Origin of the sequence: Fontimonas sp. SYSU GA230001 (assembly GCF_040066175.1) — a bacterium.
Lineage (GTDB): Bacteria > Pseudomonadota > Gammaproteobacteria > Nevskiales > Nevskiaceae > Solimonas.
Genome location: NZ_JBEAAM010000018.1, coordinates 1 through 84,012 on the forward strand (window position 1 = coordinate 1; position 84,012 = coordinate 84,012).

Genomic DNA, 84,012 nt, shown 5'->3' on the forward strand with positions numbered 1-84,012 from the left:
AGTTGTTCCTTTCCATCAGCAAAGCCCAGCGTCCCGCCGCCTGACAGCCCCTCACTCAGACCCACCCTTCAGGCTCATCTCTGGATTGGAAAGGACTGGAATTTGTCGCGCGCGATTCAGGTCCCTTTCGGCTTGGCGCGCCGCGTCGGCGGCGCCGCGAGCGGATCGTCCGGCCAGGGGTGGCGCGGATAGCGTCCCTTCATGTCCTTCTTCACGTCGGCGTAGCTGCCGGCCCAGAAACCGCCCAGGTCGGGGGTGACGGCGATCGGGCGCTGCGCCGGCGACAGCAGTTCGACAGCGACCCGGATGCGGCCGTCATTCACCGTCGGCGTCGATGCGCAGCCGAACATCTCCTGCAGCCGCACGGACAGCAGCGGCGCTTCCGGCGGCCGGTACTGCAGGCGAATGCGTGAACCGGTCGGCACCTCGAGATGCGTCGGCGCGAGGCGGTCAAGGCGCTGCCGGGCCGCGTAGTCGAGGCGCGCTTCGAGGATCGCGCGCAAGTCCAGACGCGCCAGATGCTCGCGCCGCGTGACGCCGGCCAGGTGCGGCCGCAGCCAGTCGTCCAGTGTCTCCATCAGGGCCGCATCGCCGACGTCCGGCCAGTCCTCGTCCGGCCGCCACGCGCGCAGCGACAGCACCCGCGCCTGCCATTCGCGCGCCGCCTCGGTCCAGGGCAGCACGTCCAGGCCCAGCTTGCGGATGCCTTCGAGCATCGCCGGCGCCGTATCGACGCCATCACCCGGCCGCAGCGGCTGGCGTTCCAGCACCAGCGCACCCAGGCGCAACTGCCGCTCGGCGACGACGGCCTCGGACTGCGCATCCCAGGTCACGCTCACCTCGCGCCGCAACCCTTGCGCGTGATCGGCGCGCACGCTCGCCTCGTCGAGCGGCGCGGCCAGGCGGATCCGCCGGTGCGACCCCGGCTCCCAGTGCGCGATCGCCAGCCATTCCCGCTGCGCCAGCGGATCGGTCTCCGGCAGCCGCGCCTCGCCGCCATCGACACATTGATACGCGACTTCGCGCACACCGCGATGACCGGGGCGGCGGCGCGCGATGCGTTCCGGATAGGCCCAGGCGACGATGCGGGCGACCTCGCCGGCATCGGCGACGAGCGTGGTCCGTGCATCCGCGTCCACCCCGAGCAGGCGCTGGAACTGTCGCGCGGCCTCGGCGACGCGCCGCTGCGCGGCCGGCTCGGCACCCCGGCTCAGGTAGCACTCGACCTTGTCGGCGAGATCGAGGCTGCCGCCGTCGCGCTCGTCGAGCACTGCCGCGACCCAGGCCGCGAGACTGCCCAGCCCCCGTTCCTGCGCGCGCAGCAGCATGTGCGCCCGTCGCGGGCTCGTGGGCAGACGCGCCAGCGCGCGGCCGTGTGCGGTGATGCGCCCGCGCGCGTCGATCGCTTCCAGCTCGGACAGCAGTTCGCACGCATGGCGCCATGCGACCGGCGGCGGCGAATCCAGCAGGCGCAGACGCTGCGGGTCGTCCACACCCCAGGCGGCGAGCTCCAGCGCGAAGCGGGTCAGGTCCACGGCCAGGATTTCGGGCGTGTCGTGGGCGGGCAGCGCGCCGTGCTGATCGGCCGTCCACAGCCGGTAGCACACCCCCGGACCCAGGCGCCCGGCACGGCCGGCGCGCTGGTCGGCGGACGCGCGCGACACGCGCTGCGTCTCCAGCCGGTCGGCGCCGGCGCCCAGATCGAAGCGGGCGACGCGCACCAGGCCGCCATCGACCACGGTGCGCACACCCTCGACGGTCAGGCTGGTCTGCGCCAGGTTGGTGGACAGGATCACCTTGCGCCGCCCGCGCGGATCGGGCAGCAGCGCGGCATCCTGTTCCTGCGCCGGGAGTTCGCCATACAGCGGAAACACGCCGACGGCGTCGGTCAGGCGGTCCTGCAGGCTGCGCTGCGCGACGCGGATCTCGCGCGCACCGGGCAGGAAGGCCAGCACGTCGCCCTCGGTTTCACGCAGCGCGCTGACGACCGCCTGCGCGACGGCGACACCATGCTCGGCATCGGCCGGTGCCGGCCGATGACGGATCTCGACCGGGAACAGCTGGCCACCGCTTTCGACCACCGGCGCCCCGCCCAGCAGCCGGGCGACACGCTGCGTGTCGAGCGTCGCCGACATCACCAGCACGCGCAGGTCCGGGCGCAGGGTCTCGCGTGCGTCCAGCGCCAGCGCCAGCGCCAGGTCGGCGTCGAGCGAGCGCTCGTGGAACTCGTCGAAGATCAGCAGGCCGGCATCGGGCAGTTCGGGATCGGCTTGCAGGCGTCGCGCGAGCAGCCCCTCAGTGACGACCTCGATGCGCGTGGCCGGCCCGATGCGACGCTCGAAACGCACCTGGTAGCCGACGGTCTGGCCGACCGTCTCACCGAGCAGGCTGGCCATGCGCCGCGCGGCGGCGCGCGCGGCGACGCGCCGCGGTTCCAGCATCACGATCCTGCGCCCTGCCAGCCACGCTTCGTCCAGCAGCGCCAGCGGCACGAGCGTGGTCTTGCCCGAACCCGGCGGCGCCGACAGGACCGCGCTGCCGCCCGCGAGCGCGCCGCGCAGCGCGTCCAGCGCCGCCAGCACGGGCAGTTCGGGCAGGGCAATCGTCACGTTGCGGCTCGCTTGCAGGCCGCATAGTGTAGGTGAGCGCGGGTGCGCCTCAGGGCGTCGGCGGCAGATCCATCGAAATGATGCGCACGCTGTCGATCGCCACCGTGTTCATCGTCACCGTCGCGCTGCCGATCTCGACGCCGAGCAGCTTGAGCAGGGGATCGAGCAGCGAATCGACCAGCGCACCGGTCGGCGACAGGATCGTGCCCAGCAGCGCCACGACGGGATTGAGCACTGCGTCGAGGATGTTGCCGACCGGGATCGACAGCGTGCAGATGCCGAGGACCTTGAGCAGGCAGATGCTGCTGCCCGCATCCGGATGATCGGGATCGGTGGCGGTGATCGACAGGCTGTTGAACAGCGACGACACCGTGCCGCCAATCAGGCCGGTCGAACCGACGGTCTGCGGATTGTCGGCCACGGACGCGGCCGGCGGCACGCCGTCGGCCTGCCAGTAGGGGGTCGGCTCGTGCTCGATCCACTGGAAGCTGCTGACATCGCGCGGCAGCGGCTGCTTCGCGGCACTGCCGACCGTGGTCTGCGCCGGCCCCGCCAGGAACAGGTTGACCTTGATCTGCGCCAGCAGGCCGCCGAGCAGATTCACCGTGACACCCAGCAGCTGCGCGGCGCCATTGCTCAGGGCCGGCGCGCTGAGCGGGTTGCCGGAAAACGTGCCGAGCTTGAGATCGGCCACCGCGGCGCGCGCGCTCAGCTCGGTCACCAGATCCGGACTGGCGCTGCGCGGACAGCGGATGCGGTCGAGATAGGCCGCGGCCTGGGCGACATCCAGGTCCAGGCCGAGATTGAGGGGTGTGACGGACACCGAGCCGATCAGTCCGCCACCGAGCAGCAGCGTCAGCGCGTTGGTGACCGTGCTCAGGGCGTCCACCTGCATACGCAGCATCAGGCGGATCTGCGCAGTGCGTGCCTCCGCTTCGCCGGGACGCCCCATGCCGCTGAACTGCGCAGGCTCCAGCACGCGCAGGAAGACCTGGAGCGTCGTCACGCCCGGGATCGAGACCGCAACCGGCAGTGCGATCGGCGTCGTCGCGCCGGACGCATCGGCGTTGGCCGCGGCGCCTGCGGCGATCAGCAGATCGAGCAGGTTGATCGACGCCACGTCGGCGCCGTGTTCGTCCACGGTCGGGAACAGCAGGCCCAGCGGAACGGGGTTGTTGCTTCCCGACTGCGCCGCCGTGGCGAGGCTGTGCAGCAGCGAGACCACCGTGCCATTGGCGGTACCGGTCAGGGCGTCGGCGAGCCCCTGGAGCAGGCTGCCGAGCAGCGGGTTCTGGGTGCTCAGGGCCAGCGGGTCCGACAGATCGTGCGCATCCAGGCCGATCGCCGTGGCGAGCACCCCGAGCGGAATGCGGACGCCCGCGAGTCCGTTGTAATCGGCCGCGGTCAGGCTGACGCTGCTGCCCAGCAGGCCGGACAACAGGGCGTTGGCGATGCCGCCGTCGAGCGCGAGCAACCCGCTGCCGACGAAAAAGCTGCCGACGGCCGCCTGCTCGGCCGTCGCCGAGGCGGTGAGAAAGCGGCCCTGCTGCGAAGGCAGGATCGGCAGGAACGGTTGCGGAAACGGCTGTCGCAGGGTCACGCGCACCGCTTCGGCGTTCGCGGCCAGCGTCGATTCCAGACTGCGGTACGGACCGGGATGCGTCTCGTCGGCGGAATTGACGATGGTGGTGCCAAGATCGACCTGGGTCGCCGCCAGCGCGTCGGAGGCGACGCCGTTGCTGAGCAGGGTCTGCTGGACCAGCGCCTCGATGTCGGCCTGCGTCGGCGTCCCCTCGATCGACTCCACCGCGCAGCCGCCGACGACGCGCGCGGCGTCGAGCGCAGCGAGGTTGGCCTGCTTCTGCAGCGCCGTCTGCGCCCAGTACATGCGGCCGATCTCGATGGCGAACATCACCGCGGTGATCGCGGCGAGCAGGGCGATGGCGGCGAAAACCGCGGCAGCGCCGCGTTGGGCCCGCCTTCCGTTGCGGAAATCTGTGTGCGCCTTCATGTGCCCCTACCCGCTGCCAGCTGGACCGCAGCTTTGCAGGCTTGCGCGCCGATTCCGCGGCCCGGCCGTTCGGCGGTGCCGGACAGCCGACGAAGTGCGCTGCAGCAGACCGGCTCAGGCGCCCCGGGCGTAGGCCAGCAAGCCCTCCAGCACCAGGTGCGGGCGGTGTTCCCAGTCCGTCGGCAAGTGCGGGCACAGCAGGCCGGCGTCGCCGCCGGTGATCAGCCGTCGCGCGGGCGCCCCCGCCGCCACCGCTCCGCGCTCGATCGCCCCGAGACAGGCCAGAAACGCGCCCTCACGCACGCAGGCCTCGGTGTTGCGCCCGAACCGGGCCTGGTAATGCGCCGGGCTGGCGCGCGTCTCGAAACGCGTGTGCCCCAGCGTCGCGCGCTGCTGGGTGTGCAGGCCGGCACAGATCACGCCACCCAGGTGCTGGCCGCGCCCATCGACGCCATCAATCGTCAACGCCGTGCCGGCATCGACCACGCAGAACGCCGACGGCTGCTCGGCCCAGGCGGCGATCATCACCAGCCAGCGGTCCACGCCCAGGCGCTGCGGCTCGTCGTAGGCACTGCGCAGTCCGCGCCACTGCGCCGTGCTGCGCGCGAACTGAGGGTCGAGGCCGTAGCGCTGCCGCAACGCCTGGGCCAGCGCCGCCTCGTGCGCCGCGCCGGTGACGTGGGCGACCCAGATGCCATCCGGCACGTCCGGCGGCAACTCGACCACCGTCGCCGCCGGATCGCCGTGATGCAGCGCGGCACCCGTGTGCAGCAGTCCGTCGCCGCTGGCCAGCGCCCACTTCAGGCGCGAATTGCCGATGTCGAGCAGCAGGTTCATGGGCGCCCTCAGATTCGCACGCTGACCTCGCCGGAATGCAGCCGGTGCCGCTGCCCGGCGGCCTCGACGATCAGCGCGCCGTCGGCATCGACGCCGCAGGCGCGCCCCTCGAAGCCATGCTCGCCCTGCAGCACGCGCACGACGCGGTCGCGCGTGACGTCGAACACCGCCCAGGCCGCGGCCCAGGGCGCGAAGCCGCCCGTTCCGTAGCGTGAAAACAGCTCATGCAACGCGCGCAGCAGTTCGATCGCCAGCGCGTTGCGGCTCAACGGCGACCGGCCGGCCGCGCGTAGCGCCTCGTCGAGATTGATCCAGGGCTGCTGCACCTGATCGTCCGGCAGCGCCGGCACGCACAGGTTGAGACCGATGCCGGCGACGATGCGACAGCGCCCGCCCGCCTCGCCCCGGTGTTCGAGCAGGATGCCGCCGAGCTTGCGGCCGGCGACCTGGATGTCGTTGGGCCACTTCAGGCCCACCGCGGCGAGACCCTGCGCGCGCAGCACCTGCGCGCAGCACACGCCCACCGCCAGCGGCAGCGCGCCCAGTTGCGGCGGAATCGCGTCGAAGGACCAAGCCAGCGACAGCGCCAGCTGCGCGCCGAACGGCGACACCCAACTGCGTCCGCGCCGGCCGCGGCCGGCGGTCTGCAGTTCGGCGAGGAAGACTTGCGGGTCGGCGTCCGCCGGCGCGGCCATCGCCTGCGTGCTGGTCGAATCGGTGACGGTCAGCACGGAGATGCGCAGCTCGGGCAGCGCCGCCTGCAGGCGTTGCGCGTCGAGACGCTCGATCGCGTTCGGCAGCCGGTAACCCAGCCCCGTGCGTGCCTCGACCGACAGCTGCCAGTCGGCCAGCCGCGCGATGCGCTTGGCCAGCGCCGCGCGGCTGATGCCGGCGGCCTGCGCCAGATCCTCGCCGGAATGCCACTGGCCGTCGGCCAGTCGATCGACCAGCGCCAGCAGTTCCGTCTCGCTCAGTGCGTGAGCCATCGTCGCCACACCATCGCCCTGTCGAAGCGGTGTTCGGTTCCGGCAAACAGCCGCCGGACGTTGTCGCGGTGCTTCCAGATCACCAGCGCCGCCATCGCCAGCGTGAATGCGCCGGCGGCGGAGAAGATGCCCGCCGCGCTGAAGCAGGTCACGTAGAGAATCGCGACCAGGGTCGCGACGATCGTCGCCAGGCTGACGTAACCGCTGAGCACGACGACGAGCACGAAGCTGCCGAGCAGCCATGGCAGCGATGCGGTCAGCAGCGTGCCGAACACGCCGGCGAGCGTCGCCACGCCCTTGCCGCCACGAAAACCCGCAGTCACCGGGTAGCAGTGCCCCAGTGCGACGGCGACGCCGCAGACATAGGCCTGCTCGCCGCGCGCCAGCAGCGGCTGGCCGATCACCGGCAGCTGCGGGACCAGCGCGCTGGCCAGCACGCCCTTGAGCACGTCGATCGCCAGCACCGCGAGCGCGAACTTCGCCCCCTGCGTGCGCAGCGCGTTGGTCGCGCCCAGGTTGCCGCTGCCGAGCTTGCGCAGGTCGATGCCGCCGCGCAGTGCGCCGATCACCTGTCCGCCCATCACCGTGCCGATGAGATAGGCGAGCAGCGTCTGCAGGATCGTGTCGATCATCAGGCCCCCAGCCAGTCCTTGCGGCGTTCGAGCACCGCGCCCGTCGCATCGGCGAGCGTCAGCACCCAGGTGTCGGCGCGCGCCGGCGCCGGGGTGAGGTCGAACTGCAGCAGCGCATCGTCGCGGAACACGTGCAGGGCGACACTGCGTCCGGGTTGCAGCCGCATCAGCGCCTCGCTCCAGCCGGCGCCGGTCACGCGCCAGCCGTCGAGCGCGACCAGCTGGTCACCGGCCTGCACGCCCGCCCGCGCCGCCGGACTGGCGCTGAGCACGCTGGCGATGCGCGTGTCGCCGGCGCGCAGTTGCAGGCCCGTCCACACCGGCAGCGGGGTCTTGTTCGAACGCCCACCGTCATCCTTGTCGCCATGTGGCGCACGACGCGCCACGTGCACGCCGAAATCGGTCAGCAGTTCGGCCAGCGGCAGCGGCTCGGTCGAGCGCAGCGCGCGATCGAAGAACGCACGCAGATCCAGGCCCGAGACCTCCTGCGCCAGCGCTTCCAGCCCGCCCTCCGGCACCGGCACGCCCGGCGCGCCCCAGCGTTGCCAGGCGGCACGCATGACGTCGTCGAGCGTCTTCGTCGAACCCACGCGCAGCCTCAGGTCCAGGCACAGCGCGGCGAGCGCACCCTTGACGTAGTAGCTGACCGTCGCGTTCGGGCTGTTCTCGTCCGGCTGGTAGTACTTGGTCCAGGCCTCGAAGCTGGCGTCAGCGAGCGTCTGCACCAACGCGCCGGGCGCGCGCTCGATGCGCGTCGCGTTCTCGGCGACCAGATCCAGATAGGTCGCCGCATCGATGAGGCCCGCGCGCAGCAGGAACAGGTCGTCGTAGTACGAGGTCACCCCCTCGTAATGCCAGAGATCGCGCGTGTACGCCTCCGCGCCGAGATCCGACTCGGCGAAGCGCTGCGCGGTGATGCGCTTGACGTTCCACAGGTGGAAGTACTCGTGGCTGCACAGGCCGAGAAAGCCGCGGTACTCCTTGCTCAGGCCGGTGTCACCCGGACGCGGCAGGTCCTTGCGGCTGCAGATCAGCGCGGTCGAACTGCGGTGTTCGAGGCCGCCGTAGCCGCTGCCAACGACGTTGGCCAGGAACAGGTACTGCTCGAAGCCCGGTCCGCGCCCCGGCTGCTGGCCGAACAGTTCGCGTTCGACGTGGCAGATGCGGCGCAGGTCGGCGACGAGCCGCGCGCGGTCCGGCTCGCAGCGCCCGGACAGCACCAGCGCGTGCGGGATGCCGTCCACGTCGAAGTCGAGGCGTTCGAAGCGGCCCATCTCGACCGGATGGTCGATCAGCGACTCGTAGTCGTCGGCGTGATAACGGCCGAAACCGGCGGCATCGACATCGATCGCCGCCAGCGTCGTGGCGACGCGCCAGTCGGCGCACAGCGGGTCGTCCGGCCGTTGCAGCACCACCTCGAAGCCGCCCCGTTCCATGCCCTGCGGGCAGTAGAACAGCGAACTGCCGTTGAAGAAGCCGCGCTGCAGGTCCAGGTACGCCTTGCGCACCGACGCGTCGAAGGCGTGCACGCGATAACGCAGCGTCAGCGCACCGGCACAGGGCGCGACGCGCAGCGAGCGCTTGTCGAGGCGCTCGACCGCCAGCGCCCGCCCATAGCACTCGGCCGACACATCGACGACATGCTTGGCGAAATCGCGCACCAGATAGCTGCCGCGGATCCACGACGGCAGGCGGAACGTCTGCCCGGCGGGATCGGGACGGTCGATGCTGCAGCGGACTTCGAACAGATGCTCGCGCGGCGCGGCCGGGCGGACGTGGTAACGGACGGCGGACATGGACGGACGATGCGGATCGGGCGCTCATTATGAAGCGAGCGCCCGATCCGGTCCGCCTGCCGTGGCGCGCTACAGGTCGATGCCGACCATCAGCTCCAGCGTGCGCGCCGGCATCCGGTAGTACTGGCCATCGCCAAGTTCGCTCTCGGACACCGGATCGCGCGCGTCGGTCAGGTTGCTGCCGACCAGCTTCAGGTCCCAGCCGTGGAAGCGGTAGCCGAGCATGGCGTCGATCACGTCGAACGCATCAGCCTTCGACGTGTTGCGCTTGTTCAGATAGCGGTGCCCGGTGTAGGCATAGCTGGCCGCGGCCTGCAGGCCATGGGCCGGCGCGTACACCAGACCGGCCGATCCGGTGTTGCGCGGCGCCAGCTCCTGGTAGTTGCCGCGCAGCTGCGTGAGCGTGCTGCCGAACAGGCGTTCGTAGTCGCCGAAGCGCAGGTCGTGGCGCGCGTAGGCGCCGAAGATGCGCAGTGCGTCGAGGACGCGGTAGCTCAGTTCTGCCTCGGCGCCCTTGAAGAACAGCGTGCCGGCATTGGTCAGACCCGGCGTGCCGTTGACCTCCTGCGGCACGACCAGGTTCTGCATGTTCATGTAGAAGCCGCTGACATCGAACTGCAGGCGGTTGTCGAGCCAGCGCGTCTTCACGCCCGCTTCGTAGCTGCGCGCGGTTTCCGGCTTGAGGATCTCCGCTTCGGCCTCGGGGCCGAAGTCGATCGCCGCGGGCTTGAAGGTGTCGCGGTAGTCGGCGAACAGCGTCACGGTGTCACCATCACGCTGCCACGCGCGCCAGCTGATGCCCAGCGTGCCGGACAGGCGCGTCTCGTCGCGCGTGTCGCGGGCCGGGACGTCGTTGCCGTTGTCGTCCTCGGCTTCGCCGTCGCGCTTCTCCTGCGTGCGGTTCAGGCGCAGGCCGGCGAACAGATCGACGCGCTCGACCGGCTGCCATTCGACCTGTCCGTACACGCCCAGGAACGTGCGCTCGTCCTCCAGCTCGTTGCTCGACACCACCGGCCGGCTGCCGCTGCCGGGCGCGTTGCCGCCCTTCTTCGGATCGACCGAGTAGGTGAAGATGTCCGATGCCTGCTCGCCGCTTCCGAGCAGCGCGTCGGCGCCCCACACCAGGCGCAGGCCCGGTGACAGCGTCGAAATCAGGTGCGTGTCGAAGTACAGGTCGCTGACCTTGCGGTCCTGGATGAAGCCGCAGGCGTTGTCGCCGCTGTCGGACGGACGGGTGCCGCCTTCGCAAGCCTCGGCGACGAAGCCGCGGATGATGTCGTTGCTCGTATGCGTCAGCGCCAGCGTCGTCCCCCACTCGCCGAGCGCCGTCGGACGCACATGCTGGCCGGCGAGGTGGAAGCGGTTCTCGTCGAGCCTGGCGTCGGATGGATTGAAGTTGGCGTCGGTATCGACCGTCGGGTCCAGGCCGGTGCTGACGCGCGGATACGGGCTCTGCGGCGCCTGGCGCAGCAGCTTGATGTCCACATCGAAGCGCGTGTGGCCGCCCCAGAGGTCGCTGCCCAGGCGATAGGCGACGTGTCCACGAGCCAGCTTGGCCTGCTCGTCGGCATAACGCTGGCGCTCGATGTCCGCGGACAGCGACTGCTGCCAGTCGCCGAGCGCCGGCAGCGCCAGCGCCGCGGCGGCCGCCGCATTGCCGGCGTTGCCGGCGACACCGCCGGCGGACACCGTGGCGCGCTGCGCAGACTGCCCGGCCGGATAATGGATGACGTGGATCACGCCGACGAAGGAGGTCGCGCCGTACATCACTGGGGCGGCACCGCGCATGACCTCGATGCGTTCGACGTTGTGCAGGTCCAGCGTGGTCAGCGCCGGGTTGAAGGCACCGCCCCAGGGCACGTCGTCCACGACCAGCAGGAAGGCATCGAACTCGCGCAGCCCCCAGAACGCCGGCACCGATCCGGCCGGACCGGAATCGCCGCCGGGCGAGATCTCGACGCCGGCGACGCCGGCGAGCGCGGTGCGCAGGTCGGCGGCGCCGCGCGCACGCAGCTCGTCACCGCTGATGACGCTGACCGAGGCCGGCGTCTCCAGCAGCGGCGTGGCGATGCGCGTGGCGGTGACCTGGACCGCCGGCAGCTGCGCCGGCGCGTCGGCGCGGGCCGGTGACGCAGCGGACAAGGCAGCTGCCAGCGCCGGCAGCGCCATCGTGATCTTGTACATGATTTCCCCCGAATGATGGTCGTCACGGCGGGCGCAGCTCGCCCGTGCCGGCAGCATTCTGGCGATTTGTTAGTGAATTGTTAATAGTGGAAACCGCCCAGCACACCCCGGAGATGCCGCAACCGGCACTCAGTCGAGGCGGGCGAAGACTTCGCGCATCAGCTCGGTCGCCCGCGCACGCGGATCGCGGCGGATGCGCGCCTCTTCCGCGGCGATCATGTAGAAGATGCCATCGAGAGTCTTCGCGGTGACGAACGCATCGAGGTCGGTGCCTTCGACGCCGGCCGCCCGCAGGATCGGCCCGTAGTCGGCCATCAGTGCCTTGTACTTCTGTGTCGCACCGGCCTGCTGCGTCGCCGCCGCCACTTTCAGCCGCAGCTGCGCCTCCAGCGCGGGCCCCGAAGTGCGCCGCAGGTACTGCGTCGCCGCGTCGTCCCCGCCCTGGAGCACGCCGCGCACATCTTCGATCGTCATCTGCCGGATCGCTTCGGAGAAATACCGTGCGGCCTGCGGCGCGGCCTGCTCGGCGGCACTGTTGAGCGCCAGGTGGAAGGCGTCGAGCGCCTGGTTGAGTCCGGCCCGGCGCAGGGTGCTCTCCGCCTTCGCCAGACCGGCCGGCAGCGGAATGCGCACGGCCGCGTTGCTCCAGAAGCCATTGGGCCGGCCGAGGACGGCGAGCGCGGCCTCGACCCCCTGCTGCAGGGAATCACGCAGGGCAGCGTCGATCTGCGCGTCGCCGAGTGTCGCCACGGACGGTGGCGGGCTGGCCGGCGCCGGTCCGGCGGCGCCCGGATCGTAGGCCGCGCAGCCGCTCAGCAGAGCCAGCGGCAGGACCCAGGCCGTCATCCGGATCATCGTGTGAGACTTCGTCATGTCTGTACGCATCGGAAGCTTCCGCCCGTCACGGCGCCTTGAGGAAGATCGGATTGCCCAGTGTAGTGCGCGACGTCGCGTCGCGCGTCTGGATCCGCCACATCGTGCCCAGCGGCCCCTCGCCGAGCGGCACACGGAAGGCCGGCAGGCGGATGACGAACGGATCCGAAACGATCGGCACCGCCATGAACAGGACGCCATCGCGCAGCACTTCGAGCAGCTGGGACTGACCGCCGGTGACGACGATGTCCAGCGTCACCGTTTCGCCATCGCCGACTTCGAGCGTGTCGCCGAAGATCGCGCGACGACCGTCGGCGGTGGTCGCGGAGAACTCGAGCGCCGGGCTGCCCTCGACACCGCGCGTGCGCACGTAGGCATGCCCGGCCCTGATCGCCGCGCTGAGCGCCGTGCGCGACAGCGTCTCTGCGTACACCGCCGTGACCGACGAACCATAGCCGCGGCGCCGGCGCTCGGCCGCGTCCGGTTCGACGCCCTTGGAATCCGAGCCGGACACGCCGGTGATGCGATGGCCCTGGCGCAGATGGTCCTCCCAGAGCTGGATCGCCGTGGTCATGAACGGGTTTTCGATCTGCCCCGCCGGCAGGGGCAGGCCGATATCGCCGGCGGTGGCGATGACCGGGCCGTTGAGGATCTCGATCGTATCGACCTGGTTCCAGTCGATCGCATCGCCGAGCGTGAACTCGCAGCCGCGGCAGAAATTGGCGAACAGCGGACCGGGGAAGCTGGTCGGGTGATTGACCTGGAACAGCGCACCGTCGGCCTTGGCGTCGCGCTGGATGCCGCCCAGGCTCACGTCCTCGAAGCCGTGCCGGTACTCGAAGGTCGAGGGCGTCTCGCCGTGCGTCGTCGCATGACCGAAGTAGGTGATGATCTCGCGCCCCGGCCAGATCAGCAGGTCGGGGTTGGCGCGCTGCACCGCGCCCAGCGTGCGCCAGTGCTGGCCGGTCACGTACTCGGTGACCATCAGGAAATCGAGCTGCGCGGCACGCGCCTGCGCGATGAAATCGTCCCAGTCCGGCGCATGCGGATTCGAGTGGAAGGCGTGCATGTGGAAGTCGCCGTGATACCAGCCGGGTTCGGGCCGCGCGACGTGCGCGGCGTCCACCGGGTCGTCGGCCGGCGTCAGGCCGCCGCCGGCCTTGCATGCGATGCGCACGGTCCAGTCGGCGCCATCCGGCCCGACCGCCGCGATACCCAGCTCGGCGAACCACGTGCCGGGCAAGATCGGTCCCGGCAGATAGCCGCGCTCGGCCGCGCCGGCCTCGACGAACACCGGCGGCTGGTCCAGATCGATGCGGCCCTGGCGCGAGCCGGACCAGCCGCGGAAGCCGTCGCGCGCGCGGTAGCCGTGCGCATCCCAAAGGCCCAGGTCGAAGGTCGTCGCGGTCAGCGGCGTGCCCGGCAGCGTGCCGCTCTCGGACCAGCCGTAAGCCAGTTCCACGCGGCCGGTGCCGGAGGCCACCGTGAACGGCAGCATGCGGTAGGTCCGCGCCTGGTCCGGTCCGGCGTGGCCCGCATACTCGACCGCCGGGCCGCCCGGCACGCAGGCGCTCGCCGGCGGCGTCGGATCGGGAGTCGCGGTCGGCGCGGGCGTGGCCACGGCCGCCGACCGGCTGCCGCCGCCACAGGCACCCAGCCCCAGCGCGAGCAGCAGCGCGAAGCCTACGGACATGCACGGGCGCGGCAGAGTCATGCGGTGATTCTACGATCCGCGTGCGACGGCTTGGTTATGCTTCGCGCATGAACAAGACCCTTTCGCTGCGCTCGCACGTCCTGCGCCTGATCGTCCGCTGGCTGATCGCCCCCACCGTCAGCGGCACGGCGCCGGTCGCCGTCCGGCGCCGCCAGCTCGAACGGCTGACGAAGCTGTCACGCCTGCCGTTGCCGTCCGGGACACAGATCGAGGCGACGACGCTCGGCGGTGCGCCGGCCCTGCGGGCACGCAATACGCGCGTGGCATGCCGACGCACGGTGCTCTATCTGCACGGCGGCGCCTATGCCGTCGGCTCGACCGAGGTCTATCGCGAGTTCACCGCGCATCTGGCACGCGCCTGGCAGGCACAGGTCTATGCCATCGACTACCGGCTCGCGCCGGAACATCCCTACCCGGCGGCGCTCGACGATGCCCTGGCCGCCTACCAGGCCCTGCTGCAGCAGGGCGTCACGGCCGCGGAGCTGGTGGTCGCCGGCGACTCCGCCGGCGGCAACCTGAGCCTCGCGCTGGCGCTGCGCCTGCGTGACGCCGGCCTGCCGCTGCCGGCCCGGCTGGTGCTGCTGTCGCCGTGGACGGACATGACGGTCAGCGGCCCGTCGGCGGCGGACAAGCCGCGCGACGACATGCTGATCACCGCCAGCATCCGCCGCGCGGCGCAGGACTACCTCGCCGGCGCCGATGCGCGGGCGCCGCTCGTGTCGCCGCTGTTCGCCGACCTGCGTGGCCTGCCGCCGACGCTGATCCAGGCCACCGACACCGAGATCCTGCTCGACGACGCGCGCCGCCTCGCGCAAGCGATGCGCGAGGCCCGGGTGCCGGTCGAGCTGCGTGTGTGGCCGGGCCTGTGGCACGTCTGGCCGTTGTTCGCCGGCAAGCTGCCGGAAGCCGATGCCGCCGTCGCCGAAGCCGCGGCCTTCCTCGACGGCCGGCGCGTCGCATGAGCCTGAGCCGCTGGCGCGACACCGGCGAGCGCTTCGATTTCAAGGGGCATTCGATCTTCCATCACCGGCACGGCGCCGGTGCCGCGGCGCTGTTGCTGATCCACGGCTTTCCGACCTCGTCCTGGGACTGGGAGCCGATCTGGCCCGGTCTGTGCGCGGAGTTCCAGCACGTGTTGGCACCGGACCTGCTCGGTTTCGGTTTCTCCGAACGTCCGCCCGGCCACCGCTACTCGCTGATCGAGCAGGCGGATCTGTGCGAGGCCTTGTTGAACCGTTTCGGCGTCACCACCGTGCACCTGCTGGCCCACGATTACGGCGACAGCGTCGCCCAGGAGCTGCTGGCGCGCGATCTGGAACGCGGCGGCAGCGGACTGCGCATCGGCTCGGCGGTGCTGCTCAACGGCGGCCTGTTCCCCGAGGCGCACCGTGCCACCGGGACGCAGAAGCTGCTCAAGAGCCCGCTCGGACCGCTCGCCGCGCGGCTGATGAACGAGCGCAGCTTCGGCCGGTCGTTCGCCAAGGTGTTCGGCCCGGAGACACGGCCTTCGCCGATCGAGCTGCACGATTTCTGGCAGATCGTCTCGCAGAACGACGGCCGCCGCGCGCTGCCGCGCCTGCTGCGCTATATCGACGAACGCCGCCGTCAGCGCGAGCGATGGGTCGGCGCACTGGTCCACGCGCGCATGCCGCTGCGCCTGATCAACGGCCCCGCGGACCCGGTTTCCGGCCAGCACATGGCCGATCGTTACCGCGAACTGGTCCCCCATCCCGACGTCGTGCTGCTGCCCGGCATCGGCCACTACCCGCAAGTCGAGGCGCCCGACCGCACGCTGCGCGCCATTCTCGACTTCCACCGCAGGCGCGTCGCACCGGCCGCAGCAGGCGGCTGACACGACCGGGGCGCGGCACTATGCTGCCCGCCTGATCCCTGCGCGCACCGCATGACCGACACCACCGCCGTCACCGAATCCGGCCGGCCGAGCCGCTTCCCCGACCAGCCGCCCGAACGCATCGGCAAGTACGAGGTGCGCGGCGAGGTCGGCCGCGGCGGCTGCGGCGTCGTTTACAAGGGCTTCGATCCGTTCGTGCAGCGCGACGTGGCGCTCAAGGTCGCGCTGCAGGATGCCGCGCTGCGCAGCGACGAGGCGCACACGCGCGCGTTCTTCGCCGAGGCGCACGCCGCCGGCATGCTGCAGCATCCGAACATCGTCGCGCTCTACGACGCCGGCGTCGAAGGCGACCTCAGCTATATCGTGATGGAGTTCATCGACGGCGAAACCCTGCTGCCGATGTGCCGGCCGAACACGGCGCGCATGCCGCTCGAACAGGTGGTCGATATCGGCTACAAATGCGCCAAGGCGCTGGACTACGCGCACGGCAAGGGCGTCCTGCATCGCGACATCAAGCCGAGCAACATCATGTTGACCCGCGACGGCACGCCCAAGCTGATGGACTTCTCGATCGCCGAGATCCGCAGCGCCGAGCAGGACGACAGCCCGCGCTCGGTCATCGGCTCCCCGCCGTACATGTCGCCGGAACAGATCGCGCGCGCGCCGATGGGCCCGCCCAGCGATCTGTACTCGCTCGGCGCGGTGCTGTTCCAGCTGCTGACCGGCACGCCGCCGTTCACGCATGCACAGATCCCCGAACTGTTCCGCGCGATCCGCAACCAGCCGGCGCCGGACGTCCACGACCTGCGCCCGGACGTGCCGGAGGCGCTGTCGGACACCGTTGCGCGGCTGCTGCTCAAGGATCCGGCGCAGCGCTTCCAGACCGGGGCGGAACTGGCGTCGATCCTGTCACGCCTGTTCGACCAGCTGCACAGCGTCGGCCAGCAGGTCAGCCGCCGCGAGTCGCGCGACTCGCTGCGCCGCCTGCACTTCTTCAACGCCTTCAGCGACGACCAGATCGACGAGATCCTCAACGCCAGCACGATGATGACCTACGCCCCCGGACAGACGCTGATCGAGGAGGGCGAGATCGACAACGCGCTGTATCTGCTCGCGCGCGGCAGCGCCGACGTGCTCAAGGGCGGCAAGCCGATCGGCCGGCTCGACAAGGGCGACTGCGTCGGCGAAGTCGGCTTTCTGACCGCCGCGCGCCGCACCGCCACCGTCGTCGCCGCCACGCCCGTGCTCGCGCTGAAGGTCAACGCCGCGCTCATGGACCAGGTGTCGCGCGACTGCCAGCTGCGCTTCTACAAGGTCTTCACCGAGACGTTGATCTACCGTCTTTCGCTGACCAGTGCCAAACTCTCCGCTCTGTCGGCCTGAAGCACCCGGGTGCGCCACATTCAGCCGGCACTCAGCGGCGGGATTTAGGCTGCGCCGCATCTGGTCCACCAAGGGGGTTGTCGTGAAACACCTGTCGTTCCTGCCCATCGTTACCATCGGTGTTCTGGCGCTGACGCTCGCCGCCTGTTCTCCGGACAATCCGCTGCCGGCGCCGACACCGACGCCCACCCCCACGCCGACGGCGGTGCCGACGCCGGAGCCCACGCCGGAGCCGACTGCGACGCCGCGTCCGACCGCACGGCCCACCGCCAAGCCGGCGGCGGCACGGCCGGCGCCGGTGCCCGTACAGCCGGCGATCTGCGCCAGCTGCGGCACGGTGTCGTCGATCACGGAGGTCGAACAGAAGGGCGAAGGCAGCGGTGCGGGCGCGGTCGCCGGTGCGGTCGCCGGTGGTGTCGCCGGCCATCAGTTCGGCAAGGGCAAGGGCAAGGACGCGGCCACGGCGGCCGGCGCGATCCTGGGCGCCATCGCCGGTCACCAGATCGAGAAGGAAGTCCGCTCGTACAAGACCTACGACGTCGCGGTGACGATGGAGGATGGCAGCTCGCGCGTGATCAACGTGACCGATCTCGGCGGCCTGTCGGTCGGCGCCAGGGTGCGCGTCGAGGGCAACAACATCTACCTGCGCTAGCCGCAGCTTGCTGGCCCAAGACCCCGCAGGCAGGACAGGCTGCGGGGTCTTTGTTTGTCCGTAAAATACCGGCCCTTTCCGGTTCGGGCGATGTCATGGCGCAGGCAATGAAGGTTCTGGTGATCGGCTCCGGCGGTCGCGAGCACGCGCTGGCGTGGAAGCTGGCGCAGTCGCCGCGCGTGGCCGAGGTGCTGGTCGCGCCGGGCAATGCCGGCACCGCGCGCGAGGCACGCTGCCGCAATGCCGCCGTCGCCGCCGAGGACATCGCCGGACTGGTGGCCCTGGCGCAGCGCGAGCGCATCGATTTCACGGTCGTCGGTCCGGAAGCGCCGCTGTCGCTGGGCGTGGTCGATGCCTTCCAGGCCGCCGGCCTGCGCATCTTCGGACCGCGTCGCAACGCCGCGCAGCTCGAAGCCTCCAAGGCTTTCACCAAGGACTTCCTCGCGCGGCATCGCATCCCGACAGCGCAGTACCGTGTGTTCACCGAAACCGCACCGGCGCAGGCCTACATTGCCGAGCGCGGCGCACCGATCGTCGTCAAGGCCGATGGCCTGGCCGCGGGCAAGGGCGTCGTCGTCGCGCAGAGCGTCGAGGAAGCGCAGAGCGCCGTGGGCGACATGCTCGGCGGCACGCTGCTCGGTCAGGCCGGTGCGCGTGTGGTCGTCGAGGATTTCCTCGACGGCGAGGAGGCCAGCTTCATCGTCGTCGCCGCCGGCACGCAGTACGTGGTGATGGCGACCAGCCAGGATCACAAGCGCATCGGCGACGGCGACACCGGCCCGAACACCGGCGGCATGGGCGCGTACTCGCCGGCGCCGGTGGTGACCGCGGACGTGCACGCCCGCGCCTGCCGCGAGGTGATCGAACCGACGCTCGCCGGCATGGCGGCGGAAGGCGCACCCTTCACCGGCTTCCTCTACGCCGGCCTGATGATCGACAGGAACGGCGCGCCGCGCGTGCTCGAATTCAACGTGCGCATGGGCGATCCGGAAACACAGCCGATCCTGATGCGCCTGGACTCCGACCTGCTCGACCTGCTCGAAGCGGCGGTCGATGGCCGCCTTGACCGCGTCACGCCGCAGTGGTCGCCGCAGCCGGCGCTGGGCGTGGTGATGGCCGCGGCCGGCTATCCGGGCGCGCCCGCCAAGGGGGATGCGATCGACGGCCTCGACGCCGATCTGGGCGTGGCCAAGGTCTTCCACGCCGGCACCGCCGAACGGAACGGCCGCATCGTCACCAGCGGCGGCCGCGTGCTGTGCGTCGTCGCCCGCGGCGACAGCGTGCGCGCGGCGCAACAGGCGGCCTATGCGGCCGTGGCGAAAATCCGCTGGAACGGCGTGCAGTACCGCAGCGACATCGGCTGGCGCGCGATCGCACGCGAAGGCTGAACCGGTCCCGAAACGAAAAAGGCGCCATCGGCGCCTTTTTCGTTTACAGCAGCGTGGAGCATCAATTCCGCTTCATCGAATCGAAGAACGCGGCGTTGGTCTTGGTCTGCTTCATGCGGTCGATCAGCAGTTCGACGGCAGCGATCTCATCCATGTCGTGCAGCAGCTTGCGCAGGATCCAGACCTTGTTGAGGTCGGCCGGGTCCATCATCAGCTCTTCCTTGCGCGTGCCGGAGCGGTTGATGTTGATCGCCGGGAACACGCGCTTCTCGGCGATGCGGCGCTCCAGGTGCAGTTCCATGTTGCCGGTGCCCTTGAACTCCTCGTAGATGACTTCGTCCATCTTCGAGCCGGTGTCGATCAGCGCGGTGGCGATGATCGTCAGAGAACCGCCTTCCTCGATGTTGCGCGCCGCGCCGAAGAAACGCTTGGGCTTCTGCAACGCGTTGGCATCGACACCACCGGTGAGCACCTTGCCGGACGACGGCGCGACCGTGTTGTAGGCGCGCGCCAGGCGCGTGATCGAGTCGAGCAGGATGACGACGTCGCGCTTGTGCTCGACCAGGCGCTTGGCCTTCTCGATCACCATCTCGGCGACCTGCACGTGGCGCGTCGCCGGTTCGTCGAAGGTCGAGGCCACGACTTCGCCGCGCACGGTGCGCTGCATGTCGGTGACTTCCTCGGGTCGCTCGTCGATCAGCAGCACGATCAGATACACGTCCGGATAGTTGGCCGCGATCGACTGCGCGACGTTCTGCATCAGGATGGTCTTGCCGGCCTTGGGCGGCGACACGATCAGGCCGCGCTGGCCTTTGCCGAACGGCGCGACCAGGTCGATGATGCGCGCGGTGATGTCCTCGGTCGTGCCGTTGCCGCGCTCCATCTTGAACTGCTCGTCGGCAAACAGCGGCGTGAGGTTCTCGAAATTGACCTTGCGCTTGGAGACTTCCGGCGGCTCGTAGTTGATCGTATCGACCTTGAGCAGCGCGAAGTAGCGCTCGTTGTCCTTGGGCGAGCGCACGCGACCGGCAATGGTATCGCCGGTGCGCAGCGCGAAACGGCGGATCTGGCTCGGCGAGATATAGACGTCGTCCGGCCCTGCGAGATACGAGCTGTCCGGGCCGCGCAGGAAGCCGTAGCCGTCGGACATGATCTCCAGCACGCCCTCGGTGTAGATGTGATCGCCGCGCCGTGCCGCCGCGCGCAGCAGCGAAACGATCAGGTCCTGCTTCTTGGCGCGGGCGATGTTCTCCAAGCCCTGCTCTTCGGCGAGGGACAGCAGCTCGGCAGCGGTCTTGCGCTTCAGGTCGGGCACCCGGATGATCTTCGGCGGCTCGGTGCGCACGAACTGCTGTTGCGCACCCTCGCCTTCGCCCTCGCCGCCTTCGATCTCGCCCATCCGCGGCCGCGGCATCGGGCCGCCCTCGGCCAGCGCCAGCGATTCCGCTTCGGCCTCGGCCATTTCTTCTTCGAGCGCGAGGTCGTCCGGGAAGCCGTTGCCTGGACCTCCGCCACCACCGCCCTGATTGGCGTTGCCGCCGCCGCGGTTCTTGCCGGGATGGAAGCGCCGACGATGTTTCATGATGTCTTTTGGGATTTAAGCGATGTTGAGATGGGGGGCGACGAAGGCGGCGAGCTGCGCCTTCGCAACGGCGCCGACCTGCGTCGCCGCCGGTGCACCGTTCTTGAACAGGATCAGGGTCGGGATGCCGCGGATGCCCAGCGCCGCCGGGGTCTGCGGGTTTTCATCGACGTTGAGCTTGACGACCTTGAGCTTGCCGACATTCTCCGCGGCGATCTGATCGAGGATCGGCGCGATCATCCGGCACGGACCGCACCATTCGGCCCAGAAGTCCACCAGCACGGGTTGCGACTGGCTGGCCTGCTTGACGTCCTGCTCGAAGCTGGCATCGGTGACGGCGGAGATGTGTTCGCTCATGGAATGACCTCGAAGTGACGTGGGATCGCGGCCCGAGGGCCGCCCGAACCGCCGCAGGGGTCCGCGGGACATAGCGGACCGCGCAAAAAAGCCGACGGAACGTTATGATTTCGGATCGGGGAATGACTGGGCCGGGACAGCGGCGTTGAGTCGTTAATTCGCCGCACAGCCGTAAGTCAGGCCTATTTGAGCCGATCCTTCCGCTCCTTGCAAGAGCAGCGGTCCCCCGGAACACAGCCATTCATGCGACCCAGCCATCTGACAGACACACGCTTCGCCGACCTCGGCCTCCACCCGACCCTGCTACAGGGGCTGGACCGGCTCGGCTACACGCACTGCACGCCGATTCAGGCCGCAACCCTGCCGCGCGCACTGCGCGGCGAGGATCTCGCCGGCCAGGCCCAGACCGGCACCGGCAAGTCCGCGGCCTTCCTGCTGGCGACGATGCATCACCTGCTGACGAATCCGCGCAAGCCGGGGGACGACGCCAAGCAGCCGCGCGCGATCATGCTCGCGCCGACGCGCGAACTGGCGGTGCAGATCCACAAGGATGCCGAGGCGCTCGGCGCGCACACCGGCCTGCGCCTGGTGGTCTGCTACGGCGGCGCCGGCTACGAGATCCAGCGCGCCAACATCGAGGCCGGCGTCGATATCCTGATCGGCACGCCGGGCCGCCTGATCGACTATCTGAAACAGGGCACCTATCACCTCAAGCAGATCGAGGTGCTGGTGCTCGACGAGGCCGATCGCATGTTCGACCTCGGCTTCATCGCCGACATCCGCTACCTGATCCGCAAGATGCCGGAAGCCGCCAAGCGCAAGAACTACCTGTTCTCGGCGACGCTGTCGCACCGCGTGCTCGAACTCGCCTACGAGCACATGAACAATCCGCAGAAGATCGAGATCGAGCCCGAGCAGGTCACCGCGGACAAGGTGCGCCAGGCAATGATCCACGTCGCCAACGACGAGAAGATGCCGCTGCTGGTCGGCCTGCTGCGCGGCAAGAAGCCCGAACGCACGCTGGTGTTCATCAACACCAAGCGCGAGGCCGAGGACGTCGAGCGCGGCCTGCAGGCCAACGGCTACAACGCGCGCGTGCTGTCCGGCGACGTTTCGCAGGGCACGCGCCTGCGCCTGCTCGAGGAATTCAAGGACGGCAAGCTGCCGGTGCTGGTCGCCACCGACGTCGCCGCGCGCGGCCTGCACATCCCCGGCGTGGACATGGTCATCAACTACGACCTGCCGCAGGACCCGGAAGACTATGTCCACCGCATCGGCCGCACCGCGCGCGCCGGCGCCAGCGGCGATGCGATCTCCATGTGCTGCGAGACCTGGGTCTATTCGCTGCCCGAGATCGAGAAGTACATCGGCGCCAAGATCCCGATGCTCGAAGGCGGCCACGACCTGATCGCGGCCGACTACATCGCCGTGGAGCGCGCGCGTCACCGCCACCATGGCGGACCGGGCCGTGGCGGGCCGCGTCGCGGCGGCGGACGCCCGGGCGGCGGTCGCCCGCGCGGGCGACGCTAGGGTCGGTTCAGATCCGCCAGCGTTCGCACCGACGGCATCGCTGCGATCGGGCGTTCCGGCAGCTGGCTGTCGGGCTTGCGGATGCCGATGACCTGGCGAATGTGAAACGCCTGCGCCGACGACAGCACCGGCATGCTGTCGTCGACGAACAGCGTCCGTGAAGGCTCGAAGGGATGCGCGGCCCGCGCCGCCTCCCAGAAGCGCAGGTCTTCCTTGGGATGACCGAACTCGTGCGAGCAGATCACGCGGTCGAAGTAGCGATGAAAGCCGGTGTAGTCGAGCTTCAGACGCCAGCTCACAGGATGCGCGTTGGTGGCGATCCACAGATGCCGCCCCGACGCGCGCACTGCGCGCAGGAAATCCTCGGCGCCGGCGACCGGTCCGATGCGGTGGCGGATCTCGTGCTTGAGCGCGGCCATGTCCAGGCCGGTCGCCTCGCTCCAGTAATCGGTGCAGTACCAGGGCAGCGTGTGCTGCACGGCCTCGAACATCGGCCGCAGCACCTCGTGCGCGCGCACCAGCGACATCTGGTGCTTCTCGGCATAGCGCTGCGGCACCAGCTCGCGCCAGAAGTAGTTGTCGAAGGACAGGTCGAGAATGGTGCCGTCCATGTCGAGGAGGACCCACTCGACCGCGGCCCAGTCCACCCGCGCACTCACGCCGGTATTCATAAGGCCCGTATGATACGGGCCCCGCACATCGCTCCACCGGGAATCGTTTCGTGAACCTGACGCCCAGCGCCCGCCTCCTCGACGACGTCATTGCACTGGCACGTAGCGCCGGCGACCGCATCCTCGACATCTACGAATCGGACTTCGCGGTCACGCACAAGGACGACGACTCGCCGCTGACCCAGGCGGACCTGGCCTCGCACCAGGCCATCGTCGCCGGGCTGGAGCGCCTGACGCCGGGCCTGCCGGTGCTGTCGGAGGAAGGTGCGGACACGCCCTACGCCGTGCGTCGCGGCTGGTCGCAGTACTGGCTGGTCGATCCGCTCGACGGCACCAAGGAGTTCATCAAGCGCAACGGCGAATTCACCGTCAACATCGCGCTGATCGATGCCGGCGAACCGGTGCTGGGCGTGGTCTATGCACCGGTGCTCAACGTCAGTTACGCCGGTGCGCGCGGCGTCGGTGCGCTGCGCATCCAGGGCACGACGCGCGAGCCGATCCGCACGCGCGGCTGCGCCGACATCCCGGCCTTCGTCGTCAGCCGTTCGCACAAGGACGCCGCGCTGGAGGTGCTGCTAGCCAAGCTGCCGGCGCACGAGGCGGTGAGCAAGGGCAGCTCGCTGAAGTTCTGCCTCGTGGCCACCGGCGAAGCGGATCTGTACCCGCGCACCGGACCGACCTCGGAATGGGACACGGCCGCCGGCCAGTGCGTCGCCGAATGCGCCGGCGCCGAGGTGCTGACGCTGCCAGACCTGCAGCCGCTGCGCTACAACCAGAAGGACTCGCTGCTCAATCCCGGTTTCGTCGTCATCGGCGACCGCAAGGCCGGCTGGCGCGAGCGCCTGGCCCGTTCCTGAGTTGAGCGCCCGCGACGGCTATCGCGAGCGGGTCGCCGCGGCGCTGGCCGCGCTGGGCGTTCCCGCGGAACTGCCGGAGCAACGCCACCTGACCCTGTTCCGCGAGGCGCAGCGCCTGGCCCCGGTCGGCCTGGGCACTGATGGCCGCGACAAGCTGCTGACGCCGTCCGCCGCCCGCGCCTGGCTGGCGATGCAACGCCACGCCTCAAGCGAAGGTGTGGATCTGCGCCTGGTATCGGCATTCCGCAGCGTCGATTTCCAGACTTCGCTGATCCGCGCCAGGCTCGACCGGGGCGATGCGCTCGACACGATCCTGCGCGTCAATGCCCCGCCGGGCTACAGCGAACATCACACCGGGCGCGCCGTGGATGTCGGCACCGCGGGGTGTGCGGCGCTCGACGAAGCCTTCGAAGGCACGGACGCGTTCCGCTGGCTGCAGGCCAACGCAGGGCAATTCGGCTTCCGCATGTCCTATCCGCGCGGCAACCGTCAGGGCTATCTCTACGAGCCCTGGCACTGGTGCTACGCCGGGGCGCCTTCTAGACCGTGACGTCCGCGAAGCTCCGCGCCTGGCGGTGCGTGGGCGAAGGCACGGCCTTGTCGTCGCGCAGCAGCTGCCAGGTCTGCAGGCCGGCGGCGCGCGCGGCGTCGAGCTCTTCGCCGACGTCGGACAGGAACAGCACCTCGTCACCCGAGCGCTGCAGTTCGGCGAGGATGCGTGCGTAGGACGCGGCCTCGCGCTTGCCGCCGATGTTGGTGTCGAAGTAGCCGGAAAACAGGGGCGTGAGGTCGCCGTAGTCGGTATGGCCGAAGATCAGCTTCTGTGCCTCGACCGAACCGGAGGAATAGACATACAGCGCCTTGCCGGCCGCATGCCAGCGGCGCAGATACACGGGCGTGTCGGCGTAGACGTGACCCTTGAGTTCGCCGGCTTCGTAGCCGGTCTTCCAGATCATGCCCTGCAGCGCCTTGAGCGGCGTGAGCTTGCGGTCCTCGGCGATCCAGCGCTCGAGCGCATCCGCCGCCTCGTCCAGCGACAGATCGCGTCCCTCGATGCGCTCGACGTCGGCCAGCAGATGCTGGACCGCATCGTTGCCCGCCTGTTCACGAAGGAATCCGCGCAGATGCTTCTTCGCGTAGGGGAACAACGTCTGGTGGACGAAGTCGATCGAGGAGGTAGTACCCTCAATGTCAGTGACAATCGCCCGGATCACGCCGCGCTCTCGTACTTCGGAAATCTTTCGGCGATCGTGTCGCCGGTGAAGTGGCCGACCCAGCCTTCCGGGATGCGGAAGAAACGGATTGCCTTGAAGTTCGGCCGCGGACCCATGTCGAACCAGTGCGTGGTGTTGGCCGGCAGGTTGATCAGGTCGCCGCGCGTGCACTCGGTCATGTACACCTTGCCGCCAGCGCGGATGTAGAACATGCCCGCACCATCGACGAAGAAGCGCGTCTCGAAATCGGCGTGCGTGTGCTCGGCGAGAAACTTGCCGCGCGCCGCTTCGGCCTGCGGATGATCCGGGTGCATGCTGACGACATCGACCGACTGGAAGCCGTACTTCGCATTCAGTTTGTCGATCGAGTCCTTGTAGGCCGCCATCACTTCCTCCGGCGAAGCCGTCGGTGACAGCGGCTGCGCCGCCTCCCAGCGCTCGAACTCGACGCCCACCGCGGCCAGGCGGTCGCGGATCGCCTCGAAACCGGTGAGCTTTTCCAGCGGGCGCGTGCCGTCCTGCTCCGCGTACACCGTCAGTGTGGTCATGTCTGCATCTCCTTACGACGACTTCGAGTGCAGTTCGCACTCGAACATGAATTCCAGGGCCTCGACGCGCCAGCGCGCCTGCGCGACGTTCTCGCCCCAGGCGTACAAGCCGTGACCGGCGATCAGATAGGCCGGCGTCTGCGGATGCCGGCGCAGGTGCCCATCCACCGTCGCGGCCAGCCGCGCGATGTCCTGGTCGTTCTCGAATACCGGAACGTCCACCTTCGCATCGTGCGTCGTGATGCCGGGCAGCAGCTTGAGCAGCTCATAGCCGGCCAGATGAACGCTGTTCAATCGCCGCGACAACACCGTGTTGGCGATCGAGTGCGTATGCAGCACCGCGCCGATGTCGGCACCGTAGCGGTAGAGCTGACAGTGCAGCAGGGTCTCGTAGGATGCCTTGCGCGTATTGTCGATCGGACGACCTTCGAGGTCGGCGACGAGGAAATCGGCGTCGGTCAGCTCGCCCTTGTGGCAACCGGACGCGGTGATCAGCATCGAGTCGGCGCCGCGCCGCGCCGAAAAATTGCCGCCGGTCGCGGGCACCCAGCCGCGCCGGTGGAACAGGCGGCCGGCATCGATCAACTGCTGGGCAAACGTGGCGTCGCGGCTCATCGGGACGACTCGAACGGGGGCGGCACTGTAGCAGCGTCCGCTCACACGAGAAATACGGCTGCCAGCCCGAGGAAGATGAAGAAGCCCATGCTGTCGGTGGTCGCGGTCAGGATGATGCTCGACCCCATCGCCGGATCGCGGCCGAAGCGGTCGAGCGCGACCGGTGCGACCACGCCGACCAGCGCGGCGACGAGCAGGTTGAGCAGCAGCGCCGCCGCGATCACGGCCGACAGGGCGATATCGTGATACAGCAGCAGCGTGACCAGCCCCAGCGCGAGCCCCCAGGCGGCACCGTTGATCACGTTGATCTTGAGTTCGCGCATCAGGATGCGCCCGAGCTGCGCCGGGCCGAGCTGCTTGAGCGCCAACCCGCGGATCACCAGCGCCACGGTCTGGTTGCCGGTATTGCCGCCGATGCTGGCGACGATCGGCATCAGCGTCGCCAGTGCCACCAGCCCGGCGATCGTCTGCTCGAACAGGCCGATCACGCGCGAGGCCACGAACGCCGTGGTCAGGTTGATCGCCAGCCACATCCAGCGGCGCCGCGCGCTGGGCACCACCGGCGCGAACAGGTCCTCGTCCTCCTCGGACAGGCCGACCTGACGCAACGACTCGGCCTGGGCGCGTTCGTTGATCTCATCGACGACCGCATCGACGGTCAGCCGTCCCACGACCTGCCGGTGCAGGTTGACCACCGGCGCCGAGATCAGATCGTACTTCTCGAACGCATCGACGGCGTCGCGCGCGGCGTCGTCGGTATAGAAGAAGACCGGGTCGGCGGACATCACCGCGGCCACGCGCTGCTCCGGCTCTTCGAGCAGCAGCCGCGACATCGGCAGCAGTCCGAGCAGGGTGTTGTTGCGATCGACGACGAAGATCTGGTTGGTGTGCGGCGGCAACTGCTTGCGTCGGCGCAGCAGGCGCAGGACCGCTTCGAGCGAGGCGTCGTTGCGGACCGCAACGAAGTCCAGGTCCATCATCGCGCCGACACTGCCTTCGGGGAACGACAGTACCGAGCGCACCTCGTCCTGGTCATCGCGGTCCAGGCGTTCGACGACGGCCTGCCGCAGCTCTTCCGGCAGGCTGCCGACCAGGTCGGCGATGTCGTCCGAATCCAGCGTGCGGACCACCGCCGAGATCTCGTCCGGCCCCATGCCCAGCACGACCGACCGGCGCACGGTATCGGAGGCCTCCAGCAGCACCGCGCCGCGCCGCTCCGGGCGCACCAGCCCCCAGGCTGCCGCACGCGCATCGGGCGGCAGGCTTTCCAGCACGAACGCGATGTCAGCGGGGTGGAAATGCGCGAGCCGCTGCTCCAGCGCCGCACGATGCTGACGCTCGACCAGCTGTGCGACCACGTCCTGCTTGCGGTTCTCGGAGCGCGACACCAGTTCCCGCTCGACCGCCTGGCGTGACAGCAGCTCGATCACCTGTGCACGGGCGTGCTCCAGGTGGCGGTGATGCGGTCGGGCTTCGGCGGCTTCGGTCATCGGCACGGACTATGTTACGCCCGGCGTGTGACGCCGCCGCAAATACGAAGGGCCGCTGGCGCGGCCCTCTGGATCCCCGCCTGCGCGGGAATGACGCGTCGCGGCCGTCAGCCGCGGCGGGTCACTTGATCTTGGCTTCCTTGAATGCGACGTGCTTGCGCACGACCGGATCGTACTTCTTCATCTCGAACTTGTCCGGCGTGTTCTTGCGGTTCTTCGTCGTGGTGTAGAAGTAGCCCGTGTCGGCGGTGGATACCAGGCGGATCTTCTCGACGTCCTTCTTCTTGGCCATGTCGGTTTACTCCTGCTTTCTCAGACTTTGTCGCCGCGCGCGCGCAGCTCGGAAACGACGGCCTCGATGCCCTTCTTGTCGATGATGCGCATGCCGTTGGTGGACACGCGCAGCGACACGAAGCGCTTCTCGGACTCCAGCCAGAAACGGTGCGTGTGCAGGTTCGGCTCGAAACGGCGCCGACGCTTGTTGTTGGCGTGCGAAACCGTGTTGCCGACCAACGGCCGCTTGCCGGTGACCTGACAGACTTTGGACATGACCACAAACCCCGAAAAATGCCCCAGTACGGGCGACTTGGCTGCATCTGCAGCGGGTACGGACGGAAAACTCCGCCCGAAAAAGGGGCGCAATTGTGCCAGCGCGCCCCGGCAAGGGCAAGCCCCGGGGGCTACTATCCCCTGGCACCCCGCCATCGGGCGCGGGGCACGTCCGGAGAACGAACATGACCCATCACACCTACAAGAGCATCGAACTGACCGGCTCGTCGCCGACCGGCATCGAGGATGCCGTGAACAGCGCGATCGCCAAGGCATCCAGGACTGTGCACAACCTGCGCTGGTTCCAGGTCACCGAGGTACGCGGCCAGATCGACCAGAACAAGGTCGCGCACTGGCAGGTGACGATGAAGCTCGGGTTCTCGCTCGACCACTAGGCACGCCAGCCGGCCGGGTCACTCCTTGCCCAGCTTCTTCATCAGCGGGGTGATCAGGTCCATCGGCAGCGGAAAGACGATCGTCGAGTTCTTCTCGCCGGCGACGTCGATCAGCGTCTGCAGATAGCGCAGCTGCAGTGCCTGCGGCTCCCGGGCCAGCTCGGCAGCGGCCTCCCGCAGCCGCACGGCGGCCTGGTGCTCGCCCTCGGCGTGGATGATCTTGGCGCGCCGCGACCGTTCCGCCTCGGCCTGGCGGGCGATCGCACGGATCATGCTCTCGTCGATATCGACATGCTTGATCTCGACGGTGGCGACCTTGACGCCCCAGGCGTCGGTGGCCTTGTCGAGGATTTCCTGCAGGTCGCGGTTGAGCGCATCGCGCTCGGTCAGCATCTCGTCGAGCTCGTGGCGGCCGAGCACCGAGCGCAGCGTGGTCTGCGCGAGCTGGCTGGTGGCTTCGTAGAACTGCGCGACCTGCAGCATCGCCCGCGCCGGATCGATGACGCGGAAATAGATCACGGCGTTGACCTTCACCGAGACGTTGTCGCGCGAGATCACATCCTGCGGCGGCACGTCCATGACGATGGTGCGCAGATCGACGCGCATCATCTGCTGGATCACCGGAAACACGTAGATCAGCCCCGGCCCCTTGGTGCCGGTGTAGTGGCCGAAGGTCAGCACGACGCCGCGCTCGTATTCGTTGAGCACCTTGACCCCGGCCACCAACAGGCCCAGCACCGCGAGCACGATGACACCGCCCAGTCCCAGCATGGCCGCTCTCCTATTCGATCGGTACAACCGTCAGTATCAGGCCATTGCGCGCGCTCACGCGCACGGATTGTCCCGCCCGCAAGTGCGTCGCAGCCTGGATGCGCCAGCGTTCGCCTGCCACCTCCGCCCAGCCCTCGCCGTCGGCGGCTTCCAGCACGCGCACGATCTGCCCGACCATCCGCTCGTCCCCGGTGACGACGCGCGCGCGGCGCGCACGCCATAGCAGGTAGAGGGTGGCTGCCAGCAGCGCGAGCGCGGTCAGCGCGATGCCGCTGATGACCCCGACGTTGATCTCGTAACCGGGCACGTCGATGTCCATCAGCAGTACCGAGCCGAGCACGAAGGCGATGCCGCCGCCGAAGCCGAGCACGCCGAAGCTGGGCGCGAGCGCCTCGGCGATCATCAGTGCGACACCGAGCAGGATCAGACCGAGGCCGACGTAGTTCACCGGCAGCAGCTGGAACGCATACAGCGCCAGCAGCAGGCAGATCGCGCCGGTGACGCCCGGCAGGATCGCGCCAGGGTGGTAGCCCTCCAGCAGCAGGCCGTAGATGCCGATCAGCATCAGCACGTAGGCCACCGTCGGATTGGTGATCACGGCCAGCAGGCGCATGCGCCAGTCGGGATCGATGCGTTGCACCGGCAGTCCCGCCAGCGCCAGCGCGCGCCCGCCCTCGGGCATCTCCACCCGCCGGCCCTCGATGGCGCGCAGCAGCGTGTCGATGTCCTCGGCAACGACGTCGATCACGCCCAGTTCGAGCGCGCGCTCCGCCGACAGCGACGCGCCTTCGCGCACCGCGCGCTCGGCCCAGTCGGCATTGCGCGCGCGCTTCTCGGCGAGGCTGCGCAGATAGGCCACGGCGTCGTTGACCGCCTTGGCCTGCGCGGCATCGACGGCCTCGCCGCCTTCGTGGCTGGCCCCATCCGCAGCTTTGTCCGCGGCACCCCCGTGCTCGCCGGACGCGGGTTCCGCGGTCGCGCCGGGGCGGGTCGCCGGCCAGCCGCCGCCGACCGGGATCGGCGTCGCCGCGCCCAGGTTGGTCGCCGGCGCCATCGCCGCGATATGCGCGGCATAGAGGATGTAGGTGCCGGCGCTGGCCGCGCGCGCGCCTTCGGGGCCGACCCAGGCGATGACCGGAATCGGCGAGGAGAGCTCCAGCTTGATGATATCGCGCATCGCCGTGTCGAGCCCGCCGGGCGTGTCGATGCGCAGGACGATCGCCGCGACCCCTTCCTCGACGGCACGGGCGTGGGCCTTGGCCAGGTGTGCGCTTGTGGCTGGGCCGATCGGGCCGTCGATCTCGATCAGCGCCACGTGCGCAGCCTGCGCCGCGAAACTGCATGCGGCGAAAAGCAGACCCGCGATGGCCGCCAACCGGATCATGGCCCGAGTATACGAGCCTAGAGCGGCGCCCGGATCGACGCCCGGATCGACGCCCGGATCGACGCTGGATCAGATCCAGCCGCGCTCGGCGAAGCTGGTCGGCATGCCGTCACCGACCACCAGGTGATCGAGCACGCGGATATCGACCAGCGCCAGGGCCTGCTTGAGGCGCTCGGTGAGCGCGCGGTCGGCGGCGCTGGGTTCGGCGACGCCGCTGGGGTGATTGTGCGCGAGGATCACCGCCGCGGCGTTGCGGCGCAGCGCCGCCTTGACCACTTCGCGCGGATGGACCGAGGCGCCGTCGAGCGTACCGCGCGCCAGTTCGTCGCAGGCCAGCACGCGGTGCTGGCTGTCGAGGTAGAGCAGCGCGAACACTTCGTGATCGCGGTCGCGCAGCCAGGCGCGCAGGTAGTCGGCCGCCGCCTGCGGGCTGGTCAGCGGCGCGCCACGGGTCAGCGCCTCGGACAGGTAGCGGCGCGCGATCTCCATCACCGCCTGCAGCTGCACGTACTTGGCCTCGCCCAAGCCACGGCTGACGCAGAACTCCTCGCGATCGGCCGCCAGCAGCGCGCGCAGGCCGCCGAAGCGGCGAATCAGGTCGCGCGCCAGATCGACGGCGGTCATGCCGCGCACGCCGGTGCGCAGGAAGATCGCCAGCAGCTCGGCGTCGCTGAGCGCCGACGCGCCCTGCGCGACCAGCTTCTCGCGCGGCCGCTCCGATACCGGCCAGTCGGTGATCGCCATGCTTCCCTCCCTTTCTTCTCGTCTGGCTAGAATGGGTTCATGCAGACACCCGCCACAAGCCTGACCGGTCGCCGAATCGTGCTCGGCGTCACGGGCGGCATCGCCGCGTACAAGGCCGCCGATCTCGTGCGCCGCCTCACCGAAGCCGGCGCCGAGGTGCAGGTGGTGATGACGGCCAATGCGCAGCGCTTCGTCGGCGCACAGACCTTCCAGGCCCTGTCCGGCACCCCGGTGCGCAGCTCGCTGTGGGACGAGACCGCCGAGGCGGCGATGGGCCACATCGAACTCGCCCGCTGGCCGGACCTGATCCTGATTGCTCCCGCGAGCGCAAACTGCATCGCGCGCCTCGCGCATGGCCTCGCCGACGACCTGCTGACGACGCTGTGCCTGGCCAGCGACCGGCCGGTCGCCATCGCACCGGCGATGAACCGCCTGATGTGGGCGCATGCGGCGACCCAGGCGAACCTGCACACGCTGATGCACCGCGGCGTGCACGTGCTCGGCCCCGGCAGCGGCGGGCAAGCCTGCGGCGAGACCGGCGAGGGCCGCATGTGGGAACCGCTGCAGATCCGCGACGCCGTCGCTGCACTGCTGCACACCGGCCGCCTCAACGGCGTGCGCATCGTCCTCACCGCCGGGCCGACGCGCGAACCGATCGACCCGGTGCGCTTCATCACCAACCGCTCGTCCGGCAAGATGGGCTATGCGCTGGCCGACGCGCTGGCGCGCATGGGTGCCGAGGTCACGCTGGTGTCGGGGCCGACCGCGCTGCCGGTGCCCGCCGGCACGCGCCGCATCGAGGTCGAGACCGCCGACGAGATGCTTGCGGCGACGCAGGACGCCGCCGCACAGGCGCAGATCCTGATCGGTGCCGCGGCGGTCGCCGACTACCGGCTCGAAGCGGTCGCCGAGCACAAGATCAAGAAGAAGGCCGACACGCTCGACCTGCGCCTGGTGAAGAACCCGGACATCCTCGCCACCGTGCGCGCCGCGCATCCGCAGCTGTTCGTCGTCGGCTTCGCCGCGGAAACCGAAGACCTGGCCGAGCATGCGCGCGACAAGCTGCTGCGCAAGAAGCTCGACCTGATCGCCGCCAACTGGGTCGGCAGCGGCCGCGCCTTCGACCGCGACGACAACGCGCTGCACGTGTTCTGGGCCGGCGGCGAGCGCGAACTCGCGCATGGGCCCAAGTCACGGCTCGCGCGCGAACTCGCCGACCTGATCGCGGAACGCTATCTCGCGCACCCAGCTGCGGCACGCTGAAGCACAGCGCAGGCGCATCGTCCCCGTCGCTGCCCCCGCTTGAACGATAATTCCGCGCCGCGCACGCCCGCACCCCGACGCCGCCATGAAAAAAACCATCCAGCTCAAGATTCTCGACCCTCGCCTCGGCCGCGAACTGCCGCTGCCGGCCTACGCGACCGACGGCGCCGCCGGCCTCGACCTGCGCGCGCTGCTCGACAAGCCGCTGGTGCTCGAACCCGGCGCCAGCACGCTGATCAGAACGGGCCTGGCAATCTACATCGCCGATCCCAAGCTGGCCGCGGTGATCCTGCCGCGCTCCGGCCTGGGCCATAAGCACGGCATCGTGCTCGGCAACCTCATCGGCCTGATCGATTCCGACTACCAGGGCGAGCTGATGGTGTCATGCTGGAACCGCGGCCACGAGCCCTTCGCGATCAGCCCCGGCGAGCGCATCGCCCAGCTCGTGTTCGTGCCGGTCGTGCAGGCCGAGTTCGAGACCGTCACCGACTTCCACGCCACACAGCGCGGTGCCGGCGGCTTCGGCAGCACCGGCAAGCATTGAGAGGGACCATGCCGATCGACCTGTCCAACGCGCAGACCATCGCCCGCGTCCTCACCGAGGCGCTGCCCTACATCCGCCGTTTCGCCGGCAAGACCATCGTCGTCAAGTACGGCGGCAACGCGATGAAGGACGACGCGATGATCGCGTCGTTCGCGCGCGACATCGTGCTGATGAAGCTGGTCGGCATGAACCCGGTGGTCGTGCACGGCGGCGGCCCGCAGATCGGCTCGCACCTGGAGCGGCTCGGCAAGAAGAGCGAATTCGTCGAGGGCATGCGCGTGACCGACGAGGAGACCATGGATGTCGTCGAGATGATGCTCGGCGGCCTGGTCAACAAGGCGGTGGTCAGCGCACTCAACCAGCAGGGCGGCCGCGCCGTCGGCCTGACCGGCAAGGACGGCCAGCTGATCCGCGCGCGCAAGATGATGCTCAAGAACGGCCAGGACATCGGCCAGGTCGGCGAGGTCGAGAAGATCGATCCGCGCGTCATCAGCCATCTCGAAGCCGGCGGCTTCATTCCAGTGATCGCCCCGGTCGGCGTCGGTGAACACGGCGAGGCCTACAACATCAACGCCGACGTGGCCGCCGGCAAGATCGCCGCGGTGCTGCAGGCCGAGAAGATCATGTTCCTGACCAACGCCCCCGGCGTGCTCGACAAGGACAACCGGATCCTCACCGGCCTGACCGTGCAACAGGTCGAGGACCTGATCCTCGACGGCACGATCCACGGCGGCATGGTGCCGAAGGTGCGCTACGCGCTGGACGCGGTGAACAGCGGCGTGAAGTCCGCGCACATCATCGACGGCCGCGTCGAGCACTCGGTGCTGCTCGAACTGTTCACCGACGCCGGTATCGGCACGCTGATTCGCGGGTGAGGAGACGCGCCGCGACGATGCCCCGAATGGCATCGTCGGCACTCAAGACGCCCAGTCAGGGATCACCGGGCCGTGCTATCCACAGCGCATCAACGCGCTCTGGATGACCACGAGGGGTGCCTATGGCGGTGCGGCTGCTTCCGGCTCGGGCGATGGCGGCGGTGGCGGCGCGGTCAGCTCGCGGTAGCGCGCGATGTCGCTGTCGTACTTGGCGACCAGTTCGGCGCGCTCCTTCCTCAGCTTATCGACGGCGCGGCGGTTGCCGCTGAGCGTGCGCTGCGATTCCTTGAGCTGCTTGCTCAGACGCTCCGGGACGGCCTTGTCGTCCCGCTCGGCATCGGCGATCTGCTCCTCCAGCTGCTGGATGCCCAGTTCGTTGTCGGCGAGCGATTTCTCGGCGAGCTTGAGCCGCGTATCGAGCAGCTTGAGGCGCTCGTCCCGGGCGCGGATCAACTCGCCGACGCCGCTGTAGGTCTGCAGCAGGAACCTGTCGTAGGCGGCTTGATCCACCGCGCGCTGGCGCGACGCCTTCTCCTCGGCCGCCTGGCGCTCGGCCTCGGCGATCTCCTCGGGCGTGCGCTGGCGCGGCAGCACATCGACCATGCGCCCGGTCTTGTCATAGACTTGGCGCTCGCGCTTGGCGTACTCCGGTGGCACGCGGTCGCCGCAGGCACGGCGGCCGCTGTCGTCGGTCCAGCAGACGATCTCGCCGGCATGAGCGGCGGCGCCGAGCACGAGCCAGACGCCGGCCACCAGCGCGCGGCCGAGTGGGCGGTACGACATGCGGGGTTCGTCTGTGTGCATCACCGGATTATGCCGAAACTCCGTACTCCGCCTGGTAGTCGCGGATCGCGCCGACCACGCCCGGCGGTACCGCATGGCGGCCGCCGCCGTCCTGGCCCAGGTATTCGAGCAGGGTCTGCACGGTGACCAGCGGAATCACGCGGATACCGCTGTCCTGCTCCATCTCCTGCACCGCCGAACGGCCGGTCCTGCCCCGTTCCTGGCGATCCAGCGCGATCAGCGCGGCCACCGGCTCGGCACCGGCGCCGCGCAGCAGCGCCACCGCTTCGCGCAGCGCGGTGCCGGCGGTCAGCACGTCATCGACGATCACGACACGGCCGCGCGGCGCTGCGCCGACCAGAACGCCGCCTTCGCCGTGATCCTTGGCCTCCTTGCGGTTGTAGGCGTAGGGCACGTCACGACCGCCGGCGGCCGGATCGGCCAGCGCACAGGCCAGCGCGGTGACCAACGGAATGCCCTTGTAGGCCGGGCCGAACAGCATGTCGTAGGCGATGCCGGACGCAGCCAGGGCCTGCGCGTAGGCCTGGCCGAGCGCACGCATCGCGGCGCCGCTGGAGATCCTGCCGAGGTTGAAGAAGTACGGACTCACGCGTCCGGACTTGAGCGTGAACTGGCCGAACTTGAGCACTTCGTGCGCGAGCGCGAGTTCGAGGAACGCGGACTGGTAGGGTTTCATCGTCGGGTCGGTGGACCTTTTCGGGCAGAATTATCGCTCGTCGCTCCGCCGCCTGCCTCCCGCCAACATGCGCATCGTCACGCTCAACTGCAACGGCATCCGCTCCGCGGCCCGCAAGGGCCTGTTCCAGTGGCTGCCGCGGCAGGACGCGGACATCCTGTGCCTGCAGGAGACCAAGGCCCAGCATCCGGACGTGCAGCACGATCCGGACTTCTTTCCCGACGGCTGGCACGTGCGCTTCCGCGACGCGCTGAAGAAGGGCTACGCCGGCACCGCCATCTACGCACGGCGTGCGCCGGATGCGGTGCTCGACACACTCGGCAACGACGAGTTCGACAACGAGGGGCGCTATCTCGAATTCCGCTACGGCCAGCTCTCCGTCGTGTCCCTGTACCTGCCGTCCGGCTCGGCCGGGCCCGAGCGTCAGGCGAGCAAGGACCGCTTCCTCGAGTTCTTCCTGCCGAAACTGCGCGAGTGGCGCGCCAACGGCCGCGAGTACGTGATCTGTGGCGACTGGAACATCGCCCACCGCAACATCGACCTGAAGAACTGGCGCTCCAACCAGAAAAATTCCGGCTTCCTGCCGCACGAACGCGCGTGGCTCGACGTGGTGTTCGGCGCACCGCCCGACGGCGCGGGTTGGGTGGATGCCTACCGCGCGCTGCACCCCGACACCGAAGGCGAGGCCTACACCTGGTGGTCCAACCGCGGCCAGGCCTGGGCCAAGAACGTCGGCTGGCGCATCGACTACCAGGTGATCACGCCGGGCCTGCGCGGCAAACTCCGCGCGGCCTCCGTCTACAAGTCCGAACGCTTCTCCGATCACGCGCCGCTGATCATCGACTATGACCTCTGAGTCCGGCGCCGGACACGGCTGGCGGCGCGTGCTGCGCGCGCTGACGCGTCCGAAGGTCGCGGTCATGCTGCTGCTGGGCTTCGGCTCCGGGCTGCCGTTCATGCTGGTCGGCAACACGCTCGGCTACTGGCTGCGTGAGAGCGGCGTCACCCTGTCGATGATCGGCTTCCTGTCGTGGGTCGGGCTGGCCTATTCGCTGAAGTTCCTGTGGGCGCCGGCGGTCGATCGCTTCGACGCGCCCCTGCTCGGCCGCTGGCTGGGCCGGCGGCGCGGCTGGATCCTGCTGTCGCAGCTGGTGGTGGCCGCGGCGCTCGGCGGCATGGCGGCGCTGCAGCCGCACGGAGGGCTGTTCGCCTTCGCCGCGCTGGCGCTCTGCGCCGCATTCGCGTCATCGACGCAGGACGTGTGCATCGATGCCTGGCGCATCGAAAGCGCCGGCGACGCCGACGAACTGGCGCTGCTCACCGCCGCCTACCAGCTCGGCTACCGCGCGGCGCTGCTGGTCACCGATGCGCTGATCCTGATCCTCGCCGGCTTCGCCGGCTGGTCGGTGTCCTACGCGGCGATGGCTGCGGCGATGGGCGTCGGTGTCGCCGCGACCCTGATCGCACGCGAACCGTCGGCGACGGCCGAGGTCGCCCGTCGCGGTCTTGCCGCCGCGTGGCGGCTGCGTGGCGCACTGGATGCGATCGCCGGCCCGTTCGTCGCGTTCTTCCGCACCCACGGCCGCAAGGCGTTGCTGATGCTCGCGGCGATCAGCCTGTACCGCCTGGCCGACTTCGTCATGGGGCCGATGGCCAATCCGTTCTACGCCGACCTGGGCCTCGCCAAGGAGACCGTCGGTGCGGTGCGCAGCAGCATCGGGCTCGCGGCTTCCGTGCTCGGCGTCGCCGCCGGCGGCCTGTGCGCGATGCGCTACGGCTTCGGCGCGACACTGCTGGTCGGTGCCATCGTCGGTCCGCTGTCGAACCTCGCGTTCACGCTGCTGGCCGTGACCGGTCCGGACCTGGGCGTGTTCTCGATGGCGATGTTCGTGGACAATTTTTCGACCGGCTTCGCCGGCACTGCGCTGGTCGCCTACATGTCCAGCCTGACCAGCCTCGGCTACACCGCCACGCAGTACGCGCTGCTCAGCTCGTTCTACGCGCTGCTCGGCAAGTCGCTCAAGGGCTTGTCCGGCGCAGCCGTCGATGCGCTGCAAGGCCAGCATGGCCTGCTCGATGCCTACGCGCTGTTCTTCGCCGGCACCGCCGCGATCGGCATCCCGGCGGTGCTGCTGGTCGCCCATCTGCTGCGGCTTACGCCCGCCACCCGCAGCGCCGGCGATTCGCGGTGAGGCGCCGCGCGGCGCCGTGCCGCTGCAGGACTCAGCGCGGCAGGCGCAGCAGCAGCAGTCCGGCCCATCCGCCGGCGGCGATCGCGGCAGACCACCACAGGGCCGTCGCGCCCCAGCCGTCGAGCCACACCCCGAATACGATCGGCGCCGCCGCCTGGGCGAGACGCGCGGGTGCTTCGAGCAGTCCGGCACGGCGGCCAAATCCGGCGGGGCCGAACAGGGCCAGCGGCAGCGTGCCCTTGACGATGGTCATGATGCCGATCCCCGCCCCGTGCAGCGCGGTGAACACGAAGGCCAGCGGCGCACCGAACAGGCCCAGCAGCGTCGCGCCGAGCGGGTGCAGGGCCATCGACAGGCGCGCGGTCAGCAGCGGATGCAGGCGTTTGAGCCAGCTGGCTTCGGCGACACGCGCGACGACCTGCGCCACGCCGACGATCGCCGCGGCCGCGACCGCGGTGGCCGGCGTGCAGCCGGCCGCTTCGAGCACGCGCGGCAGATGCGCCGCCATCGACGCGAAGACGAAGCCGCTGGCGGTGAACACCGCCGCGAGCAGCCACAGGGTGCGCGGCGACGGCGCAGCAGACGGCCCGTCGGCGGTCGCCGCGGCGTGCATCGTGCGCACCGGCACGCCGGCGGGCACGAAGCCCGCGTGCAGGCCCGGACCGAGCGTGAGGTGCAGCAGCGCCCACAGGGCGCAGGCCGCGCGCCAGCCCCAGTGCGCCTCGACGAACGCCGTCAGCGGCCAGCTCACCGAGCTGGCGAAGCCGGCGATCAGGGTCACGCCGACGATCGCGCGTCGCGCCTGCGCACCGTAGATGCCGACGACGGTCGAGAACGCCGCGTCGTACAGACCCATCGGCATCGCCACGCCCATCGCCAGCCAGCCGAGCGTCAGCGTGTAGCGATCCTGGGCGACGACCAGCAGCGCGAGACTGGCGGCGAACAGCAGGTTGGAGGCGAGCAGCACCCGGCGGCCGCCGTGCCGGTCCATCTGCGCGCCCGCCCAGGGGCCGAGCAGCGCCGCGACGACCAGTGCGGCGGAGAAGCTCGCGTACACCCAGACCCCCGGCAGGTCCAGCGCGGCGGCCATCGGCCGCGCCAGCGTCGCCAGCAGGTAGTAGCTGCTGCCCCAGGCGAGCAGCTGCCCCAGGCCGACCGCCGCGACGACGCTCCGGAACGAAGCCGCGCTCAACGGCCGCCGCGCTCGGCGGCCTCGACATGGCGCAGGATGCTGCGCTCGATGCGCGGCAGCAGGGCGCGCGGCAGGTCATGACCCATGCCGTCGATGATCTCCACCCGGGCATGCGGCAGGTGTCGCGCCAGATCGTGCGCCGCCGGGACCGGCACCAGGGGATCCTCCTTGCCATGGATGATCAGCGCGGGTGCGGTCACGCGCCTGAGCAGCGGTGCGCGGCTGCCGGAGGCCATGATCGCGGTCATCTGGCGCACGAAGCCCTGTGGATGGATGTTGCGTTCGAGCTGGCGCGCGACCTTGTCGCGCAGCACCGGTTCGTCTTCCGGAAAACCGGGGCTGCCGATCATGCGCCAGGTCTGCATGCCATGCGCGATCAGGCCCTCGCGGTCCAGCCGCTGCGGGCGCCGCACCAGGCGCAGCTGCACCGCGAGTTTCGGTCCCGGCACGCGGCGGCTGCCGCTGCTGGACATGATCGAGGTCAGGCTGCGCACGCGCGGCGCGTGCCGTGCCGCCAGCAGCTGCGCGATCATCCCGCCCATCGACATGCCGACGACATGCGCGGACTCGACACCGAGGGCGTCGAGCAGGCCGACCGCGTCGAGCGTCATGTCATCGAGCGAGTACGGCGCGCGCACCGGCAGGCCGAGGCGATACGCCAGGCTGCTGCGCACGAGGTTCGGCTTGCCCAGATGGTCCATCTTCGACGACAGGCCGACGTCGCGGTTGTCGTAGCGGATCACGTGATGGCCGGCGCGCGCGAGGTTCTCACAGAAACTGTCCGGCCACAGCACCAGCTGCCCGCCGAGGCCCATGATCAGCAGGAGCGCGGGGTCGCCGGCCCTGCCGAAAGTCTCGTATTCGAGCTCGATGCCGTTGCTGCGGATGCGTGCCATGACCGGGTCGGTGTCGGATTCCGGCCTATTGTGTCACGCCACCCATTGCGCCAGCGCGGACGCCGGCGCGCGGATCACGGCGTCGAATCGCTCCGATCCTTCGGTCTCCTCCGGATTGATCTCGACCAGATACGGCCGCGGCCGGTGCGCGAACGGGATCAGCCCGGCCGCCGGCCAGACCACGGCCGAGGTGCCGATACTGACGAACAGGTCGCAGGCGTCGATCAGTGCGCGGGCGCGTCCGAACACCGCCTCATCGACCAGGTCGCCGAACCAGGTGATGTCGGGACGCAGCATGGACCCGCACTGCGGGCAGCGGCGCGTCTCGAACCGTCCCGCCGCGGCATCCTCGCGCACGCCGTGACGCGCACAGCGCAGGCGCCACAGGCTGCCGTGCAGTTCGGCGGCGACGGCGCTGCCGGCGCGCTGGTGCAGTCCGTCGATGTTCTGCGTGATCAGCGACAGCGCCGGATGGCCGCGCTGCAGCGCGGCCAGATGCGCGTGCCCGGCGTGCGGCGCGCAGCCGAGCACGTGCGTGCGCCTCAGCTCGTGGAAGTCCAGCACCTTGCCCGGATCGCGCTGGAAGGCGTCCTCGCAGGCATACTCGCGGTAGTCGTACTGCTGCCAGATGCCGCCGCGGCCGCGATAGGTCGGCACCCCGCTCTCCGCGGACATGCCGGCGCCGGTGAACACGACGACGCGGGTGAAGCGCGACAGCTCAAGCACGGGCGTGCTGCCCCTGCGGCGCGCGCGCGGAGGCGCGGTGCTTGCGCGGGTGCAGCATCAGGGCCACCTCGTCCTCGAAGACGTGGATCAGGCGCGCCGGATCGTCGAGCACCGCAGTGTCGGCCGAGACGCCGACCGTGACATGCCCCGCATAGCTGAACAGGCTCACGCCCAGCCCGATGCCGCCGGTCTGCGGCGGCCAGAACACCAGGCTTTCGAGCCGGTTGCCGGCGACGTGCAGCTTGCGCGCCGGACCCGGCAGGTTGGACACCACCGCCGCCGCCTTGCCGGCCAGCAGGTTGACCAGGTTCTTCTCCCACGGCACCGGCAGATGGCCGGCCGCCGCCAGGCCGACCAGCATCGCGCGCGCCTCCGGCGACTGCTTGAGCTGCGACATGCGCCGGCCGACGACCTGCAGACGCTGCCGCCAGTCGCCGATCCCCACCGGCAGGTCGAGCAGCACCAGCCCGAAGCAATTTCCCAGATCGCCATCGTCCTGTGCGCGCAGGTTCACGGGAATCGAGATGCGCAGATTCTGTGCCGGATCGAGCGCGCCCTCGGTCTCGCGGAGGTAACGGCCGATCGCGCCGGCAAACGCGGCCAGGAACAGGTCGTTGATCTTGACGCCGAGCTGGTGCGCGCGGCGCCGGATCGGCGCGAACGCGAGATGATCGGTCCAGGCCACGCTGCGCGTACCGCAGAGCGCGCGGCGCAGGGACGGCGGATTGTCGTCCGGCAGCATCAGCACGCGGCCGATCGCGGCCAGCGCCTCGCTGCCCTCGTGCAGGCGCTCGGACACGTACTGGCGGCGCTGCACACCGTCGAAGACCAGGTGACCGACGGCCTTGAGCTGACTCCAGGTCGCGTCCAGCCGCGCCATCGCGCGCGCGATGAAATCGTCGTGGCGTTCGCCGTCCGCGCGCATCTCGGCGCCATCGACGCAGCTCATCAGCACGCCGACCAGGGCGATGCCGTCGGCCAGCGCGTGATGCGCGCGGAACAGCATCGTCACCCGTCCGTCGTGCCGCACGAAGAAGGTCAGCCGCCACAGCGGCAGCGCGCGGTCGAGCGGGTGGCCAAGCTCGCGCGCGACGGCGTGGGCGACGTCGTGGTCGGGCGCACGCTCGTCCAGATGGAAGATGCGGACGTGGTAGGACATCAGCAACTCCGCGTCCTCGACCCAGACATGGGTATTGCCATGCTGTTCGACACGCTGGCGGAAGCGCCGATGCCGCAGCAGGCGTTCGACGATGTGACGGACCAGCCCCTCGATGTCGCGCACCGCGCTGATCTCGAGCACGGCACTGACCACCATCGGGTTGTGCGGCGCGTCCATTTCGAGCCAGGCCCGATCGACGGCCGTCATGTGTTCCACTGCGCCGTTCCTGCTCACGCGCTGTCCTCCTCTGCGCACCTTCCGCCAATGCCGGTCCCGGGACGATGACCCAGGTCAATCCGGCCCGCCGCGGTTATGCTTGCCCGACTCTGATATGACGGTACGGGGATTCATGCAACTGCGCGACGCACACGACTACGACCCCACCTGGATGACCAAGGCGCGGGTCAAGCGCCTGCCGCCGAACCGCACCGATGTCGCCATCGTCGGTGCCGGCCTCGGCGGCCTGACCGCCGGCGCGGTGCTGGCGCAGGCCGGGATCAGGGTCGCGGTGTTCGACCAGCACTATGTCGCCGGTGGCTGCTGCACGCAGTTCTCGCGCGGCGGACCACGCCAGCGCTACAACTTCGACATCGGCCTGCACTACATCGGTGACTGCGGCCCGGACGGCAAGATCCCGCAGATCCTCGGCGGCCTGGGCATCGACTTGCCGGTCGAGCCGATGGATGCCGACGGCTTCGACATCCTGGTGTTTCCGGATTTCCGCTTCCCGATCCCCGTCGGCCGCGACCGCTTCCGCGACCGCTTCGTGCAGATGTTCCCGCGCGAGCGCCGCGGCATCGACCGCTACGTGCGCTTCCTGCGCGAGATCGACGAGCTGCTCGGCCGCGTCGATCGCAACAAGGGGCGCATGTCCTGGGGCATCGCCTGGCACGCGTTCACGCGCGGGCGCCTCGCCAACAAGTACCGCAATGCCACGCTCAAGGACCTGCTCGACTCGTGCAGCACCGATCCGCAGGTGCGTGCGGTGATGGCGGGCCAGAACGGCGACTACGGCCTGCCACCGAGCCGCGTCAGCGCCTCGCTGCACGCGGGCCTGAGCAACCACTACTTCCACGGCGCCTACTACCCGCGCGGCGGCGGCCAGACCATCGCCGATCGCCTGTCGGCCTATATCGAGGCGCATGGCGGCAGCGTGCACCTGCGCCGCGAAGTGGCGCGCATCCTTGTCGAGGACGGCCGCGCGGTCGGTGTGCGCACGCGCGACCACAAGGGGACCGAACATGAGGTCCGCGCACCGGCGGTGTTGTCGAACGCCGACCTGCGCGTGACGCTCGAACAGCTGCTGCCCGCCGACGCGCTGCCCGCGCAGTGGCGCGAACGCAGCCGGAACTTCGAGATGGCCGCGGCGATCTTCATGACCTGCCTGGGCATCCGCGGCGACATGCGCGAACGCGGCATGAACAACGCGAACTACTGGCAGTTCGACGGCTACGACTTCGAGTCCTTCTACGACACCGCGCGCGACATGACGCCGCGCGGCGCCTACATCACCAGCGCGACGCTCAAGGATCCGACGACGACGCACCACGCACCGGCCGGCATCAGCAGCGTCGAAGCGATGACGGTGCTGTCCGGCAAGCCCGAGCACTGGGGCTTGAGCGGTGCGCAGGCGCAGCAGCAGGCCTGCGACTGGGACTACAAGAACCGCAGTGCCTATCTCGACCTCAAGTCGCGCATCGAGCAGGACCTGATCGGGCGCGTCGATGCGCTGTTCCCCGGCAGCCGCGCGGCGATCGAGTTCTGCGAATCGGCGAGCCCGATGTCGCACATCCGCTACACGCGCGCGACCGATGGCACCGGCTACGGACTGGCGGCGACGCCGCAGCAGTTCTTCGAGCACCGCCCCGGCTACAGCGGACCGCTGCCGGGGCTGTACTTCGCCGGCGCCAGCACGCGCGCCGGACACGGCGTGCTCGGCGCGATGCTGTCGGGCCAGCGCTGCGCACGGCGCATCGCGCGCGAACTGGGCGCGCCCCTACCCGCGTGAAACATCTGCTGCTGGTCTGGCACAGCCAGTCCGGGCACACGCAGCGGCTGGCGGACGCGGCGGCCGAGGGCATCGGCGAGTTCGCCGACGAGGTCGAGCTGCGTATGCTGCGCGCCGGCGAGGCCGGGCTCGACGACCTGCTGTGGGCGCAGGGCCTGCTGCTCGGCACACCGGAAAACTTTGGCTACATGTCCGGCATGCTCAAGGACTTCCTCGACCGTACCTACTACCCCGCCCAGGGCAGGACCGTCGGCCTGCCCTGGGCGGTGTTCATCAGCTGCGACAACGACGGCAGCGGCGCGCTGCGTGCGATCGAACGCATCGCCACCGGCTACGGCTGGCGCCGCGTCGCCGAGCCCCTGATCAGCCGCGGCGGCCTCGCGCCCGGCGCCCTCGCGCAGGCTCGCGAGCTCGGGCAGACGATGGCCGCCGGGCTGGCCCTCGGCCTGTTCTGACTCAGCGGGCGCTGGGCCCGAAGGTGTAGCGCAGGCCGGCCTCGATGCGGTCGTCGTCGCCCGCCTGCAGCGCGGCCTGCAGATCCAGCTGCGGTGCGACGCGGAACAAGCCGGCGACGCGCAGCGAGGTATCGCCGCTGTCGAACAGCCGCACGTGGCGGATTTCCGGGCTCAACTCGAAGGCACGGGCGAAACGCCAACGCAGGCCGCCGCGCAGGCCGAACCCGGTGTCGTCGTCGCGTCCCGCATCGGCGAACTCGAGGGTCGCGCCCGCGAACCAGTCGAGGCCGCGCTCGATCGGCGCGTGGAAGATCGCGCCGGCACTGAACTGCTCGAAGTTGCCGGTGTCGGCGTATTCGCCGATCAGCGCGATGTCCCGCGTGATGGAGCCCGAACCGGCGATGCGCAATCCGGAGTCATCGGCACGGCGGCCATTGTCGCGGTCGAGAAAGCCGCCCTCCAGATACGTGTAATCGTCGGCCATCGCGGCGGCGGGCAGAGCGAACAGGAGTGCGGCGGCGAGGCTGAGCAGGCGATGCTTGCGATGGGTCATGGGGGATCGGATGGAATCGCACGACGCTGTGCGCCGGCGAGGATGCCCGGGCCAATCTGAGCGGACGATGAACCTGGGTCGGCACGATGCTTGCGGCACTTGGGCATAATGCCGCCCCCGAAGCACCCCCCCATGAACGAATTCGCGCAATGACCCGCAACATCGTCCTGCGCCGCTCGCCGATTCACGGCAACGGCGTGTTCGCCGCGCGCGATCTGCCCAAGGGTCTGCGCGTGATCCAGTACCGTGGCGCGCTGCGCCCGCACGACGAGATCGACCGCTGCTACGGCGGCGATGCCGAGAGCGGCCACACTTTCCTGTTCACGCTCAACGACGACTGGGTGATCGACGCCAACGTCGGCGGCAACTCGGCGCGCTGGATCAACCACAGCTGCGAACCGAACTGCGAAGCCGTGCTCTACGAGGATGCGCGCGGCGACCGGCGCAGGGACCGCGTCTTCATCGAAACGATCCGCCCGATCAAGGCCGGCGAGGAACTGACCTACGACTACGGCATCCGCCTCGACGAGCCGCACACGCCGCGGCTGAAGAAGATCTGGGCCTGCCGCTGCGGCGCACGCACGTGCACCGGCACGATGCTCAAGCCCAAGCGCGGCCAATAGGCATCATTCGCTGCCGGCGGGCGCACTGAACCGTTCTGGCTTGCGCGGCGTGACGCGGCCGTAGAACGCCACCATGCGCTGCAGGTCGCCGCCGAAGTCACCGGTCGCGGTCAGTGCCGGGCCGAAACCGACCCGCTTGAGACGGTAGTCCATGAAACCCAGCGCGATCGACACCTGCGCCTGCTCGGCCATGCGGTAAAAGCCGCTCTTCCACTGCTGGGTGCGCGAACGCGTGCCCTCGGGCGCGATGACCAGCACCAGTTGCGGGCGTGCCGCGAACTGGTCCACGACCTGCTGCACGAGCCCGCCGGACCGGCGACGGTCGATGCCGATGCCGCCCATCCAGCGCAGGAGTGGCCCCCACGGACCGCGGAACAAGGTGTGCTTGCCGATCCAGTGCAGATCCAGCCCCATCGCGAACACCGCGATCAGGAAGATCAGCCCGTCCATGTTCGACGTGTGCGGCGCGGCGGCGACGATGAACCGCGGGGCATCCGGCGGGTCACCGACCACGCGCCAGCCGATCGCCCGCAGCAGCAGCCGGCCCAGCGCGCGCGAAAACGCATTGCCACGCCGCGGCACGCGCGGGCCGAGCACCGTATCGGACTCGGGAATCGGCACATCCTTCATCGACATCGCCAGCAGCCAAAAGGCCGCAGAGTGTAGTGCCGCAGGCGGCATCGTGCGCTGGGAAATACGGCTCAGTCGGCCAGCACCGCGGCGTCCAGTCCGTAGCCGACGCCATAGACGCTGCGGATCGGGTCGCGCCCGTCCAGGCAGTCCCTGAGCTTGCGCCGCAGGTTCTTGACGTGACTGTCGATGTTGCGCTCGTAGCCGGGGAAATCGGTGCCGCGCGCGCGCTCCAGCAGCTGGCCGCGCGACCACACCCGCTGCGGCTGTTCGAGCAGCGCCTGCAACAGACTGAACTCGATCGGCGTGAGCGTCAGCGTCGTACCTGCGGCGCGCGCCTGGTGCGCAGCGTGGTCCAGCTCGATCGGTCCGACCCGCAGGACGCGGCCACCTGCATCGGTCCGCGGCTGCAGCCGGCGCAGGATCGCGCGCGCACGGGCGACGACCTCGCGCGGACTGAACGGCTTGCAGACGTAGTCGTCGGCGCCCAGCTCCAGGCCGAGCAGGCGATCGACCTCATCGACCCGCGCGGTCAGCATCATCACGGCCGGCGCGGCGCCGGCGGCGCGCAGTTCCCGGCACACCGCCAGCCCGTCCCGGCCCGGCAGCTGCAGGTCGAGCACCACCAGATCGGGCCGCCATCGGCGCACCACGGCCTGCACCTCGTCACCGCGATGTAGAACCTCGACCGCGTGGCCGTCGTGGACGAAGTAGTCGCGCAACAGACTGGCGATCTTCTCCTCGTCCTCGACGATGAGGATGCGCGCGCTCACGGACTCACCTGCGGCAGATCGAAGCGGATGCACAACCCGCCACCGGGTGCGACCTCGGCATGGATGCTGCCGCCATGCGCCTCGACGATCGAGCGGCAGATCGCAAGCCCCAGACCGGCGCCGCCATCGGCGCGCGAGCGTGCGGACTCGGCGCGGTACAGGCGGTCGAACAGGCGCGGCAAGGCGTCGGCGGGAACACCGGGACCGGCGTCGCAGATCGAGTAGCGCACGCCGTCAGCGGCGACCGCGACGCTCAGGCGCAGCGGCCCCGGCGGCTGTGCATGGCGCAGCACGTTCTCCAGCAGGTTGCCGAGCACCTGCGCGATGCGCTGCGCATCGACCGCGATCGCGGGCAGCCCCGCGCCGGCGTCCAGTTCGACGGCGAACCCGGCGGCACGCAGGCGCGCATCGAAGCGCGCCTGCGCCTCGCGCAGCAGCGTCGCCGGATCCACCGGCTCGCGCTGCAGGCGCAGCGCGCCGGACTCGGCCACAGACAGCAGGTGCAGGTCATCGACCAGCGCCGCCAGCCGCAGCACCTCCTGCTGCAGCGACCGCAGGCGCTGCGGCTCGGGCGCACGCACGCCATCGACCAGGGCCTCCAGCTCGCCGCGCAGCACGGCGATCGGCGTGCGCAGCTCGTGGGCGATGTCGGCCAGCCACTGGCGCTGCCGGTCGTCGTAGCGCTGCAGCGCCTCGGCCAGGCGATTGAAGTCGGCGGCGAGCCGGCCGAGCTCGTCGCGCCGCCGCGTGTCGATGCGCGTGGCGAACTCGCGGCGGCTCAGCGCCGCAGCGCCGTCCGACAGCTGGCGGATCGGACGCAGGATCAGCGCGCTGCTCAGTGCGGCGAACAGTGCCGCGACCGGCAGACCGAGCAAGCCGATGCGCAGCAGGCTGCGGCTCTGGCGCTGCGCGAATCCCGCCTCGTCGGGCGCGATCCAGTTCGGCACCGGCGGCCGCACGACATGACCGACGACGGCGCCGCCCGATTCGATCGGCACGCGCAGAGGCTCCCGGTGGAGCGGCGGCAGCGGCGGACCGGCGACACGCGCGCCGTTGGCGTCGAACACGGTCAGCGGCGCGCGTAGCGGCGGAACCCGCGGCACGAGGTTTCCGTCGGCACGCGCGCCGTCGCGACGCTCGTCCGGCGGCCACGGTCGTGGACGGCGCCGCAGTTCACGGGCCGACTCGGCGGCGCGACGCAGGTCCGGCGTCTTCGCGTACTGTTCCGCGATGCGCTCGGCCACGTCCTCCATGCGCTGCCGCTCGCGCGCCTCGACGTAAACCGAGAAGCTGCTCGCGGTCTGCTGACGCACGACCAGCAGGGCGCCGGCGAGCAGCGTCACCGCGGCGAGCACCTGGACCGCGAACAGTTTCCAGAACAGCGACATGTGCATGACCGTATCTTACGGAGCGCGGGCGCGGGGCCGGCATGCGCACGCGCAGTCCACGCGCTTTCTCCACACAATCCCCACGCTGCACGTCCATGCTCCACTCCGACGGCCGCGGCCCGCCGCGGCCGGCTCGCCCCACGATGGAGACACCCGATGACACCACTGAAACTCGATCCGCGACTGACGCGCATCCTCGCCGGTGCCGCGCTGCTGGGCGGCGCCGTGCTCTACGTCGGCACCGTGCACGCCGCGGACGCGCCACCCGCCGGCAGCGCCGACGAACGGGCGCTGCGCATGCACCAGCCTTCACTGGGTCGCATGATCGTCGGCAATGCGCTGGTCAAGGAACTGGCCGAGCGCAGCGGCCGGCCGCCCGCCGAGATCGAAGCGCTGCTCAAGGACGATGGCCCGCGCGCGGCCGCGCAAACGCTGGGCCTCGATCGCGCGGCGATGCAGGCGGCGATGCAGGCCGCACACAAGCACGCGATCCTGCAGGCGCAGCAGGCGCAGCTGATCTCGGCCGAACAGGCGCGGATCCTGCTCGAAAGCCCGCCGCCGCGGCGCCCCTGGCGCGACGATCCCGAGCGCGGCGGACCGGATCGGCGCTGAGCGCGGACCGTCGCCCAAAGAAAAACCCCGGCCGCTGGCCGGGGTTCGGTAATTCGGTGTCCTGGAAGATCAGAGCGGACGAATCGCTGCCGCCTGCAGACCCTTGGGGCCGCGGCGCACTTCGAACTGCACCTTCTGGCCTTCCTTGAGCGTCTTGAAACCCGTGCCCTGGATTTCGCGGAAATGGGCGAACAGATCTTCACCGCCGCCTTCCGGGGTGATGAAGCCGAAGCCCTTGGCATCGTTGAACCACTTCACGGTGCCGGTGGAGAGATTAGACATACGACGTTCCCTATTGTTACTGATTGAGGCCGGGCTGCCCGCCCGTGGGGCATGCGGTCGGAGGGTCCGCCGAGGGCACAACCACCCGGAACACCCGCCCAGCGCATGCGTGCCGGACTCTACACGGTCCCTTTTCGACTGTCGATGAGGGAAACACCGCGTTCAGTCGGGGCGTCCGAGCGTGTCGGCGAACGCGCGCAAGCGGCGTGGATACTCGGCACCGGCCACGGCGACCAGGTCGTTGTGACCGGCGCCGTCCAGCCACCAGGACTGGCGCGCGCTCGGCGCAGCGCGCAGCAGACGCTCCCCGTGCCAGAACGCAACGATGTCGTCGCGCCGCCCGTGGATGACCAGGACCGGGCAACGCACCGAACGGATCCGCGACAGATTGTCGAAGCGGTCCATCGGCAGCAGCGGTACGCGCGTGAGCACCCGGTAGGCGCTGACGAAGGCGCTCTCGACGATCAGCCCGGCGACCGGCTCGGACGCGGCCAGCTCGATCGCCGGAGCCGCTCCCACCGAGCGCCCGTGCAGGATCAGCCGTGACGGATCGATGCCCAGCGCCTGCGTCGCGTGGCGGTACACCGCGCGCGCGTCCTCGAGCGCGCCCTGCGTGGTCGGCCGCACGCGGTCGCTGGCGCCGTAGCCGCGATAGTCGTAGGCGAGCACCGCGAAACCGGCGCCGCGCAGCAGCGCGAGGACGGGCGCCACATGGCCGAGATCCTCGGCGTTGCCGTGGCTGTAGAGCAGCGTGTAGCGTGCCACCGGGTTCGGCAGATACAGCGTCGCCACGCGCACCCCGTCGCTGGTCTGGACGAGGTACAGGCCGGGCATCTCGCCGGCATAGCTGGATGGCGGCGGCTGGAAGATCATCGCGTCGGCGGCGAGCCGCGCGAAAACGGTCGCGCCGATCCAGGCGAGCGCGAGCACCAGTGCGAGGTCGAGCATGGAACGCCGGACGGGTAGGTCCATCGTCCGCATCTTAGGCGACTGGACGCTCGAAACACGCGCCGTCCGGCCATCGGTGCGACCCCGGCCCTGCCACCCGCCGAGTTGCTATGATCCGCGCCCCCCGCCGCCCGCCCCGCGCGGCCACGCCCCTTCTCACGACACCATGTGGTTCAAGAACTTCACCATCTACCGGCTGCCGCCGGGCTGGACGCGCACGCCCGGCGAGATCGAGGCGACGCTGTCCGCATTTCCCCTGCAGCCCTGCACCGGCCTGAACCTGCACAGCCGCGGCTTCGTGCCGGTCAACGACGCCGGCCAGTTCGCCTACGGCCAGGACCGGCAGGTGCTGATCGCGATGGGCCACGAGGAGAAGCTGCTGCCGGCATCGGTGGTCAACCAGGCCGCCGGCGAACGCATCCAGAAACTGGAAAACGACAAGGGTTTCAAGCTCGGCCGCAAGGCCAGGCGCGAGATCAAGGAACAGGTCGCTCTCGAACTGACGCCGCGCGCCTTCTCGCGCCGCCGCGAGACCCGCGGCTGGTTCGACTTCGCCGGCGGCTGGCTGGTCGTGGACACCAGCGCGCCGACGCGCGCCGATGATTTCACGCAGACGCTGCGCAACGCGCTCGGCGAACTGCCGGTCACACCGCTGCAGTCGGAGCCGTCGATGGACGCGCTGATGACGGCCTGGCTCGCCGCCAGGGAGGCCCCCGGCGCATTCGACCTCGACGACGAATGCGAACTGACCGTGCCCGACGAGAACAAGGCGACCGTGCGCTACCTGCGCCACGCCCTCGACGGCAAGGACATCGCCGGACACCTGTCCAACGGCAAGGTCGTCAAGCGCCTCGCGCTGACCTGGAAGGACCGGCTCAGTTTCGTCATCGACGACAAACTGCAGCTGCGCAGACTCAAGTTCCTCGACATGGAGCGCGTGCGCGATGAGAGCGACGGCCTGCCACCGGAACAGCAGTTCGAGATCGATTTCGCGCTGATGAGCGGCGAGTACGCGGCGCTGCTCAAGGATCTGGCCGCGGCGGTGAACGCGGCGCGTGACTGAACGCCCTGCCATCAACGACGCTGATGCAGTCCGATCAACAACATTCAATGGACCGATCGCCGCGCTGACGGTACCGTGTGCGCCCGTCCTCATCCGCACGGCAGCATGGGCGCGATCTATCTCATCCGTCACGGTCAGGCGTCTTTCGGCGCGCGCGACTACGACCAGCTCTCCGCCACCGGCGAGCAACAGGCCACCGTACTCGGCACGAGCCTGAGACAGCGCATCGCACGCGCCGATCGCGTGCTGTGCGGCAGCATGCGCCGCCACCGGCAGACTGCCGAAGGCGCGCTGCGCGCGATGGGCCTGGAGCCACGATGGGAAGAGGACGCCGGCTGGAACGAATACGACCACGTCGCCGTGCTCGCCGCCCACCAGCCGCGCTGGGCGGACCCCTCGGCGATGAAAGCCGAGCTGGCGGCGCTGCCCGACGCGCGTGCGGTGTTCCAGCGGGAGTTCGAGAAGGCGATCGCGCGCTGGATCGGTGGACTGCACAACGACGACTATCCGGAGAGCTGGGCCGGCTTCTGCGCACGCATCGAGCACGCGCTGCTGCGTCTGCGCGAGCGCCTGACCAGGTCGCAGACTGCGCTGGTGTTCACCTCCGGCGGACCGATCACCGCCGTCGTGCAGCAACTGCTGCACCTGCAGGACGAGAAGGCCTTCCGCCTGAACTGGACGCTGGCGAACGCGGCGATCACCAAGCTGATCTATTCCGAACGCGGCCTGCACCTGTCCTCGCTCAACGACCACGCCCATTTCGAGGGCGTGCATCCCGACCTGATCACCTACCGTTAGGCCCTTACCGATGCGCAAGAACATCCTGATCACCGGCGCCAGCTCCGGCCTGGGCCGCGGCATGGCGATCGAATTCGCCAAGCTCGGCTGCAATCTCGCGCTTTGCGCGCGGCGCACCGACCGCCTCGAAGCCCTCAAGGCCGAATTGACTGCGGCGCATCCCGGTATCCACGTCGCCATCCGCGCGCTCGACGTCAACGACTACGACGCGGTGTTCGCCGTGTTCCGTGCGTTCCGCGAGGAGCTGGGCACGCTCGATCGCGTCATCGTCAACGCCGGCCTCGGCAAGGGCCGGCCGGTCGGCACCGGCTACTTCCACGCCAACCGCCAGACCGCGGAGACCAACTTCGTCGCCGCGCTCGCGCAGTGCGAAGCGGCGGTCGAGATCTTCCGCGAACAGAACGCCGGACACCTGGTGACGATCTCGTCGATGAGCGCGATGCGCGGCATGCCGAAGAACCTGACCACCTACGCCGCGACCAAGGCCGGCCTCGCGGCACTGTCCGAGGGCATCCGCGCCGACCTGCTGCAGACGCCGATCAAGGTGACGACGCTGTTCCCCGGCTACATCCGTTCCGAGATCAACGAGAAGGTGCAGAAGACGCCGTTCATGGTGGATACCGAGACCGGCTGCCGCGCCCTGGTCCGGGCCATCGAACGCGAGCCGGTCAAGGCCTGCGTGCCGTGGTGGCCCTGGACGCTGATCGGCCTGCTCATGCGGCATCTGCCATTGTCGATGGTGGCGCGGATGGGCTGAGCCGCCAGCGGAGCCGTCTCAGCCGGGATTTCAGCTGCGGCTGGCGGTGCCGTCGTGCAGCCAGGCGGCGACCTCGCCACCGGGCATCGGCCAGGCGTAGTGCCGGCCCTGCGCGACCGCGCAGTCGCGCTCGCGCAGGAACATCGCCTGCCCTTCGGACTCGACGCCTTCGGCGATCACCACCAGCCCGAAGGTGCGGCCGAGCTGGATGATCGCCTCGGCGAGCGCGCGATCGCTGGCATCGATCATCAGGCCATGCACGAAGCTCTGGTCGAGCTTGAGTTCGTGCACCGGAAACCGCTTGAGGTAGTGCAGGCTGGAGAAGCGTGTGCCGAAGTCGTCGATCGACAGGCCGACACCGAGCTCGCGCAGCGCCTTGAGGACGGCCAGCGTTGCGTCGGTGCATTCGAGCATGACGTTCTCGGTGATTTCGAGCGTCAGGTCGCCGGGCATCAGCCGATAGGTCTGCACGAGCCGGCGGACGCGTTCGACGACATCGTCACTGCGGAATGCCCTCGCCGTCACGTTGACCGACACGGCACCGGCCTCGATCCCCTGGGACCGCCACGCCGCCCGCTGCGCGCAGGCGCGGTGCAGGACGTACTCATCGAGCGCCTCGATGAAACCAGCGTCCTCCGCCAGTGGCACGAACAGACCCGGCGAGATCTCGCCGCGCACCGGGTGGCGCCAGCGCGCCAGCGCCTCGAAGCCATAGACACGGCCATCGGCCAGCGTGACCTGCGGCTGATAGACCACGTCGAGCGCGCCATCGGCGATGGCACGCCGTAGCGCCGACTCAAGCTCCAGGCGTTCGATGACCGCCTCGTTCATCTGCGGCTGGAAGAACCGGTACGTGTTGCGGCCCGCGGACTTGGCCTGGTACATGGCGACGTCCGCATTGCGCTGCAGCGTGTCGAAATCCACGGCATCTTCCGGGGCGAGGCTGATGCCGATGCTCGCGCTGGGGGTCAGTTCGATCCCATCCACCCGGATCGGCTCGGTCAGCCGCGCCAGCAGATGTTCGGCAACGACGCGCGCCTGGGGCTCGCCCGTGTCGGGCAGCAGCACGACGAACTCGTCTCCACCGAAGCGCGCGACCGTGTCGGTCGCACGCCGCTCGGCGCACAGACGCTCGGCGACGGTCTTGAGCATGCGGTCGCCGGAGTGGTGACCGAGCGAGTCGTTGACGTTCTTGAAGCGGTCGAGATCGACGAACAGCAGGGCGAGCGGCTTGTGCTCGCGGACCGCGCGTGACAGGGCCATCTGCGCGCGGTCACGCAGCAGCGTCCGGTTGGCGAGACCGGTCAGCGGGTCGTAGTAGGCCAGATGCTGGATCTGCCGCTCGGCCTCCTCGTGCTCGATCGCCAGGCTGCACAGGTGCACGCAGGCATCGACGATGCGGCGATGGAACGGGCTGGCCGCGCGCGGCTCGCGGTAATAGACGGCGAAAGTCGCCGCGACCCGGCCGCTGCGCAACCGGATCGGACTGGACCAGCAGGCCGCGAGTCCCAGCGGCAGGGCCAGCGCACGATAGTCGTCCCACAGGGGATCGTGCGCGATATCGGTCACCTCGACGGGCTCGCCGCGCCAGGCCGCAGTGCCGCAGGAACCGGCCCTGGGACCGATCGGCACCCCGTCGATCGCCTGGCTGAACACCGGCGGCATGCTCGGTGCCGCGCACGGATGGACCCGTCCGTCCTTGCTGATCAGCAGTACCGTGCAGATCGCCTCCGGTGCCATCGTCTCGAAGCCGCGGCACAGCAGTTCCATGACCACCTGGATCGGCTTGCCGACGGCCACGGCTTCGAGCACCTCGTGCTGCAGACGCTGGATGCTCTCGCCTTCCTGACGCACCCCGAGGTCGCGCACCTGCGCTGCGATCCAGCGCTCGTCGCCGATCGTCAACGGACGCAGCGTCAACTCGATCGCGCGCCCGTCACGCAACGTCAGGGCGAGCGACTGGCGAACCTCGGCATCACCCGTCCCCATGGCCGCGATGACCTCACGCCACCGGGCGTCTTCGACGGCCGGAAACAGCTCGCAGACGTCCCAGTCCGGACACGCGGCGCAGTCGGCGGGCACCAGTCCGCGGAAGCCACGGTTGCAGAGCCGCACCCGGCCCTGCGGATCAAGCCAGGCGAACGCGCCCGGCACCTGTTCCAGCATCGCATCGAGCAGATGCTCGGCGACGTCTCCGGCTGGTATCGGCTTGGACTGGGCCATGCGCGCTCCGTCGCCTTCCCTCCGTGGCGAGCCTCCAGAATAGAACGATCTGCGGTCCACGCACAGGGCGCCGCCGGCACACCCTCGGCAAGCCGGAGCGATGTCGATAACATCGCGCAGCCCCACTTGGAACCCCCAGCCCCATGTCGAACGCCATCGCAGGCAAGACCATCGTCATCACCGGCGCGTCCAGCGGCATCGGCGAGGCCACGGCGCTGCACCTGGCGCGTCGCGGCGCGCGCCTGTGCCTGGTGGCGCGGCGCGCCGACGAACTGGCGCGCGTGCAGACCGAGATCCGCGCGCTGCGCGCCGAGGCGTGGATCTACCCGACCGACCTGTCCAAGTCCGGCGAGGTCGAGGCCTGTGCCGATGCCCTGCTCGCCGAGCATCCGCGGATCGACGTCCTCGTCAACAACGCCGGCCGCTCGATCCGCCGCCCCGTGCGCGAATCCCTGGACCGCATCCACGACTTCGAGCGCACGATGGACCTGAACTACTTCGCCGCGGTGCGCCTGACGCTGCGCCTGCTGCCGGGGATGCTCGAACGCCGCAGTGGACAAATCGTCAACGTCTCCAGCATGTCCACGCTGATGCCGACGCCGCGCTTCGCCGCCTACGTCGCCAGCAAGTCGGCGCTGGAAGGCTTCTCGCGCACGCTGGCCGCGGAGCTGGTCGGCAGCGGCGTGCAGGTCAGCGTGGTCAACTTCCCGCTGGTGAAGACGGCGATGACGGCCCCCACCGCGGTCTATCGCTACCTGCCGCAGATGGACGTGGACGACGCCGCCGAGTGGATCGTCCGCGCGATCGACAAACGGCCTTACCGCGTCGCCAACCGGCTCGGCGAAGCCTGGAACGCCGCGACCGCGCTGCTGCCGGGCCCGACCGTGCACTGGACCGGACGCCTGTTCCAGGTGGTCGGCAAGCGCCTGCAGCAGCGCGCGGAGCGCGACGCACGACCTGCTGAATGAACGGAGAGTGCCATGCACAAGAGCAAGCTCGCAGGCTTCATCATCGACTGCCGTACCGACGACCTGCACGGCGCATCCGCCTTCTGGAGCGGCGCGCTGGGCATGCAGCGGCGCGGCCTCGACGGCAGCGAGGGCGAGAACTACGTACGCCTGCTCGACGCCCAGCACGGCCTGCACATCGAGGTGCAGAAAGTCATGCACGACAGCCGCGTGCACCTCGACATCGAAACCGACGACATCGAGGCCGAGGTGCGGCGCCTCGAACAACTGGGTGCGAAACGCGTGAAACAGGTCCGCACGTGGTGGGTCATGGAAGCGCCGACCGGCCAGCGCTTCTGCGTCGTGCGCCCGCAGTCGCCGGACTTCGACAGGCTCGCCACCCCCTGGCCGTGATCGGCCTGTGAACCGCGTCCGCAGTTTCGCGCCCGTGGCGCGCCCGGATGCGCGCGTGCTGGTGCTCGGCAGCATGCCCGGCGTGGCCTCGCTCGAAGCGCGGCAGTACTACGCGCATCCGCGCAATGCCTTCTGGCCGATCATGTCCGGCATCACGCGCATACCGGCGGACGCCGCCTATGCCGAGCGTCTGGCCGGCCTGCTGACGGCGCGCATCGCGCTGTGGGACGTGCTGCAATCCTGCGTGCGCGCCGGCAGTCTCGATGCGGACATCGACGACGCGACCATCGTCGCCAACGACTTCGCCGCCTTCCTGCGCCACCACCGCCGCATCACCCACGTGTTCTTCAACGGCGGCAAGGCCGAGGCGGCCTTCCGCCGCCACGTGCGTCCGACCCTGCCCGCCGCGGCCGCGGGCCTGCACTACCGCCGCCTGCCCTCGACCAGTCCGGCGAACGCGGCCTACGGCCTCGCGCGCAAGGCGGAACATTGGCACACGGCGTTCGCGGCACTGCCGGACTGAGCACCGGCTTGCCGGAACCGGGCGGCACGGCCACAGTGACGTTTCACCTCCAACCGAACTTTCCGTCATGCGCATCCTGCACACGATGATCCGGGTCGGCGATCTCGATCGCTCGATCGCGTTCTACACCGAAGTGCTCGGCATGAAGCTGCTGAGCCGCAAGGACTACCCGGACGGCCGGTTCACGCTCGCCTTCGTCGGCTTCGGCGACGGCGGTGCCGAAATCGAGCTGACCTACAACTACGGCGTCGGCAGGTACGAACCGGGCACGGCGTTCGGTCACATCGCGATCGAGGTCGATGACGCGGCCGCGGCCTGCGCGCGCGTGCGCGCGCGTGGCGGCAAGGTCACGCGCGAAGCCGGGCCGATGAAGCACGGCACGACGGTCATCGCCTTCGTCGAGGATCCGGACGGCTACAAAATCGAGTTCATCCAGAAGAAAGCGGCGTAGCGGGAACGGAAATGGACGACCGCCAGCGTCAGTTCCGCGCCAACTACCAGGCGAAGATCTCGCCGCACTACAACGGCTGGCTGCACGGCCTGTGGATCTTCGGTTTCGGCACGGCCTATGTGATCGCCTGCGTCGCGCAGGCCGACGATGCCGGCTGGGCCTGGCTCAGCGCGCTGGGCGGTTTCGCCGTCGGCAACCTCGGCGAGTGGTGGCTGCACAAGAACGCGCTGCACCAGCGCATCGACTGGCTGAAACCGCTGTGGCACCGGCACACGGTCGAGCATCACAGCTACTTCACCGAGGCGTGCATGACGGTGGATTCGCACCGCGAATACCGCATCATCCTGTTCCCGCCATACGCAATCCTGGGCATCGCGCTGATTCACGCACTGCTCGGTGGCCTGTGGGCGCTGGCCTTCGGCGCCGCTGCCGGCTGGATCTGGATGGCCGGCGGCATGAGCCACTACCTGCTCTACGAGATCCTGCACACCGCCGCGCACCTGCCGGAGAGCCGCTGGCTGGCGCGCCTGCCGGTGGTCAACACGATGCGCCGCAACCACTGGGTGCATCACCATCAGGCGCTGATGCCGGACTACAACCTCAACTTGACGATCCCGTTCGCCGACTGGCTGTTCGGCACGACCGATCTCGACCGCGGCCTGTGGGGCGTGCTCGGCAACGGCTACGACATGCGCCACCTCAAGCCCGAAGTCGCCGCGCGACTCGCCGGCGAACGTTTCCCGCCGCCGGCCGCAGCTCCCCGCTTGACAGCGGACGCGGCGCGCCGCTAGCCTGCGCGCCGATTCACGGATTGCCCATGAACCCGCTCAAGCACGCCGTCCTCGCCGTCATTATGGTCGTCGCCATCAGCGACGCGCCGTAGGGGACTCTGCACGCTCACCAACCCCCGCCGGCGCAAGACCGGCGGGGGTTTTCTGTTTCCAGCGCCGGTTCTTGAGCCAGCGGGTTCCTTCACCGGAACACCGACATGGCCCTCGACCCCACCCCGACACTCGACGTCAACGGCGCAGAACTGATCGTCCGCTTTCTCGAAGCGCACGGCGTCACGCACGTCTTCGCCGCACCGCCGTCCGCGGCCGGCGCGCTGCTGCCGCTGCGCCGCGCGCTCGCCGACGCGCGCCTGACGCAGGTGTTCGCCGCGCAGGAACAGAGCGTCGGCCATATCGCCCAGGGCTATGCGCGCAGCAGCGGGCGCGCCGGCGTGTGTCTCGCCAACGCCGGTGCCGGCGTGACACAGATGCTCACGGTGATCGCCGACGCGCAGGCCGACGCGGTGCCGCTGGTCGTGATCTGCGGCGAGAACACGCCGGGTGCGGGTGTGCAAACCCGTCGCGGCCCGGGACTACGCGCCGGCCATGTCGTCGATACGCTGACCAAGACCCATTTCGAGGTCCGCGCCGTCGATGACCTCGTCGATGTGCTGCCGGAGGCCTTCCGCATCGCCGAAAGCGGCCGGCCGGGGCCCGTGGTCATCGTGGTTCCGGCGTCGGCGCAGACCGCACGCATCAAGCTCCACGGCCTGCCGCGCGCAGCGGCGATCGAAGCCGGCGACCAGGACGACCTGCGCCCCGACTGGCACGCGCATCTCGCCGAGCTGCGCCGAGCGCGGTGCGACGACGACCGTGCGCGTTCCCGTTCCGGCCTGATCCGCACCGTTGCGCAGACGCTGGGCGACGATGCGATCGTGGTCTGCGACGGCGGCGAGGTGCAGCGCTGGATCGCGCAGGACTACCCGCGGCTGCGCGCGGACCGCTGGCTCACCTCGGGTGAACTGGGCATCAGCGGTTTCGCGCTGCCGGCGGCGATCGGCGCCGCACTGGCACGTCCCGGCCTGCCGGTGGTCGCCTTCTGCGACGCCGCGGGGACGCTGCCGCAGCTGCAGGCACTGGCCACGCTCGACGACCTGCAGCTCGACGTGAAGCTGGTCCTGCTGGATGCGATGGCCGTTGCGCTGAGGCATGGCGCGACCGCGCTCGCGCAGCCGCGCCGCTACCTGGGACCGCTGGCACCGCGAACATCCGGTACGTGCGCACTCGCCGAGTCGTTCGGCGTCCCGGTGCTGGACCTGGGTCGGACTGGGGACCCGCTGTCCGGTGTGCGCGAAGCGCTGCGCCAGCCCGGACCGGTGCTGATCCGCACGCCATCCGATCAGCTCGTTCCGCTGCTGCCGCGCGCCGTACCGACCCGCGCGCGCAGCGCCCGCCTGCACTGACCTCCGCCCACCCGACCTCCCGCCGGACCCTCACCATGCGCCTGCCGCCCCAACATCCACTGCGACCTGCCCTGCCGCCCGACTGGCCCGAACCCGAAGCGCTCGGCTTCGGCCAGTATCTCGGCCCTTATCTCGCCGAAGCACAGCACCGCGACGACGGCGGCTGGGCCGCGCCGAGCCTGACGCCGCGCACCGCCGCGCCGGTCGCGGTCGCCTGCGGCGCGGTGCAGTACGGGCTGTCCGTCTTCGAGGGCCTCAAGGCCTTCCGTGCCGCCGATGGTTCGATCCACCTGTTCCGGCCGCTCGCGCACGCGCGTCGTCTGCAGGCCAGCGCGCGCCGGCTCGGGCTGCCCGAGCCGCCGGAGGAACTGTTCCTGCTGCTGTGCCGGCTCGCCGTCGAGGTGCATGCCGAGTACGTGCCGCCGCACGGGCGAGGCTCGCTGTACCTGCGGCCGACGCTGTTCGCCGACGAGGAGGGCCTGGGCCTGCGCCCGGCGACGCGGCATCGTCTGAGCATCGCCGTCACCGCGTGCAGCGACCCGCCGCTCAAGGCGCTGCGGCTGTGGGCCGAGCCGGAACTGATCCGCGCCGCGCCTGGTGGCCTGGGCGCGGCCAAGACCGGCGCGAACTACGCGGCCGGCCTCGGCGGCCTGCGCCGCGCGCAGGCACGCGGCTACGACGACGTGGTCTGGCTCGACGCCTTCACGCACACGCAGCTCGGCGAAGCCGGCACGATGAACCTGTTCGTGCAGATCGGCGACGAGGTGGTGACGCCGCCGCTGGACGGCACCATCCTCGCCGGTGTGACCCGCGACTGCGTGATCCAGCTGTTGCGCGAAGGGGGCGTGCGCGTGACCGAGATGGCGCTCGGACTCGACGATCTGGCCGCGGCCGAATCCGCCGGACTGCTCGGCACGGCCTTCGGCACCGGCACGGCGGCACGCATCGCGCGCATCGTCTCGATCGGCGACGGCGTCCGCGAGATCCGCTTCCGCGATACGGTGCTGGCCGCGTCGCTGGCGGCGGAACTCAAGAGCATCCAGTCCGGCGACACGGCACGCCACGCGGCGTGGCGGGAGACGGTGAGTATCTCGACCGGCTGATGGCGGGCGCGCCGGACCGATGCCCGCTCAAGGACGGAGCAGCAGATGCTCGATCGGCTCGGGGCGATGGAAGTGAAAGCCCTGCGCCATGCCGATGCCTTTCTCGGCGATGAGCCGCCGTCCGGCTTCGTTCTCGACGCCCTCGGCGATCGCGCTGATCTTGAGACACTGCGACAGGCGCGCGACCAGCGACACGACGGTTTCGTTGATCGGATCGTGCGGCAGGTTGCGCGTGAAGTCGTTGGCGATCTTCAGGCCATCGACATGCAGGTCGCGCAGGTAATCGAAGGACATGTACCCCGAGCCGAAGTCATCGATCAGCACCCGCAGGCCGTGGGAGCGCAGCAGGTCGATGCCCTGGCGCGTGTTCGCCCAGTTCGACGGCGCGGCCGACTCGGTGATCTCGAAACAGATGCGGTCGCGGAGCATGCGGTCGGCGCCGATCTGCTCGGCGATCACGCGGTGGAAGCGCGGGTCCGACATCGACAGGCCGGACACGTTCACGGTGAGGAACCACTCCGGGGGCAGCGCGCCGGCCGCGCCCCGGATCAGACGCACGGCGCGCGCGAGCATCCAGCCGTCGAGACGCGTGATCAGGTCATGGCGTTCCGCGACCTTGAGCACGCGCTCCGGCAACATCGCCTCGCCGTCCGGCAGTGCCATGCGCAGCAGCAGCTCGGCGCCGACCGGACGCCCGGTGCCGACATCGACGATCTTCTGCGCATAGACGCACAGACGGTCCTCGTCGATCGCACGCTGCAACTCGTGCAAGGCGTCGAACTCGGCCGAAGCCGCGACTCCCGCGATCACGCTGTCGCTGTACACGCAGGCGCGGTTGCGACCGGTGCGCTTGGCCACGTAGCAGGCCGTGTCGGCCATGCGCAGCAGGTCGGCCACCGATGCCGTCGGCGATCCCGCCGCCACGCCGATGCTCAGGCCGAGCTGGAACAGCGCACCGTCGCGGCGGAAGCGGAACGCGTCCACCGCGTCGATCAGCTTGTTGGCGATCTTCTCGGCATCGTCGATGCTGCAATCCATCAGGATCACGCCGAACTCGTCGCCGCCCAGGCGCGCGAAGGTGTCGGTCGCACGCAGCACCGAACGCATGCGGATCGTCAGCGCACGCAGCAGATCGTCGCCGACCGCGTGTCCGGCGGTGTCGTTGACCACCTTGAAGCGGTCCAGATCGAGATACAGCAGGCACCAGGCATCGCCGTGGCGCGCGGAACGGAACCGCAGGCTCTCGACCTGCCGCTCGAAACCGACGCGGTTGAGCAGGCCGGTCAGCGCGTCGTGCGTCGCCTGGTGCTCGAAGGCCCGCGTCAGCGCCCGCGCCTGCGTGACGTCATGCAGGGTCAGCGTGTAGCCGGCGGTCTCGCCATCGGCCTGACGCAGCGGCGCCAGCACGTACTCGACGACCAGCGGCGGCGAGTCGGGCCGGCACAGGCGCGCGCTGCCCTGCAGGAAGGACGATGGTCCGCGATCCGCGGACAGCAGACGGATCGGCTGCTCGCCGTCCTCCTCGCGCAGATCGAGCAGCTCGCCGAGCGCGCAGCCGATGCCGGCGGCCGACGGCATCCGCAGCAGCCTTTCGGCGACCGGATTGGCGAACTCGACGGCTCCGTCGCCGTCGAGGATCAGCACCGCGTCGTTGATCGACGACAGCGCGACCTCCAGACGCGCCTTCTCCGCCTGCAGGGCCTGGTGGAGCCGCAGCCGCTCGGAAATGTCCTGGATCTGGCCGATCAGATAGAGCGGTTCGCCGGCACCGTCGCGCACCAGCGACACGTCCAGCTGCGCATGCACGGCACGTCCATCCTTGCGGACGTAGCGCTTGGCCAGGCGATAGTGCGAGATCTCGCCGGCCAGCAGGCGGCGCGCCTGCTCGGCGCTGGCCGGCAGATCGTCGGGGTGGGTGACGTCCTCGAAGCCGCGACTCAGCAGCTCGTCGCGCGAGTATCCAAGGATCGCGCACAGGGCGTCGTTGACCTCGAGCCAGCGCCCCTCGGGCGAGACGAGCGCCATGCCGATCGGCGCCTCGTCGAACGTCAGGCGGAACAGCGCGGCATCATCTGCGCCCGCGCCGGAACGCAGGCCGCCTGCCGCCCGCTGAAGGCCCTCCTTCATTCCTGGCCATCCCTTGCGCACGCACCTGCATCGAGCATGCGCCGACCCTTCGGCAAACAAGGGGCGCAGGGTGCGAACGCGCCCCTTCGCCGGATGAGTGGCAAGGCCATGGTCTAGGCCGTGTCTGCGGCGACTGCCGCATCGAGGTAGTCGGCGAAGCGCCGTTCCAGCCAGCAGTAGGGCCGGCCGCGCGCGTCGGCGGCGACGAAACCCACGTGCCCGCCGCGCCGCGAGACCTCCAGCTGCACCCAGGGCGAGAGCCGGTCCGGTCCGGGCAGGATCTGCGGGATCATGAACGGATCGTCCCGGGCGTTGACGATCAGCGTCGGCCGCCGGATCGACTTCAGGTACTGGCCGCAGGCGCAGCGCGCGTAGTAGTCGCGCGCATCGGCAAAGCCGTTCATCGGCGCCGTGTAGGCATCGTCGAACTCGAAGAAGTCGCGCGCGCGCAGTGCACGCCCCAGATCGACGCCCGCAGGTACCGGCACCGCCGCGCTCTTGCGTCGCACGATGGCGGCCAGATCCTTGAGCAGCTTGCGCTGATAGATGCGTGCCGAACCGGTGCGCAGCTTCTCCGCGCAGGGTTCGAGCAGGAACGGCGCGCAACCCGCCGCCGCCGCCGCGACCGGCGCGGCATCGCCTTCCTCGCCCAGCGCCTTGAGCAGGACGTTGGCGCCGAGCGACCAGCCGACGGCGGCCAGGCGCACGCCGGGCTCGCGCTCCCGCAGCACGCGCCAGAGATACCGCAGATCGCCGGTATCCCCGTGGTGGTAGCAGCGCGCGTGACGATTGGGTTCGTCGCCGCCGCCGCGCAGTTGCAGGATCACGGTGCGCCAGCCGCGCCGGATCAGCTGCCGCGCGAGCCCGCGCAGGTACTTGGACTGGAAGCCGCCGGTCAGGCCGTGGACCAGCACCGCGATGCGCGTGCCGTGCTCGGGACCGCTCCAGCCCAGATCGACGAAATCGCCGTCCGGCAGATCGAGCCGTTCGATACGCAGATCGAGCCGCGGCAGCGGCCGCAGCAGCGACGGCACGATGGTCTGCGCGTGCGGGCCACGCATCCACGGATGCGGTCGGAAGTCCGCATCGATCACTTGTCCATGTGCACGTTCGGGCGCCTGCATCCCTGTCTCCCGACTGAGTCCCAGCCCGCCGATTCTCGCACGCAGGTTCCGTGCCCGACGAGGGGTGTCAGCGGGCACCTTCGGCTTCGACCACGACCGGACAGCGCACGGAGCGGGCGAGAAAGCAGTCGTGGTGAGCGCGCTCGTGCAGCCGCGCGACCGCGGCTGCGTCGGGCTGCCGGCTGCCGCCCCACGTGATGCGCGGCCGCAGCCTGACCCCGAGCATGGCGATGCGCCCGTCCACGTCGCGTCCCATCGTGCCGACGGCCGCGTCCTCATAGCGCTCGCAGACGAATCCCGCCCGTGCCGCGTGCGACAGGAAGAACAGCATGTGGCAGGACGCCAGCGCGGCGACGAAGGCCTCCTCCGGATCGACCGCCGCGGCAACCGAGTGCGGCGGCGGCACGATCTGCGGCGAGGCCGAGGCCGGCACTTCGAGGTCGCCGTCGAAACGCCAGCGATGGCCGCGCGAGTAGCGGCCGTCGGTGAAGACCTCGTCGGCGGCACGCTGCCAGTGCACGATCGCGTGATAATCGTGCTGTGCGCTCATCGCGGTTCAGGCGGCGCGCGCCGGCTCGGCGGCATCGAAGAACTGCTCGACGGCGCGCCGCTGCGCGTCGGCGTCGGTGACGCGGCTGACCGACTGCCAGAACGCCTCGCTGCCGGGGTGGCCCTGGCAGTACCACTGGATGTGCTTGCGCGCGACGCGCAGGCCGCGGCCTTCACCATAAAACGCGTACAGCGCGTCGAGATGTTCCAGCAGCCAGTGACGGATCTGGAAGCGTGTCGGCGGCGGACGGCGTTCGCCGGTCGTCAGGTAGTGCGCGATCTCGCCCGGCAGCCACGGCCGACCCTGCGCGGCGCGGCCGATCATCACCGCATCGGCGCCGGTGAGGCGCAGCACCTGCGCGGCCTTCTCGGGCGCGTCGATGTCGCCGTTGGCGATCACCGGGATGCGCACGTCGGACTTGATTGCCGCGAGGGTGTCGTACTCCGCCGCACCGCCGTACTGCTCCTCGCGCGTGCGTCCGTGCACGGTCAGCGCGGCGATGCCGCAGTCCTCGGCGATGCGCGCGATGGTGCGGCCGTTGCGCTGTGCGCGCGAATAGCCGGTGCGGATCTTGAGCGTCACCGGCACGTCCACGGCAGCAACGACGGCGGCGCAGATGCGTGCGACCAGCGGCTCGTCGCGCAGCAGTGCCGAGCCGGCATCGACGCGGCAGACCTTCTTCGCCGGGCAGCCCATGTTGATGTCGATGATCTGCGCACCGTGCGCGACATTGAAGCGCGCGGCTTCGGCCATCTGCGCCGGATCGTAGCCGGCGATCTGCACGGCGATCGGTCCCGGCTCGCCGGCGTGGTCGCGGCGCAGGCGCGACTTGTCGGTGTGCCAGAGGCTGGCGTCCGAGGTGGTCATCTCCGACACCGCGAGCCCCGCGCCCAGGCGCCGCACCATCTGCCGGAACGGCCGGTCGGTGACGCCGGCCATCGGCGCAAGGATGACCGGCGGGTCGATGCGATGGGGACCGATCTGCATGCTCAGCCCTTCTTCAGGGCATCCGCCCGCGTCGCCGGCGGCAGCGTGCGCGTCACGCGCCGATCGTGCGCGGGCACGATGATCAGATCGGGCATCGCACGCTGCAGCAGGTGCAGACGCAACAGCGCCGCGCGCACGCCGGCTGCGTCGTCGTCCACCAGCAGGCGCGACATCCAGGGCCGCTCCGCCGGGATGTCGATGCCCTCGTGCTGCCAAGCCAGATCGCCGATCAGCGCATAGCTGTGTCCGTCCGGGGCATGGATGAAGGCGATGATCGAACCGGGCGTGTGGCCGCCGGCCGGCACCAGCACGACCGAGCCGTCGCCGAACACGTCATGGCTCTTCGCAAACCCCCAGTACGGCCCGCCCCCGAAGTCATAGACCTCGTAGTGGAGTTCGCCCAGCTGCGCCGCGAGCCGCGCCGCCGGATGGCCGCTGTGGATGAAATCGAGTTCCCGCTGCGTCACCCACACCGGCACGCCGCGCAGGTCGTCCAGCCCGGAGACGTGATCCCAGTGCGCGTGCGTGAGCACGACACCGCGGAGCCGCTCGGGCGAGAGGCTCGCGCCGGACAGCTGATCGATCACCGGCACCTCCGGCGTGATCTTCGAGGTCACGCGCATCAGCCACGGAACGGTCTTGGCGTGTTCCTCGACCTTGCGTCCGAAGCCGGCATCGAACAGCAGCACACCCTGCGGATGATCGACCACGACGACATCCATGCCGAAGACGCGATCATCGAAGCCGCCGCCGCGATAGGCGAACAGCGCCTTCGAATCCATGTGGCCGGTCTGGAACACGCCGACGCGCATGTCGGCCGGCGGCTGCGGCCGCGTCATCGGCATGACCTCGGGCATGCCCTCGACGGCAACGGAGAGCGATTGCGGAGTGAAACTCCAGGCCAGCGCGGCCAGGCCCAGGCCGATCGCGGCGGTCGTGATCCAGACGGTCCGTGACATGTGGTTTCCCCTAGAAGGCTGCGTCAGGCATCGTCAGGCAGGTATCGTCCAGACGCAGCAACAGTTCGGCCAGGCGCGCTGCCCTGGGCAGCTCGTAGCGGTAGAAGTAGCGCGCGGCACGCAGCTTGCCTTCGATGAAATCGCCATCGCGTCCGTGGTCGGCGGCACGCAGCGCCAGCGCGCGCTGCGCCTGCTGCAGCCAGATCCACGCGACGACGGTATGCCCGAGCATCTCCAGATAGGCGCTGGCGTTGGCCAGCATCCGCTCGATCTGCCCCTGCGCGCCGGCCGCGCCCAGCGCCTGCGTCACGCCGATCGCCGTCTCCAGCGCCTTGCGCAGCTCGCGCGCGAACGCGTCCAGGTCAGCGAGACCCGTCGCCGCCTCGATGTCGGCTGAGATGCGCGCCGCCAGCAAGCGGAAGGCCGCGCCGTTCTTCATCATCGCCTTGCGGCCGAGCAGGTCGAGTGCCTGGATGCCGTTGGTGCCTTCGTGGATCGGATTGAGGCGGTTGTCGCGGTACAGGCGCTCGACCGGGTAATCGCGCGTGTAGCCGTACCCGCCGAGCACCTGGATCGCCAGCTTGTTGGCCTCCAGACAGAACTCGCTGGGCCAGGCCTTGGCGATCGGCGTGAGGATGTCGAGCAGCAGTGCGCATTCCTCACGGCGGTGTGCGTTGGTGGCCGTCGCCGCGTCGTCCACCAGGCGCGCGCAGTACAGGCACAGCGCCAGTCCGCCTTCGACGTAAGCCTTCTGCTGCAGCAGCATGCGCTTGACGTCGGCGTGCTCGATGATCGGCACCTGCGGGCTGGCCGGATCCTTGGCCGACGGCGGCCGTCCCTGCGGCCGGCTGCGCGCGTAGTCCAGCGACGCGAGGTAGCCGGCGTAGCCGAGCATCGTCGCACCCAGGCCGACGCCGATGCGCGCCTCATTCATCATGTGGAACATGCAGGCCAGCCCCTGCCCCGCTTCTCCGACGCGCTCGCCGATGCAATCGACGCCATCGCCGAAGCTCAGCACCGTGTTGACGGTGCCGCGATAGCCCATCTTGTGATTGAGCCCGACCAGCCGCACGCCGTTGCGCCGTCCGCGTGCGCCGTCGGCGCCAAGTTCGAACTTGGGCACGATGAACAGCGAGATGCCCTTGGTCCCGGCCGGCGCGCCCTCGATGCGGGCCAGCACCAGATGCACGATGTTTTCCGACAATTCGTGATCGCCGCCGGAGATCCACATCTTGTTGCCGACGATGCGGTAGCGGCCGTCGGCCAGCGGGATCGCCCGGGTGCGGATGTCGCCGAGCGAAGAACCGGCCTGCGGCTCGGACAGGCACATCGTGCCGAAGAAACGCCCGGCGAGCATCGGCCGCATGTAGCGCGCCTTCTGCTCGTCGCTGCCGTGCACGCGCAGCAGATTGGCCGCCGCGGCGGTCAGGAACGGATAACCGGCGGTGCCGGCATTGGCGGCGACGAACAGTCCCTGCATCGCCGACACCACCGTGTACGGCAGCTGCAGGCCGCCGAGCTCGCTGTCGAAGGCCGCGGACAGGAAGCCGCCTTCAATGTATGCATCGAGCGCGGCCTTGACCTCCGCGATCAGATGCACGCGCTCGCCGTCGAACTGCGGCTCGTTCGCGTCCAGCTTCGCCGCGTGTGTCTGGAACCGTTCCTCGGCCAGCGTCTGCGCGGCATCGAGCACGCCGTCGATCGTCGTGCGATCCAGGTGCGCGTAGCGCGGCAGCTTGGTCAGCGCCTCGACGTCGAACAGCTCGTAGAGCAGGAACTGCAGGTCGCGGCGGTTGATCAGGTGCGGCATGACGCCTTCCGGGTGACAATGCGCGGCAACTCTAGCAGCCCGTGACGTACCCATGAACCCGCACGATCCAGCCACCCCGAGTTCGCCGACCGCCCGTCTGCTGCTGCTCGAAACACGCGTGCTGCCGGAGATGGCGGGGCTGATCCTGCGCAGCCGTGCATTGCGCGAAGAACTGCCGCGCGGCGACGGCCACGCGGTGCTGATCGTCCCGGGCTTCGGCGCCGGCGACGGTGCGACCCGCCCCCTGCGCACGTTTCTCGGCAGTCTCGGTTACACCGCCTATGGCTGGGACCAGGGGGTGAACCTGGGCATGCGCCCGCCGATCAAGAACGCGCTGAACCTGCGCCTGCACAAGCTCTACGAGCGTCACGGGCCGGTGAGCCTGATCGGCTGGAGCCTGGGCGGTGTGTTCGTGCGCGAGATGGCGCGCCACACGCCGCCATACGTGCGGCGCGTGTTCACGCTCGGCAGCCCGATCAATGTGCGGCCCGATGCCAACAACCTGATGCCGCTGTTCCGCCTGATCAACGCCGGCAGGCCCGTCAATCTGGACCTCGAAGGATTCCGCCGCCGCATCACGCCACCGCCGGTGCCATGCACGGCGATCTACACGCGCACCGACGGCATCGTCGCCTGGCCCTGCTGTCGCGAACCCGAGGCGCCGAACACCGACAATGTCGAAGTGCGCGGCAGTCACTTGGGCCTGCCGTACAACGTGGAGACGATCCGTGCGATCGCGGCGCGGCTCGCTCAGCCGGCCGGCTGAGCGGCGGCGCTCACCGCCGCGAGGATCGCCTCCGGACCGACCGCGCGCACCCGTGCCGCCTGCGCCTCGTCGCGCACCAGCAGGGCACCGGCGAAGCCGAGCGCGTTGACGCTGATCCCCTCGGAGCTCTCGACGCGGCGCGGCACCACCATCATCCAGCGGCGCGTGAGCAGCAGGTTGTAGTTCTCGCTGACGCCGTCGCCGGTCGGCACCCCGGCGGCCTTAAGCAGCGCGCGGTACCGCTGCTGGAGCAGCGCCGCGCCTGCGCCCGGCGCAAGGCTGGCGACGGCGTGCATGAACGGCAGACCCGCACGCGCAGAACCGTCGGCGAGGGCGCGCATCACGGCCGCTTCGACCGGCAGGTCGGGCCGGCCGGGCAGGAGTTCGCTCGGCACCCATTGCAGGTGCTTGTGCGGCTGGCTGGCACCGGCGATGCGCCCGCCGTTGTAGAACACCAGTCCGTCGAGGCGCTGCAGCAACGCGAGCGCAGCGGCGAAATCGTCGACGCCCAGGAGCGCCGACTGCGGCTCGTACGCCTCGGTGACCGCCAGCAGATGCGGTTCGATGACGTTGAACTTGTTGAGCAGCAGCACGTGTCGCGGCGGCAGGTGCGCGACGTACAGCGCCGGCTCGTAGGGCAGGAACGGATTCCCTTGCGCCGCGCCCGGCGGCGGCTTGCGCCGCAGCGACTCGACGACACGCAGGACGTAGTCCACGCCGCCCGCGCGCAGAGATTCGCAGCGCGTCGGGATCGGCTGCAGCGCACCGCTGGCCAGGGCCTGCGCGTGGACCTCACGTATCCGCAGCAGCAGGTCCGCGCCGCAGGCCGGCAGTCCACGACGGCGGCTTGGTTGGGCAGTCATCGGCGCATCATGCCCATAAACGCAAGAACCCGCCGTCGGGCGGGTTCTTGTACGGCGCGGCCACGCTCAGGCGTCGAAGGACGGATCGAGCGCCTCGAGTTCCATCTTCGGCTGCTGCACCGCGGGCAGGTCCTGCTCCTCGAGCACGTCGCGGCCGACGTGGCCCTCGGCGATCTCGCGCAGCGACAGCACCGTGGACTTGTGATTGCCCCAGGGCAGGTGCGCCTCGGCACCGCGCGCCAGCTGGCGCGCACGCTTGGCGGCGACCAGCGTGAGATCGAACTGGTTCGGGATCTTGACGAGGCAGTCTTCTACCGTGACTCGGGCCATGATTACACCACAGGTACACCAAAGGGCCGCGCAGTTTAGCCGAGCGAGGGCCGCTTGGCCAGCAGCCGGTCGATCAGCGGCGCCAGCCGCTGCCGCTGGCCCTCCCGGCGCACGCGACCGGCCACGAACACCGCCGCCAGCTCGCGCAGAGCGCGATCGAAGTCGTCGTTGACGACCAGATAATCGTACTCGTCGAAGTGCGACATCTCCTCGCGCGCCGCACGCATGCGCCGGGCGATGGTTTCGTCATCGTCCTGGCTGCGCGTCCTCAGCCTGCGCTCCAGTTCCTCCAGCGACGGCGGCAGGATGAAGATGCTCTGGGCCCCCGGCATCTGCGCCCGCACCTGGCGCGCACCCTGCCAGTCGATGTCGAGAATCACGTCACAGCCATCGTGGAGCAGCTGCTCGGTGCGCGGCCGTGCAGTGCCGTAACGCCGGCCGAACACCTCGGCGTGTTCGAGAAACTCGCCGCGCTCGACCATCTCCACGAAACGGCCGTCGTCGATGAAGTGGTAGTGCACGCCCTCGTCTTCGCCCTTGCGCGGCGCGCGGGTCGTGTACGACACCGATATGACGGCGCGGATGCCGCTCTCGTCCAGCCGCGGCAGCAACGCGCGCGTCAGGCTGGTCTTGCCGCCACCGCTGGGCGCCGACACGATGAAAAGATTGCCCTGGCTCATGGCCCACTATAGCGCCGGATGCCGGCCCGGCTCACTCGATGTTCTGCACCTGTTCGCGCATCTGCTCGATGATCACTTTCATGTCCACCGCACAGCGGGTCATCTCGGCATCCTGCGACTTCGACGACGTCGTGTTGGCTTCGCGGTTCAGCTCCTGCATCAGGAAGTCGAGCCGGCGCCCGACCGCGTCGGATCGTCCGAGCGCCTGCCGGACTTCCTGCAGGTGACTGACCAGCCTGGACATCTCCTCCTCGATGTCGAGGCGCTGCGAGGTCAGCACGACCTCCTGCGCCAGCCGCTGCGGCTCGACATCGACACCCAGATCCCGGCAGCGCGCGCGCAGGCGTTCGAGCCATTGGTCGCGCACCAGCGGATAGCGCGCGCGGATCTGCTCGACCAGCGCCTGCAGCGCGTCGCAGCGCTCGAGCATGAACTGGGCCAGACGGGCGCCCTCACCGGCGCGCGAGTCTGAAAACTGCGTGATCGCCTCGTCGAACAGGCCCCGCGCCTCGGCGAGCAGCGGCGCGAAGTCGGCGCGCTCCTCGCGCACCACGCCCGGGAAGGCGAGCAAGCGCATCGGTTCGGGCGCTGTCATGGCGCCGAACTCGGCATTGAGTTGATCGAGGGCATTGCGCAGCTGGTGGACGCGGTTGAGATCGAGCACGATGTGCTCGCCGGGTGCCACTTCGCGCTGATAGCGCAACGCGCATTCGATCTTGCCGCGCGAGATCCGCGTGCCGGCCATCGCGCGCAGATCACCTTCGAGCGCGCGGAATTCCTCCGGCAGCTTGAACAGCACATCGAGATAGCGGTGGTTGACCGAACGCATCTCCCAGCTGATGCGTCCCCATTCACCCGCGCGCTCGACGCGCGCGTAACCAGTCATGCTTCTGATCATTGCGGGTCTCCAGAGCGGCGCATTGTACCGGCTGGCCCGGCGGCCGATCGTCACGGAGGCGTGCTGGGGACCGCGGCACACGGAGACCCGTTGTGGGCAAAAGAAACGCGGCTACTCGACAGTCGGATCGGGTAGCCGCGGCGCAAGGATGAAGCGCTTGCTGTGGCTCGTCTCTTCAAAATCGAGGGCGGCGAGCGTCCGGTCGGGGACGCAAGGTCGGGGCCGCCCCAACAGCGTGTCGCAGCCCGCTTACTTCTTCGCCGCGGCCTTCGCCTTCTTCACGACTTTCTTGGCGGCCTTCTTGGTCGCCTTCTTCGCGACCTTCTTCACCGCCTTCTTCGCAGCCTTCTTGGCGACCTTCTTCACCGCCTTCTTCGCAGCCTTCTTCGTTGCCATCTCACAACCTCCATCGTGACATCCGCGGAACACTCCGCGTGGTTTTGGAAACGCACAATGCGTTTCCATGTGTGAATTTTTACCGATCAAAAAAAATTAAATCAATGGCTTTGTCTTCGCGCACAATCTCCACCGACCGTTTCGAGACGACCGATGCATCGCTTCGTCGTTGTTCTTGCCCTGACATGCGCGTGCGCAATCACACCGCCGCGCGCACATGGTGAAGCCGCGCAAACGCTGTCGTGGCGCGTGATCCGCACGCTGCCACACGACGTCTCGCACTTCACGCAGGGACTGGAAATCCATCGCGGCCGACTGCTCGAAAGCGTCGGCCGCTACGGGCGTTCGGCACTTTACGAGAAGTCTCTCGACACGGGCGCAGTCATGCGGCAGGCGCCGTTTCCGCGCGACTGGTTCGCCGAGGGCGTGACCGTCGCGCACGACCGGATCATCGTCATCACCTGGCTCGAACAGATCGCGCAAGTGTTCGATCTGGACCTCCGGCCCGTCGCGCAGCTGCGTTATTCGGGAGAAGGCTGGGGACTGACGCACGATGGCACGCACCTGATCATGAGTGACGGCAGCGCCACGATCCGCTTCCGCAATGCCGGAGACTTCTCGGTCGCGCGCGAGATCGTCGTCAAGGATGGCGCGCAGCCGGTCACCCGGCTCAACGAGCTGGAGTACGCGCGCGGACGCATCTATGCGAACGTGTGGATGAGCGATCGCGTGGCCGTGATCGACCCGCGCAGCGGCCGGGTCGATGCGTGGCTCGACTTCGCGGCGCTGCGCCTGCGCCTGCGCAAGCCGCCCGGCTGGGATGAGCGTGAGCATGTGCTCAACGGCATCGCCTACGACACCGCGAGCGATCACTTCTATCTCACCGGCAAGTGCTGGCCTTCGCTGTTCGAAGTCGCGCTCGACGCGCTGCCGGCACAATCCGGCAACAAACGGTAGCGTGGATTTCCGCGCCTGGTTTTCTCACGTCATCCCGATTGACCGCATACTCGTCGCAGGCATATAAGACATCGGCCTGCGCACCTCGTTGGAGATGATAATGAACGTTACCCACGAACACCTCGAACTGTACCGGACGACGAAGAAGTTCGTGGAGGACGAGATCAATCCGCACGTCGAGGAATGGGAAGCGGCCGGCATCTGGCCCGCGCGCGAGGTGTTGAAGAAGATGGGCACGCTCGGCCTGCTCGGCATCACCAAGCCGGTGGAGAACGGCGGCCTGGGCCTCGACTACTCCTACCAGGTGCTGTTTGCGCAGGCGCTCGGCAACTGCAGCTGCGGCGGCGTGCCGATGGGCATCGGCGTGCAGACCGACATGGCCACGCCGGCGCTCGCGCGCTTCGGCTCGAAGGAACTGCGCAAGGAGTACCTGGAGCCGGCGATCCGCGGCGACATGGTCGTGTCGATCGCGGTGTCCGAGGCCGGCGCCGGCTCCGACGTCGCCGGCGTCAAGACCTGGGCGCGCAAGGATGGCGACGACTACGTCATCAACGGCTCGAAGATGTGGATCACCAACGGCACGCAGTCCGACTGGGCCTGCATGCTGGTGAACACCTCCGCGGGCAAACCGCACCAGAACAAGAGTCTGATCGTCGTGCCGATGGACGCCAGGGGGATCGACCGCAGGGCCAAGCTCGACAAGCTCGGCATGCGTTCGTCCGACACGGCGATGATCTTCCTCGACAACGTGCGCGTGCCGCGCCGCAACCTGATCGGCCAGGAAGGCCTGGGCTTCATGTACCAGATGATGCAGTTCCAGGAGGAGCGCCTGTTCGGCGCCGCCAGCGGCATCGACGGCCTGCTGAACCTGATCAAGGAGACGATCGACTACACCGGCCAGCGCCAGGCCTTCGGCCAGTCGATCCTCGACAACCAGTACGTGCATTTCCGTCTCGCCGAGCTGCGCACCGAGGTCGAGGCGCTCAAGGCGCTGATCTACCAGACCACCGAGGAATACATCTCTGGCAAGCACACGCCCGAGCACATCGCGATGCTCGCATCGATGTGCAAGCTCAAGATCGGCCGCGTATCACGCGAAGTCACTGACGGGCTGCTGCAGTTCTGGGGCGGCCAGGGCTTCATGTGGGAGAACAAGGTCGCGCGCGCCTACCGCGACACGCGCCTCGTCTCGATCGGCGGCGGCGCCGACGAGATCATGCTCGGCATCATCTGCAAGGCCATGGGCATCCTGCCGGGCAAGAAGAAGTTCGAGCAGCGCAAGGCCGCGCAGCAGGCAGCCTGAGCGTCAGCGGCCGCGCTTCAGTTGAAGTTCACGGTCGTTGCGCGGCGCGCCACGATCGTGACGTTGAGCTTGCGCAGGAAGCGCACCGCGTCGTCGTTGCTTTCGCCGGGCTCGTCGCGGTCGGCGTCGCAGGTGAACGCGAGCGTATAGCTCCCGGCGTTGAGGAAGCCGATCGCGTAGCGCCCATCGCCGGCATTGACGATGGCTGACTGGATCGGCTCCGGGTCCAGCCCATCGACGTCGTCGGTTGCCGCGTTGCTGCCGCTGAAGGCATACACGGCCGGGCCAGAACAGTTGTCGAGCAGCGCGGACGACGCCGTTCCGCCGACCGTGCCTGCCTCGTCATCCAGAACCGTCCGCAGCCTGGGACGCAGCTCGTAGCGGCCGTCCTGCGTCCGGAACAGGGAACGCCGCAGGTCGAAATCCACCGTCACCGCGACCGAGCGGCGGCGCTCGACTGTGAAATCCGTCGAGACCGTCAGCTGCGGCCTGTACTCGTCCGGAACGACGAGTGACTCGCCAATCGTGCTGCCACGCTCGAGCACGTAGGAGTCCGCCGCGCCCGCCGCCGCATCGACACGGAATTCGATCTTGCGATAGCGCCCCTGCGGCAGGCGCCGATCGGCCAGCAACGCGAAATGATCGCCGCCGGTCAGTTCCAGCAGATTGACGGCGACCGGCGGCGACAGGCTGATCGACTCGCGCTGATCGTCGTCGGTCACGAACACCACGCGGCTGAACTGCACGACGACGGCATCGACGCCATCCACCGGCGCATCGGCGACGGAGAGGGTCACGCGCCCCTCGTCGTCGAACAAGGAACATCCCGCCAGCGCGAGACACACCAGCACCACACCCGCTCTTCTTGCATTGACCATGCGTACACCGCGAAAGAACCACCGTGGACAGTCGGCCGAAAGCGCCAACATCGGCCGCGTCCCGGATTCTACCGCCGCAAAAAAAGGCGGGCCGCGGCCCGCCTTTGGAATCCTCCCTTGGGACCGATCAGTCCTTGATCTTGATGCTGTCCTTGTTCTGTTCGTAGATCGACTTGCCGACGCCGCCGACGCGCATGATGTCCTGCGGACTCTTGAACTCGCCCTTGGCCGCGCGATCCTTGACGATCGCCTCCGCCTTCGCCGGGCCCACGCCCTTGAGTTCCTTGGCCAGCGTCTTCGCATCCGCCGTGTTGATGTTCACCGGCCCGGCCTGGGCCACCATCGTCGCCATCGTCAGTGCCGCCGCAGCCAGCAGCTTCGCCATCACGTTCATGTCCAGTCTCCCTTGTCCTTGCACACCGCACGTCGCGGTCAGCACACGTTAGGCGCGGGACACGGAAAAAACACTTGGCCGGATGGCTAGATCCCCATCCGCCGGATGGCGGATGCCGCACTGGCCAACCGGAGGATTGACAGCGAAAGACGCCGCATCTAGGCGGAACTGTCTGCACCCATCGCAAGCAACTGGCCCAGACGGTGAATCTCGCTGGTCACAGCAACGAAGGCCCTTTGTTCTGACTCCGTCAGATGTGGATTCCACGCATCGAGCAGCAGAATCGCTCGGAAGTGACCGCTGTTATTCCACGCCTCGTGCTCGTAGGTGTCGTCAAACACCATCACCCGCCCTTCGTGCCAAGCGCGCGCTTCGCCTGCCACCTTCAAGGCGCATCCCTCTGGAACAACCAACGGCAGATGCACGACGACGCGCGCGTTCGAATCACCACGATGTGGAAGAATACGAGTGCCAGGGCTCAGGATGGAGAAGCAGATTTCCGGAGCGAAGCCAGGCACGCGGAACAAGGGCAGTGTCTCCAGGAGCGCAGCCGTCTGCGGGCAGCGTGCGCAGTTCTCCTCGTTGCGCACCCCGTGGCGATAGAAGAAGTAGGCGTCCCAACTCGGCGACACGCCATTGCCGGTCAGATACCTAGGGATCTGACTGGGCGACGTGAACTTGAGGAACGACTCCACACCGCTCGCCCCGGCGTGGATCGCCAGAAACTCGTTGCGGATCGTGTCCCAATTGCTTTCGAGCACGCTGACCCACGGCAGCAGTGCCGTGTCGATCCATGGACTCGCCGGCACTCCCGGAATCAGGTGCTTCTTGGGCTGCTGCCGCGGATCATCCGGATTGATGAGCAGGCCTTCGACATAGCCGTCGACGAAGCGATCAATGCGTCCGGTATCCGGCAGCTGCTGCTCCTCCCGTGCGCGGGCGATGGCCGCGTGCAGGCGTGTCCTCTGGAAATCGGCCACGACGGCAACGCCTGCTTTGACATAGTGTCGCAGCCAGGCCGGAGTGGTCGAATTGTCGCGCCAGTACCCGAGCCTGCGGGCATCCTGCAGCGCGCGCAGGCAGTTGCGCGCACCGTGGTCGGCCTCGCCCACCTGACGCTGAGCCAGGCCAAGAAAAAGCCGAGCGACATAGCGCTGCGGCTCCGCTTGCAGCAATGGATCGAGGAGGTCCAGCGCCCGCGCCCACTCCCGGTTGCAGCACAGCTGGATCCCGAGTTGCGCCTGCACATCGCCAGCAGCATTCACGATCGACGCCCTTCGCCACTCACGCCGGCTTCTGCCTGAACCAAGCATTGAATGCCGCGGTGACACGCTGGCCATCGCCCTGATACGGCATCACCTGATGCATCAGCCAGGACGGGAACAGAACGAGTTCACCCGGCTTCAGATGGAAACTTGCAGGACGTATGCCCCACGGATCCTTCAGGTTCACGCAGCCCAGATCGACGAACGCCGATGCGACTGCCGCGGGGTGCGAGAACACCAGCGCACCACTTTCGGGATGCCCACTGCGATCCTGTCCCGCGTCGACGCAGTAGACCCCGGACCAACTCGCCATCGGGTGATTGTGCTGGCCAAAGTAACCTCCGCGGCGCGTGATATGGAACCAGGCACTCGCGCGCACTTCGAGCCGCTCCATCTCCGCGCGCGCATAGCCACTCAGCTCGGAAACCGCCTTGAACAGCGCAGAGAAACAGAACGCGCGCAGCTCCGCAATCGGCGGATCAGGCCACTCGAACAGATCGAAGCGACTCTCGAACAAGCCCGGTCGAATGTTCATCGTCGGATCGGGATTTCGATAGACATCGCCCTCGGCCTCCCGGCGCAGGAACAGCTCGCGCAGCGACTGGTTCAGTCGCGCGGGTTGAGGATGCTCGGCCCGCACCATCGGAACCGCGAAACCCGGAAAAACTTCGAACCTCGCTCCCTGCGCTCGCTGCGTCATCACTCAATCTCGTCGCCCAGCGCCTCGATCAATGGTCGCAGCCAGCGCTCGTAAGATTTCCAACGACCGACCGCCCGCGCGTACATCGGCTGACGCACCTGCCAGCGACTCGGCGTCAGCACTGGACGGTTCTGCTCATGAAAGCGCAGGCAGGCGTCATTCCACGACAGACCCACCGCTTCGATCAGCGCCCGCGCGCCGTGTTCGGGACTTGCAACCAAGTCTTCGTACACACACTCATACATATGATCCGGCAAGACGTGGCACCAATGCCTCATCAGCCTCATGTACTCCCGGTAGAAGTGGCCCAGGTCGGCGAGGTCCGTCGCGAATCCCTGCTCCAGCGCGAAGTTTTCGCCATAGATCGACAGGCAGACGTCCCTGGGGTCGCGCCGACACCAGATCATGCGCGCGCGCGGAAAGATCAGTGCGATGAGGCCAACATGGAAGAAGTTCAGCGGCGCCTTGTCGACCAGACGCTCCGCATCACCCCTGGCGCGGCGCACCAGCGCGGACAGATAGTCCGCCGCTGCGCCCTGCAGGACGCTCCGGTCGGCCGCGGACAACGCTTCCGGCCAACGTTGAATCGTGCCGATCCGCTGCGGCATCGAACGCGCGATCTCCGACATCTCTCGCAATTCACCCAGGCCCCGCGCATCCGGGTGTGCCGCGATGATCTGCTCCACCAGCGAAGTTCCGCTGCGCGGCATACCGAGCACGAACACGGGCCGCTCATCCGCGCTGCCCTGGCCCGAGAGCCTGGCGATCGCGTCCGACGAAAATGCTTGGATCAGACGGTCGACGCGTGCAACCGTGCGCTGTCGGTCATATGGGCCGACCTGCTGCCGCCGCGCCGCATTGGCCTGACGCCAGGCTGAGAACGCCTCGTCGTACCGCCCCTGCGCATCGAAGACCTTGCCCAGCCCGAAACCCACGTTCGCGCGATCCGGAGGTGGGCGCTTTGGATCCGAGACGATGGCTTGCGCCTGAGCCACCAGCAGATCATCGGCACGGCCACGGACCAAAGTCAGCAGACCCTCCAGCGCCATCGCCCAGTTGGGCCGCAGCTCCAGGGCGCGCCGGAAGGACCGCTCGGAGTTCTCGCGCTCCCCAAAATCTTCCAGCATCTGGGCATGGCCCATGTGCATCTCGGGCGAGTCCGGCACGGCTTCGGCGCCACGACGGTAGGTTTCCAGGGCACGCTCGAGATGACCGCGCGCGAACTGCACGTCGGCCAGGCCCTTGTAGCCATCGGCCTGATTCGGCTGGAGGGCAATCACACGCTCCCACAAGGCCTCCGCGCCGTCGTCATCCCCGCAGTTCGCGAGTGCGCGGGCGTAGGTCGCGAGCGTCGTCACGCGATCGGGCTTGAGCATCAATGATCGCTCGAAGGCCTCGCGACACGGACCGAGCTGCCTCAGGTCGCCCAGGGCTTTGCCCAGGTTGTGCCAGATATCCGCGTCGTCCGGGCGCAGTTGGGCGGCGCACTGCCACTCGGCGACCGCCGCCCCGGTCTGCCGCGACAGCATCAGCACGAGGCCAAGATCGGAGCGTGCGTCGAAGTTCTCTGGGTCGATGCCGATCGCCTGGCGCAGGAAATCGATGGCCGATGCGCCTTGCCCCTGCCGCCAGGCGATCGAGGCGAGTCCGCGGTAGGCGTCCACAGCCACGTCCCTCTCACCGCACAGGACTGCGAAGGCGCTGCGCGCGGCATCGAGTTGCCCGCGATGCAGGTCGGCGAAGGCCTGTCGCAGGCCTTCATGCGGGGTTTGCGTCTGTTTAACCATCGGATATCGTCGTGTTTGCGTTCATTCGGCGGCGATCGTGCAGCCGACCAGGTGGGATCCCTCATGGATCTCGCCGATTTCAATCGAGCGGAAGCCCAACTCCCGCAGCCTTGTCTCCCATTCGACCAGAGCACCTGTGTCCAGCGCGTATGCAACAAGTTCGCCGACTCGCAGCCGGTGATCCACCAGCTCGTCCTGCAGCCGCTGCAGGTGTGCCCGGGCAGTTCCGGCCGCTCCGACCAGTGCAGTCTGCACCAAGTGCATGATGCGCTGCGCGGTGTCGTCGAGCACATCCGTGCATTCGCCGGTTTGCACTCGCTCGCTCAGTTCGGCGAGCGCCATGTTCAACGCAGAACGAGCTTTTTCCGCAGCAGCGCCTGCAGGACGTGATCCAGTCGCCGCGGCGATCAGCGACAGTATCCGCTCGGCCCGGGCAACCACGCCATCCGTGCGCAACAGCCAGTCGCAGTGGTCGCGTTCAGACGCGGCGACACGCGCCAGGTATGAATCAGCACAATGCGCGATCGCCGCGAAGGTCGCGCCGGGCTTCAGCACGCGCGCCAGCTCGGACCACGCGACATCATCGGCGCAGTACTCCAGGGCATACTGGCTGTAGATGTGATCGATACTGTGGTCGGACAGGGGCAGTCGCTGGACGGACGTTTGCGCATGCACGCGGACGCGGGCCCGCATGTCGTCGCTCAGGTCTTCAAGCCAGTGCAGATTCAGACGGGCCGCGTCGATGCCATGGAACACGGACGGACGAACCGAAACGCCGGCCTCATCCAGCAGCCTGATCAGCGATCCATTACCACACCCAACCTCCATCACTACATGCTCTGGTCGAATCCGCTGAAATCGCGTGCGCCAGTAGTTCTCGGTGGCGCTCCCGTAATGCCCCTCGAAGCTTCCAGGACACGAATGCCGAACCTCGCTGGACCAGTAGCGGCTCCAGGCGCGCGCACGCAAGGCATGATCCGGATCCGCTGACAACTTGACCTCGGGCGAGTCACTCACCCCGCCGACCATAACCGGCGCGGCAACGCAAAAAAAGAGGGCCCCTGCCGGGGCCCTCCGAGGACGCACAGCCGATCAAAACCGCTGCGTGTAGCGAATGTACGGTTGAGTGCCGTACTGATCGTACAGATAGAAGTTGTAGTCGCGGCCATCGAATGCCGACTTGCCGGACGGCTCCTTGCCGAACACGTTGATCGCGCCGACGGTGATCTCGGCGTTCCACGGCGCCGAATACGACAACTGCATGTCGTGCGTGATGTACGTGCCGATACGACCAGTCCGCACCACGTCTCCGGCGCTGTTCACGCCCACGGCCTGCGCCTGCTTGCCAATCACGTTCATATTCCAGCCCACAGCCAGGTCCCACACCTTCCACAACGCGCTGGTCATGGCCCGGTACTCCGGGTTTGCCGGGTCACCGATGATGTCGCGACCGTTGTCGAGCTTGTATTCGAGGATATGCACGTAGCGCGCCTGGGCGTTGAGGTTACCCCAGTCGCCGAGATTGAAGCGCAGGTTGCCCTCGAAATCGAGGCCACTGGTATCGAGCTTGCCGGTGTTGGCAAAACCGAAGACCAGATTGGTGATGCGCGCGTTCGGGTTGTACAGCGGATCGTCCGGTGTTCTGCCACCACGCTCGACGATGAACGCCGATGGCACCGAATCGCCGACGCGCAGCGCGTCGAGGATCTCCTCCGGCGAGAACGTATCGATCCGGTCCTCGATCTTGATGTTGTAGTAGTCGAGTGAGAAGTCGAACCAGGACGTCACGTCCCAGGCGAAGCCCACCGAGTACTGGTCCGACTGCTCGGAACCCAAATCCGGATTGGCGATCTGTGTCGCGGTGATCTGGATCTGCTGCGTACGACCTTGCGCATTGCGGCAGGTGTTGGTCGTGGCGTCCCAATTGAAGCCGAAGAACTCACAGGTCGGCTGGTCGTTGGTGATCGGCTCGGCCGAGAACGCAGGCTTCTGGCTGAGGAAATCCAGCGTCGGCGCGCGGAACCCCTGGCCGTACGACGCACGCAGGGTCAGCGGATCCCACGGCTGATAGCGCAGGCCGATCTTCGGCGACGTATCGTTGCCGTAGTCCGAATAGCGGTCGTGGCGAAGCGCCGCCGTGACCTCGAGGTTGGACAAGATCGGGAACAGCGCCTCACCGAAGTAGGCACGCACGCGCCGGTCCAGACCGGCCGAATTGCCAGCAGAACCACCCACGTTGCCGGCCTCCGACTGTGCGTCGTACAGATCCGAGTAGTCCTCCTCCCGATACTCCCAGCCCACCAGCAGCTTGGCCTGGCCGCCCGGCAGAGTGAACATCGGGAACTGCACGTCGGCGAACGCTTCGCGTGTCACCCAGGTGGACTCGCGAGCCGTCGTGGTCTTGGCGGCAGCAGCGGCCTCAGGGGTCGCATTCGGATCGCGGAAGTCGTAGCTCCCATCGTCCAGGATGCTCTGGGCCACCGGACGGGCGAGGAAGAAGCGCCCGAACTCGTAATACTTGTACTCGTTGTAGCGAGCACCGACGTTCGCGTCGGCGAAACCGAAGAGGCTGCCAGAGAAGATGCCGGTCAGATCGTAGACGTTGGCGTCTGTGGTGGTGTCGCGGTTACCAAGGGACGCAAAGCGGTGGTACAGATATATCGGTGTCAGCAACTGGTCATCGGTAAACGTGTTGCCATCCGCGTCGCGCAGGGCGGCCCGGTCCAGGAATGGGTTGTCGAGCGGGATGGTCAAGGGAAGATCGTTCAGGGACGGCGCGTAGCGCCCGAAAGACTTGGCGCGGTTGATGCTGGCATTGACGGTGACGTCCCAAGTATCGGAGATGTGATAGATGCCCCGCGCGAACAGTCCCTGGTTGCCCGTTTCCGCCTCGTCCGCCGCGACGAGGTTGAAGTCGTAGCCGCACAGGCCGGAGGGGGTCAGGTAGAACGCAGGATCCGAATTCGGACATCCGCCCGGCACCGGGGCGTAGACGTACTCAGAGTTCTGGAGCTCGCCGTCGCCGTTGGTATCGACGCCGTAGATGAGATTGTTGGAAAAGAAGCTCGCGCCGCGCTCCGCGAGAATCGCGTCTCGCGCGAAGATGATGTCGCGCTTGAAGTACGATGCGCCGATCACCAAGTTGCCGCGCTGGCTGTTCATCCCGATGGTCACCGAGCCCTGCTCGACATCACCACCCTTGCGCTCGGTGCCCTGCACCTGGTACGCGATCTCGACGCCCTGGAAGTCCTTGCGGGTGATGATGTTGATGACGCCACCGATTGCGTCCGAACCGTAAACGGCCGAAGCGCCGTCCTTGAGGATTTCGATACGCTCGACCGCAGCCAGCGGAACCGCGTTGAGATCCTGCGCGGTGGGCGCGAAAGGCGCCTTCGGCGCACGGCGACCATCGATCAGCACCAATGTGCGCTCCGTGCCGAGCCCGCGCAGGTCCACGGCCACTAGCGACTGCGCAGAGCTGCCGGACTGCGCTCTGAATGCGCCGACGGAGTTGAACACCGTGTTGCGCAGGAGTTCGCCCACCGAAGTAAACCCACTCGTTTCGATGTCCTGGCGCGTGATCGTCGATACCGGCAAGGCACCCTCGACAGCGGCACGGGTCAGACGCGAACCCGTCACCTCGATCGTTTCCAGCTTGGTTGCTTCCTCCTTCTTCTCTTCCTGTGCCCGCGCCAGGCCGGAGGTGAAAGTGCTTGCCACGGCTGCCGCGATCGCGGTTCGCAGGAAGATGTCCCCGGACCGCTTGCGCTTCGAAGTAATTTCCATCAGTTCACTCCCATGAGAACAAGATGTCCCAACGACGCCGATGGTGTCGACGTGGCGCAGTTGGCTGCTTTCTACAACGTCGGGTCCGAGCCTAGTTCTCGATTGTGAAGTGCGTCAAGAATTCGTAACGAAACTGGGTGAAAGTCACCCACGTTTATTGTGCAGTGCAGCGTGAACGCTGCGCGGACGCAGCGAATTCGTCGGAAATTTCGCACATTGGACGCTTGCGATTGCGGCGCCTTGGTCGCTGCGGCGGCGTGGGGCGGGTGCGGGGTCATGGGCACCGCACCGACAGATGGTGCCGGCTGCAGGGATCGAACCCGCGACCCCCTGATTACACAACTCGGTGCCACTCTAATAGCGGCGCGGGTTTCGCGGCACTTTTTTGCCTCTCTTGAAATTTGAGTGGGTAGATTGGACGGTATGGGAGCCGTCCGGCTGGCGGCCATGATGAGTGGGAACGATTTGTATGCATGACAGGTTGTTTGAAGCGGCGTTGGGCATTGCGCCCCCGTGGTTCGTCGCCGGCGTGCGCTTCGACGAATCGAGCAAGGTGCTGACGGTGGGCATCGACTTCACCGAGGGCAGTCGCTTCGCGGCAGAGGGTGCGACAGGCCGGCACCCGGTGCACGACACCGTGACCAAGACCTACCGGCATCTGAACTTCTTCCAGCACGAGTGCGTGCTTGAAGTGCGCACCCCGCGAGTGAAGCTGCC

General features: G+C 68.9%; 83 protein-coding genes and 1 pseudogene. 32 read left to right on the top strand and 52 right to left on the bottom strand.

Features of this window, described 5'->3' with window-relative positions; translation table 11 throughout:
• Positions 1 to 116: 116 nt before the first annotated feature.
• The 9 genes from hrpB to AAG565_RS10480 form a co-directional block, all read right to left on the bottom strand.
• Complete coding sequence (gene hrpB / locus AAG565_RS10440; RefSeq protein ID WP_348819613.1) at positions 117 to 2,597, bottom strand: ATP-dependent helicase HrpB; 2,481 nt, start codon at positions 2,595 to 2,597, stop codon at positions 117 to 119.
• 61 nt (positions 2,598 to 2,658) lie between these two features.
• A complete protein-coding gene (locus AAG565_RS10445) occupies positions 2,659 to 4,620 on the bottom strand; it encodes a hypothetical protein (protein ID WP_348819533.1) in 1,962 nt (653 codons plus the stop codon).
• A 114-nt stretch (positions 4,621 to 4,734) separates the two neighbouring features.
• Positions 4,735 to 5,457 (bottom strand): type III pantothenate kinase, encoded by a 723-nt coding sequence (locus AAG565_RS10450; RefSeq protein WP_348819534.1) that lies wholly within the window; start codon positions 5,455 to 5,457, stop codon positions 4,735 to 4,737.
• 8 nt (positions 5,458 to 5,465) lie between these two features.
• Positions 5,466 to 6,443 (bottom strand): biotin--[acetyl-CoA-carboxylase] ligase, encoded by a 978-nt coding sequence (locus AAG565_RS10455; protein ID WP_348819535.1) that lies wholly within the window; start codon positions 6,441 to 6,443, stop codon positions 5,466 to 5,468.
• Positions 6,428 to 7,075, bottom strand: a complete 648-nt coding sequence (gene plsY / locus AAG565_RS10460) for a glycerol-3-phosphate 1-O-acyltransferase PlsY (protein ID WP_348819536.1) — start codon at positions 7,073 to 7,075, stop codon at positions 6,428 to 6,430. Before plsY ends, AAG565_RS10455 begins: the two co-directional genes overlap by 16 nt.
• Entirely contained in the window at positions 7,075 to 8,871 is a 1,797-nt protein-coding gene (locus AAG565_RS10465; RefSeq protein ID WP_348819537.1) for a PDZ domain-containing protein, read from the bottom strand. The genes plsY and AAG565_RS10465 overlap by 1 nt, the downstream gene beginning before the upstream one ends.
• Before the next feature lie 69 nt (positions 8,872 to 8,940).
• On the bottom strand, positions 8,941 to 11,055 hold the full coding sequence (locus tag AAG565_RS10470; RefSeq protein ID WP_348819538.1) for a TonB-dependent receptor: 2,115 nt from the start codon (positions 11,053 to 11,055) through the stop codon (positions 8,941 to 8,943).
• 129 nt (positions 11,056 to 11,184) lie between these two features.
• Complete coding sequence (locus AAG565_RS10475) at positions 11,185 to 11,928, bottom strand: DUF4197 domain-containing protein (RefSeq protein ID WP_348819539.1); 744 nt, start codon at positions 11,926 to 11,928, stop codon at positions 11,185 to 11,187.
• Positions 11,929 to 11,956: 28 nt separating this feature from the next.
• Complete coding sequence (locus tag AAG565_RS10480) at positions 11,957 to 13,642, bottom strand: CehA/McbA family metallohydrolase (RefSeq protein ID WP_348819540.1); 1,686 nt, start codon at positions 13,640 to 13,642, stop codon at positions 11,957 to 11,959.
• Positions 13,643 to 13,689: 47 nt separating this feature from the next.
• Between AAG565_RS10480 and AAG565_RS10485 the strand changes: the two genes are divergently transcribed.
• The 5 genes from AAG565_RS10485 to purD all read left to right on the top strand — a co-directional run bounded on the left by AAG565_RS10485 (position 13,690) and on the right by purD (position 18,917).
• Positions 13,690 to 14,604, top strand: coding sequence for an alpha/beta hydrolase (locus AAG565_RS10485; protein WP_348819541.1), 915 nt, complete (start codon positions 13,690 to 13,692; stop codon positions 14,602 to 14,604).
• On the top strand, positions 14,601 to 15,494 hold the full coding sequence (locus AAG565_RS10490; RefSeq protein WP_348819542.1) for an alpha/beta hydrolase: 894 nt from the start codon (positions 14,601 to 14,603) through the stop codon (positions 15,492 to 15,494). Before AAG565_RS10485 ends, AAG565_RS10490 begins: the two co-directional genes overlap by 4 nt.
• Positions 15,495 to 15,545: 51 nt before the next feature.
• On the top strand, positions 15,546 to 16,877 hold the full coding sequence (locus tag AAG565_RS10495) for a serine/threonine-protein kinase (protein ID WP_348819543.1): 1,332 nt from the start codon (positions 15,546 to 15,548) through the stop codon (positions 16,875 to 16,877).
• A gap of 82 nt (positions 16,878 to 16,959) precedes the next feature.
• Entirely contained in the window at positions 16,960 to 17,529 is a 570-nt protein-coding gene (locus AAG565_RS10500; protein ID WP_348819544.1) for a glycine zipper 2TM domain-containing protein, read from the top strand.
• Between the two features lie 107 nt (positions 17,530 to 17,636).
• Positions 17,637 to 18,917, top strand: a complete 1,281-nt coding sequence (gene purD, locus AAG565_RS10505) for a phosphoribosylamine--glycine ligase (protein ID WP_348819614.1) — start codon at positions 17,637 to 17,639, stop codon at positions 18,915 to 18,917.
• A gap of 61 nt (positions 18,918 to 18,978) precedes the next feature.
• Here purD and rho read toward each other — a convergent pair whose 3' ends face one another.
• Positions 18,979 to 20,238: a transcription termination factor Rho gene (gene rho, locus AAG565_RS10510; RefSeq protein WP_348819615.1), complete on the bottom strand. Its 1,260-nt coding sequence runs from the start codon at positions 20,236 to 20,238 to the stop codon at positions 18,979 to 18,981.
• A gap of 276 nt (positions 20,239 to 20,514) precedes the next feature.
• Positions 20,515 to 20,856 carry a thioredoxin TrxA gene (gene trxA, locus AAG565_RS10515; protein WP_348819545.1) on the bottom strand — a complete coding sequence of 114 codons (342 nt, stop codon included), beginning with the start codon at positions 20,854 to 20,856 and terminating at the stop codon, positions 20,515 to 20,517.
• Positions 20,857 to 21,099: 243 nt separating this feature from the next.
• On the opposite strand from trxA, the gene AAG565_RS10520 reads away from it, so the two are divergent.
• Positions 21,100 to 22,386 (top strand): DEAD/DEAH box helicase, encoded by a 1,287-nt coding sequence (locus AAG565_RS10520; protein WP_348819546.1) that lies wholly within the window; start codon positions 21,100 to 21,102, stop codon positions 22,384 to 22,386.
• Here AAG565_RS10520 and yrfG read toward each other — a convergent pair.
• Positions 22,383 to 23,045 (bottom strand): GMP/IMP nucleotidase, encoded by a 663-nt coding sequence (yrfG, locus tag AAG565_RS10525; RefSeq protein ID WP_348819547.1) that lies wholly within the window; start codon positions 23,043 to 23,045, stop codon positions 22,383 to 22,385. The genes AAG565_RS10520 and yrfG overlap by 4 nt on opposite strands.
• A gap of 62 nt (positions 23,046 to 23,107) precedes the next feature.
• Here yrfG and cysQ point away from each other — a divergent pair, with 62 nt between their 5' ends.
• Both cysQ and AAG565_RS10535 read left to right on the top strand, forming a co-directional pair.
• Entirely contained in the window at positions 23,108 to 23,914 is an 807-nt protein-coding gene (cysQ, locus tag AAG565_RS10530; RefSeq protein ID WP_348819548.1) for a 3'(2'),5'-bisphosphate nucleotidase CysQ, read from the top strand.
• Between the two features lies 1 nt (position 23,915).
• The gene (locus tag AAG565_RS10535; RefSeq protein WP_348819549.1) at positions 23,916 to 24,464 is read left to right on the top strand and encodes a M15 family metallopeptidase; all 549 of its coding nucleotides are present in this window, start codon (positions 23,916 to 23,918) and stop codon (positions 24,462 to 24,464) included.
• Here AAG565_RS10535 and mtnC read toward each other — a convergent pair.
• The 6 genes from mtnC to rpmB form a co-directional block, all read right to left on the bottom strand.
• Positions 24,454 to 25,128 carry an acireductone synthase gene (mtnC, locus tag AAG565_RS10540; protein ID WP_348819550.1) on the bottom strand — a complete coding sequence of 225 codons (675 nt, stop codon included), beginning with the start codon at positions 25,126 to 25,128 and terminating at the stop codon, positions 24,454 to 24,456. The genes AAG565_RS10535 and mtnC overlap by 11 nt on opposite strands.
• The gene (locus AAG565_RS10545; RefSeq protein WP_348819551.1) at positions 25,125 to 25,676 is read right to left on the bottom strand and encodes a cupin; all 552 of its coding nucleotides are present in this window, start codon (positions 25,674 to 25,676) and stop codon (positions 25,125 to 25,127) included. The genes mtnC and AAG565_RS10545 overlap by 4 nt, the downstream gene beginning before the upstream one ends.
• 12 nt (positions 25,677 to 25,688) lie before the next feature.
• The gene (locus AAG565_RS10550; RefSeq protein WP_348819552.1) at positions 25,689 to 26,291 is read right to left on the bottom strand and encodes a methylthioribulose 1-phosphate dehydratase; all 603 of its coding nucleotides are present in this window, start codon (positions 26,289 to 26,291) and stop codon (positions 25,689 to 25,691) included.
• Between the two features lie 41 nt (positions 26,292 to 26,332).
• Positions 26,333 to 27,781, bottom strand: coding sequence for a magnesium transporter (gene mgtE, locus AAG565_RS10555; protein WP_348819553.1), 1,449 nt, complete (start codon positions 27,779 to 27,781; stop codon positions 26,333 to 26,335).
• A gap of 121 nt (positions 27,782 to 27,902) precedes the next feature.
• Positions 27,903 to 28,073: a 50S ribosomal protein L33 gene (gene rpmG / locus AAG565_RS10560; protein WP_348819554.1), complete on the bottom strand. Its 171-nt coding sequence runs from the start codon at positions 28,071 to 28,073 to the stop codon at positions 27,903 to 27,905.
• Positions 28,074 to 28,093: 20 nt separating this feature from the next.
• On the bottom strand, positions 28,094 to 28,330 hold the full coding sequence (gene rpmB / locus AAG565_RS10565; protein ID WP_348819555.1) for a 50S ribosomal protein L28: 237 nt from the start codon (positions 28,328 to 28,330) through the stop codon (positions 28,094 to 28,096).
• 185 nt (positions 28,331 to 28,515) lie between these two features.
• Between rpmB and AAG565_RS10570 the strand changes: the two genes are divergently transcribed.
• A complete protein-coding gene (locus tag AAG565_RS10570; protein WP_348819556.1) occupies positions 28,516 to 28,725 on the top strand; it encodes a dodecin in 210 nt (69 codons plus the stop codon).
• Between the two features lie 18 nt (positions 28,726 to 28,743).
• Here AAG565_RS10570 and AAG565_RS10575 read toward each other — a convergent pair whose 3' ends face one another.
• The 3 genes from AAG565_RS10575 to radC all read right to left on the bottom strand — a co-directional run bounded on the left by AAG565_RS10575 (position 28,744) and on the right by radC (position 31,624).
• The gene (locus tag AAG565_RS10575; RefSeq protein ID WP_348819557.1) at positions 28,744 to 29,496 is read right to left on the bottom strand and encodes a slipin family protein; all 753 of its coding nucleotides are present in this window, start codon (positions 29,494 to 29,496) and stop codon (positions 28,744 to 28,746) included.
• 10 nt (positions 29,497 to 29,506) lie between these two features.
• Complete coding sequence (locus tag AAG565_RS10580; RefSeq protein WP_348819558.1) at positions 29,507 to 30,880, bottom strand: nodulation protein NfeD; 1,374 nt, start codon at positions 30,878 to 30,880, stop codon at positions 29,507 to 29,509.
• A gap of 69 nt (positions 30,881 to 30,949) precedes the next feature.
• Positions 30,950 to 31,624 carry a DNA repair protein RadC gene (gene radC, locus AAG565_RS10585; RefSeq protein ID WP_348819559.1) on the bottom strand — a complete coding sequence of 225 codons (675 nt, stop codon included), beginning with the start codon at positions 31,622 to 31,624 and terminating at the stop codon, positions 30,950 to 30,952.
• A gap of 39 nt (positions 31,625 to 31,663) precedes the next feature.
• Here radC and coaBC point away from each other — a divergent pair, with 39 nt between their 5' ends.
• The 3 genes from coaBC (at position 31,664) to argB (ending at position 34,306) form a co-directional block, all read left to right on the top strand.
• The gene (coaBC, locus tag AAG565_RS10590) at positions 31,664 to 32,887 is read left to right on the top strand and encodes a bifunctional phosphopantothenoylcysteine decarboxylase/phosphopantothenate--cysteine ligase CoaBC (protein WP_348819560.1); all 1,224 of its coding nucleotides are present in this window, start codon (positions 31,664 to 31,666) and stop codon (positions 32,885 to 32,887) included.
• Between the two features lie 85 nt (positions 32,888 to 32,972).
• Positions 32,973 to 33,431: a dUTP diphosphatase gene (gene dut / locus AAG565_RS10595; protein WP_348819561.1), complete on the top strand. Its 459-nt coding sequence runs from the start codon at positions 32,973 to 32,975 to the stop codon at positions 33,429 to 33,431.
• Positions 33,432 to 33,439: 8 nt separating this feature from the next.
• Complete coding sequence (argB, locus tag AAG565_RS10600; RefSeq protein ID WP_348819562.1) at positions 33,440 to 34,306, top strand: acetylglutamate kinase; 867 nt, start codon at positions 33,440 to 33,442, stop codon at positions 34,304 to 34,306.
• A 120-nt stretch (positions 34,307 to 34,426) separates the two neighbouring features.
• On the opposite strand, the gene AAG565_RS10605 is transcribed toward argB, so the two are convergent.
• Positions 34,427 to 35,089 (bottom strand): hypothetical protein, encoded by a 663-nt coding sequence (locus tag AAG565_RS10605; protein ID WP_348819563.1) that lies wholly within the window; start codon positions 35,087 to 35,089, stop codon positions 34,427 to 34,429.
• A gap of 28 nt (positions 35,090 to 35,117) precedes the next feature.
• Complete coding sequence (gene pyrE, locus AAG565_RS10610) at positions 35,118 to 35,786, bottom strand: orotate phosphoribosyltransferase (RefSeq protein ID WP_348819564.1); 669 nt, start codon at positions 35,784 to 35,786, stop codon at positions 35,118 to 35,120.
• A gap of 67 nt (positions 35,787 to 35,853) precedes the next feature.
• Between pyrE and AAG565_RS10615 the strand changes: the two genes are divergently transcribed.
• Positions 35,854 to 36,642, top strand: a complete 789-nt coding sequence (locus AAG565_RS10615) for an exodeoxyribonuclease III (protein ID WP_348819565.1) — start codon at positions 35,854 to 35,856, stop codon at positions 36,640 to 36,642.
• The gene (locus tag AAG565_RS10620) at positions 36,632 to 37,978 is read left to right on the top strand and encodes an MFS transporter (protein WP_348819566.1); all 1,347 of its coding nucleotides are present in this window, start codon (positions 36,632 to 36,634) and stop codon (positions 37,976 to 37,978) included. The genes AAG565_RS10615 and AAG565_RS10620 overlap by 11 nt, the downstream gene beginning before the upstream one ends.
• A 31-nt stretch (positions 37,979 to 38,009) precedes the next feature.
• Here AAG565_RS10620 and AAG565_RS10625 read toward each other — a convergent pair whose 3' ends face one another.
• The 4 genes from AAG565_RS10625 to AAG565_RS10640 are packed head-to-tail and all read right to left on the bottom strand — an operon-like array spanning position 38,010 to position 42,185.
• Positions 38,010 to 39,170: an MFS transporter gene (locus AAG565_RS10625; protein WP_348819567.1), complete on the bottom strand. Its 1,161-nt coding sequence runs from the start codon at positions 39,168 to 39,170 to the stop codon at positions 38,010 to 38,012.
• On the bottom strand, positions 39,167 to 40,066 hold the full coding sequence (locus AAG565_RS10630; protein ID WP_348819568.1) for an alpha/beta hydrolase: 900 nt from the start codon (positions 40,064 to 40,066) through the stop codon (positions 39,167 to 39,169). Before AAG565_RS10630 ends, AAG565_RS10625 begins: the two co-directional genes overlap by 4 nt.
• A gap of 33 nt (positions 40,067 to 40,099) precedes the next feature.
• The gene (locus tag AAG565_RS10635) at positions 40,100 to 40,792 is read right to left on the bottom strand and encodes an NAD-dependent deacylase (RefSeq protein WP_348819569.1); all 693 of its coding nucleotides are present in this window, start codon (positions 40,790 to 40,792) and stop codon (positions 40,100 to 40,102) included.
• Complete coding sequence (locus tag AAG565_RS10640) at positions 40,785 to 42,185, bottom strand: WS/DGAT domain-containing protein (protein WP_348819570.1); 1,401 nt, start codon at positions 42,183 to 42,185, stop codon at positions 40,785 to 40,787. The genes AAG565_RS10635 and AAG565_RS10640 overlap by 8 nt, the downstream gene beginning before the upstream one ends.
• Before the next feature lie 115 nt (positions 42,186 to 42,300).
• On the opposite strand from AAG565_RS10640, the gene AAG565_RS10645 reads away from it, so the two are divergent.
• Positions 42,301 to 43,959: an NAD(P)/FAD-dependent oxidoreductase gene (locus AAG565_RS10645; RefSeq protein ID WP_348819571.1), complete on the top strand. Its 1,659-nt coding sequence runs from the start codon at positions 42,301 to 42,303 to the stop codon at positions 43,957 to 43,959.
• On the top strand, positions 43,956 to 44,414 hold the full coding sequence (locus AAG565_RS10650; RefSeq protein ID WP_348819572.1) for an NAD(P)H-dependent oxidoreductase: 459 nt from the start codon (positions 43,956 to 43,958) through the stop codon (positions 44,412 to 44,414). Before AAG565_RS10645 ends, AAG565_RS10650 begins: the two co-directional genes overlap by 4 nt.
• Position 44,415: 1 nt before the next feature.
• Here the strand turns inward: AAG565_RS10650 and AAG565_RS10655 are convergent, their stop codons facing one another.
• Entirely contained in the window at positions 44,416 to 44,967 is a 552-nt protein-coding gene (locus tag AAG565_RS10655; protein WP_348819573.1) for a hypothetical protein, read from the bottom strand.
• A gap of 149 nt (positions 44,968 to 45,116) precedes the next feature.
• Here AAG565_RS10655 and AAG565_RS10660 point away from each other — a divergent pair, with 149 nt between their 5' ends.
• Positions 45,117 to 45,590 (top strand): SET domain-containing protein-lysine N-methyltransferase, encoded by a 474-nt coding sequence (locus AAG565_RS10660; protein ID WP_348819574.1) that lies wholly within the window; start codon positions 45,117 to 45,119, stop codon positions 45,588 to 45,590.
• Between the two features lie 3 nt (positions 45,591 to 45,593).
• On the opposite strand, the gene AAG565_RS10665 is transcribed toward AAG565_RS10660, so the two are convergent.
• The 3 genes from AAG565_RS10665 to AAG565_RS10675 form a co-directional block, all read right to left on the bottom strand.
• Positions 45,594 to 46,226, bottom strand: a complete 633-nt coding sequence (locus tag AAG565_RS10665) for a lysophospholipid acyltransferase family protein (RefSeq protein WP_348819575.1) — start codon at positions 46,224 to 46,226, stop codon at positions 45,594 to 45,596.
• Between the two features lie 65 nt (positions 46,227 to 46,291).
• Entirely contained in the window at positions 46,292 to 46,993 is a 702-nt protein-coding gene (locus tag AAG565_RS10670; protein ID WP_348819576.1) for a response regulator, read from the bottom strand.
• The gene (locus AAG565_RS10675; protein WP_348819577.1) at positions 46,990 to 48,387 is read right to left on the bottom strand and encodes an ATP-binding protein; all 1,398 of its coding nucleotides are present in this window, start codon (positions 48,385 to 48,387) and stop codon (positions 46,990 to 46,992) included. Before AAG565_RS10675 ends, AAG565_RS10670 begins: the two co-directional genes overlap by 4 nt.
• Positions 48,388 to 48,537: 150 nt before the next feature.
• On the opposite strand from AAG565_RS10675, the gene AAG565_RS10680 reads away from it, so the two are divergent.
• Entirely contained in the window at positions 48,538 to 48,993 is a 456-nt protein-coding gene (locus tag AAG565_RS10680) for a hypothetical protein (RefSeq protein ID WP_348819578.1), read from the top strand.
• Positions 48,994 to 49,062: 69 nt separating this feature from the next.
• Here AAG565_RS10680 and AAG565_RS10685 read toward each other — a convergent pair whose 3' ends face one another.
• Together AAG565_RS10685 and AAG565_RS10690 are read right to left on the bottom strand one after the other, a co-directional pair.
• The gene (locus AAG565_RS10685) at positions 49,063 to 49,275 is read right to left on the bottom strand and encodes a cold-shock protein (protein WP_348819579.1); all 213 of its coding nucleotides are present in this window, start codon (positions 49,273 to 49,275) and stop codon (positions 49,063 to 49,065) included.
• Positions 49,276 to 49,437: 162 nt separating this feature from the next.
• Complete coding sequence (locus AAG565_RS10690) at positions 49,438 to 50,247, bottom strand: alpha/beta hydrolase (RefSeq protein WP_348819580.1); 810 nt, start codon at positions 50,245 to 50,247, stop codon at positions 49,438 to 49,440.
• A gap of 142 nt (positions 50,248 to 50,389) precedes the next feature.
• On the opposite strand from AAG565_RS10690, the gene AAG565_RS10695 reads away from it, so the two are divergent.
• From AAG565_RS10695 to AAG565_RS10705, 3 genes are all read left to right on the top strand, one after another.
• A complete protein-coding gene (locus tag AAG565_RS10695; protein WP_348819581.1) occupies positions 50,390 to 51,286 on the top strand; it encodes a recombination-associated protein RdgC in 897 nt (298 codons plus the stop codon).
• A gap of 105 nt (positions 51,287 to 51,391) precedes the next feature.
• The gene (locus tag AAG565_RS10700; protein ID WP_348819582.1) at positions 51,392 to 52,084 is read left to right on the top strand and encodes a histidine phosphatase family protein; all 693 of its coding nucleotides are present in this window, start codon (positions 51,392 to 51,394) and stop codon (positions 52,082 to 52,084) included.
• A gap of 10 nt (positions 52,085 to 52,094) precedes the next feature.
• Entirely contained in the window at positions 52,095 to 52,841 is a 747-nt protein-coding gene (locus AAG565_RS10705) for an SDR family oxidoreductase (protein ID WP_348819583.1), read from the top strand.
• 30 nt (positions 52,842 to 52,871) lie between these two features.
• Here AAG565_RS10705 and AAG565_RS10710 read toward each other — a convergent pair whose 3' ends face one another.
• Positions 52,872 to 55,064, bottom strand: a complete 2,193-nt coding sequence (locus tag AAG565_RS10710; RefSeq protein WP_348819584.1) for an EAL domain-containing protein — start codon at positions 55,062 to 55,064, stop codon at positions 52,872 to 52,874.
• 143 nt (positions 55,065 to 55,207) lie between these two features.
• Between AAG565_RS10710 and AAG565_RS10715 the strand changes: the two genes are divergently transcribed.
• The 7 genes from AAG565_RS10715 (at position 55,208) to ilvE (ending at position 60,735) form a co-directional block, all read left to right on the top strand.
• Positions 55,208 to 56,032, top strand: coding sequence for an SDR family NAD(P)-dependent oxidoreductase (locus AAG565_RS10715; protein WP_348819585.1), 825 nt, complete (start codon positions 55,208 to 55,210; stop codon positions 56,030 to 56,032).
• Between the two features lie 12 nt (positions 56,033 to 56,044).
• Positions 56,045 to 56,425, top strand: a complete 381-nt coding sequence (locus AAG565_RS10720; protein ID WP_348819586.1) for a VOC family protein — start codon at positions 56,045 to 56,047, stop codon at positions 56,423 to 56,425.
• Positions 56,426 to 56,432: 7 nt separating this feature from the next.
• Complete coding sequence (locus tag AAG565_RS10725) at positions 56,433 to 56,948, top strand: DNA-deoxyinosine glycosylase (protein ID WP_348819587.1); 516 nt, start codon at positions 56,433 to 56,435, stop codon at positions 56,946 to 56,948.
• A 67-nt stretch (positions 56,949 to 57,015) separates the two neighbouring features.
• The gene (gene gloA / locus AAG565_RS10730) at positions 57,016 to 57,399 is read left to right on the top strand and encodes a lactoylglutathione lyase (RefSeq protein ID WP_348819588.1); all 384 of its coding nucleotides are present in this window, start codon (positions 57,016 to 57,018) and stop codon (positions 57,397 to 57,399) included.
• A gap of 11 nt (positions 57,400 to 57,410) precedes the next feature.
• Positions 57,411 to 58,190 (top strand): fatty acid hydroxylase family protein, encoded by a 780-nt coding sequence (locus tag AAG565_RS10735; RefSeq protein ID WP_348819589.1) that lies wholly within the window; start codon positions 57,411 to 57,413, stop codon positions 58,188 to 58,190.
• Positions 58,191 to 58,387: 197 nt separating this feature from the next.
• Positions 58,388 to 59,632, top strand: coding sequence for a thiamine pyrophosphate-binding protein (locus AAG565_RS10740; protein ID WP_348819590.1), 1,245 nt, complete (start codon positions 58,388 to 58,390; stop codon positions 59,630 to 59,632).
• Positions 59,633 to 59,667: 35 nt separating this feature from the next.
• A complete protein-coding gene (gene ilvE / locus AAG565_RS10745) occupies positions 59,668 to 60,735 on the top strand; it encodes a branched-chain-amino-acid transaminase (RefSeq protein ID WP_348819591.1) in 1,068 nt (355 codons plus the stop codon).
• A gap of 27 nt (positions 60,736 to 60,762) precedes the next feature.
• Here the strand turns inward: ilvE and AAG565_RS10750 are convergent, their stop codons facing one another.
• From AAG565_RS10750 to AAG565_RS10775, 6 genes are all read right to left on the bottom strand, one after another.
• Positions 60,763 to 62,862: an EAL domain-containing protein gene (locus AAG565_RS10750; protein ID WP_348819592.1), complete on the bottom strand. Its 2,100-nt coding sequence runs from the start codon at positions 62,860 to 62,862 to the stop codon at positions 60,763 to 60,765.
• A 113-nt stretch (positions 62,863 to 62,975) separates the two neighbouring features.
• A complete protein-coding gene (locus AAG565_RS10755) occupies positions 62,976 to 63,986 on the bottom strand; it encodes a hydrolase (RefSeq protein WP_348819593.1) in 1,011 nt (336 codons plus the stop codon).
• A gap of 67 nt (positions 63,987 to 64,053) precedes the next feature.
• Positions 64,054 to 64,536: an OsmC family protein gene (locus AAG565_RS10760; protein ID WP_348819594.1), complete on the bottom strand. Its 483-nt coding sequence runs from the start codon at positions 64,534 to 64,536 to the stop codon at positions 64,054 to 64,056.
• 6 nt (positions 64,537 to 64,542) lie between these two features.
• Entirely contained in the window at positions 64,543 to 65,523 is a 981-nt protein-coding gene (gene dusB, locus AAG565_RS10765) for a tRNA dihydrouridine synthase DusB (protein ID WP_348819595.1), read from the bottom strand.
• A 2-nt stretch (positions 65,524 to 65,525) separates the two neighbouring features.
• Complete coding sequence (locus tag AAG565_RS10770; protein ID WP_348819596.1) at positions 65,526 to 66,482, bottom strand: MBL fold metallo-hydrolase; 957 nt, start codon at positions 66,480 to 66,482, stop codon at positions 65,526 to 65,528.
• A gap of 10 nt (positions 66,483 to 66,492) precedes the next feature.
• Positions 66,493 to 68,292 carry an acyl-CoA dehydrogenase gene (locus tag AAG565_RS10775; RefSeq protein WP_348819597.1) on the bottom strand — a complete coding sequence of 600 codons (1,800 nt, stop codon included), beginning with the start codon at positions 68,290 to 68,292 and terminating at the stop codon, positions 66,493 to 66,495.
• A 52-nt stretch (positions 68,293 to 68,344) separates the two neighbouring features.
• On the opposite strand from AAG565_RS10775, the gene AAG565_RS10780 reads away from it, so the two are divergent.
• Complete coding sequence (locus AAG565_RS10780) at positions 68,345 to 69,058, top strand: alpha/beta hydrolase (RefSeq protein WP_348819598.1); 714 nt, start codon at positions 68,345 to 68,347, stop codon at positions 69,056 to 69,058.
• On the opposite strand, the gene AAG565_RS10785 is transcribed toward AAG565_RS10780, so the two are convergent.
• The 5 genes from AAG565_RS10785 to AAG565_RS10805 all read right to left on the bottom strand — a co-directional run bounded on the left by AAG565_RS10785 (position 69,043) and on the right by AAG565_RS10805 (position 72,225).
• Positions 69,043 to 69,921 (bottom strand): phosphorylase, encoded by an 879-nt coding sequence (locus tag AAG565_RS10785; RefSeq protein ID WP_348819599.1) that lies wholly within the window; start codon positions 69,919 to 69,921, stop codon positions 69,043 to 69,045. The genes AAG565_RS10780 and AAG565_RS10785 overlap by 16 nt on opposite strands.
• Before the next feature lie 66 nt (positions 69,922 to 69,987).
• Positions 69,988 to 70,251 (bottom strand): DNA-directed RNA polymerase subunit omega, encoded by a 264-nt coding sequence (gene rpoZ / locus AAG565_RS10790; RefSeq protein WP_348819600.1) that lies wholly within the window; start codon positions 70,249 to 70,251, stop codon positions 69,988 to 69,990.
• Positions 70,252 to 70,286: 35 nt separating this feature from the next.
• On the bottom strand, positions 70,287 to 70,931 hold the full coding sequence (gene gmk, locus AAG565_RS10795; protein WP_348819601.1) for a guanylate kinase: 645 nt from the start codon (positions 70,929 to 70,931) through the stop codon (positions 70,287 to 70,289).
• A gap of 31 nt (positions 70,932 to 70,962) precedes the next feature.
• On the bottom strand, positions 70,963 to 71,817 hold the full coding sequence (locus AAG565_RS10800) for a YicC/YloC family endoribonuclease (RefSeq protein ID WP_348819602.1): 855 nt from the start codon (positions 71,815 to 71,817) through the stop codon (positions 70,963 to 70,965).
• A 261-nt stretch (positions 71,818 to 72,078) separates the two neighbouring features.
• Positions 72,079 to 72,225 carry a hypothetical protein gene (locus AAG565_RS10805; RefSeq protein ID WP_348819603.1) on the bottom strand — a complete coding sequence of 49 codons (147 nt, stop codon included), beginning with the start codon at positions 72,223 to 72,225 and terminating at the stop codon, positions 72,079 to 72,081.
• 153 nt (positions 72,226 to 72,378) lie between these two features.
• On the opposite strand from AAG565_RS10805, the gene AAG565_RS10810 reads away from it, so the two are divergent.
• Positions 72,379 to 73,182 (top strand): glutaminyl-peptide cyclotransferase, encoded by an 804-nt coding sequence (locus AAG565_RS10810; protein ID WP_348819604.1) that lies wholly within the window; start codon positions 72,379 to 72,381, stop codon positions 73,180 to 73,182.
• A 100-nt stretch (positions 73,183 to 73,282) separates the two neighbouring features.
• Positions 73,283 to 74,485: an acyl-CoA dehydrogenase family protein gene (locus AAG565_RS10815; protein WP_348819605.1), complete on the top strand. Its 1,203-nt coding sequence runs from the start codon at positions 73,283 to 73,285 to the stop codon at positions 74,483 to 74,485.
• A gap of 17 nt (positions 74,486 to 74,502) precedes the next feature.
• On the opposite strand, the gene AAG565_RS10820 is transcribed toward AAG565_RS10815, so the two are convergent.
• The 7 genes from AAG565_RS10820 to AAG565_RS10850 form a co-directional block, all read right to left on the bottom strand.
• Positions 74,503 to 75,282, bottom strand: a complete 780-nt coding sequence (locus AAG565_RS10820; protein WP_348819606.1) for a DUF4382 domain-containing protein — start codon at positions 75,280 to 75,282, stop codon at positions 74,503 to 74,505.
• Positions 75,283 to 75,490: 208 nt separating this feature from the next.
• On the bottom strand, positions 75,491 to 75,757 hold the full coding sequence (locus AAG565_RS10825; protein ID WP_348819607.1) for a helix-hairpin-helix domain-containing protein: 267 nt from the start codon (positions 75,755 to 75,757) through the stop codon (positions 75,491 to 75,493).
• 158 nt (positions 75,758 to 75,915) lie between these two features.
• Positions 75,916 to 77,022, bottom strand: a complete 1,107-nt coding sequence (locus tag AAG565_RS10830) for an aspartyl/asparaginyl beta-hydroxylase domain-containing protein (RefSeq protein ID WP_348819608.1) — start codon at positions 77,020 to 77,022, stop codon at positions 75,916 to 75,918.
• 19 nt (positions 77,023 to 77,041) lie between these two features.
• The gene (locus AAG565_RS10835) at positions 77,042 to 77,722 is read right to left on the bottom strand and encodes a putative 2OG-Fe(II) oxygenase (protein ID WP_348819609.1); all 681 of its coding nucleotides are present in this window, start codon (positions 77,720 to 77,722) and stop codon (positions 77,042 to 77,044) included.
• Positions 77,722 to 79,509: a sulfotransferase gene (locus tag AAG565_RS10840; RefSeq protein WP_348819610.1), complete on the bottom strand. Its 1,788-nt coding sequence runs from the start codon at positions 79,507 to 79,509 to the stop codon at positions 77,722 to 77,724. The genes AAG565_RS10835 and AAG565_RS10840 overlap by 1 nt, the downstream gene beginning before the upstream one ends.
• Positions 79,510 to 79,530: 21 nt before the next feature.
• Positions 79,531 to 80,526, bottom strand: coding sequence for a class I SAM-dependent methyltransferase (locus AAG565_RS10845; protein ID WP_348819611.1), 996 nt, complete (start codon positions 80,524 to 80,526; stop codon positions 79,531 to 79,533).
• Between the two features lie 75 nt (positions 80,527 to 80,601).
• Positions 80,602 to 83,295 carry a TonB-dependent receptor gene (locus tag AAG565_RS10850; protein WP_348819612.1) on the bottom strand — a complete coding sequence of 898 codons (2,694 nt, stop codon included), beginning with the start codon at positions 83,293 to 83,295 and terminating at the stop codon, positions 80,602 to 80,604.
• 469 nt (positions 83,296 to 83,764) lie between these two features.
• On the opposite strand from AAG565_RS10850, the pseudogene AAG565_RS10855 reads away from it, so the two are divergent.
• Positions 83,765 to 84,012, top strand: a pseudogene (locus AAG565_RS10855) (ISL3 family transposase); the annotation flags it as partial.

Bases quoted from the DNA above. Each gene is read 5' to 3' on its own strand.
- AAG565_RS10760 (WP_348819594.1), bottom strand. From the start codon at position 64,536: ATGAGCGCACAGCACGATTATCACGCGATCGTGCACTGGCAGCGTGCC.
- plsY (WP_348819536.1), bottom strand. From the start codon at position 7,075: ATGATCGACACGATCCTGCAGACGCTGCTCGCCTATCTCATCGGCACG.
- AAG565_RS10835 (WP_348819609.1), bottom strand. From the start codon at position 77,722: ATGACGCAGCGAGCGCAGGGAGCGAGGTTCGAAGTTTTTCCGGGTTTC.
- coaBC (WP_348819560.1), top strand. From the start codon at position 31,664: ATGCAGACACCCGCCACAAGCCTGACCGGTCGCCGAATCGTGCTCGGC.
- AAG565_RS10775 (WP_348819597.1), bottom strand. From the start codon at position 68,292: ATGCCGCACCTGATCAACCGCCGCGACCTGCAGTTCCTGCTCTACGAG.
- AAG565_RS10520 (WP_348819546.1), top strand. From the start codon at position 21,100: ATGCGACCCAGCCATCTGACAGACACACGCTTCGCCGACCTCGGCCTC.
- AAG565_RS10710 (WP_348819584.1), bottom strand. From the start codon at position 55,064: ATGGCCCAGTCCAAGCCGATACCAGCCGGAGACGTCGCCGAGCATCTG.
- AAG565_RS10480 (WP_348819540.1), bottom strand. From the start codon at position 13,642: ATGACTCTGCCGCGCCCGTGCATGTCCGTAGGCTTCGCGCTGCTGCTC.
- AAG565_RS10620 (WP_348819566.1), top strand. From the start codon at position 36,632: ATGACCTCTGAGTCCGGCGCCGGACACGGCTGGCGGCGCGTGCTGCGC.
- AAG565_RS10570 (WP_348819556.1), top strand. From the start codon at position 28,516: ATGACCCATCACACCTACAAGAGCATCGAACTGACCGGCTCGTCGCCG.
- AAG565_RS10750 (WP_348819592.1), bottom strand. From the start codon at position 62,862: ATGAAGGAGGGCCTTCAGCGGGCGGCAGGCGGCCTGCGTTCCGGCGCG.
- purD (WP_348819614.1), top strand. From the start codon at position 17,637: ATGAAGGTTCTGGTGATCGGCTCCGGCGGTCGCGAGCACGCGCTGGCG.
- AAG565_RS10805 (WP_348819603.1), bottom strand. From the start codon at position 72,225: ATGGCAACGAAGAAGGCTGCGAAGAAGGCGGTGAAGAAGGTCGCCAAG.
- AAG565_RS10700 (WP_348819582.1), top strand. From the start codon at position 51,392: ATGGGCGCGATCTATCTCATCCGTCACGGTCAGGCGTCTTTCGGCGCG.
- radC (WP_348819559.1), bottom strand. From the start codon at position 31,624: ATGGCGATCACCGACTGGCCGGTATCGGAGCGGCCGCGCGAGAAGCTG.
- AAG565_RS10840 (WP_348819610.1), bottom strand. From the start codon at position 79,509: ATGGTTAAACAGACGCAAACCCCGCATGAAGGCCTGCGACAGGCCTTC.
- AAG565_RS10550 (WP_348819552.1), bottom strand. From the start codon at position 26,291: ATGAGCCGCGACGCCACGTTTGCCCAGCAGTTGATCGATGCCGGCCGC.
- argB (WP_348819562.1), top strand. From the start codon at position 33,440: ATGCCGATCGACCTGTCCAACGCGCAGACCATCGCCCGCGTCCTCACC.
- gmk (WP_348819601.1), bottom strand. From the start codon at position 70,931: ATGAGCCAGGGCAATCTTTTCATCGTGTCGGCGCCCAGCGGTGGCGGC.
- AAG565_RS10485 (WP_348819541.1), top strand. From the start codon at position 13,690: ATGAACAAGACCCTTTCGCTGCGCTCGCACGTCCTGCGCCTGATCGTC.
- AAG565_RS10695 (WP_348819581.1), top strand. From the start codon at position 50,390: ATGTGGTTCAAGAACTTCACCATCTACCGGCTGCCGCCGGGCTGGACG.
- AAG565_RS10655 (WP_348819573.1), bottom strand. From the start codon at position 44,967: ATGACCCATCGCAAGCATCGCCTGCTCAGCCTCGCCGCCGCACTCCTG.
- AAG565_RS10705 (WP_348819583.1), top strand. From the start codon at position 52,095: ATGCGCAAGAACATCCTGATCACCGGCGCCAGCTCCGGCCTGGGCCGC.
- AAG565_RS10630 (WP_348819568.1), bottom strand. From the start codon at position 40,066: ATGGCACGCATCCGCAGCAACGGCATCGAGCTCGAATACGAGACTTTC.
- AAG565_RS10605 (WP_348819563.1), bottom strand. From the start codon at position 35,089: ATGTCGTACCGCCCACTCGGCCGCGCGCTGGTGGCCGGCGTCTGGCTC.
- AAG565_RS10465 (WP_348819537.1), bottom strand. From the start codon at position 8,871: ATGTCCGCCGTCCGTTACCACGTCCGCCCGGCCGCGCCGCGCGAGCAT.
- AAG565_RS10815 (WP_348819605.1), top strand. From the start codon at position 73,283: ATGAACGTTACCCACGAACACCTCGAACTGTACCGGACGACGAAGAAG.
- dusB (WP_348819595.1), bottom strand. From the start codon at position 65,523: ATGCAGATCGGTCCCCATCGCATCGACCCGCCGGTCATCCTTGCGCCG.
- AAG565_RS10755 (WP_348819593.1), bottom strand. From the start codon at position 63,986: ATGCAGGCGCCCGAACGTGCACATGGACAAGTGATCGATGCGGACTTC.
- AAG565_RS10685 (WP_348819579.1), bottom strand. From the start codon at position 49,275: ATGTCTAATCTCTCCACCGGCACCGTGAAGTGGTTCAACGATGCCAAG.
- AAG565_RS10810 (WP_348819604.1), top strand. From the start codon at position 72,379: ATGCATCGCTTCGTCGTTGTTCTTGCCCTGACATGCGCGTGCGCAATC.
- AAG565_RS10445 (WP_348819533.1), bottom strand. From the start codon at position 4,620: ATGAAGGCGCACACAGATTTCCGCAACGGAAGGCGGGCCCAACGCGGC.
- AAG565_RS10825 (WP_348819607.1), bottom strand. From the start codon at position 75,757: ATGAACGTGATGGCGAAGCTGCTGGCTGCGGCGGCACTGACGATGGCG.
- AAG565_RS10470 (WP_348819538.1), bottom strand. From the start codon at position 11,055: ATGTACAAGATCACGATGGCGCTGCCGGCGCTGGCAGCTGCCTTGTCC.
- AAG565_RS10675 (WP_348819577.1), bottom strand. From the start codon at position 48,387: ATGCACATGTCGCTGTTCTGGAAACTGTTCGCGGTCCAGGTGCTCGCC.
- dut (WP_348819561.1), top strand. From the start codon at position 32,973: ATGAAAAAAACCATCCAGCTCAAGATTCTCGACCCTCGCCTCGGCCGC.
- AAG565_RS10645 (WP_348819571.1), top strand. From the start codon at position 42,301: ATGCAACTGCGCGACGCACACGACTACGACCCCACCTGGATGACCAAG.
- rpmB (WP_348819555.1), bottom strand. From the start codon at position 28,330: ATGTCCAAAGTCTGTCAGGTCACCGGCAAGCGGCCGTTGGTCGGCAAC.
- ilvE (WP_348819591.1), top strand. From the start codon at position 59,668: ATGCGCCTGCCGCCCCAACATCCACTGCGACCTGCCCTGCCGCCCGAC.
- AAG565_RS10660 (WP_348819574.1), top strand. From the start codon at position 45,117: ATGACCCGCAACATCGTCCTGCGCCGCTCGCCGATTCACGGCAACGGC.
- AAG565_RS10740 (WP_348819590.1), top strand. From the start codon at position 58,388: ATGGCCCTCGACCCCACCCCGACACTCGACGTCAACGGCGCAGAACTG.
- AAG565_RS10690 (WP_348819580.1), bottom strand. From the start codon at position 50,247: ATGGACCTACCCGTCCGGCGTTCCATGCTCGACCTCGCACTGGTGCTC.
- AAG565_RS10715 (WP_348819585.1), top strand. From the start codon at position 55,208: ATGTCGAACGCCATCGCAGGCAAGACCATCGTCATCACCGGCGCGTCC.
- AAG565_RS10490 (WP_348819542.1), top strand. From the start codon at position 14,601: ATGAGCCTGAGCCGCTGGCGCGACACCGGCGAGCGCTTCGATTTCAAG.
- AAG565_RS10720 (WP_348819586.1), top strand. From the start codon at position 56,045: ATGCACAAGAGCAAGCTCGCAGGCTTCATCATCGACTGCCGTACCGAC.
- mgtE (WP_348819553.1), bottom strand. From the start codon at position 27,781: ATGACCGAAGCCGCCGAAGCCCGACCGCATCACCGCCACCTGGAGCAC.
- pyrE (WP_348819564.1), bottom strand. From the start codon at position 35,786: ATGAAACCCTACCAGTCCGCGTTCCTCGAACTCGCGCTCGCGCACGAA.
- AAG565_RS10680 (WP_348819578.1), top strand. From the start codon at position 48,538: ATGACACCACTGAAACTCGATCCGCGACTGACGCGCATCCTCGCCGGT.
- AAG565_RS10575 (WP_348819557.1), bottom strand. From the start codon at position 29,496: ATGCTGGGACTGGGCGGTGTCATCGTGCTCGCGGTGCTGGGCCTGTTG.
- trxA (WP_348819545.1), bottom strand. From the start codon at position 20,856: ATGAGCGAACACATCTCCGCCGTCACCGATGCCAGCTTCGAGCAGGAC.
- AAG565_RS10780 (WP_348819598.1), top strand. From the start codon at position 68,345: ATGAACCCGCACGATCCAGCCACCCCGAGTTCGCCGACCGCCCGTCTG.
- AAG565_RS10455 (WP_348819535.1), bottom strand. From the start codon at position 6,443: ATGGCTCACGCACTGAGCGAGACGGAACTGCTGGCGCTGGTCGATCGA.
- AAG565_RS10770 (WP_348819596.1), bottom strand. From the start codon at position 66,482: ATGTCACGGACCGTCTGGATCACGACCGCCGCGATCGGCCTGGGCCTG.
- AAG565_RS10580 (WP_348819558.1), bottom strand. From the start codon at position 30,880: ATGATCCGGTTGGCGGCCATCGCGGGTCTGCTTTTCGCCGCATGCAGT.
- AAG565_RS10475 (WP_348819539.1), bottom strand. From the start codon at position 11,928: ATGACGAAGTCTCACACGATGATCCGGATGACGGCCTGGGTCCTGCCG.
- AAG565_RS10785 (WP_348819599.1), bottom strand. From the start codon at position 69,921: ATGACTGCCCAACCAAGCCGCCGTCGTGGACTGCCGGCCTGCGGCGCG.
- AAG565_RS10850 (WP_348819612.1), bottom strand. From the start codon at position 83,295: ATGGAAATTACTTCGAAGCGCAAGCGGTCCGGGGACATCTTCCTGCGA.
- AAG565_RS10545 (WP_348819551.1), bottom strand. From the start codon at position 25,676: ATGACCACACTGACGGTGTACGCGGAGCAGGACGGCACGCGCCCGCTG.
- AAG565_RS10735 (WP_348819589.1), top strand. From the start codon at position 57,411: ATGGACGACCGCCAGCGTCAGTTCCGCGCCAACTACCAGGCGAAGATC.
- rpoZ (WP_348819600.1), bottom strand. From the start codon at position 70,251: ATGGCCCGAGTCACGGTAGAAGACTGCCTCGTCAAGATCCCGAACCAG.
- rpmG (WP_348819554.1), bottom strand. From the start codon at position 28,073: ATGGCCAAGAAGAAGGACGTCGAGAAGATCCGCCTGGTATCCACCGCC.
- AAG565_RS10450 (WP_348819534.1), bottom strand. From the start codon at position 5,457: ATGAACCTGCTGCTCGACATCGGCAATTCGCGCCTGAAGTGGGCGCTG.
- AAG565_RS10800 (WP_348819602.1), bottom strand. From the start codon at position 71,817: ATGACTGGTTACGCGCGCGTCGAGCGCGCGGGTGAATGGGGACGCATC.
- AAG565_RS10615 (WP_348819565.1), top strand. From the start codon at position 35,854: ATGCGCATCGTCACGCTCAACTGCAACGGCATCCGCTCCGCGGCCCGC.
- gloA (WP_348819588.1), top strand. From the start codon at position 57,016: ATGCGCATCCTGCACACGATGATCCGGGTCGGCGATCTCGATCGCTCG.
- AAG565_RS10495 (WP_348819543.1), top strand. From the start codon at position 15,546: ATGACCGACACCACCGCCGTCACCGAATCCGGCCGGCCGAGCCGCTTC.
- AAG565_RS10665 (WP_348819575.1), bottom strand. From the start codon at position 46,226: ATGTCGATGAAGGATGTGCCGATTCCCGAGTCCGATACGGTGCTCGGC.